This is a genomic window from Dyadobacter sp. Leaf189 (genome assembly GCF_001424405.1).
Lineage (GTDB): Bacteria > Bacteroidota > Bacteroidia > Cytophagales > Spirosomataceae > Dyadobacter.
In genome coordinates this window covers 1-115,343 of the sequence record NZ_LMPS01000006.1, presented here as the reverse complement: position 1 = coordinate 115,343, position 115,343 = coordinate 1, and the positions used below count along the sequence as shown (strand labels likewise).

General features: G+C 47.9%; 101 protein-coding genes, 2 tRNA genes and 1 pseudogene (1 of these 104 running past the window's edge). 46 read left to right on the top strand and 58 right to left on the bottom strand.

Annotation, left to right across the window (positions count from 1 at the left end; translation table 11 throughout):
• Nucleotides 1-1,389 carry the 3' portion of an ATP-binding protein gene (locus ASG33_RS18920; RefSeq protein ID WP_082489316.1) on the top strand. 192 nt of this gene lie to the left of the window's left edge, so 1,389 of the gene's 1,581 nt are visible here — the last part of the coding sequence; the start codon falls outside the window, past its left edge; the stop codon is at nt 1,387-1,389.
• Nucleotides 1,390-1,431: 42 nt separating this feature from the next.
• Here ASG33_RS18920 and ASG33_RS18915 read toward each other — a convergent pair whose 3' ends face one another.
• The 7 genes from ASG33_RS18915 to ASG33_RS18885 form a co-directional block, all read right to left on the bottom strand.
• Nucleotides 1,432-3,831: an ABC transporter permease gene (locus ASG33_RS18915; RefSeq protein WP_056288948.1), complete on the bottom strand. Its 2,400-nt coding sequence runs from the start codon at nt 3,829-3,831 to the stop codon at nt 1,432-1,434.
• A gap of 134 nt (nt 3,832-3,965) precedes the next feature.
• Nucleotides 3,966-5,303: an alginate export family protein gene (locus ASG33_RS18910; protein WP_229238736.1), complete on the bottom strand. Its 1,338-nt coding sequence runs from the start codon at nt 5,301-5,303 to the stop codon at nt 3,966-3,968.
• A 65-nt stretch (nt 5,304-5,368) separates the two neighbouring features.
• The gene (locus tag ASG33_RS18905; RefSeq protein WP_056288946.1) at nt 5,369-6,883 is read right to left on the bottom strand and encodes a sulfatase; all 1,515 of its coding nucleotides are present in this window, start codon (nt 6,881-6,883) and stop codon (nt 5,369-5,371) included.
• A 6-nt stretch (nt 6,884-6,889) separates the two neighbouring features.
• Nucleotides 6,890-8,734, bottom strand: a complete 1,845-nt coding sequence (locus ASG33_RS18900) for a sulfatase-like hydrolase/transferase (protein ID WP_056288942.1) — start codon at nt 8,732-8,734, stop codon at nt 6,890-6,892.
• A complete protein-coding gene (locus ASG33_RS18895; protein WP_082489315.1) occupies nt 8,734-10,188 on the bottom strand; it encodes a sulfatase in 1,455 nt (484 codons plus the stop codon). Before ASG33_RS18895 ends, ASG33_RS18900 begins: the two co-directional genes overlap by 1 nt.
• 45 nt (nt 10,189-10,233) lie before the next feature.
• The gene (locus ASG33_RS18890; RefSeq protein WP_056288935.1) at nt 10,234-11,691 is read right to left on the bottom strand and encodes a RagB/SusD family nutrient uptake outer membrane protein; all 1,458 of its coding nucleotides are present in this window, start codon (nt 11,689-11,691) and stop codon (nt 10,234-10,236) included.
• An 18-nt stretch (nt 11,692-11,709) separates the two neighbouring features.
• The gene (locus ASG33_RS18885; RefSeq protein ID WP_056288933.1) at nt 11,710-14,829 is read right to left on the bottom strand and encodes a TonB-dependent receptor; all 3,120 of its coding nucleotides are present in this window, start codon (nt 14,827-14,829) and stop codon (nt 11,710-11,712) included.
• Between the two features lie 282 nt (nt 14,830-15,111).
• Here ASG33_RS18885 and ASG33_RS18880 point away from each other — a divergent pair, with 282 nt between their 5' ends.
• The 7 genes from ASG33_RS18880 (at nt 15,112) to ASG33_RS18850 (ending at nt 26,289) form a co-directional block, all read left to right on the top strand.
• Entirely contained in the window at nt 15,112-18,237 is a 3,126-nt protein-coding gene (locus tag ASG33_RS18880; protein ID WP_082489314.1) for a TonB-dependent receptor, read from the top strand.
• Between the two features lie 11 nt (nt 18,238-18,248).
• Nucleotides 18,249-20,087 (top strand): RagB/SusD family nutrient uptake outer membrane protein, encoded by a 1,839-nt coding sequence (locus ASG33_RS18875; protein WP_056288930.1) that lies wholly within the window; start codon nt 18,249-18,251, stop codon nt 20,085-20,087.
• A 42-nt stretch (nt 20,088-20,129) separates the two neighbouring features.
• Complete coding sequence (locus tag ASG33_RS18870) at nt 20,130-20,537, top strand: hypothetical protein (protein WP_056288926.1); 408 nt, start codon at nt 20,130-20,132, stop codon at nt 20,535-20,537.
• Nucleotides 20,538-20,555: 18 nt separating this feature from the next.
• Nucleotides 20,556-21,539: a DUF4466 family protein gene (locus ASG33_RS18865; RefSeq protein ID WP_056288923.1), complete on the top strand. Its 984-nt coding sequence runs from the start codon at nt 20,556-20,558 to the stop codon at nt 21,537-21,539.
• A gap of 92 nt (nt 21,540-21,631) precedes the next feature.
• Nucleotides 21,632-22,198 (top strand): alginate lyase family protein, encoded by a 567-nt coding sequence (locus ASG33_RS18860; protein WP_056288921.1) that lies wholly within the window; start codon nt 21,632-21,634, stop codon nt 22,196-22,198.
• Between the two features lie 2 nt (nt 22,199-22,200).
• A complete protein-coding gene (locus ASG33_RS18855) occupies nt 22,201-24,066 on the top strand; it encodes a heparinase II/III family protein (RefSeq protein ID WP_056288919.1) in 1,866 nt (621 codons plus the stop codon).
• 27 nt (nt 24,067-24,093) lie between these two features.
• The gene (locus ASG33_RS18850; RefSeq protein WP_056288916.1) at nt 24,094-26,289 is read left to right on the top strand and encodes a polysaccharide lyase family 8 super-sandwich domain-containing protein; all 2,196 of its coding nucleotides are present in this window, start codon (nt 24,094-24,096) and stop codon (nt 26,287-26,289) included.
• Between the two features lie 73 nt (nt 26,290-26,362).
• Here the strand turns inward: ASG33_RS18850 and ASG33_RS18845 are convergent, their stop codons facing one another.
• From ASG33_RS18845 to ASG33_RS18835, 3 genes are read right to left on the bottom strand one after another with little or no spacing between them, the layout of a single operon-like run.
• Complete coding sequence (locus ASG33_RS18845) at nt 26,363-26,653, bottom strand: putative quinol monooxygenase (protein ID WP_056288913.1); 291 nt, start codon at nt 26,651-26,653, stop codon at nt 26,363-26,365.
• A gap of 12 nt (nt 26,654-26,665) precedes the next feature.
• Nucleotides 26,666-27,559, bottom strand: coding sequence for an NAD-dependent epimerase/dehydratase family protein (locus tag ASG33_RS18840; RefSeq protein ID WP_056288910.1), 894 nt, complete (start codon nt 27,557-27,559; stop codon nt 26,666-26,668).
• 4 nt (nt 27,560-27,563) lie between these two features.
• Nucleotides 27,564-28,169 carry an NAD(P)H-dependent oxidoreductase gene (locus tag ASG33_RS18835; protein ID WP_056288909.1) on the bottom strand — a complete coding sequence of 202 codons (606 nt, stop codon included), beginning with the start codon at nt 28,167-28,169 and terminating at the stop codon, nt 27,564-27,566.
• 90 nt (nt 28,170-28,259) lie between these two features.
• Between ASG33_RS18835 and ASG33_RS18830 the strand changes: the two genes are divergently transcribed.
• Complete coding sequence (locus tag ASG33_RS18830) at nt 28,260-29,156, top strand: LysR family transcriptional regulator (RefSeq protein ID WP_056288906.1); 897 nt, start codon at nt 28,260-28,262, stop codon at nt 29,154-29,156.
• 26 nt (nt 29,157-29,182) lie between these two features.
• Here the strand turns inward: ASG33_RS18830 and ASG33_RS18825 are convergent, their stop codons facing one another.
• The 3 genes from ASG33_RS18825 to ASG33_RS18815 form a co-directional block, all read right to left on the bottom strand.
• Nucleotides 29,183-29,515, bottom strand: a complete 333-nt coding sequence (locus ASG33_RS18825) for a 2Fe-2S iron-sulfur cluster-binding protein (RefSeq protein ID WP_229238734.1) — start codon at nt 29,513-29,515, stop codon at nt 29,183-29,185.
• Nucleotides 29,505-30,509, bottom strand: a complete 1,005-nt coding sequence (locus ASG33_RS18820) for an NAD(P)/FAD-dependent oxidoreductase (protein ID WP_056288900.1) — start codon at nt 30,507-30,509, stop codon at nt 29,505-29,507. Before ASG33_RS18820 ends, ASG33_RS18825 begins: the two co-directional genes overlap by 11 nt.
• A gap of 91 nt (nt 30,510-30,600) precedes the next feature.
• Nucleotides 30,601-31,509, bottom strand: a complete 909-nt coding sequence (locus ASG33_RS18815) for a LysR family transcriptional regulator (RefSeq protein WP_056288896.1) — start codon at nt 31,507-31,509, stop codon at nt 30,601-30,603.
• Nucleotides 31,510-31,640: 131 nt separating this feature from the next.
• Between ASG33_RS18815 and ASG33_RS18810 the strand changes: the two genes are divergently transcribed.
• Both ASG33_RS18810 and ASG33_RS18805 read left to right on the top strand, forming a co-directional pair.
• On the top strand, nt 31,641-32,876 hold the full coding sequence (locus ASG33_RS18810) for a sorbosone dehydrogenase family protein (RefSeq protein ID WP_229238733.1): 1,236 nt from the start codon (nt 31,641-31,643) through the stop codon (nt 32,874-32,876).
• Nucleotides 32,877-32,933: 57 nt separating this feature from the next.
• Nucleotides 32,934-34,511: an FAD-dependent oxidoreductase gene (locus ASG33_RS18805; protein WP_056288894.1), complete on the top strand. Its 1,578-nt coding sequence runs from the start codon at nt 32,934-32,936 to the stop codon at nt 34,509-34,511.
• 120 nt (nt 34,512-34,631) lie between these two features.
• Here the strand turns inward: ASG33_RS18805 and ASG33_RS18800 are convergent, their stop codons facing one another.
• Nucleotides 34,632-35,114, bottom strand: coding sequence for a hypothetical protein (locus tag ASG33_RS18800; RefSeq protein ID WP_056290464.1), 483 nt, complete (start codon nt 35,112-35,114; stop codon nt 34,632-34,634).
• A gap of 8 nt (nt 35,115-35,122) precedes the next feature.
• Nucleotides 35,123-36,280, bottom strand: coding sequence for a zinc-dependent alcohol dehydrogenase (locus ASG33_RS18795; RefSeq protein WP_056288892.1), 1,158 nt, complete (start codon nt 36,278-36,280; stop codon nt 35,123-35,125).
• 177 nt (nt 36,281-36,457) lie between these two features.
• On the opposite strand from ASG33_RS18795, the gene ASG33_RS18790 reads away from it, so the two are divergent.
• Nucleotides 36,458-37,006: a ferritin-like domain-containing protein gene (locus ASG33_RS18790; protein ID WP_056288889.1), complete on the top strand. Its 549-nt coding sequence runs from the start codon at nt 36,458-36,460 to the stop codon at nt 37,004-37,006.
• A gap of 73 nt (nt 37,007-37,079) precedes the next feature.
• Here the strand turns inward: ASG33_RS18790 and ASG33_RS18785 are convergent, their stop codons facing one another.
• The 7 genes from ASG33_RS18785 to ASG33_RS18755 form a co-directional block, all read right to left on the bottom strand.
• Nucleotides 37,080-38,597, bottom strand: a complete 1,518-nt coding sequence (locus ASG33_RS18785; RefSeq protein WP_056288887.1) for a RagB/SusD family nutrient uptake outer membrane protein — start codon at nt 38,595-38,597, stop codon at nt 37,080-37,082.
• A 29-nt stretch (nt 38,598-38,626) separates the two neighbouring features.
• Nucleotides 38,627-41,932 carry a TonB-dependent receptor gene (locus ASG33_RS18780; RefSeq protein WP_056288884.1) on the bottom strand — a complete coding sequence of 1,102 codons (3,306 nt, stop codon included), beginning with the start codon at nt 41,930-41,932 and terminating at the stop codon, nt 38,627-38,629.
• Between the two features lie 107 nt (nt 41,933-42,039).
• A complete protein-coding gene (locus ASG33_RS18775; RefSeq protein WP_162242761.1) occupies nt 42,040-43,134 on the bottom strand; it encodes a FecR family protein in 1,095 nt (364 codons plus the stop codon).
• Between the two features lie 92 nt (nt 43,135-43,226).
• Nucleotides 43,227-43,832: an RNA polymerase sigma factor gene (locus tag ASG33_RS18770; RefSeq protein WP_056290462.1), complete on the bottom strand. Its 606-nt coding sequence runs from the start codon at nt 43,830-43,832 to the stop codon at nt 43,227-43,229.
• Between the two features lie 90 nt (nt 43,833-43,922).
• On the bottom strand, nt 43,923-44,999 hold the full coding sequence (locus ASG33_RS18765; RefSeq protein ID WP_056288877.1) for a phytase: 1,077 nt from the start codon (nt 44,997-44,999) through the stop codon (nt 43,923-43,925).
• A 20-nt stretch (nt 45,000-45,019) separates the two neighbouring features.
• A complete protein-coding gene (locus ASG33_RS18760) occupies nt 45,020-47,854 on the bottom strand; it encodes a TonB-dependent receptor (protein WP_056288874.1) in 2,835 nt (944 codons plus the stop codon).
• 93 nt (nt 47,855-47,947) lie between these two features.
• Nucleotides 47,948-48,688, bottom strand: a complete 741-nt coding sequence (locus ASG33_RS18755) for an NrtR DNA-binding winged helix domain-containing protein (protein WP_056288871.1) — start codon at nt 48,686-48,688, stop codon at nt 47,948-47,950.
• 159 nt (nt 48,689-48,847) lie between these two features.
• On the opposite strand from ASG33_RS18755, the gene ASG33_RS18750 reads away from it, so the two are divergent.
• Together ASG33_RS18750 and ASG33_RS18745 are read left to right on the top strand one after the other, a co-directional pair.
• Nucleotides 48,848-49,225 (top strand): hypothetical protein, encoded by a 378-nt coding sequence (locus ASG33_RS18750; RefSeq protein WP_056290459.1) that lies wholly within the window; start codon nt 48,848-48,850, stop codon nt 49,223-49,225.
• A gap of 101 nt (nt 49,226-49,326) precedes the next feature.
• Nucleotides 49,327-49,620 (top strand): hypothetical protein, encoded by a 294-nt coding sequence (locus tag ASG33_RS18745; protein WP_056288870.1) that lies wholly within the window; start codon nt 49,327-49,329, stop codon nt 49,618-49,620.
• Nucleotides 49,621-49,745: 125 nt separating this feature from the next.
• On the opposite strand, the gene ASG33_RS18740 is transcribed toward ASG33_RS18745, so the two are convergent.
• A tRNA-Thr gene (locus ASG33_RS18740) sits at nt 49,746-49,818 on the bottom strand.
• 113 nt (nt 49,819-49,931) lie between these two features.
• Nucleotides 49,932-51,836, bottom strand: a complete 1,905-nt coding sequence (locus ASG33_RS18735) for a DUF349 domain-containing protein (protein ID WP_056288866.1) — start codon at nt 51,834-51,836, stop codon at nt 49,932-49,934.
• 104 nt (nt 51,837-51,940) lie between these two features.
• Here ASG33_RS18735 and pdxH point away from each other — a divergent pair, with 104 nt between their 5' ends.
• On the top strand, nt 51,941-52,582 hold the full coding sequence (gene pdxH, locus ASG33_RS18730) for a pyridoxamine 5'-phosphate oxidase (RefSeq protein ID WP_056288862.1): 642 nt from the start codon (nt 51,941-51,943) through the stop codon (nt 52,580-52,582).
• 136 nt (nt 52,583-52,718) lie between these two features.
• Here pdxH and ASG33_RS18725 read toward each other — a convergent pair whose 3' ends face one another.
• The 6 genes from ASG33_RS18725 to ASG33_RS18700 all read right to left on the bottom strand — a co-directional run bounded on the left by ASG33_RS18725 (nt 52,719) and on the right by ASG33_RS18700 (nt 58,344).
• Nucleotides 52,719-53,999 (bottom strand): citrate synthase, encoded by a 1,281-nt coding sequence (locus tag ASG33_RS18725; protein WP_056288858.1) that lies wholly within the window; start codon nt 53,997-53,999, stop codon nt 52,719-52,721.
• Nucleotides 54,000-54,308: 309 nt separating this feature from the next.
• Nucleotides 54,309-54,767: a hypothetical protein gene (locus ASG33_RS18720; protein ID WP_056288856.1), complete on the bottom strand. Its 459-nt coding sequence runs from the start codon at nt 54,765-54,767 to the stop codon at nt 54,309-54,311.
• A 17-nt stretch (nt 54,768-54,784) separates the two neighbouring features.
• Complete coding sequence (miaA, locus tag ASG33_RS18715; protein ID WP_056288853.1) at nt 54,785-55,750, bottom strand: tRNA (adenosine(37)-N6)-dimethylallyltransferase MiaA; 966 nt, start codon at nt 55,748-55,750, stop codon at nt 54,785-54,787.
• A complete protein-coding gene (locus tag ASG33_RS18710; protein WP_157474853.1) occupies nt 55,740-56,642 on the bottom strand; it encodes a hypothetical protein in 903 nt (300 codons plus the stop codon). The genes miaA and ASG33_RS18710 overlap by 11 nt, the downstream gene beginning before the upstream one ends.
• A 93-nt stretch (nt 56,643-56,735) precedes the next feature.
• Nucleotides 56,736-57,341 (bottom strand): outer membrane beta-barrel protein, encoded by a 606-nt coding sequence (locus ASG33_RS18705; RefSeq protein ID WP_056288849.1) that lies wholly within the window; start codon nt 57,339-57,341, stop codon nt 56,736-56,738.
• 157 nt (nt 57,342-57,498) lie between these two features.
• Nucleotides 57,499-58,344 (bottom strand): methylated-DNA--[protein]-cysteine S-methyltransferase, encoded by an 846-nt coding sequence (locus ASG33_RS18700; RefSeq protein WP_056290457.1) that lies wholly within the window; start codon nt 58,342-58,344, stop codon nt 57,499-57,501.
• A gap of 92 nt (nt 58,345-58,436) precedes the next feature.
• On the opposite strand from ASG33_RS18700, the gene ASG33_RS18695 reads away from it, so the two are divergent.
• Complete coding sequence (locus tag ASG33_RS18695; RefSeq protein WP_056288846.1) at nt 58,437-58,748, top strand: hypothetical protein; 312 nt, start codon at nt 58,437-58,439, stop codon at nt 58,746-58,748.
• A gap of 225 nt (nt 58,749-58,973) precedes the next feature.
• Here ASG33_RS18695 and ASG33_RS18690 read toward each other — a convergent pair whose 3' ends face one another.
• Nucleotides 58,974-59,957 carry a Gfo/Idh/MocA family protein gene (locus ASG33_RS18690; protein WP_056288844.1) on the bottom strand — a complete coding sequence of 328 codons (984 nt, stop codon included), beginning with the start codon at nt 59,955-59,957 and terminating at the stop codon, nt 58,974-58,976.
• Between the two features lie 83 nt (nt 59,958-60,040).
• Between ASG33_RS18690 and ASG33_RS18685 the strand changes: the two genes are divergently transcribed.
• From ASG33_RS18685 to ASG33_RS18670, 4 genes are all read left to right on the top strand, one after another.
• Nucleotides 60,041-60,268 (top strand): VF530 family DNA-binding protein, encoded by a 228-nt coding sequence (locus tag ASG33_RS18685; protein WP_056288841.1) that lies wholly within the window; start codon nt 60,041-60,043, stop codon nt 60,266-60,268.
• A gap of 50 nt (nt 60,269-60,318) precedes the next feature.
• Nucleotides 60,319-61,203 (top strand): DnaJ C-terminal domain-containing protein, encoded by an 885-nt coding sequence (locus tag ASG33_RS18680; protein ID WP_056288838.1) that lies wholly within the window; start codon nt 60,319-60,321, stop codon nt 61,201-61,203.
• A gap of 11 nt (nt 61,204-61,214) precedes the next feature.
• Entirely contained in the window at nt 61,215-61,514 is a 300-nt protein-coding gene (locus ASG33_RS18675) for a chaperone modulator CbpM (protein ID WP_056288835.1), read from the top strand.
• A gap of 78 nt (nt 61,515-61,592) precedes the next feature.
• Nucleotides 61,593-62,828, top strand: a complete 1,236-nt coding sequence (locus tag ASG33_RS18670; protein WP_056288833.1) for a DEAD/DEAH box helicase — start codon at nt 61,593-61,595, stop codon at nt 62,826-62,828.
• Nucleotides 62,829-62,895: 67 nt separating this feature from the next.
• On the opposite strand, the gene ASG33_RS18665 is transcribed toward ASG33_RS18670, so the two are convergent.
• Both ASG33_RS18665 and ASG33_RS18660 read right to left on the bottom strand, forming a co-directional pair.
• Entirely contained in the window at nt 62,896-63,360 is a 465-nt protein-coding gene (locus tag ASG33_RS18665) for a CHRD domain-containing protein (RefSeq protein WP_056288830.1), read from the bottom strand.
• Nucleotides 63,361-63,435: 75 nt separating this feature from the next.
• A complete protein-coding gene (locus ASG33_RS18660) occupies nt 63,436-64,170 on the bottom strand; it encodes an SH3 domain-containing protein (protein WP_056288827.1) in 735 nt (244 codons plus the stop codon).
• Nucleotides 64,171-64,254: 84 nt separating this feature from the next.
• Between ASG33_RS18660 and ASG33_RS18655 the strand changes: the two genes are divergently transcribed.
• The 7 genes and pseudogenes from ASG33_RS18655 (at nt 64,255) to ASG33_RS18625 (ending at nt 69,343) form a co-directional block, all read left to right on the top strand.
• Nucleotides 64,255-64,327: transfer RNA gene (locus ASG33_RS18655), tRNA-Lys, on the top strand.
• Between the two features lie 756 nt (nt 64,328-65,083).
• Nucleotides 65,084-65,331 (top strand): annotated as a pseudogene (locus ASG33_RS26110) (tyrosine-type recombinase/integrase); the annotation flags it as partial.
• Between the two features lie 202 nt (nt 65,332-65,533).
• Nucleotides 65,534-65,752 carry a zinc-binding dehydrogenase gene (locus tag ASG33_RS25625; RefSeq protein ID WP_229238730.1) on the top strand — a complete coding sequence of 73 codons (219 nt, stop codon included), beginning with the start codon at nt 65,534-65,536 and terminating at the stop codon, nt 65,750-65,752.
• A gap of 188 nt (nt 65,753-65,940) precedes the next feature.
• Entirely contained in the window at nt 65,941-66,231 is a 291-nt protein-coding gene (locus ASG33_RS18645) for a hypothetical protein (RefSeq protein ID WP_056288824.1), read from the top strand.
• A gap of 763 nt (nt 66,232-66,994) precedes the next feature.
• A complete protein-coding gene (locus tag ASG33_RS18640; RefSeq protein WP_056288821.1) occupies nt 66,995-67,267 on the top strand; it encodes a hypothetical protein in 273 nt (90 codons plus the stop codon).
• A 490-nt stretch (nt 67,268-67,757) separates the two neighbouring features.
• Nucleotides 67,758-68,225: a DinB family protein gene (locus tag ASG33_RS18635; protein WP_082489357.1), complete on the top strand. Its 468-nt coding sequence runs from the start codon at nt 67,758-67,760 to the stop codon at nt 68,223-68,225.
• A gap of 299 nt (nt 68,226-68,524) precedes the next feature.
• Entirely contained in the window at nt 68,525-69,343 is an 819-nt protein-coding gene (locus ASG33_RS18625; protein WP_056288816.1) for a universal stress protein, read from the top strand.
• A 23-nt stretch (nt 69,344-69,366) separates the two neighbouring features.
• On the opposite strand, the gene ASG33_RS18620 is transcribed toward ASG33_RS18625, so the two are convergent.
• On the bottom strand, nt 69,367-70,203 hold the full coding sequence (locus ASG33_RS18620) for a universal stress protein (protein ID WP_056288813.1): 837 nt from the start codon (nt 70,201-70,203) through the stop codon (nt 69,367-69,369).
• Between the two features lie 435 nt (nt 70,204-70,638).
• Here ASG33_RS18620 and ASG33_RS18615 point away from each other — a divergent pair, with 435 nt between their 5' ends.
• The 3 genes from ASG33_RS18615 (at nt 70,639) to ASG33_RS18605 (ending at nt 75,080) form a co-directional block, all read left to right on the top strand.
• Nucleotides 70,639-71,199, top strand: coding sequence for an NAD(P)H-dependent oxidoreductase (locus ASG33_RS18615; RefSeq protein ID WP_056288811.1), 561 nt, complete (start codon nt 70,639-70,641; stop codon nt 71,197-71,199).
• A 10-nt stretch (nt 71,200-71,209) separates the two neighbouring features.
• Nucleotides 71,210-73,900 carry a cation-transporting P-type ATPase gene (locus tag ASG33_RS18610; protein WP_056288807.1) on the top strand — a complete coding sequence of 897 codons (2,691 nt, stop codon included), beginning with the start codon at nt 71,210-71,212 and terminating at the stop codon, nt 73,898-73,900.
• Between the two features lie 265 nt (nt 73,901-74,165).
• Nucleotides 74,166-75,080 (top strand): TIM barrel protein, encoded by a 915-nt coding sequence (locus tag ASG33_RS18605; RefSeq protein ID WP_082489312.1) that lies wholly within the window; start codon nt 74,166-74,168, stop codon nt 75,078-75,080.
• On the opposite strand, the gene ASG33_RS18600 is transcribed toward ASG33_RS18605, so the two are convergent.
• Nucleotides 75,061-75,888: a hypothetical protein gene (locus ASG33_RS18600; protein ID WP_056288802.1), complete on the bottom strand. Its 828-nt coding sequence runs from the start codon at nt 75,886-75,888 to the stop codon at nt 75,061-75,063. The two genes, ASG33_RS18605 and ASG33_RS18600, sit on opposite strands and share 20 nt — an antisense overlap.
• Before the next feature lie 111 nt (nt 75,889-75,999).
• On the opposite strand from ASG33_RS18600, the gene ASG33_RS26105 reads away from it, so the two are divergent.
• The 4 genes from ASG33_RS26105 to ASG33_RS18585 all read left to right on the top strand — a co-directional run bounded on the left by ASG33_RS26105 (nt 76,000) and on the right by ASG33_RS18585 (nt 80,575).
• Nucleotides 76,000-76,218 (top strand): hypothetical protein, encoded by a 219-nt coding sequence (locus ASG33_RS26105; protein WP_229238729.1) that lies wholly within the window; start codon nt 76,000-76,002, stop codon nt 76,216-76,218.
• Nucleotides 76,219-76,221: 3 nt separating this feature from the next.
• Nucleotides 76,222-76,578: a JAB domain-containing protein gene (locus ASG33_RS26100; RefSeq protein WP_310589218.1), complete on the top strand. Its 357-nt coding sequence runs from the start codon at nt 76,222-76,224 to the stop codon at nt 76,576-76,578.
• 158 nt (nt 76,579-76,736) lie between these two features.
• Complete coding sequence (locus tag ASG33_RS18590) at nt 76,737-78,731, top strand: ATP-dependent endonuclease (RefSeq protein WP_056288795.1); 1,995 nt, start codon at nt 76,737-76,739, stop codon at nt 78,729-78,731.
• Nucleotides 78,728-80,575: a UvrD-helicase domain-containing protein gene (locus ASG33_RS18585; protein ID WP_056288792.1), complete on the top strand. Its 1,848-nt coding sequence runs from the start codon at nt 78,728-78,730 to the stop codon at nt 80,573-80,575. Before ASG33_RS18590 ends, ASG33_RS18585 begins: the two co-directional genes overlap by 4 nt.
• Nucleotides 80,576-80,747: 172 nt before the next feature.
• Here ASG33_RS18585 and ASG33_RS18580 read toward each other — a convergent pair whose 3' ends face one another.
• Nucleotides 80,748-81,167 carry a helix-turn-helix domain-containing protein gene (locus ASG33_RS18580; protein WP_056288789.1) on the bottom strand — a complete coding sequence of 140 codons (420 nt, stop codon included), beginning with the start codon at nt 81,165-81,167 and terminating at the stop codon, nt 80,748-80,750.
• 179 nt (nt 81,168-81,346) lie between these two features.
• On the opposite strand from ASG33_RS18580, the gene ASG33_RS18575 reads away from it, so the two are divergent.
• On the top strand, nt 81,347-81,673 hold the full coding sequence (locus ASG33_RS18575) for a hypothetical protein (RefSeq protein WP_056288786.1): 327 nt from the start codon (nt 81,347-81,349) through the stop codon (nt 81,671-81,673).
• Here ASG33_RS18575 and ASG33_RS18570 read toward each other — a convergent pair.
• The 5 genes from ASG33_RS18570 to ASG33_RS18550 form a co-directional block, all read right to left on the bottom strand.
• Complete coding sequence (locus ASG33_RS18570; RefSeq protein ID WP_056288782.1) at nt 81,670-82,626, bottom strand: abortive infection system antitoxin AbiGi family protein; 957 nt, start codon at nt 82,624-82,626, stop codon at nt 81,670-81,672. The genes ASG33_RS18575 and ASG33_RS18570 overlap by 4 nt on opposite strands.
• A 31-nt stretch (nt 82,627-82,657) precedes the next feature.
• Nucleotides 82,658-83,572 carry a BRCT domain-containing protein gene (locus tag ASG33_RS18565; protein WP_056288779.1) on the bottom strand — a complete coding sequence of 305 codons (915 nt, stop codon included), beginning with the start codon at nt 83,570-83,572 and terminating at the stop codon, nt 82,658-82,660.
• Between the two features lie 91 nt (nt 83,573-83,663).
• Complete coding sequence (locus ASG33_RS18560) at nt 83,664-84,044, bottom strand: DUF1579 family protein (RefSeq protein ID WP_255356532.1); 381 nt, start codon at nt 84,042-84,044, stop codon at nt 83,664-83,666.
• Nucleotides 84,045-84,212: 168 nt separating this feature from the next.
• The gene (locus ASG33_RS18555; protein ID WP_056288773.1) at nt 84,213-84,911 is read right to left on the bottom strand and encodes a type 1 glutamine amidotransferase domain-containing protein; all 699 of its coding nucleotides are present in this window, start codon (nt 84,909-84,911) and stop codon (nt 84,213-84,215) included.
• A gap of 215 nt (nt 84,912-85,126) precedes the next feature.
• Nucleotides 85,127-85,528, bottom strand: a complete 402-nt coding sequence (locus ASG33_RS18550) for a DUF1801 domain-containing protein (protein WP_056290451.1) — start codon at nt 85,526-85,528, stop codon at nt 85,127-85,129.
• 188 nt (nt 85,529-85,716) lie between these two features.
• On the opposite strand from ASG33_RS18550, the gene ASG33_RS18545 reads away from it, so the two are divergent.
• Nucleotides 85,717-86,556, top strand: a complete 840-nt coding sequence (locus ASG33_RS18545; RefSeq protein ID WP_056288770.1) for an SDR family NAD(P)-dependent oxidoreductase — start codon at nt 85,717-85,719, stop codon at nt 86,554-86,556.
• Here the strand turns inward: ASG33_RS18545 and ASG33_RS18540 are convergent.
• The gene (locus tag ASG33_RS18540) at nt 86,553-87,521 is read right to left on the bottom strand and encodes an aldo/keto reductase (protein ID WP_200942817.1); all 969 of its coding nucleotides are present in this window, start codon (nt 87,519-87,521) and stop codon (nt 86,553-86,555) included. The genes ASG33_RS18545 and ASG33_RS18540 overlap by 4 nt on opposite strands.
• Nucleotides 87,522-87,555: 34 nt before the next feature.
• Here ASG33_RS18540 and ASG33_RS18535 point away from each other — a divergent pair, with 34 nt between their 5' ends.
• Entirely contained in the window at nt 87,556-87,948 is a 393-nt protein-coding gene (locus ASG33_RS18535; RefSeq protein WP_229238728.1) for a helix-turn-helix domain-containing protein, read from the top strand.
• 94 nt (nt 87,949-88,042) lie between these two features.
• Here ASG33_RS18535 and ASG33_RS18530 read toward each other — a convergent pair whose 3' ends face one another.
• Nucleotides 88,043-88,462, bottom strand: coding sequence for an SRPBCC domain-containing protein (locus ASG33_RS18530; RefSeq protein WP_056288765.1), 420 nt, complete (start codon nt 88,460-88,462; stop codon nt 88,043-88,045).
• Nucleotides 88,463-88,478: 16 nt separating this feature from the next.
• Nucleotides 88,479-88,874 carry a VOC family protein gene (locus ASG33_RS18525; protein WP_056290443.1) on the bottom strand — a complete coding sequence of 132 codons (396 nt, stop codon included), beginning with the start codon at nt 88,872-88,874 and terminating at the stop codon, nt 88,479-88,481.
• 250 nt (nt 88,875-89,124) lie between these two features.
• Here ASG33_RS18525 and ASG33_RS26095 point away from each other — a divergent pair, with 250 nt between their 5' ends.
• Nucleotides 89,125-89,493 (top strand): sulfatase-like hydrolase/transferase, encoded by a 369-nt coding sequence (locus ASG33_RS26095; protein ID WP_409012544.1) that lies wholly within the window; start codon nt 89,125-89,127, stop codon nt 89,491-89,493.
• A gap of 480 nt (nt 89,494-89,973) precedes the next feature.
• On the opposite strand, the gene ASG33_RS18510 is transcribed toward ASG33_RS26095, so the two are convergent.
• The 7 genes from ASG33_RS18510 to ASG33_RS18480 form a co-directional block, all read right to left on the bottom strand.
• Complete coding sequence (locus ASG33_RS18510; protein ID WP_056288757.1) at nt 89,974-90,597, bottom strand: DNA alkylation repair protein; 624 nt, start codon at nt 90,595-90,597, stop codon at nt 89,974-89,976.
• A gap of 311 nt (nt 90,598-90,908) precedes the next feature.
• Nucleotides 90,909-92,369: a BNR-4 repeat-containing protein gene (locus ASG33_RS18505; protein WP_056288753.1), complete on the bottom strand. Its 1,461-nt coding sequence runs from the start codon at nt 92,367-92,369 to the stop codon at nt 90,909-90,911.
• Between the two features lie 39 nt (nt 92,370-92,408).
• Nucleotides 92,409-93,845: a RagB/SusD family nutrient uptake outer membrane protein gene (locus ASG33_RS18500; protein ID WP_056288750.1), complete on the bottom strand. Its 1,437-nt coding sequence runs from the start codon at nt 93,843-93,845 to the stop codon at nt 92,409-92,411.
• Nucleotides 93,846-93,856: 11 nt separating this feature from the next.
• Complete coding sequence (locus ASG33_RS18495; RefSeq protein ID WP_082489311.1) at nt 93,857-97,330, bottom strand: TonB-dependent receptor; 3,474 nt, start codon at nt 97,328-97,330, stop codon at nt 93,857-93,859.
• A 206-nt stretch (nt 97,331-97,536) separates the two neighbouring features.
• Nucleotides 97,537-98,538, bottom strand: a complete 1,002-nt coding sequence (locus tag ASG33_RS18490; protein ID WP_056288744.1) for a FecR family protein — start codon at nt 98,536-98,538, stop codon at nt 97,537-97,539.
• Between the two features lie 119 nt (nt 98,539-98,657).
• Nucleotides 98,658-99,239 (bottom strand): RNA polymerase sigma factor, encoded by a 582-nt coding sequence (locus ASG33_RS18485; protein WP_056288740.1) that lies wholly within the window; start codon nt 99,237-99,239, stop codon nt 98,658-98,660.
• Nucleotides 99,240-99,344: 105 nt separating this feature from the next.
• Nucleotides 99,345-100,424, bottom strand: coding sequence for a PAS domain-containing sensor histidine kinase (locus tag ASG33_RS18480; RefSeq protein WP_056288738.1), 1,080 nt, complete (start codon nt 100,422-100,424; stop codon nt 99,345-99,347).
• 258 nt (nt 100,425-100,682) lie between these two features.
• Here ASG33_RS18480 and ASG33_RS18475 point away from each other — a divergent pair, with 258 nt between their 5' ends.
• Nucleotides 100,683-102,614, top strand: a complete 1,932-nt coding sequence (locus ASG33_RS18475) for a bifunctional diguanylate cyclase/phosphodiesterase (RefSeq protein WP_056288734.1) — start codon at nt 100,683-100,685, stop codon at nt 102,612-102,614.
• Nucleotides 102,527-103,180 carry a PAS domain S-box protein gene (locus tag ASG33_RS18470; protein WP_162242760.1) on the top strand — a complete coding sequence of 218 codons (654 nt, stop codon included), beginning with the start codon at nt 102,527-102,529 and terminating at the stop codon, nt 103,178-103,180. The genes ASG33_RS18475 and ASG33_RS18470 overlap by 88 nt, the downstream gene beginning before the upstream one ends.
• Before the next feature lie 66 nt (nt 103,181-103,246).
• Here ASG33_RS18470 and ASG33_RS18465 read toward each other — a convergent pair whose 3' ends face one another.
• From ASG33_RS18465 to ASG33_RS18455, 3 genes are all read right to left on the bottom strand, one after another.
• Nucleotides 103,247-104,347, bottom strand: a complete 1,101-nt coding sequence (locus ASG33_RS18465; RefSeq protein WP_056288723.1) for a PAS domain-containing sensor histidine kinase — start codon at nt 104,345-104,347, stop codon at nt 103,247-103,249.
• A gap of 79 nt (nt 104,348-104,426) precedes the next feature.
• Complete coding sequence (locus ASG33_RS18460; RefSeq protein WP_056290441.1) at nt 104,427-106,088, bottom strand: carboxylesterase/lipase family protein; 1,662 nt, start codon at nt 106,086-106,088, stop codon at nt 104,427-104,429.
• A 90-nt stretch (nt 106,089-106,178) separates the two neighbouring features.
• Complete coding sequence (locus tag ASG33_RS18455; RefSeq protein WP_056288720.1) at nt 106,179-107,075, bottom strand: AraC family transcriptional regulator; 897 nt, start codon at nt 107,073-107,075, stop codon at nt 106,179-106,181.
• 255 nt (nt 107,076-107,330) lie between these two features.
• Here ASG33_RS18455 and ASG33_RS18450 point away from each other — a divergent pair, with 255 nt between their 5' ends.
• Genes ASG33_RS18450 through ASG33_RS18440 form a run of 3 tightly spaced genes read left to right on the top strand, consistent with a single transcriptional unit; the run spans nt 107,331 to nt 109,439 of the window.
• Complete coding sequence (locus tag ASG33_RS18450) at nt 107,331-107,744, top strand: cupin domain-containing protein (RefSeq protein WP_056288717.1); 414 nt, start codon at nt 107,331-107,333, stop codon at nt 107,742-107,744.
• Nucleotides 107,745-107,756: 12 nt separating this feature from the next.
• Complete coding sequence (locus tag ASG33_RS18445; protein WP_082489308.1) at nt 107,757-108,818, top strand: carboxymuconolactone decarboxylase family protein; 1,062 nt, start codon at nt 107,757-107,759, stop codon at nt 108,816-108,818.
• 39 nt (nt 108,819-108,857) lie between these two features.
• On the top strand, nt 108,858-109,439 hold the full coding sequence (locus tag ASG33_RS18440; RefSeq protein ID WP_229238727.1) for a DapH/DapD/GlmU-related protein: 582 nt from the start codon (nt 108,858-108,860) through the stop codon (nt 109,437-109,439).
• A gap of 378 nt (nt 109,440-109,817) precedes the next feature.
• Here the strand turns inward: ASG33_RS18440 and ASG33_RS18435 are convergent, their stop codons facing one another.
• On the bottom strand, nt 109,818-110,882 hold the full coding sequence (locus ASG33_RS18435; protein ID WP_056288710.1) for an NAD(P)-dependent alcohol dehydrogenase: 1,065 nt from the start codon (nt 110,880-110,882) through the stop codon (nt 109,818-109,820).
• A gap of 414 nt (nt 110,883-111,296) precedes the next feature.
• On the opposite strand from ASG33_RS18435, the gene ASG33_RS18425 reads away from it, so the two are divergent.
• Both ASG33_RS18425 and ASG33_RS18420 read left to right on the top strand, forming a co-directional pair.
• Nucleotides 111,297-112,139, top strand: coding sequence for a chromate resistance protein ChrB domain-containing protein (locus ASG33_RS18425; protein ID WP_056288703.1), 843 nt, complete (start codon nt 111,297-111,299; stop codon nt 112,137-112,139).
• 116 nt (nt 112,140-112,255) lie between these two features.
• Nucleotides 112,256-112,996, top strand: a complete 741-nt coding sequence (locus tag ASG33_RS18420; protein ID WP_056290435.1) for a DUF2490 domain-containing protein — start codon at nt 112,256-112,258, stop codon at nt 112,994-112,996.
• Nucleotides 112,997-113,079: 83 nt separating this feature from the next.
• Here ASG33_RS18420 and ASG33_RS18415 read toward each other — a convergent pair whose 3' ends face one another.
• Together ASG33_RS18415 and ASG33_RS18410 are read right to left on the bottom strand one after the other, a co-directional pair.
• Nucleotides 113,080-113,436, bottom strand: a complete 357-nt coding sequence (locus tag ASG33_RS18415) for a nuclear transport factor 2 family protein (protein ID WP_056288699.1) — start codon at nt 113,434-113,436, stop codon at nt 113,080-113,082.
• Nucleotides 113,437-113,545: 109 nt separating this feature from the next.
• A complete protein-coding gene (locus ASG33_RS18410; protein WP_056288696.1) occupies nt 113,546-114,409 on the bottom strand; it encodes an SDR family oxidoreductase in 864 nt (287 codons plus the stop codon).
• 101 nt (nt 114,410-114,510) lie between these two features.
• Here ASG33_RS18410 and ASG33_RS18405 point away from each other — a divergent pair, with 101 nt between their 5' ends.
• Nucleotides 114,511-114,927 carry a helix-turn-helix domain-containing protein gene (locus ASG33_RS18405; protein ID WP_056288693.1) on the top strand — a complete coding sequence of 139 codons (417 nt, stop codon included), beginning with the start codon at nt 114,511-114,513 and terminating at the stop codon, nt 114,925-114,927.
• A 132-nt stretch (nt 114,928-115,059) separates the two neighbouring features.
• On the opposite strand, the gene ASG33_RS25895 is transcribed toward ASG33_RS18405, so the two are convergent.
• Nucleotides 115,060-115,343 (bottom strand): hypothetical protein (locus ASG33_RS25895; protein WP_162242759.1); only part of this gene is annotated, 284 nt, incomplete at its 5' end.

Below are 115,343 nucleotides of genomic sequence, written 5' to 3'. Positions count from 1 at the left end.
GCAGTTCACCCCGCCGAGCAGCGCGACGCAGCAGCGGTATGGGAAGAGGCACTTGCGACAGGTCAGCCACTCAATGCGGGCTTTCGGGTGCAGCAGGCTGGCGGAGGATGGAAATTGACCAGTGTGAGAATGATACCTGTAAGTGGGGAAAAGGATACAATAGAGAAATGGATTGGTTGCCTCGTAGCTATTCCCGATCATAAAATATCCGGGGCAGCTGCAAAGCAGGAAAGTGAAGACCGTTTCGACATGTTGGTTCAGAACCTGCCCACCCGGGAGAGGCGCTCGGTAGAGGCATTGAGGGAATCAGAGGAAAGGTTGCGGATATTGGTAGAAAGTATTGTAGACCATGCGATCATTACGCACGATCCCGATGGGATTATCACCAGCTGGAACTCGGGCGCGCAGCATATTTTTGGCTACACCGAAACAGAAGCAGTCGGCCAGCCCGACGCACTTATATTCACGGAACAGGACCGCATTGACGGTGAGCATGAAGAGGAGCGGGCTACTGCCTGGCGCGAAGGCCGGGCACTCGACGAACGTTACCACAAGCGGAAAGACGGATCACTCGTGTATCTGTCGGGTGTGATGGCGCCGCTCTATAATCCTGATAACAAACTCATCGGGTTCGTCAAGGTAGCCCGGGATCTCACTCAGAGAAAGCAGATGGAACTTGCGCTCCGGGAGGCCGACCGGCGTAAAGACGAATTTATGGCGATGCTGGGACACGAACTCCGCAACCCGCTCGCGCCGATCCGCAATGTAATTCATATCCTCAAAATGACCCACGGCCATGATCAATCCCTGACTTCGTCACTTGAAATGTTGTCGAGGCAGGTGGACCACATGGTTCGGCTGGTCAATGACCTGCTCGATATGACGCGGATTGTCAAAGGTAAAATTGCTTTGCGCCCTGAGCCAATCGACCTGGTAGCAGTCACCACCCGGGCCATTGAAATGTCCCGGCCGATGTTTGATTCCGCTAACCGCGTACTGACTGTCGACCTGCCGGATCACGCGATTTTTATCAATGGGGATATCACGCGAATTATGCAGATCATCAATAACCTGCTCAACAACGGCGCTAAATTCACCCTGCCCGCCGGGCATGTTCACGTGCGCGTGGCGCAATGGGGCGATCAGGTGATGATGCAGATTCAGGATGATGGATTAGGGATCTCCGGAGAACATCTCGAAGATATTTTCGAAACATTTTATCAGATTGACGTGGCCATTGACCGCTCTCAGGGTGGACTGGGGCTCGGATTGTCAATGGTAAAACAACTGGTAGAGCTACACGGCGGCGACGTGCAGGTAAGCAGCCCGGGTCTTGGACTGGGAACTACATTTACTGTCACATTCCCGGCGATCGTGCCGGACAGGTAGCTTCGCAGCACGATCGCGGAATGTGTATCGGGTGATCAAATGCTATTCTGCACGCAGGTATTTCACCGGGTTCGCCGATGCGGCTTTCAACGCGTGTCCTATCACGGTCGCAATGGTTATAAATGCCATAAGCCCCAATGTCGCGAACAACAACCACGCACTAAGCTGAATGCGGTGCGCATATTGCTGCAGCCAGCCGGAGGTAAGCCACCAGCCAAGGGGAGCAGCCAGCAGGAAGCCGACTACAAGCAATCGCGCAAACTCCTTCCCGAAAACCCAGAGTAACTGCTCTGTACGCGCACCCAGCACCCGACGTACGCCGATTTCCTTCGCCCGCTTTTCAGCCATAAATGTGATCAAACCGTAAAGTCCGAGACAGCTTGTGGCCACGGCGATTAATGCGAAAATCTGCACAAAACCCGCAAGCAGGCGCTCCATTCTGGTAAATGAATTCAGCAGGTCATTCAGCAGGTCGGATTTATAGATCTGGTCGGGTAGCGTCTCGTCCCAGGCTGCCTGGATGCTTTGTTCGGTACCTGCCGGATATTTGGGAGAGAGCGTAAGTACGGCCATTGCGGTATGCTGCAAATCGTGGATCAGGGTTACAGGCAGTATCGGCTGGTGCAGGTCGCCGGAGCGGAAATCCTTCACAACACCTACAATCGTGCGGTCACCATCTTTCACGCGCATTCTTTTACCAATCACCGCGCTCACCGGCGATACGCCAAGCTGCCGCACCAGCGTTTCGTTCACCATCACTTCCTGAGCGGCTGTGTCACTTACATTGAAGTTACGCCCTGCAACGAGCGACAACCCAAAAGTGGACAGGTAATTTTCATCTGCTGCGCGCACTCTTGTTTCAAATGCTTCCGGCTCGGTAGCAATGTGATAGCTAAACGGGATGGGTCTGTTGTAAGGGGATACCGGCGGATCGCTTGCGAATGTAACAGCTTCTATCCCTGGTACATTCAGCCAGGTTTCGCGCAATTGGTCGCGCGGTACACTGCCTTGCTGCGGCAGCCACACCACGCGGATGTTATCGTGCCGAAAACCCCAGTCCACTTTCCGCATGTGCCGGAGCTGGGCTGTGATCACCAGCACGATGATCAGGAAAAGCTGTGTCAGCAGAAACTGCCCGGTGATCAGTGTACGCCTGACGGTGAAGCCGCCTTTTGCACGCGTAAGCTGACCAGCCAGCGCCTTGGCCGGATCGAAACCGGACAAGATCCAGGAAGGATACAGCCCCGCGAGCAGCATCACACCAAGCACCAGCGCACCAAACCAGAGCAATGCGCCAGGCTCCAGCAAGTGAAGAATGGAAATATCAGGATGAAGCGTTTGATCCTGATCGGTGAGGGTCTGGTTGACAAGCGGCATCGCCATTTGCGTAAGCAGCAATGCAAACAACACAGCCGCGACCGTGAGCAATGCAGTTTCGAGCATAAATTGTCTGAGCAGCTGAAATCTGTTGCTACCCACCACTTTGCGCACACCCACCTCACGCGCCCGCTGTAATGCCTGTGCGGTAGCGAGGTTGATATAGTTAATGCAGGAAGCAGCCACCAGTAACAAACCCACCGCCATCAATGCATACAGGACCGGCCGCGGCGCCATTCCGCTGCGTTCATGATTGAGGTCTTCCAATGGAAAAACGTGGTAAGCGAAATTTGCAGCTTCTTTGGCCGGCAAATGCTTCTTGCGCACTGCATCCAATGCGCCTGTAAGCTGCTGTTTTCCGGTACCGTCGCGCAGCAGCACAAAACACATACTTTGAAGTCCCTGCCAGTCCAGCAGCGCCTTGGGCGATTCCAGACCTGAAATACTCGCGTAGGATACCAGTGCATCGTAGCGCAGCTGGGTATTGGAAGGCGGGTTTTTGATAATGCCCGTTACGGTAAGGTCTACACGGTTGTCCAGCCGCAATGTGCGTCCCAGCGCCCGCTTTGTGTTGAAGTACTTTTCGGCATATCGCTCGCTGAGTACGATCGTGTTGGGCGACGCCAATGCGGTTTTGCGATCGCCGCTCACCCATTCCACACCAAACAGATCAAAATACTGGGGCTCGGTGAAACACATATTGCGCGCTTCGCTAAACTTCTTTGCAGCTCGTCCCTTTTCGTTGGGAACGCTGATCGTCCGCCCGAAGAAAGTTTCCAGTCGCACCGCGCTTTCTACGAAGGGATAGTCCCTGCGCAATACCTCTGCCAGCGGGCGGGGCGCTGCGTCCGTTTGCATGACGGACTCCCGTTTTACGTCAGTCACCACCCAGTAAGACCGGTCCATGTGAGGATGGTACCTGTCGAAGCTCAGCATGTAATTCACTACTAAAAAGATAACCAGTCCGCTCGCGAAGCCAAGGCTCAGGCTGCCGATCCGGATCAGGTTGACCCGGCGTTCCCGCCACATCCGGCGCCAGGAGAGAGTCAGGTAATGAGAAAGCATAAGTGCAGTGTTCAGGTTGATATTTGATTTTATACCAAAATAAAATTTATATATAAATATACTTTATATATCAGATATTTTTATCCTGAATTACTGGCGTGCTGCGAAAGGGAACTATATATGCTGATAAGAAACTACTTCCATACGTGAAGCAGCCGTGGTGTGTAGGAAATAATCAGGTAGCTCCAGACAGGGATTTTGCTGGCGTCAGGTACTTTTTTCAGCAGCTCCATGCGTTTTTCCGCGAATGTAAATGAGAAGCCGTAGATGATTTCCAGGTTCTTAACAGGTTTGTAATTGAGAGAAAGATCACTCTCGAAGCCGAGGTATTTGCCTGCGAGCTGGTCGCCGAGTTTTGGAAGGGAATGTTGTGCGTAGAAAAGATGTGCATCGGCGCGAAAAGACAACTTTTTGCCCGCCTGGTGAATAATAAAGAGATAGGGATTCAGCAAACCTTTTTCATTCACATCGGCAGGAAAGCGGGTAAACAGGTTCATATTTCCCATGAATTTCCACGCCACTCCGTAAAGCGGCACAAAGGAGTGGGACACCGACAGGGGAGTGCCTGCCTTGTCGCCGCTCAGTACCTCGGCGCCGAGCCGGAATGCGGTTCTGGCTGCATTGATGCTGATTTCGGGCTGGATATAGTAAGCCCGGATCTGTTTGTTGCTGGCTGTGCGCCCGTATTGATAACACGCATTGACAGTCCCGTAGAGCCAACCGCGCGCATATTCCACCCGCCCGCCATTGGTTACACGTTGATAGTACTGCTTCGCCTCAGCCGGTTTTTCAAATACATCAACTGCATTGATCGTGGTCAGCGTCAGCTTGTTTTTAAACTGATATTTAAGATGGTGAACTACCAGCAGCTTGTACTGATGGGACGAAACAGGTGAGTAAGCGGCTTCGAACCGTTTACTGTATGGTCTTGTGAATGCAACTGTGAGGTCGGTGTTCCATTTGCCAGCGTATAAAAACCGGATACCCTCATGCGACCGGCTCTGCTGACTCCACGGGGCTGCCGAAAATAACCTGCCGTTATCAAGCGATAAAGCCTGGCGGCCAATCCTGACCGAAAAGTTTTTGGCCAGTATCGGCTCGGCAAACAGCTCAAATGCATTGATCCCGCCCACGTGAGAAAACTTCCCGGCTTTGCCCCAAACGTGTATCTCCTGCGGAGATGCATGAAACCTGAAACGGCGGGTTTTGTAGTTGATGGTAAGTCTGTTACGCTGGGTGGTGTAAAGCTCCGGCATGACAGAATCCGCAGGGGATAGCATGAAATTGTCCCGGAACTCAAATCGCGGTCTTACTTCGAAATCAATCGTGAGCTCGCGCCTGAGCGTGTCGGCCGACTGTGCGGAAGCGCGAAGCACCGGGCCTGTAAACAGGATAAACAATACCAGATAACGCACCGGTTTTAATAGTGTAAAATCCTGTCGGATGTAGGTTAAGAGCCTGAAATTACGCAATTATTCAAAGTTCAAAGCTGAACTTACCCACGCAGGCCACTATTTTTTGTTTGGGTATAAGCTGATCAGTCGAGCCTGGGGAAATTACGGATCTCTCCATTCAGGCGCGGAAATGATTCGAGATAGTCGCCGTTCCCCATTTCCCGCGGATCCTTCGTAGCGAGCTGGTAGCTTTTAAGGTCATTTCTCAGTCGGCTCACTTCCCGAGTAAGCTTTTTATCATGAATCAGATTATTCAAACAGCCAGGATCTTTGATAACATCATAAAATTCTTCTGCCGGCCGCTTGTCAACTGCCAGGTGGAAAAACGGCGCGATCTCCGGTTTTTTCCAATCGCGGATCACGATATTATCGGCCGATTCGTCAATGTCGTGAAATGCAGTATTTACAGCTTCCAGCTTTCCATTTGAATCCAGTTTGGTGGGATCGCCCGCAGGCCAGCGTTCGGGTTTGTAGTTCCGGATGAAAAGGTACCGGTCAGTCCGAATGCTTCTTTGCGGATAACCCATATTGTTGTACCGGGAAGAGGAATGTCGCTCCCTTGATGCAAATGCCGCAATGCGTTGCCCCTTACCTGTTTTCAAAAGTGGTAGCAAGCTTTTGCTCTCCGTTGGGTAAGAAGGCGAACCTGCCTTTCCTACTTCCAGAAAGGTCGCATACAGATCCACCAGACTTACGATGTCCTTAGCCACCACACCCTTAGGGATCTCGTTGCCCCAACGCACCGCCAGCGGCACGTGAATGCCGTATTCATACACATTGGCCTTGGCGCGCGGGAATGACATTCCGTTATCGGCCGTCACAACGATCAGCGTATTATCCAGCTCCCCGGCTTGTTCAAGCTGCGCCATTACTTTCCCCAACTGCGTGTCAAACCATTGTATCTCATATAAATAGTCGAGCATGTCGCTGCGCACTTCAGGAACATCAGGAAGAAAAGGCGGCACCTGCACTTTGCCGATCTCAAATCCATTGGCTACGCCAATTCCTTTCTGGTAAGTCCGGTGTGGCTCGTGCGTACCCAGCCAGAAAAAGAATGGTTTGCCGGATTCTTTTTGTTCAAAAAAGTCTTTGAAGTTCCCGGCATAATCTACCTCCGAGATCCCTTTCGGGCTCTGTTGTTTTTTGGTCAGATATGCATTGCCTGCTGGATTTCTGTTTCTTCCCGAAGCTTTAAAATCACCGGGTCCCCAGCCTTTCCCCGTAAATCCCACTGCATACCCAGCCTTTTCAAGCAAGTCAGGAAAAACCTGGAACTCGGCGGGGAAGCTGCTGGCATGGGTGCCGGCCTCTTTGATCTGCCAACAGTTCAGTCCCGTCAATAAAGCCGCACGCGACGGACTACACCCCGGCGACGCTGCAAATGCATTGGTAAACAATATCCCTTCGCGGGCAACCCGGTCGAAATGAGGAGTGCGCGCAGCTTTGTCGCCGTAGGCGCCCGTGTGCGGGTAGGATTGGTCGTCTGAAATCACAAACAGGATATTGGGCCGCTTTTCAGCGGCCGGCTTGCTTCTGTTCGCAGCAAGACCAACCGCCAAAATCATCAGCAACGCAGCAAATACGTTGATCTTCTGCATACTGACTTATTTATTAAGCTGTTCCAGGATCTGTTTCGCCGCACGCACATCGTAGTCCGAATCCTTCTGGTTTTCCTTCAAAAGTGATTTTACATTGGCGACTGCAGGTTGCGCTTTCGCGCCGATTGTTTCGAGTACGTTCAATGCCTGCACCCGCGCCATCTGATTGCTGTCTTTGAGCGCTTCACTCAGCGTTTGTACAGGCTTTTCAGTCTCACCTAAGGCAAGCAGTGACTCAGCTGCGGCAATCCTCACAGCTATTTCAGGATCGCTGAGCAATGTAAGCAGCTTGCTTTTGGCAGGAGCCGCTTCATTTTTCAGGACAATTGTGCCTGTTACAGCCCAGTACCGCACCACCGGATCTTTGTCGCTCAACCGTTTGATAATTTCATTCAGCCTGGATTTGTCGCGTGAAGAAGCTATATCTGCTGTTTCCACCACTTTTTTTACATCATACTTCCCACTTTTGGCATAGTCAAAAAGCGGCGTGGTTTCGGAGATTTTACTTAGAAGCGCCTCGGGAATAAAACCTACATCTTTCGACTCGATCAGCCAGTTGTGGTTCACCTCCCGCAGTTTCGCCAGTGTACTTTTATACTTCGGATCAGTAGCCAGGTTGTGGATATTATGCGGGTCGTTTTCGATATCAAACAGCTCCTCAGCCGGTTTTTCCTGCCAGAATCTGGATTGATCTGCATTCAGTCGGCCTGCTTTAAACTCGGCTTCCCAGGAAGGCATCGAAGGCGCCTTCCACAGGTATTCCAAATGTTGCGCGTAGATTTTATGAGGGAGATAGTTGCGGATGTACCTGAATTTTTTGTCGCGGACAGTACGGGAAAGATCGGTACGCTCGTCCATTCTCCCGCGAAAACCGAATGCATAATCGCGTTCTTTCACCTGTTGTTTTCCCAAAAAGGCTTTGCCTTGCATATAGGCCGGTATATCCAGTCCCGCCAGACTCAAAATGCTCGGAGCGAAATCGAGGAATGTCACAATGCGGTCCGTCTGGCTGCCGGGCTTACCAGGCGCGAGCGGCGCGTACTTTTCAGGAACACGAATGATCAGCGGCACGCGCAGCCCGGATTCATAGACAAACCGCTTGCTGCGACCAAGGACACCGCCGTTATCCGCATAATAAAATACGATCGTATTTTCTGTCAAACCCTGTTCGTCAAGCTCTTTCAGCAGCGCACCAAACTGCCGGTCCATTTCCTCCAACTTATCGTAATACTGCGCCCAGTCGTGTTTCATTTCTTCGGTTTTCGGGTGGTATGGCGGCAATGGTGCTTTTTCAGGATCGTGTTTCAACTTTTCAGCTGGTACCGGCGTGTGAATGCTGCTTTCGTGCGAAACATTAAGATTGAACACTGCGAAAAACGGCTGGCCCGGTTTGCGGTTCCTGTAAGTAGCCTTTCCACTCGACTCGTCCCAAGCCTCCGTCTGATCGACCGTATTGTAATCCTTTTTAGCATTATTCGTCGTGTAATACCCTGCCTGGCGCAGGTACCTCGGGAAAAATTTCACGAAATCAGGGACTGGGTAAGTGCTCCGCATGTGCTCCGTGCCCATTGAAGGCGGGTACATGCCGGTAATCAGCGTAGATCGGGAAGGCGCGCAAACGGGCGCGGTTGCAAATGCATTTTTATACAATACACCCTGGGTTGCAAACTGGTCCAGATTGGGCGTACTGGCATATTTATCGCCATAAGCACCGAGAAGCGGACTGTTATCCTCACTCACGATCCAGAGAATGTTAGGCCTTTCCTGGCCGGGCCTGTCCTGTGCTCTGGCTGTTGGAAATGCCAGTATGGCGATAAGGAACAATATAGGTTTTTGAAAATAAGTTTTCATTAAAATGGGCCTTTTAGATGAATGTGATCTGCTTTTTTTGCGCCTCCCGGCATTTCGCCGCGTTTGTCTTTACTGGCTGTGGGTTCGCCGGTTTCACGGTCGTACCAGTCGGGCGTGAGGTTCGCCGGTTCCGTGTCGCCGGTTTCGTCCTGCCATTGTTTAAGCACACTGCGCAACTCGTTTATTTCAGTTGCATAAGTTTTGTTACCTGCCTCATTTTTGGTTTGAAGCGGATCTTTCCGGTTGTCAAAAAACTCCTCTGCCGGCCGCGGTTTGAGCAATGCGTCGTTTTGAAGGACGGTCAGCTTGCCGCTGGTCTTCGCCGCCTGCAGTGCTTTTGCCGAGGGACTCTGGTTTGCATCGATCGGCCCTCCATTGTCCCATTCAGGTCTTTTGTTAATGATATACAGGAAATCTTTACTCCGGACGGAGCGTTCGTAAGCTGCGTAATCGTGCCAGTTGTGTTCGGCAAAAACGTACTTGCGAAATGCCTTTTCAGGTGATTGAAACAATGCCGCAAAACTGGTACCCTGGATCGTTTCCGCGGTTTTTACGCCCGCCACTTCCAGCAGGGTAGGTGCAATATCAATGCTGCTGATCAGACTTTCACAAACCTGTCCCGCTTTGATCGCCGTCGGCCAGCTCACGATAAACGGCGTTTTTACACCCGCATCGTACAGTCGCGTCTTACTGCCGGGAAACGGTCTTCCGTTGTCGGCTGTGAAAATAATGAGCGTGTTCTCTGCAATTCCCTGCCTTTCCAGCTCCTGCCGCAACTCACCAACATACCTGTCCAGCCGTGCAATTTCATTGTAGTAAAAAGCCAGGTCCTCCCGCGTTTCCTTCGTATCCACGAGCGTGGGCGGAACAGCAATATCCGTTGCAGGATCGTGCTGAGGTCCGTCCGTCTTCGCCGACCAGGGCCGGTGTGCGTCAAAAGGTGCCAGCCAGAAGAAGAACGGTTTGTTTTTCGGACGCGCTTTCAGCAGGTTGTTCCACTGCAACTCGCCGCCTTCGCCGTTGGCTTTGCGGTCTACCAGCAGCGTATCGTAAGCCCGCCGCGTGTTCGGGCCTTCATGCCATTTCCCGACCAATGCCGAGAAATATCCCTGCTTTTTAAGCAGCTCCGGAAAATACTTTAAATGTGCCGGCAGAGGCGAATGCAACTCGGCAGCCCCGGTATTATGCGGATAACGCCCTGTAAGAATGCTGCTCCGGCTCGGACTGCATGAGCTCGCCGTGAGGTACATATTGGTAAACCGCAGCCCGTCTTTCGCGAGCTGGTCCAGGTTCGGTGTTTTGATCTTTTTATTTCCATAAGCCCCGATATCGTCCCAGCTGATATCGTCGCCGATAATGAAAATGATATTAGGCGCCTGCGCGGCAGCTGTTTGAATGCAGCTGCCGGCAAGTATCAAAACCATTAACAGACCCTTTGTAAGATGTTTTTTCAATGTAATGATCAGTTTAAAACCTGAAAACGGATGAAGACTGCTGGGTTAATAGTTGTTCTGCGTCAATCCCGGATTCACATCAATGGCGCTTTGCGGGATCGGGAACAGCAACTTGCTTTCGGCTATATTAAAACCTTTTGCCTTCAAAACTTCCACCGCACGGCCCGTTCGAACCAGATCAAAAAACCGGTGAAATTCAAAGCATAATTCGGTCCTTCTCTCATGTTCAATGGCGAGTGAAAGCGTGGAATATTTGGTAGGGTAGCCCGTTTTTCCATAACCTGGCAGCCCCGAGCGCTCACGTACCTGATTGAGGTAAGAAGCGTCGCCCGTGGCTTCGGAGTAGGAGAGCAGAATGTCCGCATACCGCACGATCTCCACATTCTGGCCGGGATAGCGCCAGTTAGGATCGTAGTATTTTTGGGTAAAAGGATATTTGACAAATGCGCCCGTTTCGAGATTCACATACCCGGGATATACCGACACATTCCTGCGAACCGAATCTGCTGTTTCAAATTCATTCGTCAGGTCCGGTGTGGGACTGTTCAACCCGCTGCCGCGGAAGGTTTCGTTGCTGCCCGGCAGGTGAAAAGCCCAGTGGTAAGGCGTATAAGTTTGCTGGTAATTGCTGTTCACGGCATTCTGTCCCGCCAGAAACTGCAATTCCAGGATCGATTCCTTTGAATTTTTGGTGCCCGGCGCAAAGTTGAATGCATAGTCGGCACTATTCACCTTTCCATCCTGATTGGCATCGAGCGAATAGGCATTGCTGTCGATGATCTCTTTCAGTTCCTTCGCTGCATTGGTTTTATCGCCAATGGTAAGGTATACCTTCGCGAGAATAGCGGCGGCGGCATATCTGGTTACCCTGCCCACATCTGCACCCGTGTATTTTGCTGGCAATGCAGCTTTACTGGCTTTCAGGTCGGCGATGATCTGCTGGTAGATCGTTTCCTTTTTCTCACGCAGGTACGTGTAGCTTTCATCGGCGCTCACCACTTTCAGTGGCATGGGAATATCGCCCCAAACCCGCACCATATTGAAATAAATCAGCGCGCGAATGAATGTAGCCTCCGCTTTCAGCCGGTCGTTCAATGCGGGATTGGTAAATTGCACCGTCGTTTTTTCAAGCTGTCCGATCGCATTGTTGCAGATGTAAATCGAGTTGTAGCTGTTGTTCCACGCAGTCTGGATCAACCCATTGTTAGGCTGGATCCTGAACGCTTTGATATCATCCTCAAATGTGGTCGCGCCGCCCGAAAATTCGATATAGGTATTGTCCGAGTAAAGCTCACCGTACAGATCCACCAGTCCGCTGGCTGCATAAGTGCGGTTCAGCTGCCGGTACACATCGTTCACAGCCTGCACGATCTGCGCCTCGGTCGTGTAAAAGCTTCCTTCCGAAAGCCGCGTTTCAGGATATTGGTCCAGCTCGCTTTCGCTGCACGAAACCACAGAGAACGCTGCCAGGAGGTAATATATAGGTTGTTTAAAAAGCTTCATGTTGTTGGTGGATTTGGGTTAAAAACCAATGTTGACGCCGAATGTGTAAACCTTCGCCGACGGATACGGAGAATGCGTTACGCCGCGTGCAGTGGCGCTCGTCGCGCTGCCATTGAAGTTCTCGGGATCAAAAATCGGCGCGTTTTTGTGTGTGAAAAGATTTTGTCCATTCACATAAACCCGAAGTGATTCCAGGTTCAGCTTGGAAAGAAGCGCAGATGGGAACGTGTAACCCGCAGTCAGGCTTTTAACCCGGAAATAAGAACCGTCCACGATCCAGTAACTCGAAGCCGTTTTCTCGTATCCGTCCAGGTCCACCGTCAATTTATAATGGTACCCATCGCCCGGCTCCTGTTCCGATCGCCAGCGGTTTGTCATTTCTTTATAGTAGTTCCTGCCTTCATGGTACAGCATCGAGCGGTGAATATTATTATCGTACACATCGCTGCCCTGTACGCCCTGGATCAGCACGCTGAGGTCAAAGCCTTTGTAGGTCAGGTTATTGGTAAAACCCCAGATGAAGTCCGGCGCATAATTGCCGATGATCGTCCGGTCTTTTGCATTCAGCACACCGTCGCCATTGATATCCACATACCGTCCGTCGCCAGGCTTGGCAGATGCGTAATGCGACGCGTCGGCATCAATCTGCGACTGGTTCATGTACACGCCGTCGTATTGATAACCGTAAAAGCTGAAAATCGGCTGGCCAACCTGGTTGATCGACTCCATTCCAAAACCCGGCTGGTAAATCATCGGCGCATTGTCTTTGCCCAGTGCAAGTACCTTGTTTCGGTTGCGCGAGAAGTTCAGCTGGGAGGTCCACCCGAGTGCGCCTTTGAGGTTATGTGTCGTTAAATTGAGTTCGAGGCCCTTGTTCTGGAGTTTGCCGATGTTTTTGAAAACACTGTTGAAACCGGATACGATGGGCACCGGCACATCCAGCAGCAGCCCGTCCGACTTGGAGATGTAGTAATCCGCTTCCAGCACGATCCGGTTGCTGAACAGGCCAAGATCAAGTCCCGCATTGAATTGCTGCGTGCGTTCCCATTCCAGGTCAGGGTTGGTAATGCTGCCCGGGTAGTAAGTAGTACCCAGGTTATTGCCAAAAGCCACTCTGCCCTGCGACATGGCGCCGATCCATTTGTAATCTGCAAAACGGTCGTTGCCGGTGAATCCGTAGCTCGCGCGGAGTTTCAGGTTGTTCAATGCTTTGACAGAGCTCAGAAAACCTTCGTCCGATACAATCCAGCCGCCGGAAACAGACGGGAACACGCCCCATTTGTTGTTCGGGCCAAAGCGCGAGGAACCGTCGCGCCGGATGCTCGCGGAGAGCAGGTACCTGCCTTTGAAGGTATAGTTCAGGCGTGAAAAATAGGAGATCAGGATACTCCTGTTTTTATCATCTTCTGCCTGAAAAACGGTCTTTCCGGCACTCAGCGCCTTGATCAGATCGTTGTCGTAGCCCCGCCGCTCCTGGTTGGTGTAGTAATATTCATTGTTGTTGTACTCCATTCCGGCAAGCGCAGAAAAGGCGTGTTCCTTGAACGTTTTGTCGTAGGTAAGCAGGTTTTGCGAGGTATAGTTGACGGTGCGCGACTGGTTCACGGTCATAATCCCTTCGGTATAGTAGGTAGGTCCGAGGTTATGGTCAACAGCCTGGTAATTGTTGTTGTCAATCCGGTTATAGAAGAAATTGAGCGATGATCTGAAACGCAAACCGGGCAGAAAATCGATCTGCGCGAATACATTTCCGAGGTTATTGAACTGCCTGTGCTGAATATCGTCCGTGATCTCATAAAGCGGGTGGCCGTTTTTAGGACGGAACAAAATCGCGTCGAACTTCTCAAAGCCGGGCGTATTGGCAGGCGCGCCAAGGTACCCGTTGTTCCCGTAAACCGGGTAAATGGTCGGGTACTGCACTGCCCATTCCACAGTCCGGTTGAAAGGCTCATTCTCGTGGTCGTAAGCCACATTCAGCATACCGCCCACTTGCAGCCACTTTTTGATCTGTGAATTGGCTTTGATGTTAAACGTGTACTTTTTGTAATCGGAAGTGATCACAATACCCTTTTGTTTCACATAGCCTGCGGAAACGATGAAGTTCGTTTTGGCATTCCCGCCGCTTGCATTCAGCTCGATCTTCTGCATGGGCGCCGTCCTGAAAACGACATCCTGCCAGTCCGTATCTTCGAGGTTTTCAGGATGATCAAATGCAGTGGGCCAGGTGTACTTATATTGTTTCCGGGCTTCGATCGTGTTGGGGGCAGCGGGGTCTCCGCCGCTTTCGATCCAGCCATTTTGCGCCGCGTCAATGGAAGCCTGTGCATATTCACGGGAGTTCATGACAGCAATGCGGTCAATCACTTTCTGGATACCGTACGAATAGTTTACATTAAACTTTGTCCTGCCTTCTTTGCCGCTTTTGGTCGATATCAGAATTACCCCATTTGCGCCGCGCGATCCGTAAATGGCCGCAGAAGAAGCGTCTTTCAATACTTCCATCGATTCAATATCGCCCGCACTGAGCAGGTTCAGATCGTAGTTGGGGATCGGCATTCCGTCGATCACAATCAGCGGTGAGCTGCTGGCCGAGACCGAATTAATTCCCCTGATCTGGATCGTGGAAGAAGTGCCCGGCCGGCCGTTGCTGGACAAAACCTGGACACCCGGGATTTTCCCGTACAAAGCCTGTCCAAGTTCCACAATGGCCCTGCTGGTAATTTCCCGGTCCATTTTGACCGAACCTACCGCGCCGGTCACGTCGCTCTTTTTCTGCGTACCGTAGCCTACAACCACGATTTCATTGAGCTGCCGGGTATCCACTTCGAGCGACACATCGATCGTGGAGCGACCATTCACAGGAATCTCGCTGGACCGGTATCCAATACCGGAGAATACCAGTACGCCGCTCTCAGGCGCCTGGATCTCGTACAGGCCACTGGCATTCGTAGTAGTGCCGCTGGTTGAATTCTTCAAAATCACATTGATCCCCGGTGCGCCGGACTGGTCAGTGGGGGAGGTGACTTTACCTTTAATGGTGAATGTTTGGGCGCTTGCGCCGAGAGAGGACATGATTGCCACCAGCAATACTGCCCAACGGGATCTGCCGATCCCGGTTGATGGTAGTTTTGTAACCATTTGTTTGGGTGAGTAAAAAAATAGTCAGAATAGCTGCGACTGGTGGTTAATGGCAGTACTCTATTAAGTTGATAGGCAAAATAAAGAACTTTGATGCAAAATCACAAATGTAGCTTGGTGCAGTCCAGAGTAAGTTTATTATGGTATGATGAAGTCTGCTATTTCCCACTCTTTTTAGCTATAAAACAATTTTAATAAAAACTTGAAAAATAGTAAGGGTGCTTTTTTCTGATTGACGTCACTGTGGGGTACATAGTGTATCTCTAAACCAAAAAAACCCTTATGAAAAAATCCTCTACGTGCATTCGGTGGGGAAGTCTTGCGGTACTGTCAGGTATCTGGCTGCTTCCCGGCTTTCAGATCGAGGCAAGAAGTGGCACCCTGACCAGAGTCAGGCATGAAGTGAAGGCAGCTGTCACGATTACCGGCAAGGTGACAGACGAAAAAGGCGCTGGATTGCCGGGCGTGAATGTGATTGAAAAAGGAACTTCCAATGGTACCACCACCAATCCCGACGGTGACTACACGATTACTGTTGCAGGCGCATCCTCAGTGCTTACATTCAGCTTTATCGGGTACGTATCTCAGGAAGCGACGGTAGACAACCGTACTGCGATCAGCATTCAGCTGGCGCCGGAAGACAAGTCGCTCGATGAGGTAGTTGTGGTAGGTTACGGAACGCAGAAAAAAGTGAATGTGACAGGGGCGGTATCTGCGATCCAGATCGACGATAAGATCACCAACCGCTCGCTCAGCAACGTTTCGTCCGGTTTACAAGGTTTGGTACCGGGACTTGCAGTAAACCAGAACTCTGGAATGGCAGGCCGGAACAACGCTTCCCTGGTAATCCGCGGGTTGGGTACGGTCAACAATGCGAGCCCGCTCGTAGTAGTGGACGGAATGCCCGATGTGGACATTAACCGGTTGAATATGAATGATATCGAATCGGTATCTATTCTGAAAGACGCTACTTCATCCTCTGTTTACGGTTCGCGTGCTGCAAACGGCGTTATCCTGATCACAACAAAATCGGGTAAAGGACAGGAAAAAGCGACGATCAATTTCTCGGGTAACTACGGCTTTCAGTCACCCACGCGTGCCTACGATTTCCTCGCTGATTATCCACGTACACTCACGCTTCACCAGCGTGCAGCGGCTGTGAATACCTTGCGTCAGAACTTCAACTTTAAGGACGGTACCATTGATCAATGGATGGCGCTGGGGATGATTGATCCCGTGGCTTATCCGAACACCGACTGGTGGGATGTGATCATGCGGACCGGTTCTGTGCAGAACTACAACCTGTCTGCTTCCGGCGGCGGCGACAAGTCCAACTTCTTTATTTCAGTTGGTTTGATGAACGAGAAGGGTTTGCAGATCAACAATGATTTCAAACGCTACAATGCGCGCTTCAACTACGATTACAAGATCCGTAAGAACATCAATACGGGTGTAAAATTCACGGGTAACTGGTCTAACATGACCTACGCGCTGGAAGACGGGTTCACAGACGATGATGCTTCCAACACAGCAGGGTTTGACATGCAGTTCGCCATTCCGGGTATCCTGCCTTATGATCCTACTACCGGTTACTTTGGTGGTGTAATGGCGTACAATGAAGATCCTCAGGCATATAACCCTTACACGCTGTACGTAAACCAGCTGAACAGGCAGAACCGCCAGGAAGCCAATGCGAACATGTACATCGACTGGACGCCGATCAAAGGCTTGACTGCGCGCCTGGATTATGCACTCAACTACTTCAACCAGTTCCGCTGGAATGCAGCGATGCCTAATCAATCGTACAATTTCCAGACGAATTCGTTTGGCAGCCGCGTGTATGTAGGACCTAATGCGGGCGTAGGTAATTTCACCAATACAGGTTATAAAACCTTGCTTAATGGCCGTTTGAACTACAATACTACGATTGCCAAGAACCATGAGATCGGGGCAATGTTTGTGTACAGCGAAGAATACTGGTACGATCGCTACCAGGCTACCTCTCGTAACGACAGGCTGCACCCTTCTTTACACGAAGTGGATGCGGCTTTGACGGATATCCAGTCAACAGGCGGTAACTCTTCTACGGAAGGTTTGCGGTCTTACATTGGCCGGGTCAACTATGCTGCATTCGACAAGTACCTGCTTGAAGTGAACTTCCGCTCAGACGGTTCTTCCAGGTTCCTTCCTGGCAGTCAGTTCGGCTTTTTTCCATCGGCTGCATTGGGCTGGCGGTTTAGCGAGGAGGCTTTTATCAACCAGTATACCAGCAGTTTTCTTACTAACGGAAAGATCCGCGCATCTTACGGAAGTCTTGGAAATAACAGCGGGGTAGGCCGGTTTGAGCAGCAGTCGACGCTGGGAGCGAGCAATTATATGGTCAATGGCCAAATTGTGAAAGGTTTTGTTAACCGCAAACTGGTGAACAAAGATCTGTCCTGGGAAACTACGAAAGTATTCAACCTTGGTCTCGACCTGGGCTTCCTGAACAACCGCCTTACTGCTGAAATCGATTACTACGATCGTCTGACCACGGGCATGAACCGTCCGTCAGAAATGTCGATCCTGCTTACAGGTGCTTACGACGCGCCGCGCAAGAACATCGGAAACCTGCGTAACAGAGGTATCGAAGGAAACTTCACCTGGCGTGACCGCAAAGGTGCTGTCAATTATACAGTGGCTGTGAATGCATCCTACAACCGTACGAACCTTGAATCGTGGAATGAGTTCTTGCCAAGAGGCTACACATTCCTGAACATGCCTTACCATTATTTGTACACTTACCAGGATCAGGGCATTGCGCAAACCTGGCAGGACGTGTACAATGCAACGCCGCAAGGCGCGTCGCCGGGAGATATCCTCCGGAAAGATACCAATGGGGACGGCAGGATCTCGGATGAAGACAAGGTAGCGTTCCCGAAGGTGCAGCGTGACCGCCCAACCACCAACTTTGCATTGAATGGTAACGTTTCGTGGCGCGGGTTTGACCTTACTTTCCTTTTGCAGGGAGCAGCGGGCAGAAAAGACTACTGGATCAACATCTACAACAACGTAAACTTCGGTGCGCAGCGGTACGCTTCTACGCCCGGACACTGGGATAACCCATGGTCTGTCGAGAACCGCGACGGCGCCTGGCCACGGCTCAGCGGTAATGCCAACCGGGAGGAAACTACTTTCTGGCTTGACAACCTGTCGTACCTGCGTGTGAAAAACATCCAGCTGGGCTACAACCTGCCGATCACGCTGACCAAAAAGCTTGGTATCAGTAACTTCCGCGTTTTTGCTTCAACTGAAAACCTGGCTACAATCACGAAGTTCCGTGGTCTTGATCCTGAGAAAGCCGGGAACAGAAGCGATGCCTATCCTTTGAACAAATCCTATTCAGTTGGTATCAACATAGGAATATAAAAGCCATTACAATGAAAAGTATCAAACATATATTATCAGCAATAACCCTTACGGGGCTCATATTCGGTACGGGCTCCTGTGTTCAGGACCTGCTTGAACAGGATCCTACCACTGAGCTGGCCGCGAATGCATTCTGGAAAACAGAAGACGACGCCACTTTCGCCCTCAACGGCGCCTATGCGTCTGTTCGCCCGCTGTTTGACAGGGACTATTACCTCGACGGCCACGGTGAGTACGTGCGTACACGCGGTACCAGCGCCACAAGCGGTAACCTGCGCCTCGGCGATGCTTACCACGACGGCGATTACAACCCAAGCGGCTACGGCGACAATTTTGACAAGATGTACCGGTATCTGTACGGAGGTGTGAACCGCACCAATTACGTGATTACCAATGTGGAAGCGATGCTGAAAACTGCCAAGCCGGAGTCGGTGGCCAAGCTGGAAGCGATCGTAGGAGAGGCTAAGCTGCTACGCGGTATGGTCTATTTCCGGTTAATTTCGATGTGGGGCGATGTGCCTTATTTTACCAAAATCGCGGAGTCAAATGCAGATGTATCTAAACTGACCCGCACGCCGATCGCGCAGGTGAAAGATTCCATTATGGCTGATTTCACTTATGCTTACGAAAAGCTCCCTGCAAAATCTGCGGGGGCGGGCCGTGCCGGAAAGCCTGCGGCTCTTGCATTCCGTGGAAAACTGCAGTTGTACTGGGCTTGCTGGAACCGTTTCGGCTGGCCGGAACTTGACACTTTCAAATCGGACGCCAGTCTGGCTCCTGCTGCTTATGCTGCAGCCGCAGCTGATTTCAATTCTGTGATCAATGACTACGGTCTGGCGCTTTTCCGGAACGGTGAGCCCGGCGATATTGATTCCCTGGGGAAAGCCGACAAGCTGCCCAACTACTATTACCTGTTTACACCGGCAGCCAACAATGATCCCGAGATCATCATGGGCTTTACGCACGGAGGAACGGGAACAGGGCAGGGTGAAGAACTGATGCGCGACTTTGCCGGTCGTTCACATGAAGGCTCACAGCTGTGGGTAGCACCGAGGTATGAAATCGCAGATCGTTACCAATCAACCGTTACAGGTGATTTTGCTCCGAAACTGGTACCCATGAACCCGACTGATCCGACTGCACGAACTACGCCAAACTCGGCAGTAAACCCGCAGAGCTACAAGAACCGCGATTACCGCATGAAAGCTTCCATTATGTGGGATTATGAGCAAAGTGTGGGTATGATCTCGTTGAAGTCTACCGGCTGGGTACCGTTTATCTACAAAACCTGGAACCAGCCCATTACGATCAACGGTGTGAAATACACTACCTATAATACCGACGGCAGCAACTCCGGCTACGTATTCCGCAAGTTCCTCCGTAATTATGCGGGACAGGGGCGCAGCGACGGTGACTACAACTTCCCGGTAATGCGACTGGCGGATGTATACCTGATGTACGCGGAGGCAACCAATGCAACAAAAGGTCCAACTGCTGAGGCAATTGCTTTGGTTAACAAAATCCGCCGCAGGGGCAACCTGCCTGCACTTACTGCTGCCAAAACAGCGAGCGCAGATGCATTCTTCTCGGCCATTGAACAGGAGCGCATCATTGAACTGCTGGGCGAAGGCCACCGCGGCTTCGATATCCGCAGATGGCGGGCGCAGGAGCGTATCTGGGGAGCGCCTTATACCGAGGGCTTGTGGCGTATCGATACCCACGGAGCCAATCAGCAAAGGTATTTCCAGAATACCCCTGAGCGTACTTACCAGCAAAACTATATCTTCCGCATCCCGCCGGGCGAGCGCGACCGCAACCCGAACCTGACCCAGAATACACCTTGGTTATAGGGAGTTACAGGCTGATTTGTTAAAACATTAATATCTATTCCAATGCTAAAAAATATAAAATGGATCGCGGCAATGATGCTGACCGTCAGCATGCTGGTTTCCTGCAAAGAAGATTTTCCCGTGGATGAAGATGGCTTGCTGATCACCGGCCGCAGCCAATGCTATGTCAGTAATTTCGAGCTGCTCGGCCCCGATTTCCAGACCGTAAGGGTAGAAAATCCCGTGATCGACACGACTGCGCAGACGATCAATGTGAAAGTATTTTACGGAACTGACCTTAAAAATCTGTATCCGCAATTCTCCCTGGTGACCGACGCAAAGCTGGATCCGAAGATCACCGGAAAAGAAGACTTTTCTGATCTCTCGAAACCAAAGCAGTATACCGTTGTGTCGGGCAACCGCAAAGTCAGGAAGACCTATACTGTTAACCTGACCGTGCAAACCCCCTAACCCTTAAACAACAAGATCATGAGACATACCTATTTGTATTACTTTCTTGTTTTGATCGGGTTGGTTTCCCTTTCTTCCTGTGAAGAGGAGGAATATGCGATTCCGACGCTCAAACAGGAACTTCAAAACGATGTGATCAAAAGAACGATCGGCCCGAACCTGGTCGGGATGAATATTGAGTTTGCCTATGCAATGGCGCTTCCCAAGTCAATGGGCAAGCTGGTTTCTGCCGAAGTGGAAGCTACCGTTGCAGGAGGCGAGGCTACTTACCTGGAAAACCGCTCTTTTTATACCAACGGGAGCGGTGAAGATGTGGGCATTGAGGTAGGAAGCAAGTCGGTGAACAGCGGCGGCAGAACGACCGTGACATTCACCAAAGATACCTCGGCAGCCACGCTCAGGTACTTTTACCGCATTCCGACAACCGCACGCGGCAAGGAGGTTTCTTTTAAATTTTCAGCTCAGGCTAGCAACGGACAATCGGTTACCTATTCAATGGGACCTTACAAGATCGCCGAGATGGATATGGTACTCGACCTCGACGTAACTGACAGTACCAAAGCATACATTTCGATCGAAGATATGGCGGTTTACAATCTTGCCGATGCCGCTGCCAATGCATCGAAGATCGACCTGGTGTACCTGTACCGTACCATTCCGAACATTACTTTTTCACACGGACTGGTTTCTCCTTCTGCCAAAACCTACCTGCCGGGCGTGAACCTGCCGGCCGGCGCAACCCGCTCTTCCAGGGTGCAGAAAGTCTGGAACCTGCGCGATTTCCATTTGGCAAGATTGCAGTATGGTGTGTACATCGACGATCTTGATTTTCAAAAGCTGGATATCGCTTCTGCTCCCGACTATGCCATTAACCTCCGTTCAGAGGCCGGCGTGTGGGTGGAGACACAAGACGGAAAGTACCGGGCTTACGTGTACATCAATTCGGTTAACAACAATACCAAAAGCGCAAAGATCAGCATCAAGCGCTACATGATGAAGTAGCATTGCTGAACCTGCTGCCGGCATTTCCCGCAGGTTGTAAACTATGCAACCTGCGGGAGTAATGCATTTCAAGTCACTTCCTAACACCCTTAATGATGAAGAACATTGCACTGGCTGTCCAGATGGCCACCGGTTTGGCATTGTGTTTTCCCATTGTTGCCAAATCGAATACCATTCCCGCAAGCCTTTCTCCGCATTTAGCCAAAACAACAATCCACGCTCAGGAAAGAGCACCCGATGCATCTGCTCCGGTCCAGACTTTTCTTGTCCGCCCCGCCTATCTGAAAGCTTCAAAAGACAGAATACGGAAAGGGGATAAAGAGCTTCAAAAAGCATTGCAGGACTTAATTGTCCTGGCCGACAAAGCATTGAAGTCGGGGCCTTATTCAGTTACTTACAAAAGTAAAATACCTCCCAGCGGCGACAAGCACGATTACATGAGCGTGGGTCCGTACTGGTGGCCTGATTCCACCAGGTCCGACGGCCTTCCTTACATTCGTAAAGATGGTCAGGTGAACCCTGAGCGGTTTAGTATCAAAGACGCAGACTATCACGGAAGCCTCTGTCGCGATGTATTCCGGCTTTCGCTGGCGTGGTACTACACGGGAAATCAGCGTTATTCAGACAGTCTCTTTCTCCTCACAAACACCAATCTCTGATTATGAAAAAGTTTTTTGTACTGCTCGGCATTGTGCTGAGTTTTCACGCCATTTCCGGATTTGGCCAATCTAATCCGGATGTACTTAAATCGCTTAATGCGGAACATCCGAGGCTGCTTTTGCTGAAAGGAGAGGAGCAGGCTGTTTTGTCACAGATCCGGAAGCACCCGGAATGGGACGCAATTCATAAGGAAATCCTGGCTGAATGCGACAAGATGCTGGACATAGCGCCGGTGGAGCGCATCAAAATAGGGAAGCGGCTCCTCGACAAATCGCGCGAATGCTTGCGCCGTGTTTTTCAATTATCCTACGCTTACCGGACCACGAAAGACGAGAAGTACCTCCGCCGCGCGGAAAAGGAAATGCTGGCAGTAGCCGCGTTTGAAGACTGGAACCCGACCCACTTTCTGGATGTGGCGGAAATGACAATGGCGATGGCGATCGGTTACGACTGGCTCTTCGACGGACTTTCGGAGGAATCGAGAGGTAAGATCAGAGAAGCAATCGTGAAAAAAGGTATCGAGCCCTCAAATGAAAAACGGTATAGTAATTTCCTGAATGCGGAGCACAACTGGAACCAGGTATGCAATGCGGGTATCACTTTCGGTGCATTGGCTGTGGCGGAAAGCGAACCGGAACTTGCCGCCAAAATGATCTCGCGCGCCGTTGCTTCCATCCCAAAAGCAATGGTGCCTTCGTATGAGCCCGACGGCACCTATCCCGAGGGATTCAGCTACTGGGGCTATGGAACTAGCTTTAATGTACTATTTATCAGTGCAGTGGAAAAGGCATTGGGTACGGACTTCGGACTGGCGCAGTCACCCGGCTTTTTGAAAACAGGCGGTTTTTTTCAAAACCTGGTAGGTCCCAGTGGCCTTGCGCACAACTGGGGCGATAGCGGGCTGAAAGAAGGTTTAAGTCCCGCCATGTTCTGGTATGCTGAGAAAACTGGCGATCCGTCGCTGCTATGGACCCAGAAGAAGCTGCTTTCAGATAGAAGCGCAAACAACGTTCGCAACCGAATTCTGCCTGCATTGCTGGTGTGGGGTGCCAAGACCGACCTGGATGCAGTGAAGCCGCCTGCGAAAAAGCAATGGGTAGGGCAGGGGCCTTCGCCGGTTGCATTGATGCGAACTTCCTGGGAAGATCCGAATGCGATTTTCGTCGGGGTTAAAACGGGCTCACCTTCGGTAAACCACGCGCATATGGATGTGGGTTCTTTCGTGATAGACGCGCAGGGCGAGCGCTGGGCAATGGATTTTGGAATGCAGGATTATAATTCGCTGGAATCGAAGGGAGTGGATCTCTGGAACCGGACGCAGAACTCGCAGCGCTGGGAAGTTTTTCGGCTCAACAATTTTGCCCATAATACCCTGACATTTGACGGCCAGCTGATGAATGCAAAAGGCTACGCGAAAATCGATTCGTGGTCAGATGATAAGTCGGCGATGTGGGCTATTACGGATCTTTCAGATATGTACAAAGGCCAGGTAGCTGCTGCAAAACGCGGGATTGCGATCCGTGACGGGCAATCGGTGGTGATCCGCGACGAGGTAAAAACGGGTGAAAAGGCAGCTAAAATGCGCTGGAACCTGCTGACTCCCGCAACCGTGAAAATAGTGGATGGTAAAACGGTGGAGTTGTCCCGAAACGGTAAGAAAATGCTCCTTGTATTTGATACCAAATCCGAAATTGAAATCAAAACCTGGTCAACCACGCCGGGCCACGATTACGACGCGCCAAATCCCGATACGCAGTTTGTAGGTTTTGAGGTAAGCTTGCCTGCCAACTCCTCCACCAGTTTCAATGCGGTTTTTGCGCCGTCAAACAAACTGCCGAAAATAAAGCCACTTGCAGACTGGAAGTAAAATGCTTCCGGTCACATCCTGAACCCTATGAAAAAAATCCTGATACTGTTTGTGTTGCTGACGCAGCTTGCTATGGCGCAGCAATTACGTAAGCCCGGTGAAAATGTAGCCATTCCCGTCGAAGCAGGCACTGGTCAGCCCGACGCGGACCTTGAAAAAATCAGAGCACGTGTGGTAGCCGATTTGCTCAAACCAGAAGTAAACGCGGCGAATGTGGCCGATCTGGTCAAAACACAAAAACCGGATGGTACCTGGCCAGGGATTAATTATGCGGATGTATCCCGCACCGGCTTTGAGCATAGCGTACACCTTAACAATATGCTGGAACTCGCGCGTGCATTCAAGAAGCCGGGATCTCCTTACCTGGGGAAGCCGGAAGTTAAAAAGACCATTTCAAAGGCGCTTGATTACTGGTTTGCCAATGATTTTATATGTGAAAACTGGTGGTGGAATGAAATGGGCACGCCCAACCTGATGATCAGCATCCTGCTCGTACTTGACGAGGACCTTACTCCAAACCAGCGGAAAGAGGGCGTGAGGATAGCGGGCCGCGCCAACATGGAAGCTTCCGGCGCACGGCCGGGCGGCGACCTGATTCAGATTGCCGGCATGCGCGCCAGACAGGCACTTTTTCAACGTAATCCCCAGGTACTTGCGGATGTGATGAAAGTGATGGTTTCGGAAATTAAGGTGTCGACGGGCCGCGGTTTGAAGCCGGACCTGAGCTTTCACCACCGCACCGACAATGTGATTTCCACACTCGCTTACGGGACGGGCTACGCAAATGCGTTCGCCTACTGGGCCGTGAAAACCGAAGGCACGAAATACAAGCTGCCCGACGAGCCGATGAAGCTGCTGGTTGACTACTTCCTGGATGGGATCTGTCAGTCGCATATCCACGGAAGATACCCTGATCCGGGCGCTGAAAACCGGGGGATCAGCCGGAAAGGCGCATTGAAACCGGCCGGTCCCGAATTGGCTGAAAACCTGCTCCGGGCTACTTCTTACCGCAAAGCGGAGCTCGAAAACATCGTCAGGATCAGGAAAGGGGAGGTAAAGCCGAACCTGACCCGCGATCACTATTTCTGGCATTCGCATTACTACACCCATCAGCGGCCCGACTATTATGTGTCGGTGCGCATGCACAGCAAACGCGCTGCCAACATGGAGCAGCCGCATAATGAGGAGGGTTTGAAAAACCACCATTACGGCGACGGCAGCAACTTTATTTCACAGACCGGCAAAGAGTTCGACGGGATTTTCCCGGTTTGGGACTGGCAGAAAATTCCGGGTACGACGGTGGTACAAAAGCCTGATGTAGCGCATTGGAAAGAGCTCGCCAAACCTGGTTTAAATGATTTCACGGGCGGCGTGACGGACCAGCGTTATGGTGCAGCCGCATTCGACTTTGCGAGTGTACATGATCCATTGAAAGCGAAAAAAGCCTGGTTTTTCTTTGATCGGGAGTATGTGAGTCTGGGTGCTGGCATTACTTCTGATGCAGATAACCCGGTTGCTACTACCCTGAATCAGTGTCTGCTTGCGGGCAATGTAACTGTGAGCGACGGCCAACAAACAGCTGTTTTAAAAACAGGAGAACATCAGCTGGAAGCGGCCGACTGGGTACAGCACGATGACGTGGCTTACCTGTTTACCAGGCCAACGAAGCTGAACGTGAGCAATGTGACTGCCACAGGTACCTGGCGGCAGATCAATCACCATTCCTGGGCTACCGACGAAGAGGTAAAGCAGGATGTGTTCAAGGTTTGGCTGGATCACGGACGCAAGCCGGCGGGTGGGAGCTATGAGTACATTGTTGTTCCCGGCATGAAAACAGCGCAGATTGCAGCATACAGGAAGCAGCTACCCGTGCGCATTCTTGCAAACAGTCCCGAAATACAGGCGGTACAGCATGCAGGATTAGGTGTTACGCAGATCGTGTTTTATAAAGCAGGTACACAGAAAATCAGCGATCAGCTCACGATTACTGCGAAAGATCCGTGTATGGTCATGGTAAAAACGAGAGGGAATGCAGTTCAGCGAATCACTGTTTCGGACCCTACTGAGAAGCTGAGCTCACTTGAACTGGAAGTAAGTAAAGTGCTCAGTGTGAGTTTCGGTCTTGTTAAAGTAAGTAATGGAACTTCAAAGGGAAGTACGCTCCTGAACTTCAAGCTGCCTGCCGAAGGAATGGCGGGACAGAGTGTAAGTCAGGATTTTTAATAAATAATGGAAACTCCCGTCGAATGCATTTGCTCGGCGGGAGTTTTCATTATGAATTGAACTTCAAAGCTGACTAGTCGACTTTTTGGGTCAGGTAAAGCGTCGGCATTTCGCTGAGCAGGGAATCGGCCCGGCTCACGAATTCCTTAATGTAAGGTTGTTGATTGTGGTTATCAAGACCAGCCTGGTTCTCCCAGATCTCGTAAAAAACAAACACGTTTTCGTCGTTAATCCCCTGGTGCAGATCGTAAAGTACACACGCAGATTCTTTCCGCGTTTCAATGGCCATTTTTTCCAGAATGTCTTTTACCTCTGCTGTAAACTCAGGTTTACTCTTGATTATCGCTGTTAAATAGATTGACATACGTTCAATTTGTTAATTTGTAAAGTCCATAATATTGGCAAATTCAGGTTTCCAGCCCAATTCTTTTCTAGCTTTGTCGGCACTGCAATAGCTGCTTGATGCAAAACCAAAATGCGCGCCGATCGCGCCGAATTGTTTGGTTCCCTCTTCCACTGACACCGACTGCGCTTCACCCAGCTGAAAAACGTCGCTGATCTTTACTGCAAGCTCCCTGATTGTCGCAGAACCGTTTTCTGCAAAATAGATAGAACCAGGTTTTGCTTTCTCCATAGCCAGCAGGTACAAATCCACAAGATCTTCAATATGCAGGTTAGACCACCGGTTTGCTCCTTTTCCAAAATACACTCCGTGCCCTTTTTCCTTTGAAAAGCGGATCAGTGCCGGCAGCTGGATACTGTCTTTTTTGAGACCGGTACCTTTTCCGTACACCATTGTTGGCACAATCACAATGCTCCTCACCCCGCGTGTTGCCGCCCTTTGAATAAACTGGTTCACCAGCACCCGCGACGCCATTTCCAGTTGGGGTTGCAAGGGGATATCTTCTGTAAACCTGAAATCATTGGCTTCTCCTTTTTCTTTTCCGCCCAAAATAGCGGAGCCTGAGGTGAAAACCAGTGTTTTTCCGGTACCAGCAAGCAAGTCCACTAAAAGACCGGCTGCAAATGAATCATCGGCAGATTCGGCCGTGTGAATTACCGTATCTGAACCTGAGATACACCTTCTGAGCAGTTGCTCGTCGTGTATATTGCCCAACACCCCTTCGAGTCCCAGCGCATTCAGGCGGTCGATATCTTCCGGCTTGCGCACCAGTCCGGTCACGTGATATCCTGTTTCTTTCAACTTCATGGCAACCGAGCCGCCAATATATCCCGTGATTCCCGTAATGAAAACTTTTTTCGCGTCCATATACCTAGTTGTTTGTCAATGTGGTTTTCAGGTGGTTCAGATACAGTTCTTTATAATTTGAAACCCGCTCGGGTGTAACGTTCTTCTCCATATCATGAAAATGCATTCCATTAATCCGCTGCAAGGACAGGAATGCATTCATCCTGTGAAAGCCCATTAAAACGCCATCGTCTACACTGGTCTCGTTAAAGAATTCGCCGGGGAGTGTGAATGCGGTCTCGGGTGCATTCCAGGTGGTGGTTACCATGTATTTTCTTCCGTCCAGACTGCCGCCTGTTCCATAGTTAACCTGCGGATTGTCGCTCTTGCGCCCGTCGCTCCTGTACATTCCGGTGCGGTGACCGGCTGTGAAAACCTTGTCGATGTACTCCTTTAATTTGTGGGGAACAGAAAACCACCAAACCGGGAAATGGTAAATGATCAGGTCTGCCCAAACGTATTTTTCAACTTCTTCCGCCAGATTATATGCTTGATCGACTTCCGTCGTACGTAGTTCGTAGCCGTTTTCAGGTGTAAAAAATGTCTGGTCTGTTTCCAGCAGTGTCTTGTTGAACCTGCCTCCCGAGTGAGCAAACTGTTGCCCGCCGTTAATAATAAATACCTTTTTCATTGTCGCATATTTTTAATGTGACAAAACTAAACGGCTGTTAATTATAATAAAAATAAGTTAAATTTGCGATGTCTATAACTAATATTATACATGCAAGCTAACCTTGAATGGTTCCGGACTTTCAAAGCGGTGTACGACACAGGTACCATGAGCGGAGCTGCCAAGCAGCTGTACGTTTCTCAACCTGGTGTGGGATTGCATTTGAATGCGCTGGAATCCTATACCGGCTTTCCGCTTTTCGAACGCACTGCGCGTAAAATGATACCTACTGAAAAGGGGAAGTTGTTGTATCAGCAAATGCTCAATTCACTGATGTGCCTGGAAGATATCGAAATGCGCTTTCAGCGGAAATCGGGTACCGAGCGCGCGACAGTAAGTGTGGGTATGTGCGTGGAAACCTTTCAGCAAGCGCTGGAAAGGCATATTCCTGCCCTCGGTTTCAACCTGATCATGCAATTTGGAAGCCACGATCAGCTGAATTTGTCTCTCGAAAATGGAGCGGTAGACCTGATCCTGACCACCTGCACAAGCAGCAGCAACGGGCTGATCTACGATCCTTTCACAGTGGAGCGGCTTGTGTTGGTAGCGGGGCTGCACACGGATTTGAGCGGGTTCCAGGTACCGGATCAATCGGATAAAACTGCTGCAAGAGACTGGATGAAGACGCAGCTTTGGTACAATACCGCTGCGGATATGGGTGTTCTCAACAGTTTTTGGGAGGTGAACTTCGGGGAGCGACCGGGCTTTTTACCCAACTATATCGTCCCTAATAAATTCTCAATCATCCGCTGCCTTTCGCAGGGAAACGGACTGGCTGTGCTACCGGAGTTTCTATGCAGGCAAGCGATTGAAGGCGGCCAGGTGACGAAGATCTGGGAAGGTTTTAAGCCGCTGGAAAACACGCTTTATTTCGGCAAACGGAAGCAATCGCTGTATATGCAGGAGATCGGGTATATCGAAACCTTGCTGCAGAACGAGTTTAAGTGAGAAGCCGGGATAGCTTCTCACTTCATCTAATTCGCATAATTTGTCAGCTGCAGCAAAACGCCGTGCAGGTCACTGCTGACTTTGAGCTGACACGCCAGGCGACTATTATCCTGTGCATCCGGACGGGTTTCGAGTGTCATTAACTCTTCGTCCTGCGGTTCGGCGAGCTGGTCCTGGCCTTTCAGAATGAGGCAGTGGCAGTCGGCGCACAATGCGAGCCCGCCGCAGGTTGCGCGCATTTCATAATCATGGTTTTTCAATGTTTCCATGAGGTTAGCCTCTTCGGCTTCCACCAGTTGCAGCGCTTTTTCCTGTCCCTGGCGATCGATTACTGTCAGCTCTATCATCTTAGAATGCATTAACACCGTTAACAGTTGTGTACTTAAAGCTTAGTTTTTGCTCGGGATAAACATATTTAAAGGCACTTTGCGCCATTAAAGCGGCTTCATGGAACCCCGACAGAATCAGTTTCAGCTTGCCTGTATAAGTATTGATATCTCCGATCGCGAAGATGCCCGGCGTAGATGTGGAGTAGTCGTCTACATTCACCTCAATGGCAGATTTGTCCAGCGCAAGGCCCCAGTCGGCTATCGGGCCCAGCTTGGGTGTCAGTCCGAAAAGTGGGATCAGGTGATCAGCTTCCAGGTTAAACACCCCATTGTGTTTGCTGGATACGGTAAGTGACTGCAAATGCCCGTTCCCTGCTACTTCGGTGATCTGCGATTCGAGCAAGAGCCGGAGCTGTCCCTGGTGCGCCATTTCAACCACCTTTTCGGCTGAATCGGGTGCGCCCCGGAATGTTTCGCCCCGGTGAACAAGCGTAAGTTCGGAAGCGATAGGCGCGAGGAAAATAGCCCAGTCCAACGCAGAATCGCCCCCGCCTGACAGTACCAATTTGCGGTTCCGGAAAGTTTCAGGGTTTTTGACAAAATAAGAAATGCCTTTTCCCTCAAACTGCTCCAAACCATTGATAACAGGCTTGCGCGGTTCAAAGCAGCCCAGTCCGCCCGCTATCACAAGTACTTTGCATTCAATGCGGGTATCGTCGTGGGTTTGCACCACAAAGCCGCCGTTATCCAATCGGCTGACAGTATCCACGCGTTCGCCCAGCGTGAAACCCGGCTTGAAGGGAGCGATCTGCTCCATGAGGTTATCGACCAGCTGCTGCGCCTGAATGGACGGGAAGCCTGGAATATCATAAATTGGTTTTTGGGGATATATTTCTGAAAGCTGGCCGCCAACCTGCGGCAGTGCGTCCACGAGGTGGCAGCGCATTTTTAATAAACCTGCTTCGAAGACGGCGAACAGGCCAACCGGCCCGGCTCCGATAATACATATGTCAGTGGTGATCATATTTTGAATGGCTAAATGTGCTTTGTTAGTCCATTGCAAAAGTGACAAATTCCACTGCCAAAGGCCAATGAAGAATTGTTATTCCATATAACTAAATGTTATAATGGCTTTTGCAAAAGCGCATGAAAAGCTCGCTTAGTGCAGATGTTTTTCCGTGGAGATGTATGAACTGGAAGTCACGGTAAATCTCCAATCCTTTGATATCGATAATGGTCAGTTCGTTGTATTTCAATTCGTTCACTACCGATTGTACAGATAGAAACGCGGCGGTTTGTGAATGCAGGAGGTATTGTTTGATTGCGATACTGCTTTCCAGCTCAATTTCGATCGTGAGGTCGCTGAATGCAAGACCGGCTTTTGCCAGCGCTTTTCGCAGTACATCCAGTGTCCCGGAGCCTGCCTCCCGCAACACCAGCGGAATACCGGCGAGCTGTTTCAAGTTGATCTCGCCCCATTTGGCATACTTCCCTTTCGTTTGTGTAACCAGCACAATTTCGTCTTTGACAAAGGGCGTATAGCTGATCTGTGGGTGAAAGCCGGCCCCTTCTACGATCGCGATGTCGACGGTTTCGTCCAGTATGTGTTTGGTTATAAGGTCGGTGTTGCCCTGGATGAATGTGAATGAAAGGGCTGGATAGCTTTTCTTGAAGAGTGCCAGCAGCTTCGGCAGTATCGTCTGCGCAACCGTTGTACTCGCCCCGATGCGGATCGTTCCGCCATGCGCATGCGCCACCTGCGCGATTTCAGATTCCATTTCACGCGAAAGCTGAATGATGCGTTGCGCATACCTGACAAACAATGCACCTTCCGCGGTGAGCCCGATGGTATTTCCATTCCTGGTAAAAAGGCGGCAATTGAGCTGCTGCTCCATCTCCCGCACGTGCTTGGTCACAGCTGGCTGGGTAATGTTCAGTTCAAGCGCAGCTTTGGTAAAGCTGAGCTTTTGTCCCACGGTAAATACTACCAGCAGCCGGTAGTCTACGGTTTTTAATGCAATCATATCTTTAATTTCAGCATTTTCCGGTACATCGTCCGGCTAATCTTATACGCTTCCTGGCACAGCTTTTTAACCTTCGCCATCTTCATTTTTTTAACGAACACAAAATTCATCAAAACTAAAAATCACCTATCATGAAAAAACACTATGGTTTTTGGAAAACGATGCGGAGAGCCCCGTTGTTAATGGCGGTTTGCGGTACGCTCGTTTTTGGTTGCAAAGAAGACGATAATTTCTGGGATGCATTCATTCCCGAGACAGATGAAGAACCAACTTCCACGCAGATCGAGGGTTATGTTTTTTACCCGGCGGTTCAAAAAGCAACAGACGCCAACATCGCCCAGCTGAAAGTACCCGCCGGATTTACGATCAACAAGTTTGCAGACGGGCTGGGCAAGCCCCGTATCCTGCTGGCACACAACGGCCACGTCTATGCTTCCGACCGGGAAGCGGGGATTGTGATCATGCTTACTGATGCGGATAACGACGGCAGTGCCGAAGGCAAGAAGACCGTAGCGAACATCAAGCAGGTGCACGGGCTTTCTGTGTACGAGGGCAAAATGTATATGGTAGCTGTAAATGAGGTATATGCAGCAGATATCAATGGCGATGGTACGCTCGGTCAGCCTACTATGCTGATCAATGATCTTCCCGACGGCGGACAGCATCCCAATCGCACCATTGCTTTTGGTCCGGATAAAAAAATGTATCTCACAGTTGGCAGTACCTGTAATTCCTGTCCCGAGCCCAATCCTGAAAACGCGACTATCCTGCGTGCCGAGCCGGACGGGTCCAACCGGAAGATATTTGCAAAAGGTTTAAGAAATACGATCGGCTTTGGCTGGCACCCTGAAACGAGTGAGCTCTGGGGAATGGACCACGGGATCGACTGGCTGGGTGATAATGAGCAAAAAGAGGAGGTTAACATGATCAAGCAGGGGGCGGATTACGGCTGGCCTTACATCTATGGTGAAGGCAAGTACAACCCCGGCGACAGGCCGCAGGGCGACACTACTTACCAGCAATATCTTGCCAAAACTACATTACCCGCATTGACATACCAGGCGCACTCTGCTCCGATGGGAATGGCGTTTTATACAGGCGCGATGTTTCCCGGTGAGTACAAGAACGATGCTTTTGTAGCGATGCGCGGGTCCTGGAACAGGAGCTCGCCTGTGGGTTACAAGATCGTGCGCATGCATTTCGAAAATGGTAAGCCTGTCCGTTTCGATGATTTTGTAACAGGTTTTATCGTCAACAACAACCGTGCGCATTTCGGCAGGCTGGTGGGCGTAGCTGTGCATAAAGACGGATCGCTGCTCTTCTCCGACGATACCAACGGGGTTGTTTACAGGGTATCCTATAAATAAAGCGAAGCAGCTCTGACCTGCAACTTTGAATTAACACCAAACACGACTGTATTTATTATGGAAAATCAACAAAACCAGCATTTCGGTAGTGAGCGCGCCGTCACGAGGGACGGGCACAATGTAAGTTTATGGCAAAGAAATATGCATCTGGACAACCAGAACGGCACTTTTGATCCTGCTTTCGTTTACGATGCATTGATAGTAGGAGCGGGGATCACCGGGATTACTGCCGCATTGCTGTTGCAGAGAGCGGGACGTAAATGCGTGATCGCCGATGCCCATCATGCGGGTTACGGAACTACCGGGGGTACCACTGCCCACATCAATACTTTTGCTGATACTACCTATGCCGAGGTGGAAAGTGCATTCAGCGAGGATGCTTCAAAGCAGTTTGCGAAGTCAATTGCGCAATCAGTGAGCCTCATTACCGAGCTGGTGGACAAGTACGAAATTGAATGTGATTTTGAGCGTAAGAAAGCGTACGTGTATGCGCAGACAGACGATGAAGTAAAGGAGCTGGACGATATGCTCGAAAGCACCATTCGTGCAGGTGTACAGGTGGAAGTTACCCAAACGGCGCCTGCGCCTCAGTCTTACCTGAAAGCGCTGGAGTACGATCACCAGGCACAATTTCATCCATTGAAATATATTCTGGCATTGCAGAAGGAGTTTGTAGCGCTTGGCGGAGTTGTGCTTGAAAACACCCGGATCGAGGATATTTCTACGGAAGATGATGTGCATACCGCCAAGTCGCCGGAGAGAGAGATTAAGGCAAAGTCTGTGTTTTATGCGACGCACATTCCGCCGGGCGGGGTAAACCTGTTGCATTTCCGCAATGCGCCCTACCGCAGCTACGTGATCGCGGCCACGCTCAGCGACAATGCTTATCCCGATGCATTGGTGTATGACCTGAAAGATCCTTATCACTACTTCCGCACGCACGAAGTGGACGGACAGAAATACCTGATCTCCGGCGGGCACGATCACAAAACGGGCCACGGAGAGCCGGAGCAATCCTTTGAAGACCTGATCAATTTTACCAAATCCTGCTACCAGGTCGCGGAGGTATCTTCCAGATGGTCGGCGCAATATTATGTACCTACTGACGGACTTCCCTACATCGGGCATCTGCCAGGCGCGTCGAAGGGCATTTACGCAGCGACGGGCTACAATGGGAACGGTATTATCCTGGGTACGGTGGCGGCAATTGTTGTCAGTCAGCTAATCGCAACCGGAGAAAGCGAGTTTAAAGATCTCTTCGATCCGGGCAGGATTAAGCCTATTGCAGGATTTACTGAGTTCGTCAAGGAAAATGCAGACGTGGCAAATCGTTTCGTAGCAGACCGCATTGGTATTGAAAAGATTGATTCCGTGGCGCAGCTTCCTGTGGATTCAGGCGATATCGTTGAATACGATGGACAGAAGCTGGCGATTTACAAGGATACGAAAGGCCAGGTACACGCGCTTGATCCCGTTTGTACGCACGCAGGCTGTATTGTAAAATGGAACGGTTCCGAGAAGAGTTGGGACTGCCCTTGTCACGGCGGTCGCTTCAATGCGCACGGGCAGGTACTTACTGGTCCTACGCGCCTTGATCTGGAACGGATTGTGGTTGGGGAAGGGAAGGAGAGTTGAGTTTATGAGTTTAGAGTTTATGAGTTTAGAATTAGAGTTTATGAGTTGTTTTAAATAATAAAAGACCTGCCGGCTTGATTGCGGGCAGGTCTTTTATTTTACTTAAAATCCGATACTGAATTATCGCCGGGTGCGGAGGAATGCGATCGCTAGTACTGCAATGCCGGCTCCCAGTGCGATTTTCCGCGTGAGGCCAACTTTGTTATACTTCATCTCCGACTTCCCTCCAAGCTCCGAGAATACATCCGGGAAATGTCCCTTGTTGATATCCTCGTGTATCCCTTCTATCATATTCACACGGTCGGCTACGAGTAGGAGCAGCCAGTGCCTGATCATCGATTCGCTGTATTTGAATGCGTAGCGACGAATTTTGCCACTCAGTCCTTTGGGCGGATTGGGCGTTCCGAATACTGCGGTAAGGCCCGGGCGCTCGTTTGAATGGAGTACTTCAACCAGTTCAGGCTGTTGCGGCGGTCGCTCCCAGATCATCCCTTTGTTATCGTTTTCAGTCCTTTTCTTCATCGGGTATGCCGGCACGTCCAGCGGATCGGCGTCAATTCCCCAACCATTGATGTGGCTGTAATCTTGTGCTGTCTTTTTCATAATGCTGGTTATTTTCTTGCTGATGGTGGTATTAGGATTGGCTTGATGCAATTGTCCAGTTTGGCTGAGAAAATGTGGTAAGCGTCCGAAACTTCTTCCAGCGGAATGCGGTGGGTAATAATGTCTTTCGGACTCACCCTGCCAGACTGAATGTGGTCGATCAACTTAGGAAGCAGTCTTTTTACAGAAGCCTGGTTGGCGCGGATTGTGATACCCTTGTTCACCACGTTTCCGATCGGGATCAGGTTTCCGGTTGGTCCGTAAACACCCACAATGGACACGATACCTCCTTTTTTGACCGAGTTGATCGCCCAGTGAAGCGCAGTGGCTGAGCCCGATTGCAGCATCAGTTTACGCCCTGTAATGGTTTGCATGGCGTCACCCGCAGCTTCACAGCCTACGGCGTCAATACATACGTCTGCGCCGAGCCAGTCTGTAGTCTTTTTCAGGAACAGTACTACATCTCCCAACGAGCGGAAGTTGTACACTTCGCATTGCGCATAGTTTTTCACGAATTCCAGGCGGTATTCCAGGTGGTCGATCACGATCACGCGGCCTGCGCCGAACAACCAGGCTGATTTTGCCGCCATGATCCCGACTGGCCCTGCACCAAATACCACCACGGTATCGCCGGGTTTGATCCCGCCCATTTCAGCGGCCTGATAGCCGGTAGGGAACACGTCTGTAAGCAACACTGCGTCGTCGTGGTCCATGTTATCAGGAATGATCATCGGGCCCACGTCTGCATATGGTACGCGCACGTATTCAGCCTGGCCACCGTCGAAACCGCCGGCTGTGTGCGAGTATCCGAAAATCCCGCCTACTGCAGTAGCCTCGGGGTTGGATTCGTGACAGTTACCAAAAAGTCCCTGTTCGCAAAACACGCATTTGCCGCAGGCGATATTAAAAGGAACGAGTACGTTGTCGCCCACTTTCAGGTTTTGTACTGCGTCGCCGATCTCTTCCACAACCCCGATGAACTCGTGGCCGAATGTGGTTCCGACGCGTGTGTCGGGTACCATTCCGTGGTATAAGTGGAGGTCGGACCCGCAAATACACGAACGTGTTACCCGGACGATCGCATCACCTGAATGCTCTATTTTCGGCATCGGCTTACTGCGATCAGCTCTGACCCGGTACGGGCCCCTGTAATTCATTGCTAACATAGTTTTACCGTTAATTGGTTGATGATGTTGAACATGTGAAATTGGGCGGGTATGTAAAAAATTATTCCAGCCCTGCCGGATCTTCTTATTTGTGCTGTTTTTAGATGTTGGTGAAAACAGAATTGCTGGAACGACTTTTTTAATAGGGGCGACATCAACATTAAAACCACAACCGAAATGGCAACTAAAAAAAGTGCATCAAAAGCAACCAAGCAGATCACCGAAGCAGATGGTGAAAAATTGAAAGAATTGTTCGTAGATGGTTTGAAAGATATCTACTGGGCTGAGAAGAACCTTGCGAAAGCTTTGGTGAAAATGGCGAAAAATGCGACCTCAGACGAGTTGAAATCTGCATTTGAACTCCACACTACACAGACTGAAGAGCAGATCAAGACTGTTGAGCAGGTATTTGAAATTATCGGCGAAAAAGCACAGGCTAAAAAATGTGCTGCAATGGAAGGCTTGATCGAGGAAGCGAACGAGATCATTGAAAGCACAGACAAAGGCACAATGGTACGTGACTGCGGTTTGATCATGGCTGCGCAAAAAGTAGAACACTACGAAATCGCATCTTATGGTACACTTCGTAACGTCGCGAGAACGCTGGGTTATGAAGATGCAGCAACACTTCTTCAGCAAACATTGGATCAGGAAGGTGAAACCGACCATATCCTGACCGGACTGGCAGAAGGCTATGTGAACGAGCAAGCTTCTGTTGAGCAATAGCATCGCCAAAAAGCGATAAAAGGAAAAGCCGGCCATTTGGCCGGCTTTTCCTTTTTATACCCATATTAAGAAATCAGTACCCCGGATTTTGTGGGGCAAGATTGGGGTTAACCTGCAATTCCACACGTGGGATCGGCATTAAATAGTCGCGTGCCGCATTAAAGTTTGCGTGTGGTTCGAGGGAGTTTGCACCTTTGAATACCACATCACCCAGTTTTCTGCGCTGGATATCGTACCATCTTTTGTACTCAAACGCGAGCTCAATGCGGCGTTCTTCCAGCACCAGATCAATAAAAGCCTGTTTGGTAAGTCCTGGTGCCACATCCGCCGGGAAGGTAGTCGGCTTACCGGCCCAGTTCCTCGCCCTGGCGCGTACCTCGTTTACATAGCCGATCGCCTCTGCAGTAGGTCCATTCACCTCGGCTGCTGCTTCCGCCGCAATCAGCAGTATTTCTGCGTAGCGCATTGCCGCATAGTTGTGATCCGAATCGCGGCCTTCTGCATTGGAAGTACCTGCAAAACGTGCATATTTCGCAATGTGCGGCCTTTTTGTATTTGGAAACTGGGTATAAGGCGCCAATTTACCACCAATGAGCAGCGAATCGTCAAAGCTAACTTCCTTCCGGTAGTCGCGCGCGTCCCAGGTATCGAACACTTTCTGGGAAGGTACGATTACACTCCACCCACTTCTTGGGGCATCGCCTCCACGTACTCCCGTCATTGGGGCCATAATATCATCATTCGCCCCACCATCGCCGGACTGCAATCCCAGAAAATCAATGGCAAAAATGTGTTCTTTCAAATTATTTGCCTGCGGCGCACGAAAAAGTGTCTGGAAATCTGCTTCCAGTCCGTAGCCGAATTTGTCTTTATTATCAATCACCCATTTAGCTTCCGCATACGCTTTGGCATAATCCTGCAAGGTAAGATGTACCGCTGCAAGGTAGGAAGCGGCAGTTCCCTTCGAGGGGCGGCTCCGCACATTTGACGGCTGCTGATCGGGCAGGTTTTGTTTGGCAAACTCAAGATCAGCCAGGATACCTGCATACACGGTCGCTGCCGGTGTGCGCGTCAGCTGCTTTACGGCTGCGGGATTGGTGATAAAAAAGTCGATGTAAGGAACATCGCCAAACACGCGAACCAGGTGAAAGTACGAGAATGCGCGTACAAACCGGGCCTCTGCGATCAGTGGGTTGATCTCATTATCAGGCAATCCCAACTGCTGGGCACCTGCAATCGCCGCATTGGTTGCGCTGATCACCTGGTACCAATATGGCCAGAACTGGTTGACCATGTTGTTGTTATCATCCATGTTGAAATCATTTACCTGCTGTCTTTCAGCGGGTGTGCCTCGGTCGCCGATATCGCACATATCGTCACGCAAGGAGAGCGCAGATACGAACTGCCGGCCATAAAGCCGCTCGGAGGCGATCCAGCCGTAAGCGCCGGATATCGCCGTTTCCACGTCTTTCGGAGTTTTGAACAATGCTTCCGGTGCGAGTAGCCCAACCGGCTTTTCGGCCAGATCGGCGCAGCCCAGCAGCATCACGGGAAGTGCAAGGGTGGCCAGTTTTTTAATATATATTTTCATAAAATGCTTTTTAAAAGTTGGCACATGAACTATAAACCGATGTTCAGACCTACTGTGTAGGATTTTGCATTAGGGTAGCTGGCGTAGTCAAGACCCAGGTTCCTGTTCCCGTCGGTATCGCCTTCTGACGAATAGTTAACCTCCGGATCGTAACCTTTGTACTTTGTAAATGTGAGAATGTTCTGCGCGCTGACGTAGAACCGCAGCTTGCTGATCCTCAGTTTTTCCAATACCGGTTTCGGAAGGTTGTAACCCAACGCCAGGTTTTTCAGACGTACAAAACTGCCGTCGTACACCCAGCGCGTAGAAACCCGACGCGTGCGGCCCGCCATTGCCTTGGGTACATTGGTGTTTGTATTTTCTGGTGTCCACCGGTTCAATGCTTCGGTAGTGGCATTGTTGATCCCCGACAGCAGGTTCAGCTCCATTAATGTGTAGCTCAGCAGATCGTTGCCCTGCGAAGCCTGGAAGAACACGTTCATGTCAAATCCTTTCCAGCTGAAATCGTTGTTGAGGCCCCAGGTAAATTTAGGGTGCGGATTTCCGATGATCGTGCGGTCGTCGCTGTTGAGCATACCGTCCGGTTCGCCGGTGAGCTTACCATTTGCATCTTTTTTACCATCAATATCCCTGAATTTCTCGCCGCCAGCTGCCACTTCAAAGCCGCCGCCGGGAATGAAATTGTCGTTTTGCTGATAAACGCCGTCATAAAGCCAGCCATAGAAACTGCCCACCGGCTGACCTTCACGCAGGATCTGCGTTTGACCCAGACCTACCATGTGGCCTGGCGCAGAGTTGTAGAAAATGTCCGTTCCATTCGGCAGTTTGAGCACTTTGTTGCGGTTCAGCGAGAAGTTAAGATCTGTGCTCCATTTGAAATTGCCGATCAGGTTACGTGAGTTGAAGGTTATTTCAAAACCTTTGTTTTCAACCGAACCGATGTTCTGCAGCTGGTTGGTGTAACCTGAGTATTGCGGAAGCGGCACGCTGAACAGCAGGTCGCTGGTAACGCGACGGTAATAATCAAGCACGACATTAATCCGGTTATTGAAAAGGCTCACGTCAGTTCCGATGTCAAACTGCTTGGTTGTTTCCCAGGTCAGATCGTCGTTGGCAACAGTAGTAGGGCGAACTGCATTCACGGCCACGCCATTGATTACTGTGTACACATTTGAGAAGCGCGCCATTGTCTGGTATGGCGTAATGGCCTGGTTTCCTGTCAATCCGTAGCTCACGCGCCATTTCCACTGGCTGATCGCCGGCATGTTTTGCATGAATGGCTCACTTGACATTTTCCACGCGAATGCGCCGGACGGGAACATTGCCCATTTGTTGTTTTTGCTAAAATTCGAGGAACCATCACGGCGAATGTTGGCCGTGAAAAGATATCGGTCTGCAAGCGAGTAGGTGATCCGTCCATAGAGCGAAGCAAGCTGCCACTCGATCAATTCTGAGGTCGGGCTCTGCCAAACGGAAGATCCGCCCAGGTTCCAGAATGAAACTGCGTCGGTGATGAAAGACTGCCCGGTGCCGCCCCAACGTTCGCTGGAAGAGGTTTGATAAGAGTAACCCGCCATGACCGACAGATCGTGGTTAGTACCGATCTTCTTGTTGTAAAGCAGGTAATTCTCGTTTAGCAGCAATGTGCTTTTGGTACCCGTGACACTCGCGCGCCCGCCTATGTTGCGGCCGTCGTTCAATGTACTTGGCAGGTAAGTCCCGGCGCGGCCGCTGTTGGTAGTTGCGCCCATGGTAACCCGCAGTTTAAGATCATCCAGGATGCTGTATTCTGCATAAAGGTTTCCCTGGATGCGATCGGTAAGTGACTGGTTTTCCAGCTGCGTCGCGATTGCGTAGGGATTGTCGATCGGGTCATTTAATCTCGCTACCGTAAATCTTCCGTTTGCGCCGCGAATAGGCTGGTCGGGCTCAAACTTGAATGCGGATGCCACAACGCCCGGCGTAAGGCCGGAAGATCCTTCCTGTGTTTTGGACTGATCGCGGGAAACACGCTGCGCAAAGAGATTCAAACCCAGTTTCAATCTTTTTGCAGCTTGTATATCAATGTTGCTGGTTACCGAAAAGCGGTTGTAGCCCGAATTGATGATGATCCCTTTATGATCGTAAAGTGCTCCCGACACATAGTATTTCACATTATCCCCGCCTCCGGCAATGGAAAGCTGGTAATTCTGAATACCGCCTTTTCTGAAAATCTGGTCTTGCCAATCCGTATCTGCGCCTTGTGAAACCACGTTGGGCCGTGCTTCCTGTACATAGCTCAGGAATTGGGATGCATTGAGCAGGTCGAGCCGGTTGATTTCAGTTTGAGAAGAAAAGGAGGTGTTGAAATCAATCTTCGGCTTGCCAGACATACCTTTTTTGGTAGTGACCATAATTACCCCATTGGCACCGCGGGAACCGTAAATGGCTGTTGCAGAAGCATCTTTAAGTACTTCAATGGATTCGATATCCTCCGGAGGCGGCAATGCGCCACCTACAAATCCATCGACCACATAGATAGGGTCGCTGCTCGCATTGATGGAGCTGCTTCCCCTCACACGTACCTTGAAGGTTGAACCCGGCTCGCCATTGTTGGCCTGTATCTGAACACCAGCCGCGCGGCCCTGCAAAGCCTGCACAGTTCCCAGGGCAGGGTAGGCGGTGATTTCTTCTGCCTTGACAGACGATACCGAGCCGGTCACATCGCTTTTCTTAACCGTTCCGTAACCTACTACCACGATCTCTTCCAGCGATTTGTTATCTGTTTTCAGGCTCACATTGATCTGTGTCTGGCTGCCCACAACAGCTTCATGCGAGGTATACCCCACAAAGCTGAACACCAGCGTGGCATTGCCGTCGGGTACCTGAATGGTGTAGTTTCCGTCAGCATCCGAGGAGGTTCCCGTTTGCGTTCCTTTCACCAGAATGTTTACACCTGGAAGCGGCTCTGCATTTTGCGCGTCGGTCACTTTTCCTTTGATCGTGATTTCAGCTGCGCCGGGTTGTCGCGGCATTTCAATGCCGGTAGTACTTGCCTCGCCGGTTTTATCATTCGGTTTTACGACAATGTTCTTTCCTTTAACTTCATACACAAGCCCCTGTGGCGTGAGAATGCCGCTAAGTACCTCCGAAAGCGGCTTTGCTTCTGCCGAAAACGAGATCTTGCGAGTGGATTGTATCAGTTTCGAGCTGAATACGAAACGTACGTCAGCCTGTTTTTCGATCTTCTTCAACACCCGGCCCATTTCTTCCGAATTAACGGAAACAGAGATTTTCCTGCCGAGCAATTCCTGAGCACCGGAGGGACCGGCATTGGCCCGGCTGAAAAAGCACATGGCCAGGCAAATTTGTAATAGGCTGATCCGCAGCAGCAAGAGACAATGCGGCGATAGTACTATTTTGTTCATACTTTCTGAATTGATTAAGTGTTTAGCGTTTTCTTTTACATTTCCCCGCAACCTTTTCCATCAACGACGATCCGCCCGTCGATCACCTCGTAGCTGGCGCGGACTGCATTGCAAACCAGGTCGAGTTGTTCGTAGAGGGACAGGTCTGTCAGCGTGGCTGTTACCGGGCAATGTTTCATTGTTTTTTCATCGAAAATGATTTCTATACCATAGGCTTTTTGCAGGGTTTTAAAGATGTCAGAAACAGGGGAATCATTGAAATTGAAGTCAATAGCTTCATCAGGCGGGATAATGAGTTCGGGATCGGGGACAATGGTCTTTGTCAATTTTACGGTTTCATGCGCCAGTACAATCTGCTGATTTGGCTCGATCACTACGGCGCCCCGCTCGCTGAGCTCGTCGCTGGTAAGCGGACTTTTCTCTCTGGCAAATACGGCAACTCGGCCGGTTTTTACAGATACACTTGCATTGCTTTCATTGTCAAAAGACCGGACGTGAAAGCTGGTACCCAGCACTTTGGTGACCAGACTTCCGGCAAAAACATAGAAGGGGCGGCCAGGCTGCCGGGCAACTTCGAAGAATGCGCCGCCACTCAGGTGTACTGTTCTTTTTGTTGATGAAAAATGATCGGGGTAACTCAGCTTGCTGTCTGGGGAGAGATAAACCACGCTGCCGTCTGATAGCTTGACGCGCAAAACAGCCTTTCCTGTGTTCGCCACTATACGCATGTCTTTTGTTGCCAGTAAATCTCCATTCACCCCGCTGCTCCGCTGTTTGGCAAAAAACCAGACGAAGCCAATGGTAAGCAGGCAAATGCAGGCTGCCCGGAACCAGAATGTAGGCGCGAACCATACCTGTTTTTGGTTGGGAGCGGGCTGGGGATATTCATCAAAATGGTTGAGAATGGACCCGATGGCGTGGTTTCTTTCTGCTTCCGGCAGCGGAGCAGGAGTGGGGCCCACCGCTTTCACCAGCTCACGCGCCCTATCGACCGTCGCTGCTTTTTCCGGATTTTGGCTCAGCCAGCTTTCCCATTGCGCGTTGTCCTGCGCATTGGGATGCAGTACCCACCGTCGGAATGCATCATCCCACAGAAAATCTTCTGCCGAGAAATTTTGGTAATCTTTCATGTCCGGATTTGACCTTTCAAATACCATTAGACATAGCTACCGGGCTGATACTGCATTAATCCGACATTTTTTCGGATTATTTTAAAGAAGGTTCATTGGAACAACAATGAAAGGAGAAACGGAATGGCAGTTTTCCATTGCTCGCGGATCCATTTGAATGCAGTTTGAAGCAGATTGGAAACGGACTGGGGACGGATGTGCATGATTTCGGCGATCTCGTCCCGGTCGAGCTCCTGGAAAAACCGCAGGTATACTACCTCTTTTTGCCTGGCAGGGAGGGCGTTCATCAGCGAGGTAATTTGCTGCGCCACGTGCCTGTTTTCTTCGGAAATGATAAAGTAATGCTCGGAACTGAACTCGATTTCGAACTCGTTTTCATGCTCTTCGCCTGTGGGGAGCAGCCAGTTGCTGCGGTGGCCGAGGCGGTGGAGGCGCCGACGCAGGGAGGCGAGGAGATAGGGCTTTGGCGGAATATCACCATTGAGTGTCGCCCTTTTTTCAAGAACTTCCAGGAACACATCCTGGATCGCATCTTTGACAAGTTCCTGGTCGCGGCTGAATTTCTGACCGTACTGGTACATCAGGTCGTAAGTCGCTTCGAGGAGCTTCCGGAACGAAGCCCGGTCGCCGGCCAATGCAGCTTTCCAGTACTGCGTGACCTCGTTCTCAGAAAGTGAACCGACGTTGAACGTTTTCATCCGAAGCTTTGATTGGAACCGCCGGGTATGCTGCGGTTCCAATCAAAAGACGGCGGGCTTTGGAAAGTACCCGTAATTCCTGCGTAAGTTTTATTGCTTTCCGATAATATCTTCCCACCGATAGTAATGGAAAACCTTTCCTTCGGACATGACGACGAATAAACCTTTGCTGAAAGTCGCATTCAATGCCGTGCTGGTCACTTCGGAACCGTCGCTCTGGTGCGCTGCTACCTTCACAATCCTGAGCGGCTCATGCAGGTGCGGGTTTTCCTTTGAACCCTCGCGGCTGAAAATATGGAACTTGTCGGCACCCTGGTCGGATACCAGCAGATAGCCCGTTTTGTCTCCCGTTTTGTAGATCGAGATACCTTCATTATCCTCTGCAAAGCCCGTATTTGGGATCAATGCAAGCTCGTTGCTGCTGCTGTCGGGATGGGCGTAGTATTTGCGTACACCTACCTGCTCGTCGGAATAGTAGATGTAGCCCAGCTCGTTGTCCACTGCAATGGACTCGATTTCCTTCTTGCCACTGTATTTGCCGAATTTCCGCACAAGCTTGCCGGTTACATTCCCTTTTACGTCGCCAGATAACTGGTATTGCCAGAGGTAACCTTCTGCCGGGCCCGACTTCCTGCTCACGATCGCGAAAATCGCCTTGTCTTCCGGCCGGGTATACAACGTTATCCCCATTGGATCGCGCTCGGTTTCTCCCGCAAATACTTCAATGCCTCCGTTATCGATCGGTTTCAGGTCAGGCAGGCTGAATACACGGATTTTATTGGCCTTCCGCTCGGTTAGTACCGCAATGTCAGTCGGTTTGCCATTGATATTCAGTCCGTAAGCGACGTCGACATTATTAGGTCTTTGCAGATTTCTGACAACCTTATCGGCGATTGTTTTTCCATTCAGGTCAAACACATACAGCGCGCCGTCTTCGTTTTTGTCCGTGCCCAAAACGAGGCTTTTTGCCGGGTCGGCAGGATTGATCCAGATCGCCGGATCGTCGGTATCGTGTTTGACGGAATCGGTAATTACCACCGGTTGTATCGCATTGGCAGTATCAATCTGAACTTTGCCGGTTGCTCCGGTTTGCTCATTGGGCTTGCTGCCGCATGCAGCGAGGACGATTATTGAAGTAAGGTATATGGGATAAAATATGATTTTCATGAAGGTGTTTTAATGCGTTACTATCTGGTTAGGTCAAATTTCAGTCCCATGTTGAAGCGCGGGCGGTAGTACTCTGCCTGCACTGTGCGGGAAGAAATGCTCTGGTAGTAACGCAGTGGCTGGTTGGTCAGGTTGTTCGCTTCTGCAAATACACGCAAGTTTTTGGTGATCTTGTAAGCTGCATTGGCATCGAGGAAAAACTGTTTGTCGTAGTAAATGTCGTCGAACTCATTGCCGCCAAGTGCATCAAGGTAAGCAGCGGTATAGTTGGCCGACAAACGTGCCGAAAACTTCCTGTTTTCCCACGACAGCGATGCATTGAACATGTGCGGGGCAGTTCCGGGCAGTGTAACGCCAGTTCTCACGTCACCATCTTCATTGTACACGCCATTTGCGAAGGATTTAGTGTAAGTATAGTTTGCATAAATCCCGAAATACTTCCAAAAGCCTGGCAGGAAGTCGAGCTGCCGCTGAAATGCAGCTTCAATCCCAAACACATTCACGCTTTCACCATTTCTTGACTGGTAAAAATCCCAGGTTTCACCATCGCCGACCGGGTTAACTTCGCCGGGAAAATCTGCGGCGAAACTGGCTGTTGTATATTGCTGGTTCCGGTAGGTGTAAATGAAATTTTTGAGGTTTTTATAAAAAGCACCTGCGGAAAATAAGCCCACAGACCTGAAATAGTTCTCAGCCATGAAATCAAAATTCCAAGAGTAAGTCGCTTTCAGGTTCGGGTTACCGGCAGTAATCTCGCGGTCACCGGGAATGATGCTGATGTAGGGAGCAAGTGCATAATAATTCGGCCTCGCCAGTGCAGTTGTTGCTGCTGCGCGGAGAATCAGGTCTTCTGTCGCTTTCAGTTTGAATGATACCGAAGGCATTACATTCAGATAATTATTTTTCACAGAACGTGTACCTGTAAGTTCCTCTTCGTCGGTGATCAGGTTACCTGTGTAGTTGATCGAAGTATTTTCAAGGCGCGCTCCAAGTATCATGGAAAGCTTGTCTGTAAAGTCCTGGTCCCAGCGCACGTAACCTGCGACAATGTTTTCCTTCGCATTGTAATTGGCTCCCAAAAACTCACTCGGAACAGCCTCCTGCTCAAATTCGCCGGTATTGCCAAGATTCAGGTTACCGAGGTAGCTCTTACTTGTAAATATTCCCGGTACCAGGTGCGAGCCCGCCTGGAAGTTGTTGCCAGGCCAGTTTACAGTACCTGTGCTGCCCAGGTCAGCGAACATATCTTCGTTGACAGGCGCGTATTCATAAAACACATTGTCGCGCTCTTTGTTCTTGATGCGCAGTCTACCACCTACCTTCAAACGGCCTTTCTGATCCGCGATGACGGAGAATGGAAACCTGAAATTCACTTTCGCGCCCAATTCCGATTCTTTTGTGAAATCGTGGTTTTCAGATATCTCATTCAGTCCAAGTGAGGTCTGGTCCAGATCAGGGGCGGTAAAAAGAGGCGCGCGGCTGTCGCCGTTGAAAGTCAACGCATTGCCGCCTTCACGGAAATTGATATACCGCTCGTTCGGGCGGTCTTCGCTGGCCGTAGAGTAGCTTACGCTCCAATCCATATCCACTTTCGGGCCCAGTAAGTGCTCGCCTTTGAGCGAATAGTTTTGCACGCGCTGGTCTTCCAGGCGGGTACCTTTGTTGTGGCTGTTTTCAATTCCGCCTTTTGTCTGCCTGCCCACACGGCCCTCGTAGCCGGTAATGTTGTTGGCTTCATCGTAGATCGGCTCAATGTCGTCGATGTTGAGCCTGTACCGGTTCTCGCGGTCATACCGCCAGTTGTACATCGCATTGGCGGTAATGGTATGGTTTTGACTCAGTTTGAAATCGAAAGAAGCTGAGAGGCTGCGGCGGATCCGCTGCACATCATATTTGCGGATCTGACTTTCATTGATGTACACATTGCCAAAATCGTCTTTGGTCCACGACGCTTCCACGTCGTCAGATCCATAGTTATTGTTGTTGTAAGAGCCGCTCAACACCATTCCGATCGCATTTTTGGCAAAACGATTGGCATAAACAAAACCGCCTGTATACAATGCTTTGCCGCGGATCGGGTTGTAGCCGCCCGACAAAGTTGCTGAAATACGTTGTCCATTGGGCGCTGCGCGGGTCACCAGGTTTACGGAGCCTCCGATCGCATCTGCGTCCAGATCGGGCGTAAGTGTCTTGTTTACCTCAATTGTAGAGATCATATCGGACGGGATCAGGTCCATTTGCACACGCCGGTTATCACCCTCGGCAGACGGAATGCGGTCGCCGTTCATGGTGACCGAGTTCAACTCCGGAGCCAGTCCGCGCACGATGATGTTACGCGCCTCCCCCTTGTCATTTTGCATGGTAATACCCGGCACGCGCTTCAATGCATCGCCGATATTGGCATCCGGAAAGCGGCCTACCTGATCAGAGGAGATGATATTGGTTATATTTTCATTGTTACGCTGCTGGTTCAATGCCTTGGCCTGACCTTTCAGCCGGTCCCCGAGCACTACTACCTCATTCATATCCAGTCCGCCTTCCTGCATGATCAGCTCGGTGTTTGTTATGAGCCCATTCTCAACGGCGATCTCCTGCCTTGAAGTGCGGTATCCCATATAGGTAGCTTCGAGCTGGTAAGTGCCAGGCTGTACATTCAGGAACTCGAATCTTCCACGCACATCGGAAATGGTGTACTGGTTTCCCGGCGTGATCCGCAGCGTTGCGCCGGGGAGGGAGAGCTTTTGTCCGTCCATGATAGTCCCGGTAATCAGGCCCTTCTGAGCTACTGCAACGTTTTGTAGCGCGAAAATGAAAGCAATAAGGAAGGTGAGTTTTGTAAAATTAAATACAGGCATAATTCCTCGTTTGATTGATCCGCAAAGATCCGAGGGCAATGTTTCGGCTGCATTACTATAATGTTGCCAAATTGTTACCTGTGTGCGCTGCTGTTATCTGTTCAGGAACCGGTAGAGGTAAGGAGCCTTGTTGGCTGCCCCGGTGAATTTTTTGTCCAGCCGTTCCAGCACATTAAGATCGAGTATTTTCTTCTGGAAATTGTTTCTTGCAAATGGCCGGTCGAAGATAGCTTCGTATAATTCCTGTACTTCTTTCATTGTAAATGTTTCGGGCAACAGGTTGAATGCGATCAGTTTGCGGTCGAGGTTTTCGCGCAATGTTTCCAGCGCGGTGGCAATCATTTCATTGTGGTCAAGGATCAATACCGGCAGGTCCTTGATCGGATACCAGTCAATGGATTGGTCGAGCTCGTTCTGTTTAGGAACCAGCTTGTTCATATCCACCAGCGCATAGTAGCCGATTGTGACGAAGCGCCGTGTGATCCATTCGTATTCCTTTCGGTTGTTGATTCCTTCTCCGAGCTTATCCGGGTTCAATGCGATCAACTTTTCAAGGAAGCTGAGATTCGTCCGCGCGGCTTTGCCGAAGACCCTGAACTGGTCGAGATAAACGTCGGCCAGGCCTGTCCGGTCCTGCAATATCCGGGTCGCTGCTGCGTCGACATCCTCGTCATTATAGACAAACCCGCTTGGCAAAGCCCAGAACTCACCATTGAAGTTCAGCTTGGGTACCAGTACATGCAGTTGCCTGTCGCGGTAGCCGAAAATGACACAGTCTATGGACAGTTGTGCTATATAACCTTGTTCACTGGGATAATGTAAATTCTGACTCATGCCAATGCTGCCGATCTTATATAAATGTGAAAGTAAAAAGTTGAAATAAATTTATTGTCTTAAATATAGACAATAAGGTTCTTATTTTTCTAACTTTGAAAATCAATGTACTACAAGCGTATTGAATCCAAAAGTTTTACACAGTCAAACAGCTTATTTATGAAAAAATTCAACCTGTTTCTTTTCCTTTTCAGCCTTTGCTGCGTCTACCAGGCCTCGGCACAAACCGCTGCGACTCCCGACTTCTTCGCGGGAAAATGGGAGATTGCAATTAATGGGACACCAAATGGTGATGTTAAATTTTTGACAGATCTGGTACGTAAAGACGGCAAACTGACCGGCGAGCTCATGAATGCAAATGATACTACTGCTGCCAAGCGGCCGATCACGAAAATCGAGGAAAGCGCAGACCGGATCGCCATTTATTTTGAGACAGCCGAAGTAGGGGAGCTATCGATCGATCTGGCTAAGGTTGACGACGACAATCTGAAAGGAATGGTCTACAATTTCGAAGCAACGGGCAAGCGGGTAAAGTAGTCTGTTTGTTTTTGAAGCGAGAGGGCAACCGTTTTGGCGGTTGCTTTTTTTGTGCTGGAGCAGTACGTATCTTTCTCCGACACTCATGCAAATACCTGTACATGAAAAGAATCCCTTACATGCTTTTGCTTGCTTCGCTGCTTCTCAACATATATAGCGCCGCTGTTTGGGGATTTGCCTGCTACGCGCATTCAGGCGTTGCCGAGCGTAGCACATATTACCGTCAGTTTACAGCCGGATCTGATCCCCGGACTTTCTCCGTTGGAGCTTTTACCGTGACGCTGCTATCGTTGATCGTATTTATTGCAGCTGTGAGGAAATTGCGCGGGTGGTACATTGCCGTCGCGATTGTTCAGGCGCTATTTGCATTGCTTTACGTTTGGCAGCTTTCTTGATTTCGGTTGAAAAGAGTTCGCTAACTGTGAGAGATAGGCAGGAATGATATTACAAATTCATTGCAACATAGGCATGAACAACAAAAAAGCACTTAACGAAAGTTAAGTGCTTTGGAAATTTTAAGAGCCCCCAGTCGGGATCGAACCAACGACCTACTGATTACAAGTCAGTTGCTCTACCAGCTGAGCTATGGAGGCCTTTTTTATTTTATGATGTCGGTGTTTGTTCCGTTATCATGGTGCAAAAGTAGGCTTGTAGACTATATAAAGCAACTTTTTGCAATATTTTTTTCTAAACTTTTTTACTGTTTTTAGATAGCCTCCTGAATAATAGTAAGTTGATGTTTCAACTCATCCAGCTGACTTAGTGCCGCATTAATCTTTCTTTCAAAATCAGCTTTCAAGCGGTCAGAAGTTTTCGACTTCGCGAAGAACTCGATGTTATTCTGCCAAAGTGCGATGTCATTTTCAAGCTGGGTGATCTTGCGGCGGATATCACTTTCCTTGCGGTAAAGTGTCCGGCTGCTTTCTCCATCTCTTGCCAGTTCTACTTCGCTTTCAAGCACAGCCTGCTCTTTCTCTTTGTTAGAAAGCTGACCAATCGCGCCCACGTAAGTATTGATCGCAGCAATGTAGCGCTTCTGAATAGCCTGCATATCCTTTTTAGGTACAAAGCCAATGGAAGCCCACTCGCTCTTGAATGCATTCAGCAGGTTCAGCGAAGATTCGTCTTTGTCTTTGGCTGCGGCCTCAATGCGCTCGATCAGGTCAACTTTGCGTGACAGGTTGCCTTCGAATTCTTCTTCCACCACCTTGTTCTTGGCGCGTTTCTGATCAAAGTATGCGTCACACGCTTTTTTGAACCTGTCGTAAATCGTATCCTTATACTTCTCAGGAACCTGACCGATCGCCTTCCATTTCTTTTGAAGCTCGATCACTTTCTGAGTGGTGGCCGGGTTGTCTTCGCCGGTAGCAAGTAGCCCTTCGGCTTCTTCGCAAAGCTGGGTTTTCTGTTCCAGGTTCTGCTCTCTTTTGGATTCCAGCTGACGGAAAAACTCACCTTTGTTGTTAAAGAAAGTTTTCAACGCTGCCCAGAATTTCTTGCTCAGCTCTTTACCTTCTTCCCTCGGCATAATCCCTTTCAATGCAACCCATTGATCCTGGTAAGCCATGATCTCCTTGGTTTTTGCATTCCATTCTTTAATGCTGCCCGAGTTGTAAGTGGTGAATGGGACGATTGCTTCGTAGATAGCCTGTTTTTGCTCGTAATTTTCGTGCATCAACTTCTTCTGCTCGGCAAACTGTCCGCGCTGCGCATTATACAGTACGTCCAGCGCTTCTTTAAAACGCTGCCACAGCTTTTCCTGCTCGTCTTTTGGTGCAGGTCCAAGGTGTTTGTACTCTTCAAAAATATGGTTGGCCTCGTTCAGGATTTCCTTGGTCATCGGCCGGCTTTCCAATGATTTTCCAAGTTCTTCTACCTTCTCGCAGAGTTCTGCTTTCAGGTCTGCATTGCGGCGCCTGTCGAGTTCTTTTAATTCAAAATAAATATTTCTGTTGCTGAAATATCTGTCAATCAATGCATTGTAAGTTGCCCAGAGTGTCCCGTTATGCGGAGAAGCGATGTTACCGGCTGTTTTCCATTCCTCCTGGATTTTCTTAAATTCCTCCCAGCTGGATTTCAAACCCGTCGCGTCGGTTTCGCGGCCGCCTTCTTCGTCTAATAAAAGGCGCAAACGCTGCAACAAGGCAGTTTTTACATTGAAATTCTTTTCTTTTTCTTTTTCCTGAGACTGGTAATACGAATTCTTCAAACCCTTGATCTCGCGGCTAAGCGAATCTATCTTCTGGGTGTCGGCGTCGTACTTATATTCGAAACCTTCCTCGCTTCCGTTTTCAGCGATATATGCCTGCAAAGCGGTTTCTCTTTCCTTCAATTTAATCTGATCAAGAACCGGGCGGATTTCCTTTGCAACAGCTTCTGCTTTTTTAAGTTGCGCAGGTTTGGCACCTTCGGTACGGATAGCTTCCAGTTCGTTCTCTAACAAGTTAACCAACTGTTCTTTCGATAGTTGGGTATAATCAACATCCGGCGCCGCCTCCTCATGCTCTTCGGTTAACTCATTGTTAAGATCAATTTCAAGGGTGTCAATTGTTTTTGGTTCCAGGTCCTCTTGCTCGTCGCTCCTGACCCCTTCTTGTTGTTCTTGTGCCATCGTGATTCTTGTTTCGTAAGTACGTCTTCTCCGGATTACAAATCTAATAATCTTTCCCTTGAAATGGCTAATTTTGAGCTCCCAACATCACATATTAGTGCCAAATGGATCATAATATTGCCAAAATCCGTCACGATTATCATTTGCAAGGTCTGCGTGAGCACGATCTGAACCCTGACCCGCTGAAACAGTTCAGGTTATGGTTTGATGAAGCTTTAAAAGCCGGTGTTTCCGAGGCAAATGCAATGCTTTTAAGTACTGTATCAGGAAGCCGGCCTTCCTCCCGCGTAGTGCTCCTCAAAGACCTGGATGAATCAGGTTTCTCTTTCTTTACCAATTATGAAAGTAAAAAGGGTAGACAGATCGAAGAAAACAGTCAGGTTGCGCTTACTTTTTTCTGGAAAGAGCTGGAACGTCAGGTGAGGGTAGAAGGCAGGGCAGCGAAGACGAGCGAGGCTGAATCAAACGAATACTTTTCCGTGCGTCCAAGAGGCAGTCAGATCGGCGCCTGGGTTTCGCATCAGAGTGAAACCATTCCGGACAGGGAGTTTCTGGAAGAGAAAACAAGGGAAACAGAGGCCCGCTTTGAAGGGATTGAAGTACCTCGCCCACCGCATTGGGGCGGCTACCGCGTAGTGCCTGATTTTATCGAGTTCTGGCAAGGCCGGCCAAGCAGGCTGCACGACAGGCTGGCTTACACGAAAGAAGAAAGTGGAGTTTGGAAGATTGAAAGGCTGTCGCCGTGAAGGAATTGTCAGTCCAGCCAAAATTTACCAACCTGTAAAAAGCTTGTCACCCTGAGCGCAGTCGAAGGGGCGTGGTGCACGCCCCTTCGACCGCGCTCAGGGTGACAAAACCTGAGAAAACTTTCTTATATCATTACTACCTCTCGCTCATCGCTACGAAGTCTCTTTTGGGAGCTCCTACGTAGACTTGGCGTGGGCGGCCGATTGGTTCTTTGTTGGTACGCATTTCTTTCCATTGCGCGATCCAGCCCGGCAGGCGGCCGATGGCGAACATTACCGTGAACATATTGGTTGGGATACCCAATGCGCGGTAGATAATTCCTGAATAGAAATCGACGTTTGGATAAAGCTTGCGTTGTACAAAGTATTCGTCTTCCAATGCCGCTTTTTCCAGTTTCTGAGCGATTTCAAGAACAGGATCGTTGATACCTAATTTGCTTAACACATCGTCAGCGGCTTTCTTGATAATGCGGGCACGAGGATCGAAGTTTTTGTAAACGCGGTGACCGAAGCCAAACAAACGGAAACCGCTCGTTTTGTCTTTAGCCATATCAATGTATTTCTGCGTGTCGCCACCGTCATTTTTAATGGCTTCCAGCATTTCAATCACTTCCTGGTTTGCGCCTCCGTGAAGCGGGCCCCACAATGCGCTGATACCGGCAGAGATAGATGAGTAAATGTTTGCGTGAGATGATCCTACCAGCCTTACGGTCGATGTTGAGCAGTTCTGCTCGTGATCTGCGTGCAGGATCAGCAGCTTGTTCAATGCAGCCGAAACAACCGGATCCACATTGTACTTCGCTACTGGCAGCGAAAACATCATGTTCAGGAAGTTAGAGCAATAATCAAGATCGTTCTGCGGGTAGTTAACAGGGTGTCCCTGTGATTTTTTGTATGACCAGGTTGCAATTGTCGGCAGCTTGGAAAGCAGGCGGATAATATGCAGCTGTGTTACCTCCTCACCGCTCTGATCCGCGTCGGGATAGAAGGAGCTCATTGCGCTAACCAGCGAAGAAAGTACGCCCATCGGGTGTGCATTCACCGGGAAACCTTCAAAAATCTTGCGCATATCCTCGTTAACAAGCGTATGCGTTCTGATCTCATGCTCAAAGTCTGCGAATTGTTTTTCAGTAGGAAGTTCACCGTAGATAAGCAGGTAAGCTACTTCCAGGAACGAAGCCTTTTCAGCCAGGTCCTCAATCGAATATCCTCTGTAATTCAGTATACCTTCTTCACCATCTAAAAACGTAATGGCACTTTTTGTAGCACCGGTGTTTTTATAGCCGGCGTCAATAGTAATATACCCTGTCTGGTCACGTAGTTTCGCAATATCAATCGCCTTTTCCTGCTCACTTCCTTCAATTACCGGGAACTCATACTTCTTACCATCAAGGGTTAATTCAGCTATTTGGGACATATAATTAAGAATAAAATTAAAAAGGTTAATGACGAGATAGGTCCGGATCAGGTCAATTTATTCCAAAGATTTTGCTTGATACTGATTTACTTATCCGACAAATTAATTTTGTGTTAAGCCTTCCGGAAACGCATGTTTACGTCCCCGGGACAAGCCGCAATATCCTAAAAAACCGCGTATTTTCTATTAATATCCATGTTTAATTTGTGAAAATTCAAGTGCTGAGCAATAATATTTTATAATAGATGGGAATAGTACCAATATTATATTGCCGCCACTTTAAGCTGCTTTCACAACGTATTCACCGGCCTAAAACTCCTTCTTTTCAGCACCCGCAATTCCGCCTGTGCCCGCTTCCGGCAAAGGCTTGGTTAACAAACGTTTTAACAGGTACCTGCTGAAAAGTCCTGTCAGAATAATGGGCAGCAAGTGCGCTCCGTAAATAAATGCCTTCCCTGTAATGCGGTAAGAAAACGTGGAGAATGTCATGTAAACGTAGACAAACCAGGCTATGCCAACTGCTTCAAGCGCCGAGTACAGCAACAATGCATTCCGGCGGTTTAAAAACCGGTAAGCCAGCTCGCATAAGACCAGCGAGATTCCGACCACAAGTAGTACAGTCAGCAATGCACGGGGGAAATTACGGATATAGGTGTGCTTGTAAACAAAAACGCCGATCCTTCCGATCAGGTTTGGATGCGCCAGCAGATAGGCGTCGGTAATGCTTAATACCAGCAGCAAAAGCAGGCTGCTTACTTTTCTGTTCATTGTAAATAGGACGTGGCTTAGTGGGTTTTACTCTTACGCTTTGATTCTTTAAATTCCAGGTAGCGGCTCGTGATGAACTCTGTTTTCCGGCTTTCATTCCAATCGTCGGGCAACCATACAATGGGCAGTCCATCTTTTTCCATTTTCCTGAAAAAGGTCATCTGCCGCTTTGCAAAACGGTGGATCTCGGTTTCCAGTTTCACCTTCATTTCCTCTAATCCAAGTTCCCCGGTAAGATATTGGGTAACATACTTGTATTCCAGACCATAATAGATCAGCTGGGAAGGGGAGAGAATTTTAAGTAAATCCGCGACTTCTTCGATCAACCCATTGTTCAGCCGCTGGTGCAGGCGGTTGGTGATGCGCTGCCTGCGTACCTCCACGGGCGGATTAAGACCGAAAATAATAGCATGCTCCGAAAGCGCGCTTCTTTCAAATGAGACATTTTGCTGCGGGTTATTGACCAGAAACTCCGATATCTCGATCGCGCGGATCAGTCGCTTGCGTGTGGAAGTGTCTGCGAGTTCGTGATAGCTGGTTTGGTAGGTATTGAACCTTTGAAGAAGATCCTCTTGCGGCATGTTTTCCAGCGTTTCCCGAAGTGGCTTGTTTACCGGAATGGCCGAGTAGGCGTGACCTTTCAGAAGCGCGTATATGTAAAAGCCTGTGCCTCCGCAAACAACCGGAATGTGCCCTGTGTCGTTTATCCGCTTAAATGCTTTACTGAAATCCTGCTGAAAATCATTCACATTGTACTGCGCGCCGGCTTCTGCAATATCGATCAGGTGATAGGGGATTTGCTGACCTTCAACCACATATTCGTCCAGGTCCTTACCGGTTCCGATATCCATATTCCGGTATATCTGCCGCGAATCAGCGCTGATGATCTCTCCCCCAAGCACACGCGCCACCTGCACAGCGAGCCGCGTTTTTCCCGAGGCAGTCGGCCCCAGTATTACCGGGAAAGGTGTTTCAATGTTCATTGATGTGCTGAATTGGAATGGGAGTGATCGTTTTTACAAATTTAATACTGCCCATGTTCCGTATGTTAACCCGCGGTGAAGATTGGGAAGCCGACGGATTGCTTCTTTCCATTGCTACAGGATCAAGACAAATCGTTTCAGGTGCAGTTCTGGATATTTTTTCAAAACCCAGCCTGGCGTAGCTTTTCCCGGCAGACCATTCCATATCAGCATACGTCATGATATCTCCGGGCATTTTGTCGCGGATAAAAGCCTGCAGCAGCTTATCCAGTCCGCCGACTACATTGGTATTCAGCAGACTCGCCGAGCGAATGAGCTCGTGTGAACGGAGCGGCTGCGTGTCTTTATTGAAAATCCGGGGATAGCTGAACGTAGCCACAGCAACCAGCAGCTCACCGGAACCGGCCGGCGTAAGCGCCTCGCTCAGCACCCTGAAATATCGAGCCGGCAGGAAGAGCCCGTACTTATATTTTGCCATTACTGCGCCATTTAAATGGTTTTGCTCCAAAAATGCATTCGCAGCTTCCTTGTCAATGCGCCTGGCCGCAGTGAGGCGCGCAGGTATCCGGTGTGCGCAGCCAAGAAGGGCAAGCAGGCGCGACTCCACAATCCTTCGTTTTCTGATCCAGAAATCTTCCCAGATGAACACGCAATTCCTGCCCAGCCCGCGCTCGGTTTCGACAAAGCGGATGCATTCAGACCAGTGTTCCTGTGCATTGGTATTTGTCCAGGTATCCAGATCAATAAGAACAATAGTAAGTGCCGATTGCTGGACGCTGCGGACATGCAGCACGTGGAAGTAACTTACCAGCAGCGGCTGCCGGTCGCATTGCATATCCATTGACAAAAGCCATTGAAAAAGCTGTTCGTGGAATGGAAATGCAGGTTTCAAGCAGAAGTGTTTTTCCGGGCAAGTTAGGTTTGATAACGGACAACAACAAAAACCGCGCCGTTTGGCGCGGTTTTCAAATGGAAACGGGATCTGTTATTTGCCTCCCAGTCCAAAAATAATACCCACATTAACTCCACCAAACTGCGAGGTCGATTCGAAGTCGATATTGTCTACATTACCCGTGGTTGAGCGCAGGTTTTTGTTGCCGAATACGAAGTGATAAATACCTTCAACCTGTATACCCAGGTTACCAAATGCGAATACCAGACCCGCACGCGGCGCAGCACCGAAGTTGCTGTGTTTGGAAGATTCGATGATTGTGTTACCATTGAATTTGGAGTCATACTTAGAGAAGTATACACCCGCGTCACCACCGATATATGGTCTGATTACACCTTCTGCGAAGAAATAATCGAGCGTACCTGTTACCGGCATTAATGTACCTGTGCTGCTTAATGTTTGTCCTGCAATGGTGTAGTCGCTTCCGTCAGCGTAGATTTTTCCTGCCACACCGAATGCAAACTTGGGAGAAGTGAAAACGCGCAAGTTCACGCCGCCACCTGCTACTGTCTTGGAATCTTCCACATCGGATTTAGCAATACCTCCTTGTAATCCAAGTGAGAACTGGGCGTAGCTGGCTGTGCTTACCGCCACCAAAAATGCCACAAACGCCAGGGAACGAGTTAGTGTCTTTTTCATGTCTGATCATGTGAATTGGTTGATAGCTACATTGCATCCAATATCAAACCATCATGAAATAGTTGAATTGTTTGTTAAATTTTGTAGCTGTGGATCAGCAGATTGTGAATTTGTTTACATTCCATTGTGCTATTTGACAGCTTGTAAATTGTGCAAATTATTCCTCAAAATGTCGGGCAGCCTCCCAACCGATCAGTGCCTTTTTGCGCAGACTGCCCCAGCGATACTCCCCCAGAACTCCCTCTTTCCTGATCACTCGGTGACAGGGAATAAGGTAGGCAATGGGGTTGTCGCCTACTGCCGTTCCTACCGCTCTCACCGCATTCGGATTTCCGATGCTCTTGGCAATATGCTGGTAAGTAGTAAGGGCGCCCTGCGGGATAGTGAGCAGCGCCTCCCAAACTTTCAGCTGGAAATTGGTACCCTGCACGAGTAGCGGCAATTTGTCTGGTGATTTTTGCCCGGCCTGGAATATGCGGTGGATGTATTCAGCAGTAATTTGCTGGTCGGCGCGGATGTTGGCGTAATGCCATTTTTTCGCCAGTCGGATGAGCTGGTCTTCTTTATCGTCTGCATCCGTGAATGCCATCGCGCAGATGCCGCGCTCGGTAACCGCGATGAAGCAGGTACCAAACGGTGTTTCGTGAATGCCGTAGCTGATATCGAGTCCCTTTCCCGAAGTCCTGAATTCCTGGGGTGTGACGGCTTCAATGGAAATGAAATGGTCGTAAACGCGGCTCTGACTCGACAAACCGGCCGATTCGGCAAGCTCTGATAAGTTGGCAGTTTCGCGGATCTTCTCCTTCAGGTACCCGGCGGTAATGTATTGTAAAAACTTCTTGGGACTCACGCCGGCCCATTCCGAAAAGATCCTTTGAAAATGAAACTGACTGATACTTACTTCCTCGGCAACGTCGAAAAGCGAGGGCTGTTCCCTGGCATTGGCGACGATGAATTCAATCGCTTTCGCTATTTTATCGTAATGATAAGTTTGCTGTTCCATTTGGATGAATGATTTTGATATACAAATCTCGTGTGTATTTTTAGCCTGTTCAACCTGAAACTTGCTCATTTCCTCACCAAACTCATCGACTGATGCTTTCAATTAAATGCTTCAAAATCACACTGCTACTTTCATTTGTTTGTTATTTCAATGCTTTTAGCCAGGATTTTAAATCAGACCTGAAAAAGCTGAATGCGCAGATTGAAAGTGATTACAAAAGCAAAAAGCTGACTGAAAACGAATACCGGAAACTAAAAGAAGAACAGGGTATCATTCAAATGACCATTGAGAAATCCAATGCGGACGGATACATGTCGCCTGATGAAAAGAACAAGATCCATTCGAAGATCATCCGTTCCAGGAAAAGGCTCGCGAAGTATAAGAACAACCGGGAAGTATATTAAAGTAAAAGAGCTCCGTTGTGGAGCTCTCTTGTTATCAGGTCAGTAGTCTTTCTTACTGGCTTTCTTCGCCTGTTTCTCTGCACGTTTCTCTTTCAGTGACTTTTCAGGCTCTTTCTTTGTGCTGCCCTTATCCAGATTTTTTCCTTTTGCCATGACTTTTGAATTGAGTTAGAGTTTTACAAATAACAGAAATAGTACCAGATTTTGTATCTCCCGAAATCGAATTTATTGCTCCTGCGTGATCCAGTCCATGATCCTGTTTGCCCGCACGCCGGTTTGTCCGGTACTCGGGCTTTTCCCTTCACCACGCAAATCCCGAACGATCAGATCTATAAGCGGCTGCTGTACGTGTTGCGGGTAGGGGATGTTCAGTTTTTCAGTATGCTCGCCGGTTTCAACAATAATGTCGAATTTTTCAAAAAACGAGAAGGTTATGCGCCCTTTTGAACCGACAAGCTGCGCTTTATCCTCGCGCTGTCCTTTGTCGATGGTGTAACACCAGCTTCCCTTTCCAAGTATACCGGATTCAAATTCAAAGTTGGCAACTACAATATCATCCGCCTCGTACAAACCGGCCTGATTCCGGGCAAAACCCCGGGCTGATTTGATCGGTCCCAATGCAAATTCCAGGAAATCAAACTGGTGGGAAGCCAGGTCGTGAAAATGGCCGCCGCCTGAAACAGCAGGATCTACCCGCCAGCGCGGTTTCGGATTCGCTCCGGTTTCTTCTTCGTAAGGCTGCCATTGCAGACAAATGTCGATGTACCGTATATCTCCGATCACTTTCTGGTCGATCAGCTCTTTTACTTTCAGGAAGTAATCCAGTGCGCGGCGGTAATAGGCTACGTAAACAGGCACGCCGGTCCTTTCGCTTTCTGCATTGATCCGGTCGCATTCAGCTGCATTCCTTCCCATTGGTTTTTCAATGTAAACCGGCTTTCCGGCCTGCATTGCTTTAAATGCAAGTGCTTCGTGGGCATCTGGCGGCGTGGCAATGTACACGGCATTCACGTCGGGATCATTGATCAGCTCGTCGGCATCGGCATACCATTTGGGCACATTGTGCCTGGAAGCGTAATCGGCGGCGAGCTCGGCATTTCTGCGCATTACAGCTACCAGCTTCGAATTTTCCACTTTATTGAAAGCGGGGCCGCTTTTCACTTCGGTCACGTTGCCGCAGCCGATAATTCCCCAGTTAACTTGATCCATCAGAATAAAAGATTTGAACTAAACTATTCGCTTAATAATTATTCAGGAGGCTAAATCTACTTTTTAAAACTGTTTCAATAATCATGGAGACGCAAAGTCAACCCAATAACCCGCTGCACGGAAAAACGCTGGAAACAATTCTGAACGAGCTTGTGGACTATTATGGGTGGGAACAAATGGGCTATCGCATTAATATCAACAGCTTCAATCACGAACCCAGCGTGAAATCAAGTCTGAAATTTTTACGGAAAACACCGTGGGCGAGAAAGAAAGTGGAAGATTTGTACATTGAGATGCTGGAAAGAAGATAGATTCAGCTTACACATACTTTAACATAAAAGAACACCTAAGTGCATTGGTTATGCCATTTATAGATTATTATCAGATTTTGGGGGTCGACAAAACTGCCGACGACAAAGCGATCAAGAATGCTTACCGTAAGCTTGCACGAAAATACCATCCCGATCTCAACCCGAACGACAAGGAGGCTGAGAAGAAGTTTCAGCAGCTAAACGAAGCAAACGAAGTGCTCAGCGATCCTGAGAAGCGTAAGAAGTACGATCAGTACGGCGAAAACTGGCAGCATAGCGAGGAGTATGAACGTGCGCGCCAGTCGAGATCGGCCCGCGGCGGCCAGCAGGAGCAATGGTATGGCGGCGGCGGAGGTGATAATTTTTCCGATTTCTTCGAATCCATGTTCGGGTCGGGTAGCGGCTTTGGCGGAGGTCGGCAGGCACGGTTCCGCGGCCAGGATTATCAGGCGGAAGTAACGCTGACTTTGCAGCAGGCGTACGAAACGCATAAGCGAACATTGACCGTCAATGGCAGGAACATCAGGATTACCATTCCGGCTGGTATCGAAAACGGACAAACCATCAAGATTGCCGGTCACGGCGGCCCGGGCAGCAATGGGGGGCCGGCGGGCGATTTGTTTATCACTTTCCAGATTTTGAATGATGATAAGATCCGGCGGGCGGGGAAGGACCTGCACATCAAAGCCGACCTGGACCTGTATACTGCCGTGCTCGGCGGAGAGCTGATCCTGGAAACGCTGAGTGGAAAAGTGAAGCTGCCTGTGAAGCCTGAGACGCAGAATGGGAGTGTTGTCCGCCTGAAAGGAAAAGGCTTTCCCGTTTACAAGAAGGAAGGCGAGTTTGGAGATTTGTACGTGACTTTTGATGTGAAAATACCAACCAACCTGACTGAGCGCCAGCGTGAGTTGTTTTTGGAACTATCTAAATCCTAAATCCAAATGTTATGGAAAACGATCAATTGATAGCTGTTGACACTTTCTGTACCTATTATGAAGTGGAATACGCATTTGTCGAGTCGCTCCGGAACAGTGATCTGATCGAGCTGGTGGAGATAAACAGCAGCCGGTTTTTACACATTCCGCAGCTGCAGCGTATTGAACGGTTGATCCGCCTGCACCGTGATCTGGAAATCAATGTAGCGGGAATCGAGGCAATTGATAACCTGCTCGCCAGGGTGGATTATATGCACCGGGAAATTCTTTCGCTTAAAAACAGGCTGCGCTTCTACGAGCAGGAGCTTTGACGATAATCATTTCTTTTAAGCTACTTTTGAATGTATTTGCATCGCGGGGCGCATTGTGCCCCGCTTTTATTCTTTTCTATGAAATTTGACGATTACCATATCTCGCCCGAGATCAAGCAAAACCTGGAAGCCGCCGGGTTCAAACGTCCCACAGACATTCAGTTCAAGGCTATTCCCGCTATTTTGAAAGGCGAAGATGTACTGGCGATTGCGCAGACCGGCACTGGAAAAACGGCTGCTTTTGCCATTCCTGTGATTGATTTGCTGGCGAGACAAAAATCCTCCGTTCGCTCGGAAGGTATCAAATGCGTGGTAATGGTACCGACGCGCGAGCTGGCTATCCAGATCACGGAGGTTTTTGCCAAAATTGCGAAGTACACGAAAGTGAAGGTTTTCAGTGTTTTTGGCGGGGTAGAGCAGGGGCCGCAGATTGCGCAGCTTGAAAAAGGCATTGACATACTGGTATCTACACCGGGCAGGATGTTTGATCTGGCAAGTCAGGGGCACATTAAACTGAACAGGGTAGAGTTTCTGATACTCGATGAAGCCGATCACATGCTCGACCTTGGTTTTATCAAAGACATACAGGATCTGATCAAGTTGCTGCCGAAGAAGCGGCAAACATTGTTCTTTTCTGCTACGATCAATGAAACGATCAAGAAGCTGGCTTACTCGCTTGTACGCAATGCGATCAGGATCCAGATCTCGCCCAATAACCCAGTTGCGCGAAATATTAGCCATTCCGTGGCCTTTGTGGAAATGGACGATAAGCGCTTTTTTCTGGAAAGAACGATCAAGAATAACATCGACAGCAAGATCCTGGTATTTGTCCGCACCAAAGTGCGCGCGGAAAGAGTACATGCTGCATTGGAAAGAATGGAAGTGAAGAGTATAACCATTCACGGCGACAAGGAGCAGGCCGACCGTTTGAAGGCGATGAACGAGTTTAAATCCGGCGAGACCAAAGTACTGATCGCTACGGACGTAAGTGCGCGTGGTATTGATATCCCGAATGTGGATTATGTGATCAACTATGATCTTCCGGAGCAGCCGGAAAACTATGTGCACAGGGTAGGGCGGACAGGACGCGGCACACAGAAGGGACTTGCAGTTTCATTTTGCAGCCCGGAAGAAAGGCCGATCCTCGATCAGATCCAGGAGTACCTCGACAAGCCGATCGACGTTTTAAAGATCAGTAATGAAGATTACTCAGCAACCCTCGATTTTACTTCAGACCAGGACAACGACCTGAAAGCGCTGATGAAGGAAGTAGAGGATTTTCACGGGCACAAGAAAAAGAAGAAGAAAAAATAAGCAGAGAAAACAAAAAAACGGCCGGTGCATTGAGCGCCGGCCGTTTTTGTTGAAGAGCAATGAAATACTACTCTTCGAATTTATCTGCCAGGATCTGGCCGCGGATTTCTCCGTAAATGTTTTCAGCAGTCGGGATGTTCACGTACATCAAACCTACGATCAATGCAGTTTGCTGCTCGATGTTCAGCTTAACAGTTCCCTGTACCTGATTTCCGGTTGGATTTTGCGCCAGTGCGAATACCATCGGACCAGCTTCGTATGCCGGGTTCGCCATGTGAATGTTAACGGAGGTAGGGGTAATGTTTTGGTAAGTGATGTTGTATTTAAGGTCTCTCGTGGTTTTGTTGTATTCGAAAACCCCGGTTCCTTGTGCAGAGGAAGTAGCTTTCGGAACAGTCGGTGTACTATTTATGACAGCCGAGAATTTTACGATGTCATCCTTGTGAGGACCTTCCTCTTTGCAGGAAGACACAAAACCCAACATTAAAACCCCTGCGATCAATAGTAAAAAACGTTTCATTGGCTTTTTCATACAATTTAATTTAAAATTTAAACCCTTAAATATACATACAAACTGGTACGCAGCAAAAATGATACCATTTGCCGGTCAGATATTCCAAAGATCGGTTTTTCTGATGTAAACGATCCTGTTGTTCCATATCACCCGGTTCCAGTGATCGACTGAACCGAGGATCGTTAGCTTGTGACCTTTGCCAACCCGCTCAATCACAGGGGCGGCGGAAGAAGGTTCATCGCGTAAAAACGTGTTTTCGTTGATGACAATGCAGGTTTGGTAAAGCGACGGGATGTTGAGAATACCCAGCAAAACGAGCAGATAAACTATAATAGAAATTTTATGTATTTGTAGAATTGGTTCCCGCCTGCGCGTCTTGGTAACCATGATCACGACGATGTAAATGCCCAGAGTGAGCAGAAAAAGGGGGACATAGTCGCCGTACCTGCGATAAAAGATGATGAAGTAGTTGTAGTCATCAAATTCATATCCGGCGAGATTCTGCTCTTCGGCCAGTTTATCCATTTTCTCGAACAATCTCCTGGACGGATTAGCGAGGGCCAGTTTGCTGAGGTAATAGAGGCAGTCGGTGTAATTGTTAGTCTTTTCAGCGAGGAAAGCGAGCTTTAAGAGGAGGCTTTGATTATTTTTTTCTTCCGGATTGAAATTTTTTCGGTAGAGTACGAGGGACTCGGGATACCTCCCCATAGCGAACAGAGAATCAGCAGTTTTTAGCTCCTTTTCATTCGCACAAAATGCCGGCTGTGAACCAAGAACAGCGGATATTATTAACCCAAAAAACAGGTTTTTCTTATATAAGGCTTGCATTATACTTTCAAGAATTCTACTTTTGCATCGCAATTACGGAAAAGGCCACGGCTAATCCAAGGTTGCAAAAAACAAGAAAAACAAGATTCCGTAGCTCAGCTGGTAGAGCAATACACTTTTAATGTATGGGTCCTGGGTTCGAATCCCAGCGGGATCACAGAGCGCCTCAAAAGGGCGCTTTTTTCGTTTCTGGGGTGTACGCTTTAATGTATGTGTCCTGGGTTCGCGAGGTAATAGCAGATCAGTCCGAAAACTTGGGGGGCGATTAAAAAGTTAGTTGTTTTGCAATGAATCAAATACATTGCACCGCGGCGGCGGACCGCGAGTCCTATTTAGCCTTAGTCCGCTTCCTGTTACCTGAGGGTATCCCCGGCTAGACGCCCCCCGATTACTTCGAACTTTCCAAAACAGTTGAAGGCCTCACTGGGTTGCATATCTATCTGGAAGAAAAAAACCTTCCTCCCACCCAATATAAAGACCAAAAAATTAGAGTCTAAGGGTTTTCTTCCCGAGATTAATATTCAGGACTTTCCAATTCGCATCCAACGTGTTATGCTTTGTATCAAGCGATGTCGTTGGGAAGTAAGGATACTGGTGAGATAGTAAGCAGGGACTGGAATGTAGTGCAGCAGGGAACTCGGATGACCAAAGAGTTTGCTGATTTTTTAAAACCGGGCCGCCGGGCGGGGCTGCATTGATAATAACCCTATTAGTTGCTCGCAGCTAGGCAAGTATTTCCATCTGGATGGTAATCGGACTGCCGACGCGGCAGCTTCAGGAGCAGTATTAGAACTATATTAGCGATTACAAGGACTGGGATCAACGTGAGCATGCGGCTGAGCGGCTTTTGTACCAAGAAAATGCGGATCAGTATTTAGGCATTGATGAAACGTCACTTTCCAAAGGCGAGCTTTATACGATTGAGATTGCGGTCGTTTGCGGGATAGACAAAATGCTGACTTCCCATGTTGCCAGGCACACATTCGCCACTACAATTACTTTGCAAAATGGTGTACGATAGAAAGCGTTTCGAATATGTTAGGTCATACGAACATCCGCACGACACAGATATATGCTAAAATCCTGGATTTGAAGGTGAGTGAAGATATGCAAGCCCTTAAAGGTCGATTAGCTAAGCAGACCGGAATTGATCATTGGTAAAGTATGTCAGAAAAGGTAGAGCCGTCAAACCAGATTTGGCGGCTGTCTTGTTTTCATAAAAACAGACCAGAAAGAGTATTTTTATTTCGCCGTAAGTCTCATAACTCTTTAATAGTAAGTAAAAACAAACAAACATGAAGGATGATTTTGCACAGCAAACTGGTTTGGCCTGGTTTTCAAGGTCATACTATCGCTGATTAGCTTGGGGGTTCGCAGAAAGGCCCGCCAAAAGGGCATTCGTTATTCCTTCCTGTTTATGCAGGCAAATGGAAGTCAGTTAGCCGAGATTACCAAGCTTGTGGAATCAGGGGTGATTAAGCCTGTTGTCGACAAAGTATTTCCTTTCGAGCAGACGGGCAAAGCACTGGAATACGTGGAAAGCGGCCGTGCCAAAGGAAAGGTAGAACTTACGATGAAGTGATTCAGAGCGGGTCCAATCTCCACCTTTGATCCGGAAGATGTGGACGGCCACAGATGTTTTAAGAACCAGTTGCTGAAGCGGCTATGGATCATAACAACGAACCTGTACTTTGTCTCAAATTACCCATAAATATGGCGTAGACAGCACTCGTCCAAACGTATTGGTAGTTCTATCTTTGTAAAAAAACGATGGCACATAAAATTTGTCCGAACGGACATAAATTTCAGAAAAGCAGCAATTGTCCAACTTGTCCAATATGCGAGGCCAAGAAAAGACCAAAAGAGGGATTTTTAGCATCTGTAAATGCTCCCGCAAGAAGAGCATTAGAGAATGCCAATATATTGGATGTTAACAAACTAGCTACCTATACAGAACAGGATATTTTGCAGCTACACGGGATTGGTATTACCACGATCCCTAAATTGAAGGCCGCTCTGGAACAGTCCGGATTAAAATTTAGAACTGTGCCGGTCAAATGAATCATTAGAATTCGCTTTGTGTGAAGCATATTAGTCAAGCATTACCAGTTTACTGATATGAGCTGCTTTACTTTCATCAGGTAAAAGCCATTTCACTAATCTTGAACCATAAGCTACTTACTACTGTAAGCTATTTTCTTGAATGGCTTTGGCAGCAATGACCCTGCGCGTAATGGACAATCATCTTTCAATTTTTTCAATATTATCTCCCGTTAAGCTAGCTCCCATCAAAAAAGTAATGATAAAGAATCGGTTCATGAGATAAAGTCGTAATCACTCGTTAGGGAAAGAACAAATCTATTAAGATGTACCAATTAGATTTAGTGTATAATTATCTGATCTTTAACTATATAATACGGCTGTATGTTAACCAAAAGTACGAATTCTATACTAAACACTTTGGCAGAAAATCCTAGTGATCAGACGAACACCTAAATTTAGGTCTGATTTTCTCAGCACGATTTAATCCGTCGCTGCTACAGGTAATCAAACAGCAAAATTCCTTCCTTCAAAATACCCACTAAAAAATAGTAGTTGCACTCAATCTTGTCGTTCACAAAGCCGATACTTTGGTAAACAATGCTCGCTCTCGTGATTTCCAGCATTGTTCATTAATTCCTTGCTCAGCTCCCGCGATTTCTTGACTTGCTTGGCGGAGTTCGGCTATGATTAAGATCATCCATAGGACGCGCGCAAGTCATCCTTCAAGTCTTGTCTCAAAATTACTTTTACGATAAGATTTGAATTTAAAACCTGGAATGCAATGAAAACTAAAAAACTCGAAAGAACTGACGAGGTCGTCACAATACTCAACCGGAAGTTGAAAATTGATGCAGAAAACCCGCAGACCAGAAAGCTGGAAAAGCAGATTAGAAAAATCGCGAAGAATCTGATCAACGACGTTAGTAAAGTTGAAGAAAACAAAATTAAAAAGGAACAGAAGCTTTTAACCGAAGAATTGAAGCGGCAAAAACGGGAAATGAGGATCGCAGCCGCTACGAAGATTTTAACTGGCAAAATGTCTTTTGCAAAGTGAGCGATAGAACCTGAGATCATCATTTCTCTTTAGCATCGATGAAAAAAATCGTCGTTATGGCTGACTCTTCCAAAAATGCTTTGTATCTGATTTGAGCAGCGGCAAAACTTGCCATTGAGCGACACAGTGACGTTCTTTTGTTCTCTGTTTATCAGTCTATACCTGTAAATGGCATTAATGGAGAAAACCCTTGGACACAGGTCAATTACAGGTCTTTTGAAAAGGATGTTTAAATCAAGCACGACAGATGACCTTCTTGACAATTTTACATTCCCCATTCTTGTTTTTCCATCCAAAATGAGGTGATCAAAGTAGGTGAGCTAATTCACTGTTTTATCTCATTTCAATGATTCTCTAACTGATTGGTAGAAGTGCAACAATTAATGAGAATCTCCATTTATAGTTGAAAGATGAGGGTGGAATAATGACCCGGCTCATACCCTGGCGTGGTCAGATAAAGTTGATTTGCCATAATAATCAAATACAAATAATGGAACTGCAACCAAAAACACAAACATTGCTTGCCCTTTGGAAAGAAGCGAGAACACGTTTCTCCACCCAATTAGCAAGCCTTCAATCCCAGGACCTGACTCGTAAGTTGCCTCTGACCCAAAACAGTGTTGGCTTTCTGATCCGGCATATTGGAGATGTAGAATTCCTATTCGCCAAGAATGTTTTTGGTGGTCATCTATCAGTGAGTGCAAAAACATTAATTGCACAGCACGATACCGGAGAATGGACGAACCTGCCTAGCCTGCTCGAATATATTGCACAGTCGGGTGAGGCACTGGAAAATGCTATTGCCCTGCAAAGAGATCAGGATTGGGACGTAGAGATTGTAACCAAGGAGTTTGGCGTGAAAACAAAAGCAGAATCGCTCGGAAGGATCATCTCTCATACTGCACATCACGGAGGACAATTGGCCGTTATACTCAAATATACAGATCGCGAGAAATAGTGGCTCGGAATCTCAACGGCTGACCGATAGCAGTGCTGAGCTTATATTTGATTACACGATAAATGGTAAAGATCGATCGATCACAAATTTCTATGCTAATCATCTCTTCTTGAGCAAGAACATTCAGAAGGATAGGTTTGCTATTCTGAGAATACTTAATCCCATTTGAAAGCAGGTTAAATAAGATGTTCCTGATAAGCTGTTTGTCCAGGAAAGTGTTGAGAGTGTGTTGGGCGTTTATGGCATTACGAACAATCTGACCTTTTCTCGATTTCATTGCGACTAATATTGACAGGAACATGCAAAAAATACTTGTGCCTTGCGATTTTTCTGTGTCGGCATTACGTGGGCTTGACTTTGCAGTTGAAGTAGCTCAGGCAACTTCCGGATCCATTATTGTGCTGTCGGCAATCGGTCAGCAGCAAGCAGACGAAGATCCGCTTGTTTCGCAGCGTTATCATGCAGACTTTGAACATTTCCTGGTAAGTATCAGCCATTCGGTTCCTATTACTCACGAGATTCGTTTCGGCAGGCTATTGCCAGCAGTATTGGACATCATTGCTGAAGAATCAGTAGATCTGGTCGTAATGGGTACGCGTGGTTCCCGGGGGTGGGAGAGTACATTCATCGGTTCCAATCTTGAAAAGATTCTGAGACGTTCTCCTGTGCCTGTTTTTGCAGTGAATCAAAAAACGCATTTGAAGAGCCTTAGAAGCATAGTCTTACCCTGCAATCTTGTTTCGGCAGATCAATATGGAATAGGCCAGCTTAAAAAACTACAAGCCTTGCTGAATGCGCGGCTGCACCTGTTGCGGGTTGATACAACACTTGGGATAGATAAGCAAACACTCATGCGGGAAGTCAGGGATTATGCAGCATTTCACGGACTAAAAAACTTCTCTATTAATATTGTCCAAAATACCGACGAAAAAAATGGCATTCTCCACTTTGCCAAAGAGATCAATGCGGATATGATTGCGATGACTACTCAAGGGTCTGTTGATACAGCACATATGTACCGGTTTAGCGTTTCTGCCGATGTAGCCAACCATTCGCATTTGCTCACCTGGACCTGTGTGCAGCAACATCTGCCTTCCGGCTTAATAAAGGAAAAATAACCGGGCTAAATGCCCGGTTATCCTTATGTATGTGCTATAAAAAGCGGGCTATCCAATTTCTCCATAAGCACATCTGCCATGCTTTGACGAAACCATCGCGACACCAGGTTACGCTGGTACGCCCCTAATACCACCAATGGCGGTTTTTCACTTTCTTTTAAGTACTTCACAATTTCTTGTTCGGCAGCACCATGCAGAACATGATAACTTGCATTATGAAAGTGTCGCCTCGAAAACTCCTTCATCAGGTGGTTGTCCGGGAGATGCAGGTCCTCGTTCTCTGGTTTAACGGTTAATATTTCCACCGGAAGCATCTTCATAAACGGCAGCAAATAGCTAAACATCTTGATTGCAAACATGGAAGAAGGCTGCCCATCGTATAACAATACAATCTTGTTAACAAGCTCAAAATCTTCCGGGACCACCAGCACCGGGCACTGGATATCACCCAACAGATCACGCAGAAAGCCGGTGGGCGGTACTTGTGGTAAGGGCGACAAGGTTTCATTTTTGCCGATGATTAAAAGGTCGGCATAAACCGTTTCATGCAGTAATTCCGGCAATGCGAAATTCCGGTCGTGATGGATACTAAATTCAATTTCGGCTTTATGGCAAAGTGCGGTAAATTTCTCTACCGATTCTGCCCTTGAGATAAGGTCTTGCTCATTGCGTTTGCGGAGTTGATGCTCCCAGGGTTCCAGGCGGGGTGCAAGTTCATAGATCGAATAACTGTGATAGCTGAAATCTTCAAGAAATACTCCGACCAGATGCGACCGGGTTTCACGTGCAATCTGAATGGCAAACTGAACAGTGCTTTCTGCATATTTGAGCCCATCAAGGGCAGCAATGATCTTTTTCATGTGTTTCTTAATTTAATGGTAAGATTTGGAAGGCAAATTGTAATAACGTTGATCTGTAAACGCATTCGTAAATGGGAGCGCATGGTCATATATTGATTTCTGTATCAAAGTAACCGTATGCAATGCTCGATTAACCTGATGATGAGTGGTTTGTGATATGATTTACATCAGTTTCCTATTACAATAGAAAGTATGTCAGCCAAGCAGATTTAAGGATACTTTGAAACAAGAAACCTGATGAATGTCATATAGAATGGGTGACGAAGTCAATTAATTTGGTTACAACAACGTATACCTTCGCTGCACCTTTCACTGGGTAAGCTCTTTCCGAATAGCTAAGATTACCGTGAAAAGCATCAATGACTTTGCTCCTGGTAAACACCAGAAAGGAAGTCTATTGTTTTGTTAACGGGTTTAATATTTAAACATACCTCCATGAATATTTACATTTTACTAGCTCACCCCAATAAGGATAGTTTTAATGGAGGGCTGGCTGATGCTTACGAGAAGAAAATGTTACTGGCGGGGCATCAGGTCCGCCGACAGAATATTGGTGAAATGCAGTTTGACCCGATTCTCTGGAAAGGGTACTCCGTTATTCAGCAGCTTGAACCGGATTTGCAGCAGGCGCAGGAAAATATTCTATGGTGTCAAAAATGGGTGATCATCTATCCGGTATGGTGGGGCTCGGTTCCGGCAATCTTCAAAGGCCTTTTAGACAGGGTATTGCTGCCGGGATTTGGCTTCAAATACCATGAGAAAGATCCATTCTGGGACAAATACCTTGGCAAAAGGTCAGCGCACGTTATTACTACCTCGGACGCGCCCGCGATCTGGTTATGGTGGCAATACGGCAATAGTGATATCAAAGCCATCAGGAAAGCGACACTGGAATTTTGCGGGATCAAACCAGTGAAGGTTACCCGCATCGGCAGGGTCAAGTATCTGGATGAAGAGAAACGCAGTAAGATTATCAAGGATATAGCTGCAGACTAGCACTTTAAATATGGCAAAAGCCTTTCAAGAACTCAGCCCACAGGAATTGGCCCAAAACCTTCAGACGGACATTGCGAAGGGACTTTCCAGTGCCGAAGCCAAATCCAGGAATCAGCGTTTGGGGCTTAATGAGCTGAGCCGCGAGAAACCTGAGAGCCTCTGGGCGATACTGCTCAGGCAGGTCAACAGCCTGATTGTATGGATACTGGCGGCAGCGGCGGTCGTCTCATTTTTAATGGGAGACACAGTAGAAGGCTTTGCCGTCCTGGCTGTTATTGTCATCAATGCAGCAACCGGATTCATACTCGAATACAACGCGCGCGAATCCATGGAAGCGCTTCGCAAACTGGATACGACACCCGCCCGGGTTCTCAGGGACGGGCTAATCATGGAGATACATTCTGAAAACGTCACCGAAGGCGATATACTGGTGCTGGAAGCCGGCGACCTGGTACCAGCGGACGCCAGCATAGTGCAGTCCAACCAACTTGAAGTAGATGAATCTGCCTTAACGGGCGAATCGCTCCCGTCGGCAAAACGTGTTGAACCCTCGGTTGCTGATGCGTCACTGGGCGACCAGCACAACCGGTTGTTTAAAGGGACTGCCATTACCAACGGAAATGCGAAGGCCATCGTTACCGGCATTGGTCAGGCGACGGAATTGGGCAAAATCGCGACGATGGTGCAGCAGGCCAAACGCACGGCCACGCCGCTTGAAGCCAAACTCGATTCGCTGGCCAAAGTACTGATCTGGATCACGATCGGGTTGGCGATGCTGTTTTTAGTAGTCGGCTTGTTGCGCGGAGAAGAAACCAAGCAGCTGATAGAAACTGCAGTTGCGCTGGCCATTGCAGCTATACCGGAAGGAATGTCGGTGGTAGCAACCGTGGCACTGGCTTACGGGATGCTCAGACTTGCTGAAAAGAAAGTAATCGTAAAACGACTTTCTGCGGTGGAAACGCTGGGCGGGACCAATGTGATTTTTACAGACAAAACCGGCACACTGACCCAGAACAAGATCGAAGTACAGCAACTGCATTTTCCGGCAGGTGATTTGTTGGTAACCTTGCGCCCCGGAAAAAATGGGAGGGAAGAGATGGAACTGGCTGGCGCGGATTTAGACCTTTCAAGCTCAAAGGAATTTGAACTATTGGCCCGGACAGGGGCACTGGCTAACAATGCGCAGCTGAATACCGGAGAGCCGGACAGGAAACAGATCGGTGACCCGGTGGAAATCGCGTTGCTGCGTTTCGCTGAAGGCACGGGCATTGATCTGCAAGCTCTTGGTTCGAAATACATCAGAAAGGCGGAAAAGGCGTTCAGTTCTGACACGCGCATTATGGGAACGCTGCACGAGTCGGAGGGGACGTACTATGTTTCTGTAAAAGGCGCGGTCGAGGAAGTATGTGAGCTTTGTTTTTGGGAAAGCGATACTAGTAGAAAAGAAGAACTCGAAATTTCAGAGCGTATGGCAGCTGAGGGACTTCGTACACTTGCTTTTGCTTGCCGCGATTCAGGGCAAATGCCCGCCGAGGATTTTACAAGAGAAGAAAAGCTCACCTACCTGGGCCTCATTGGCTTTCTGGATCCGCCGCATATGGAAGTGACTCCCGCATTGCAGGCCTGCTATGATGCTGGAATTAAAGTGATTATGGTAACAGGGGATCATCCTGCCACTTCATTGAACATCGCCAGACAGGTCAAGCTGGTTGGGCCGGGGGAGCAACTTGTTCTGACCGGGAAAGACCTTCAATCCTTTGATTTTTCGTCTGAAACAGACCAGCAAAAAATGCTCAAATGCCAGGTTTTCGCGCGGGTCAATCCGGCCCAGAAACTGATTATGATCGATTTTTACCAAAAACGCGGAGACATTGTCGGTATGACCGGCGATGGAGTAAACGATGCGCCGGCTTTAAAAAAATCAGACATTGGCATTGCGATGGGGTTGCGTGGTACGGCCGTAGCCGCAGAAGCGGCCGATATGATCTTGAAAGACGATTCTTTCAGCTCCATTGTAAGAGCGATCGGGCAGGGGAGAGTAATCTTCGAGAACATCCGGAAATTCATCGTTTTCCTGCTTTCCTGTAACATGAGTGAGATTTTTGTGGTCACTTTCGCAGGCTTTTTAGGCGTTGGCAATCCCTTGCTGCCACTGCAAATCCTATTTATTAACATCATCACCGATGTATTTCCTGCGCTCGCATTGGGTGTTGGAAAAGAAAATCACAAGCTTATGCATTCGCCACCGAGGGATCCCAAAAAGCCTGTTCTTGAAATGAAAGACTGGCGCAGGATTGTTTATTACGCGCTGGCGATAACGATCTGTGTGCTGGGTGTTTTCTGGTATGGAACAAGTCAGCTGGGATTGAGCCCCGAGGAGGGAAATACGGTTACTTTTTATGCATTGTCATTGGCGCAATTACTGCATGTTTTCAACCTATATTCGGGCAAAGGCAGTTTTTTTTATAATGAAATTACGCGCAACAAGTTCATCTGGCAGGCGCAAGGATTGTGCATTCTGATCCTGCTGAGTACCTATTTTATTCCATTCCTGAAGCAAGTACTTTCCCTGCAGACACTCGACATGCAATCTTTTGCTTTGATATTGGCAGGAGGGATATTGCCGCTTTTAATTATCCAGCTTAGTCGCATTATAATACAAGAAGCTCCCGATAATCATAAAGCGCCACCGATCCCATGACAACTCTTCTTTTTGAGTCTGATCCATGTTCCGTGAATTGTCAATGCCTAAAATATAGCCAGGTCCAAAGAGCACCACTCAAAAACGCCAGCCCGCGCACAATATATCACAGACCGGGCCAGGTTCACGTGTTTCATAAATGCCTTTTCAAAACCGAAACAATGAATGCGAAGCCCAGATTTAGCTTGCTAAGTAGATTTTCTCGTCAAATAGCTTGATTAGAGCGGTACAACCTACTCAAACACCCTGAAACCGATTGATCCTAATGAATAGCCGCAGAACATTTCTAAAAAGCAGCATGGCGCTGGCCGCAGTAACCGCTCTTGACCTGCCCGTTAAAAAAAGCAAACAAAAATTGTCGTTCTCTACATTGGGCTGTCCCAAATGGACGCTGACCGAAATTGTGACCACCGCGGCCAAAGAGGGTTACGATGCAGTGGAAATACGCGGATTGCAGGGAGAACTTTATCTGCCTAAATGTTCTGAATTCAGCACACCGGAGCAGATTGCCACAACCCGCAAGCTTTTTGCGGACAATCAAATCAAGATCTGCAACCTGGGCGCCTCCACTGCCCTGCACCATCTTGATCCCGAAAAACGCAAAAAGAACCTGGATGAAGCGCGTGCTTTTATCGACCTCGCGCAGCAGCTCGCCTGTCCTTACGTGCGTGTGTTTCCCAATGATCTTCCCAAAGATCAGGATCGAGAGAAAACGATCAATATGATTGGAGAGGGGCTGCTGGAACTTGGCCATTATGCCAAAGGAAAGCATGTTACCGTACTGCTGGAATCTCATGGGGAGGTAATCTGGAAGGACGTGCTGCTGCGCATCATGAAACAGGCCGATCATCCGAACGTGGGGCTGATCTGGGATATCTACAATATGTGGTCGATTACCAAAGAGTCGCCTACGGAAGTGTATGCGGCGCTAAAAAAATACATCCGGCATGCGCATATCAAAGACGGCAGGCAGGTCGATGGCAAACCGGCTTATACTTTCATCGGCAAAGGCGAGGCCCCGCTCACCGAAGCGATCAATGCACTCGAAGGAGGCGGATACAAAGGGTATTACAGTTTTGAATGGGAGAAAATGTGGCATCCCGAAATCCCGGAACCTGAGCTTGCCTTCGCTGACTATCCCGGCGCAATCAAACCTTACTTTAAAGCCGGCCGCCGCTAGAGGTGACCTTATTTAAAAAATTCACCCCAATCAAATATGGCGTTAGCAGGGTGATAGCCGGGATATAGGACACATAGTTGGCCATGGCAAGCGGCGCAGGGAGGTTGGCAGGCAGCAGGTTCAATAGCGCACCCAGGCAACAGAAGAAAATGTAGATAGAGCTGGCAAGCCGACTGAGATTGCCAGCTCTCCTTAGCGCATAAGCGAACACAGCTGTGCCTAAGTAGATCAATGTTACTTCAATCATTCTTACAGCCATGAAGGCTGTGGATACTGTTTGAAGCCATTCGGGCTTGGCGGGCGCTCCTGGTTGAGAATATTTCACAAATACATTCGTCAGAAAAAATCCCCAGTAGATCATGTTTGCGATGAAAAGGGGAAGTGCTATTACAAACATCGCCTTCCCGACCTTTGCGAAACGCACACCCGAGCCGCTACTAAGCATATCATACATTCTCAGAAAACCAATCGTGGTGAACGTACCGCTCACGATCAGAATGCAATATCTCAATTGCTGCTCCCAGGCCAGCGCTGCCCATCCCTCGGCGGTTTCGGGAGGCGGGCCCATTCCGGCAAAAACAGAAATAGGCGCCCAGGACATGATTAAGGGCCATGCGATGCCGCGAACAGTCTCACTTTTTGCATCTCCCAGCGTCTTCAACGCCAGGAACATGAACAGCATGTTCAAGAACCAGCCCGGCAGGTACACCCAATGGGATTGGTGCCCGAAAACGAAAGCCATCACAGTCACCATGACGGGAACAGCAAGGAGGAAGATGTAGCTGAGTTTCTGAGTGAAAGTTTTCATTAACAAACAAACGTCAAGTACATGTCAATGTATGAATGGTAAAGGACAATGCAATGACAATCAGCGTTTCTTGTATCAATGATGCCCACTACTTGCTTGCCCAGTGCCAGAATGATGCGCTATCATTCATTCAATACTATCCCAATCAAGGTAATGATGGAAGGCTTCGCGAATGTTTCAAACTTGTATCCGGTAGCAGAAATTGAGCTAATCTACAAATCCAAGGTACAGGCAAGTCAACGTCCAAAAATAGAATCGTCCAAAGATGCATACAAAGTGCTGATGCAAAGCTGGTCGTGGACGGCTAGTCGTGAACGGCTGGAACCCTGACCGCTGCTCCACGACGGGGAAGCTTCGTCGCACGTCGCACTTGAAGTTATTGAAGAGTTCAAGATACTCTTACTGAACAATGCCAGCCGCGTGCTAGGTATTTTTAAAGTTTCCAAAAGCGGGATTTCGGGAGCGAGTGCCGATGTAAGGATCGTTTTTGCAGCTGCTTTGAAAGCGAATGCAACTGGGATTATCCTGGCACATAATCACCCTTCCGGCCAGCTCGTGCCGAGTGATGCTGATGAGTATGTTACTGAGAATATGAGAAAGGCTGGCGAGTTGCTGAATATCCGGGTGCTGGATCATTTGATCGTGACGGCGGAAGGGTTTTGCTCTTTTTCGGATGAGTGCTTGATCTAAGGTTTGATGAAGACTTGATATGATATGTATACAGCTGGATTGAATCAGGTCTGTTATTTCGACCTATAATCCAATTAGCAAAAGTTAGCTAATTGGATTTTTCAAGTATATTTATTGCTCTATCATAGATTTCAAATCTTCCTAAAAAGACTGAGTAAATGCAAATCACAAAACTAATTATTAAAGGATTTAGGTCGTTTGGGCCAACCGGTGCTGAAATCCTGATAAACCAAACACTAGCTGCCTTCATAGGGCTTAATAGTTCAGGTAAGACAAGTGCAATCGAGTCACTCAGAAAGTTATTTGGTTCTTCCTCCTCAGAAAGGGAAATTCTACACCATGATTTTCATTCTTCGAAGAACGAGCAGCCCGGTGAGGTTAGTAATAAACAACTTTCAATCGAGGTAAGGGTTGATTTTTTTGAAAAAGGAGATGATGCAGTGCCTCATTTCTTTCAGCATATGGTTGTGGAGGAGGAAGGTGGAAAACCATATTTGAGAATAAGATTAGAAGCTTCGTGGGAACAATCAGATCGAGAACCAGACGGGATAATAGACAGTAATCTGTTTTTAATAACCTCGGCTGGACATTTGAATGAAGAAAAACAACTTTACCCAAATCATCTTAGAAGCCTATTCCAAATAATATATGTTCCTGCGATTAGGCGACCAACTGAACAGCTGAGATACGCTTCTGGAACAATGCTTTATAGAATCTTGAAAAAAATCAAATGGTCAAATGATTTCAAAGTTGATTTTGCTACAAAAATAAGCGAAATAAATAATGAATTTAAAGGGCTGCGAGAATTCACGACCATACAAGCATCAATAAGCTCGTTTTGGAAAAAGTTTCATAAGGATTCAAGATATGCCGAATCTACCCTGGGCTTTGAAGCGGGAGATTTGGACTCGATATTGAAAAAACTTGAAATCTCATTCACCCCATCTCCCGTGCATAGGAAATTCCGTATCGACGACTTGGGAGAAGGGTATAGGTCACTGTTTTACCTGACTCTAGTTTGTAGCCTCCTTGACGTGGAAGAGAAGCTAGCGAAAGACGAGGGCAGTGAAACTGGAAATGCCCCTCTCTTAACAATACTTGCAATTGAAGAGCCCGAAAATCACATTGCACCTCAACTGCTAGGTCGTGTCGTAAAGATTCTAACTACAATCTCAGAAAAAGATAATTCACAAGTATTTTTATCATCTCACACTCCGGCGATTGTAAAAAGAATAGAACCGGAATCCATCTATCATTTTCGAGTGACAAAGGAATATGAAACACAGGTCAATACTATAAAATTGCCAGCGGAAAGGGTTGAAGCATACAAATATGTCAAAGAAGCCATTCGCAACTATCCAGAAATATATTTTGCGAAGATTGTAGTTATCGGGGAGGGAGACACCGAGGGTGTGATTTTCAACCGCTTAATGGATTTATTCGACACTGATTTCGATGATAACATTATAACTTTCGCTCCGCTAGGACACCGGTTTGTAAATCACATTTGGACTATGCTCAAAGCTTTACACATACCTTACATCACTCTCTTGGATTTGGATGTTGGTAGAGAAGGTGGTGGATGGGGGAGAATTAAATATTCCTTGGAACAGCTCATGAATGTCGGTGTCGATAAAAATGAACTATTTGAATTGGAAGGTGGTGAAATTATGTCTGACCCGACCTTCGATAGTTGGAGTTCAAAAAAGGTGAATGACGAAGCTGATCTAAAATTGTTAGTGAGTTGGGTTGATTATCTTGAAGATTTCGATATATATTATTCGGGAAATCTTGATTTAGACTTCTTAATGCTTAGTTACTATCCAGCGATTTATAAGACAATAATCCCGGCGGGTGGTGGACCAAGAATACCAGATAAGGTAGCTGAACTTGATAAATTCAACGCGAAAGTAAAGACAGCTGTACAAGCTACATTGAAATCTGAAAACTCGGATGGAAGTATTTACTCAGATGCAGAAAAGGAATTAATGATTTGGTACAATTATCATTTCCTTGGTCGAAGTAAGCCTGGTACACACATAGAAGCGCTCGCTGCCATGAGCGACGATGTTCTTAAAAAGGGCATTCCTCCTTTACTTGTGCGAATATTCGACCGCATTTCCGAAATTATATTATCAGAAGTTGAGAAATGAAGAAAGTGGATGAAAAAGTTTGGACGCCAGCGGATGGATTGTTTTTAGAAGATAATGCATTACAAGTCATAAAATCTAAAAGTAATAACCTGGTTATTGCTGGACCTGGCGCTGGTAAGACAGAGCTTTTAGCTCAAAAAGCAGGATATCTCTTGCAGACTAATGTATGTAAATATCCAGGCAAAATTTTGGCCATTAGTTTCAAGAGAGATGCTGCCTTCAATCTTAAGGATAGAGTTTCACTACGATTGGGTGAAGAGTTGGCAAAGCGATTTGATTCGATGACCTTTGATTCTTTTGCTAAGCAAATTTTGGATCGATTTATGTTGGCACTCCCAGCCGACTATCATATTTCGTCTGATTACAATTTGACACTATCCGACAACTTGGCCCTCGATTTATACAAGCTAATTGATAAAGATTTCTTTTTCAAAAAGGGTCGAACCGATCTTGTAACCCACCATACAAAGGTCAAGCTATCTACACCGCTAGACTTTAGCAAAAGTCAACGAGCTGAGGTTTGGAGAAGGATGTTAAGAGATTCACCTTCTCAGCTTACTTTCAAGATGATTATGCGACTTGCAGAATTAATTATTGCGAGAAATCCTAGAATTCGGACGTTTCTTCAACAAACATACAGTCATGTTTTTCTTGACGAGTTTCAGGATGCAACCACTATCCAATATGAATTCTTTAAGACTTGTTTTCTTAATAGTGACTTGCAGTTTACCGCAGTTGGTGATGACAAGCAAAGAATTATGGTTTGGGCGGGAGCTCGGGAAACTATATTCGAAGATTTTGAAAAAGACCAAAATGCAGTAAGAGTAGCTCTTACTACGAATTTTAGATGTGCGCCTAGACTAATCAAATTGTTAAATTATCTCACCGAGCATTTGCTGAATAAAAGAGATTTTGCTATACCACCCCATAATGTTGATTCTGAAAATGGGGAATGCAGTGTTTGGAAGTTTGCAGATCCCGAGATGGAAATGAAATATATTTTTGAGGCTGCAAAATCTTGGATAAGTAGTGGGGTTGCTCCCAGAGATATATGTATTTTGGTTAAGCAGCAGTTGGAAAGGTACGCTGGTGGGTTGATAGAATATTTAAATCGAAATGGTATAAATGCGAGAGACGAGAGTAAATACCAGGAATTACTTACTGATGATGTGATATTGTACATTATATATTCAATTGAAAATATTGTCGGCGCCGGTTCTTTACAGGCAAAAAGCTTCTCGTTACGATTTCTTCGTAATCTTCATTCTGAATATGAGGATGAAAAAATGCTGAAACTAGAAATTGCCTATTTCAAATTTTGCCAAAGAATGCTCCAATCGATTACGCTTGGGCAATCTTCTTCGAGTACTATTAGTGAGATGATATCGAAAATCCTTGATTTTGCCGGGCGAGATCGGATAATGGCATATTTCCCTAATTACAATAACGCTACTTACTTCAATAGTTGTGTTGCTAGTCTTGAAAGTGAGCTATTGATCTGTTATGCCAGAGCTCAAAACCTAGTTGCGGCCATTTCTATGATAAAAGGAGAAGAAACTATACCTGTAATGACAATTCATAAAAGTAAGGGCCTTGAATATCATTCAGTTGTTTTTGTGGGTCTTGAAGACTCAGCTTTTTGGACATTCGAAAGACAGCCCGATGAGGACAAGTCTGCATTCTTCGTAGCGTTGTCCAGAGCAAAAGAGCGGGTCATCTTCACCTTTTGTGATATACGTGATGGCCGAACCAAGGGCGAGCGGCAGGCAAACAAGAAGATCCGCGTGTTTTTTGATCAAATGGAAAGTTCTGGATTGGTAAATATTAGAACACTTGGAAATTAACTGATGTGGAGGTGGGCTATGTATGACATATCACCGGAAGTTATTATGGCGGTATATTCCCATTACATTGTTCGGCGAGTTGTTAAGTCACCAGTTTGCTAATCGTCTAAAAATAGTCTCTAAAGGGGCAAAGAATGCCTTATCTTACCGACACAAGTGTAATAAATACTGCTTATTTGCCAATCAACCGCTCCAATCGCCCCATCATCTCATCCTTCTCTGCCAACATCCGCTCATATAAAGCAATCTTCTCCTCATGCAACTGAATGATTTTGTCTATTGGATTGATGTGCTGAATATTGACACCATTATTGTTTACAGCATTACCTGAGAAATTGCAGGATATGTTATTAATCGCTTGCTCCTCGTTAAAATTCCGAATAGCCTCAGCTGGTATTTTTAGTATTGCCGCAACTTGTTCCAAAATATCCGAGTCGATTTTTTCCCTTTGTTCGAGTAGCGAAATTTTTTGCTGGTTCCAATCTTCGCCAAGCTCAAACGCGAGATAGTCTTGCTTGATTTGAAGCATCTCCCTGAAACGCTTTAAGTTACGGCCTTCGTGGATCTTCGGATTGGAGGTAGTATGTGCCATGTGGAAAGGATGTTTGATTAAAAAAAGCAATTTATATAAATCTGCCGGGAAGTTCCCGGATATCTTACAGGATTGCAGTGTATGTTACCGAGCGGAAGTGTTGCGTACTGCCTGCGAGAGTGGGTGTTTTGCAAAAAACGTAAATGCGAGATTTTGTATCACACTTTTAAACCAACAAAATGGACACACAGCCACACTTGGACAATGAATTCGAAGATTCCGAATCGACGGACCGACTCCACCGCGCCTACGGCCGGAAAGTTAAAGAGCTGCTTAGCCAAAGTGACGCCGAGACTTGGATTGAAGATCTTTGGGATATGTACACAGGTTTCACGCTTTTCAGCCAGGAAGCTGGGTATGATCCGCGAGGTCACAATAGGTTTGTTTCTTTCAAAGAGCTTGTGTTTTTCTTTCAGGATGTTGGGAAGATGAAGAAGTTAACATTTAGATCTGTGACATTGTTTCTAACCATTCCTTTATTTAACATTTCCGATATTAGTAATTAGTGAACATCCTTTTCGATTGCCGTCCATGCAAGAATCTTTGCTATTAGTCGGTCCTTTTCCCCTGGGGCTTCGACGGAGTTCCCGCAAACACTTTTAAAATTTGGATCAGATATGTAAGCTTTCAGTGCCTCAACCGACTCTTGATTGTCGACAATAATTTGATCAATGTCATCAGCACTGAATGCTAGTTGGCCATAGATTGGTCTCTTTGCTAAAAAGTTCTCATAATTTGACTTTACAAGATTTCGTTGATCATCCATTATTTCGATTTCCTCGCAAACTCTAATTCGGGGTAAATTTTTAGGAATAAATCGCCACTCTCGCTCAAAATAGTATGGGTGGTCGGGGATTTGATCTGCACCACGATGGTATATACCATGAGTCGGCTTATAAAATAATTCAAAGCGAGATAAATCTTTATGCATTCCTTCGAAGTTATTGTCTTTCAATGGATAGACGGCTCCAACAACATTTGGATTATTATTATAATCGTCCTGCTGAATGGTACTGTAGAAATCTGCATAATGAGGCAGCGATTCCAAAACTGACTTATTATTACCGTGGAACACATCTGCTATAAGTCCTTTTCTAGTTTGAAATTGCAGGTAATTGTTTATCCAGTTGAACAATCCCATCATATAAGATTGAGGCGAAACATATATTATTGGATTCATTCCATTCTTCTCGGCCCAGGATCGAGTCATTCCAAAGCCAAAGACTTCACTTTTCGAAGTCGAGTAAAAATTTGCGTGTGAACGGATTTGGGAAATGGGTAAATCGCAAAAGCAAACCATTGGTATAGCTCTTCTCTCCTTAATCATGGATCCGTCTTGATCCTGGAAGTATTCAATTTCATCACTAAATGAGATTCTGTAACCTGTTTGGAGAATTCCCTGGATAGCAGCTAATTTGCCTCCAGTAAAATGGTAGAGGAAGGATGATGTTATGGACATGGGTTTTTAAAATTGTAATGGAAGAGAAAAATTAATGCGAATAACCAAATTCAAGGAGTTGAGTAAACAAATCCTCCTCAAAAACCACTTCCGGTCCGGCACCTTTCTTCTTCATATTCATGGCTTTCTCCACCTTTCGTCCGTACATTTCAAATGCCCAGGCTGGGTTCCGTACGTCGCATATTACCAGGTAGTGAAGCTTAGCGGTAACTGAGTCGGCGGCAATGCCTCCGTACATTTCAACAATCTGCGCCAGTTCCTTCCGCGAATACCTGGAAGACTCCCCAGTGAAACAGAAGGTACATTCTTGAATAAGGATTGAAACCTGCTGCTCAGCAAGCTTGACAGGAATCGTGACCTTCTCTTGTTCGGTTGGTCTGATGGAAGTAATGGATTGGCAGAACGTAAGCAGCTCGATGTGATCGTCAGCCGATAACTGTCGCTCTGCTTGAATGCGCTCAATGGCTGGAAGCAGGGTGTCAAATGGCCAGGTCTTAAACATGGGCGCATTGTTGGAAGTCCAATTGCCCAAAGCGGTAAGCTCCTCAATGTTGATCGTTTGGTCCGCAGAGATCCCAGCCAGAAACCCGCCAAGCTGTTGCGTGGAAGATGTGATCACATCATAATATGGATTCCGGTTGTAATCCAGGTAATTCTTGCAAAGCCAGATCAAATCCTCAGCTTCTTCCTCTGTGACAACGCCATCGCTGATAATGGCATTGATCTTGGCGACAAACTTGTTGTAAGGAGCCTTTGTCTGCAAGCTGGATACCGATTCGATCCACGCACTGAGCAATCCAATTTCGCTGTCATTAATATGGCCATCGGCCTGAATGCCCACGATCAGCCCGTAGAGCGTGTTTAAATCTTTGTGAACCTGAGCCGGTCCGCAGAACTGGCGGAATGAGCCACTGTCGTAGGTGTCGAAGTGGGAGGTGTTGAGCATTTGAGAAGTTGAGTTAGGTTTACTTTTCGGAATAAGAATCCGATGTGAACTTTTTTAACCTTGAATGCTCAATTATTGATTAAACGGTAATTCAATTTCCTGTAATCCTGGAATATTCCAGGCTCCTGGTGATTTTCTTCGTGCCGTTTTGCTCTTCGTAATAAGTCTCTGTGTAATGCGAATCATCCACGATTTGCAGGACTCTTTGTTTCCTGATCTTAAAACCTGGCCGTAATTCGCTCTCCCATTCATAGATGAAAACAGCAGTATTGGGATTGTAATTGCCAAGTTGAGTATCGATGTTACTCCCAATATGATTATTGATTGAACTGGAAATAAATGCCTTCTTTACGTTGTCATAACCTTCAATTTCCATTTCCTGGTAATTTTCGAGCTTCATTTGTCCGTTGGCAATCGGTATCTGGAGTTTGCCACCTGTTACTTCAACAACATAGAACCGCCCTTTGTAAATCGGTTTCCTCGTAATTGTTCCTTTGACAAAAGACAGATTTTTATCTTGGAAAGCCCAGTCACAATGAAAAAAGAAAAAAGCCCCACCGGGGCTAAAATCCTGACTTCATCGGTCGGAGGCCGTAAGACCTACCATACCGATGAAGTCAGGATTTATATAAATGATATTCTAAACAGTGACGCTGTGCTCTTCGAGCAGCGCAATCAAGGCTTTCGCCGTAGGCCCTGCCGATAATGGGTTTTGGCCTGTCACCAAGAGACCCGACGTTTCCACATGGCTCATAAACGGAAGAGCCGCGCTATGGAAATCGGCTCCAAGTTCTTTCAGTCGTGTTTCCAGCTTGTAAGGTACATTGTCTGCCCGCAACGACAGTGTTTCTTCGGCATTCGTAAAACCGGCGATCCGCTTCCCTTCGAGAAAGCCAGGTTGTAGCTCAGCGGCTTTGATCAGCGCGGCAGGCCCATGACACACAGCGCCCACGGGTTTGCCGGCAGCAATATAATCCAGTATCAATCGTCCGCTGAAAGTATCTGTGGCAAGGTCCCAGATTGGGCCGTGTCCTCCCGGATAGAATACCGCATCGTAAATGTTCGGATCCACATTGGATAATACGTGTGTATGCTCAAACGCCGCCAGTGCTGTCGCGTCGTCATTGAACCTGCGGTTGGATTCGGTAATGTTTTCGGTGAGCGTGCTCATCGGATCAATCGGAGGTTTGCCTCCTGCAGGACTGGCCAGCGTTACCTGGAAGCCAGCATCAATAAATTCGTAATAAGGGTCGGTAAATTCGCCCAACCAGACACCTGTTTTACTGTCGGTGTTTTCCATCGCCTCATGTGAGGTCAGGATCATCAAAATGCTTTTCATCGTTTCCGTTTTTAGTTTAATGAAGTTTAACTATTGAAGCGCGTTAAACAAAACTTATGCCATCAGGCAACGCGTCTGGATGAAGATCTGCAACTTTGAAGGTTTTATCCTGCTCGAAACATCGAGATAACTGGGCACAATTGGAAGGGAGCCTGGCTTTATTTTCAACCTTTATCCGTTCAATCCCGAAATATTCAATTTTTGTACAAAAAAGGTCAAATGCTCTTTACAATCCAGTCTTGAACAATCTTAGTTAAGGCGTCCTTGCTCGTCTCAATCGATTCGAGTGTGTTGAAGGTTGCAATAGCCCTGTCATTTTCCTTCCAAAGCAAAAGATGATTTTCATCTTCGATTAACCTGGCTTTTGGTTGTTCCTTGACCTTTGCTCCCCGGTGAAAGATGAGTTGAATTTTGGTCGGTGGCAAAATTTTCATCGTGATCCTATCCTCGCCGCCAACCGAATAGTTGGGTCCATTCCATTTGATGTTTTCGTTAAGCCGGGCGTCCGCGGATAATATGATGGAGCGCAAGGCATCAATTTCACTCCTGAGCGGATGAGCAAGATCATCCAGAAATTGGGTTACCTCTGTATTACTGGCCAGGTCTTTCGTGTTCATTGGTTTTTGGCATCTGTGATTCACAAAGCTAATGTCTGCCTCATTGACAAGGGTAGGGGATACAAGACAATCGTGATGGCGAATCGGGACAGCAGTGCGGGATGTTTGAATTTCGATAGCATCTGTTTGATCGGGGTAATACCCGGGCTGGATGGCCATCCTACTTTTGCGATATCAAAATACCGGATATGGAAAACAGAAAAACATGGTTTGTCACAGGCGCTTCTAAGGGCCTGGGATTGACATTAGTGAAGCAGTTATTGCAGGCAGGCCACCAGGTAGCGGCTACTTCCCGCAACACGGCCAGCCTCGTTGAGGCAGTGGGCTTTCAGGGCGACGCTTTTTTACCATTAAGTGTGGAACTGGATAGGGACGAAAGCGTCGCGGCTGCCATCGGGCAGACGGATCAACATTTCGGCCGGATCGATGTGGTGGTCAACAATGCGGGTTACGGCATCGGCGGGAGCATGGAAGAGCTGACAGACAAGGAAGTTCGCGATAGTTTTGACATCAACGTATTTGGTACGGTCAATGTCATCCGCCACGTTTTGCCTGTGATGCGCCAGCAAGGATCAGGTCATATTATCAACATTTCTTCGATTGCTGGTATTGCCCCGAGCGCAGGCTGGTCGGTTTACGCTGCTGCAAAACATGCAGTGATCGGTCTTACCGAAGTGCTGGCCGACGATGTCCGTCACCTGGGCATCAAAGTGACGCTGGTGGCTCCGGGCGCTTTTCGTACCAACTTCAACAATCCGGATTCGCTGGTATTGTCGCAGCGCAAAATGTATGCTTATTCGGAAGTGCGGTCCCTGCAGGAAAAGTTTGCGGCCAAGAGCGGCACGCAGGTCGGCGATCCGGCAAAAGCTGCAAAAGCCATGATTGAAGTGACCGAAATGGCACAGCCACCTTTGTATTTACTTTTGGGTAGCGACGCTTATGCGCGCGCATTCGCCAAGTTGAATTTGCTGTCTTCTTCGTACAAGGAATGGGAAGTGCTGACGAAATCGACGGATTATGATGTTTAATACTGTCTCTGCACGGTCGAAAGTAGTTCATGAGGATACCCCATCCGGATGGTGCTGACGTTATCGAGCCGGGTTATTTGTTCGGTATCCAGCTTAATATCCAAAACTTTCAGACTCGTTTCGAGATGCGATAGGGTACTTGCGCCGATAATGGGGAAAACGCCTTTGGTCATTACCCAGGCCGTTGCTACCTGTCCGGGCGTTACACTAAGCTCTTTCGCGATCAATTCCAGTTCGTCAATGATTGATTTTGTTTGCGGGTCTTCCTGGTAGTCGCTGTCAGATTTTGTCAGCCGGCCAGACGAGCCATGCCTGTATTTTGCAGTAAGTAATCCTCCTGCCAGGGGAGAATAGCACATCATGCCCAGGCCGAAATGCGATGCCATCGGTTTCAATTCCCGCTCTGCCGCCCTTTGGACGAGGTTATATTCAAATTGTAAAGCATGCAACGGTATGGAAGTAGCGATCGAAGCTGCTTTCCAGGCCGGGAAGTTTGCCAGGCCTGTGTATAAAACCTTACCGGCATCAACAAGATCTTCCAGGCCCCGGGCGATTTCGTCCAGCGGTGTAATGCCGTCGTCGTAGTGCGGGATATAGATGTCGATGTAATCCGTTTGCAGCCGTTTCAAACTTCCTTCAACGGCCTGGCGCATGGCTTTGCGATGGTTCCCGGAATTAACGGTCAAGGGATTGGGCTCCCCGCCCGCTGTGTACTTGGTGCAAAAAATAAAATTGTGGCGACTGCTCGCGGTAAACTGGCCGACGATTTCCTCCGCTTCGCCAAATTGATAGCGGTCCGACAAGTCAATGAAGTTGCCACCTGCATCGGCATAAGCCGACAAAATTTGCATTGCTTCCTCTGCGGAAGTCCCGTTTCCGTGGCGCTGGCCCAGCTGTGAGCCGCCCATGATCAACTCGCTGGCGGGTAGGCCTGTTTGTGTTCCGAATAATTTCTGTTTCATCATACAAAGGACATCTCTGGTCGATTCTCAGTCAAGTATGGCTAAATTCAGCCGTACCAAAAAACTTTATCTTTGCGGGATGTACGAGCGAAAATTACCGGTAGAAACAGAATGCGGGCTCCATCTTTTCATGGAAGTGTTGAACGGAAAATGGAAGATCAAACTCATTTGGTGTATCCATTGCGGTATCAACCGCCCCGGAGAGTTGCGGCGTAAAATTCCAAAAGCATCGCGCAGATTGCTGGATACGCAGTTGACACAGTTGGTGGAGCATGGTATCTTATCTAAAACCAGCTTTGATCAAAAACCATTGAAAGTTGAATACAAGCTTACCCGGTTAGGCGAAAGCCTGATTCCCGTCATTGAATCGACAGCGAAGTGGGGTGAAGCTAATCGGAGTATATTGGAACCACTATTTAGCCCAGTGTAGTCTGCGTGAGTGGCTGAAATGTTCAGCCACTCACTATTGTTTACGAATTTCAAAAAAAGCACTTGCAAAGAGGTTCCCTCCACCTTTCACCCATTCATTCCGTTTCAAGAAGTTTTTTCAGGTTCTGCCCAAGGAGATTATCCCATCCCATTTCAAACCGCTCTCTTCGGAAATGTGGATGGTCAGGAAAACTTTCCAACTGTGTCTGGGTAACCCGTAACCTGGTCGAGCTGCCCTCCTTAAATAAATCAAAACTAACATCAGAGATTCCCGGATAGCCTTTGTATGCCCAACTATGGGTCAATGTCCTTCCCTCCACGACATTCGTAACAAACCATTCTTTTTGGTAGCCGGCATTGTCATCCTCAAATTCGAATTTAAACCCGACTACCGCTTCAAACTTTCGAAGTTGTGGGAAATACCATCTCTTCATCTCCTCCCTGTTCGTTAAAGCTTTCCAAACTTTCGCAATGGGCGAGTTGTACGTAAATTCTTTTATCAGTGGACTGCTCATAGTTATCAGGCTCGACTTAACTAATTGATTCAGAATGCGGACATCCAATTTCCCAAATATGCCCAAACGGATCTTTGAGCTTTCCAATCTTCCAATCTTCTTCAACCGTTACCGGACAAATTTGAGTTGCTCCGGCCTTTAATGCCTTGGCGAATATGGTGTCGGGGTCGGGAGTGGTTAAAATCATGCGAACTGCCGATCCTCCTATGGTTGTGGGGCTGAGATTGTCAAATTCCGGTTCTTCATCTCCGATCCAGAAGTCTGCATTGCCTATTCTGACCCTGGCATTTGTTCTGCCATTGTTGGTATACTTTTCCAATATAATTGCATCGAATGCCGCTTCGTAGAAAGTAGCTGCCTTTGTAGCATCAATTACGACCAGAAAAGGTGTAATGTCTAGTTTAATGTCCATGCTCGTAAGTGATTTGAAATTTGTTTCAACTAATTTGAACTTTGGTATTTGACAGGGCTTTTTAGTTGAAACAAGGTTGACCCTTCGTTTATTCCATAAAGAACCCATTACAGCTTTAAATACTTTCGCCTTTTTGGCCTGTTCCGCAAGTAGAGCTAGACCTTAACCCGAGTTTGAAACAAAACCCACGTTGGTAATGAAATTGAAATTAATAGCCGCATGCACAGTACTGCTTTCCGCCTGTTTTTCAATGGGCTTCAAAAAGGAAGTGCCTGCTTCCAGGACACCGAACATCGTTCTGTTCTTCATTGACGATCTGGGCTACGGAGATCTTTCTGTCACCGGCGCGCTAGGTTATACCACGCCGAACCTGGACAAAATGGCCGCGGAAGGTACGCGTTTTACAAATTTTATGGCCGCTCAGGATTTTCAATATCCAAAAGCATTGTATCACCTGACGCGCGATCCTGGCGAACGTTACGATGTTTTGGAACAAAATCCGGAAATCGTGGCTGAACTGGAAAAGATTGCCGATGCAGCCCGCGAGGATATGGGCGACGATTTGCAGCAAAAACAAGGAAAAAATGTAAGACCTGTGGGACAGGTTTCAATGAGATAAAATCTTTGCCCTGGTCCCCGCCGGCTTGTTTGCTCATGCTTTTCGGCACGTGCCCGCACTAACTTAATAGTATGGCGATCTTTTGAGCAGGCCGAGGCGTAGATAGCCTGAACTTGACCTGCAACACATGAAGAACTCACCGAGCCTTTTTGACTGGCATGTTCTGCGGGTAGGGGTATGGTTCCTTGCACTTCAGATGGTGGGCGCTATGTCCCCTTTGTTTCTTTATCCAGCCGAGCTTTTCTCTGGCACATTGCACGCACCAAACCTGGAAGCACAATACATTATTAAGGATATAATTTTAATAGCAGCCGGAATGGTCATCGCATCCACTTGGACCGGTGCACGTATCGTTGCAAGGCCACAAGGGTTTAGGACCACTTTGAGTAAAAGAGTTGCCGGGGTTTTGGTGAGTTGATGAAAGTATTGGTTCATCAACGGATAACTGGCATTTGTCGCCGGTAAGGCCGGTCCTTTCTCTCAGGCGCTTCTGCCTAACTTCTGATTTTTTGTTACCAGCTTTTGGGTATAGGCAACGCGCTTGTCGGTTAAATCCCAATGAAGCAGTTCTTGCGCTACCAATGCGCCGTGCTTTTTACTTATATCCCGAAGTGCGTTGCCTACCGATTTGCGTACATACTCACTTTCGCTCCCTTTCAGTTGCGCAATAAGGCCGATTGCGATTTGCGGATGTTCCTTGAAGTAGGGGCGGGAAGTCCAGATACGCAATCCTTCCACCGCAGCCCGGTTCAGGTTTGGATTTTCATGCAGAAGCCAAGTTTTGATTTCAGCCAAGGACGCTTCATAACCGATGCGGCTGCAATAATAATCAAAGGCTTTCGCCAGCATTTCCTGCACGCGCCAGTTCGGGTCTGTCGCTACGATAGACTTCAATGCTTGTAATGCCTGCTCATTCTCTGCGGCGAGCTGTCCCAGCAGGAAGGTGCCGAGCATGCGCGCCTGGTATGTTTCATTCCCGAGTAGCTCTAATGCAATCGGAAGAATGTCTGATTGTTTGTCTTCCAGTATGTTTTTGCCGGCCTCTTCAATGTGTTTAAAGCCGTGCTCGGTTTTTTGGAGTTCATTGATAATTTCTTCAAGCATATTAGATGAGTTGTTTAAGAAACATTGTACTGTGAGGTAGTTCAGCCCGCTTTTGACCCTGCAAACTTAGTAGGAAACTGGACGACTATTCCGAATGGACAACCATATTTGCGATGGACTTTAGACGAGAAAATATGGTCTTATATAGAACCAACTTTAAGGAGGAGGCAATATTTGAAAAGTGTCAGTAAAGAGGTGGGTGTAAGTCTTATAAACGCCTCTTACGAACCGGACAGAAACTGTCCGGTTTTATCTGATGAAAATCTTAGCACATTACAGCTTGCATTTGTTTACAAGACTTAATCAAAATGTCAATCCTTCAAAAGCTCCGGCGTGATCATCGCGTCGGTACTCTGGCGTGGTAATTTGTAGACGTCGCCTTTCGAATTGGTGAAATACAAGAACGATTCGGAAGGTTTGCGGCCGTGACCGTCAGCCCATATTCCGTAGAAATCAGGCTTGGCCGCAACCGGTTTGCGGACGTACGAGTGGTTCATGGTGCTGTTCTGCGTCATTTGCTTTTCCTTGTTCCAGGTTTTGCCACCGTCTTTGCTCAGCCACATTGCCACCTCACCGCCCGGGTTATACGCCTGCGGTCCATCCACTGTCGGGCCGATTACTTTGAGCACTTTGTCCGATTCCACGTAAATGGAGCCCATATCGTAATTACTATCCGACGTGGTGACTACGTTGCGGTCCCACTTGTTTTGCTTCCAGCGGAAAAGCGTCCATTCTCTCGGATTGTTGCCCGGTCCCGCCTCAAAACCCTTGCTCGAAATAACCAGTATCGCAGGTTTTTGCTTGGGATCAAATGTGATATCGAGCAGGTAGCAGTTCAGTTTCTCGCTTGCATAATCATGCACTACCGCAAGATTCTTGGCATCGGTAAGCGGAAGTTGTGCTTGCTCACCCTGTATATTCTGCCAGGTTTGTCCGAAATCTGACGTTTCCAGGTATTGCAGATTCGTCCGGTAATTGAGTCCTTTTCCGAGCGGATGGTAATCAAAAGCGACACCTACTTTCCCATTCAACTCGGTGCTCACCTGGTAATGCCCTTCCTGAATATGCGCCAGCACTTTCCATTCATTCCAATGGACACCGTCTTTGGTGGTGTTAAAACCGATCACGCGCTGGCCTTTCGAATTGTACTTGGTAAAAAGCGCAATGAAACCTTTGCCTTTGATCGGATACACCTGAAAATAAGAGAAGTTGTTGAATGGTACTGCCTTTCCATCCACGATTTCAGTTGCCTTTATCGTCTCAAAAGCTTCAATATCATAGGGTTTTTTACTCTTGTGAATGTAAGATGGCCGCGACGTTCCGTGTGAGGTGGAGAAAATCCAGATATAGCCCTGATCATCGATGGAAATCACAGGATTATCGTGAGCATCGGTCGTTTTTTTGTCCAGTAATATTACCGGGTTTGCCAGTTTGCCGGTTTTATGATCAAAGTAGGATACGTTGTGAAGCAGCGTCGAGTTGGTATCGTCGGTGCCGCCGAAACAGAAAAACGTCTTGTCTACCTTTTTTGCATATATCGCAAATGGACGGTGATTTGCCGGATAAACGGCCAGTCCGCCGCTGTATTTGTATACATACTCATCTTTTGAAGGCTGGTTCATGTACCAGATACCTTTAAAACCATCCGCCTTTTTCAGGATCATTTCTGCTTCGGCGTATTGAAGGTCCGGGTGTACTGTCTGCGCGAATGAAGCACTGGTAAACAAAGTCAGTAAAAAGGCACAGGTTAATGCAATTGATTGATTCCTCATTTTTTGATTATTAGTGATTAAAAACGTACTGACCTGAAATCAGTAACCCGGGTTTTGCTTGATCCTGTCCGGATTGATCTGGATCTGGGTGAGCGGGATCGGGAGCAGCAACCGGAAAGGCTGTACATTGAACCCCTTGGCATTCATTACTTCGATCGCCCGGCCGGTGCGTGTAAGGTCGAACCACCGGTGATTTTCAAAAGCCAGCTCAACGCGCCTCTCCTGTTCAACCGCCAGTCTGAACGCCGCCTGGGAGGGAATTTCCTGGCTCGTCTTGTCGTCAAGCCCCGCCCTTTTTCTGATCGTATTCAATAGAACAAAAGCTTCTCCGCCAGCCACATACCCCACTTCATTCAATGCCTCGGCACGCATAAGCAGCACATCGGCATAGCGCAGCACAGGCCAGTTGTTATCAGAATCGCCGCCCGCGAATGGCGCAGGATCCAGGTATTTTTTTACAAAAAGCGCGGGTACAAATTTTCCACCGCTGGTATATCCCTGCGCCAGGGAAGCTTCTTTTCGGAGGTCTCCTGCCTCATAAGCTTTATCCATATCTGCTGTCGGCAGGTTATGTCCGCTGCCCGCACCGATGGTTGTTACAGCAGCACCGGCGAGTCGTGGCGCAAATGCATTGTTGAACGGACTTCCCAGTCCATATCCGCCTTTTTTGTACTGCACCTCAAACAGTGACTCTTTATTGTTCTTGTTGCTGATCTTGAAAATGTCGGCGTAGGAGGGAAGCAGTTCATACATTTTGGAATCAATAATTTCCTTGGTTTCGGCAGCGGCTTCGGCCCATTTTTTCTGGGTTAAAAAAACCTTCGCGAGCATACCTGTCGCCGCGCCGGACGTAGCCCGACCGACGTTCGTTCCCGTGTAACTCGCTGGCAGCTTTTGTTTTGCCTCCTGCAAATCCTTGACAATCTGCGCGTACACTTCTTCTGCCGGGTTACGCGTATAGGTATAGCCGGATGATACATCGGTCGTTTCTGTCAAAACCAGCGGAACATCCCCGAAAATCCTGACGAGATTAAAGTACATCAGCCCCCGGAGAAATTTTACCTCAGCAACAAAACGATCCTTCAATGCCTGGTCCATCGTAACGCCGCCAATCCGATCGATGACCGTATTGCATGCGAGAATGCCGCGGTAATGGTCATTCCATGTTGTACTCGCAATCCCATTGTTGCTTAATGTGGTGAATGCGTCTATCTGCGAAATGTCGATGCCGCTCTGGGCGTCGAGAATTTCCGTATTGTCGGACATGGTTTCCCCGATTGCATACATGCTCAGGTTATACATTCCATTGAATTGAAGCGAGGCATAAGCCGCATTGACAGCATTGAGCATATCTTCCGCATTGCGGTAAAAGTTGACACTGTTGGTGTCCGATATGGGCGCGAGTTCCAGAAATCCCTTTTTACAGGAGGGTAGGGTAAAAGCGACCAGTAATATGAGTATCCGATATAATTTCATATGCATTTGATTTAAAAACCAATGTTCAGACCAACTGTGTACACTTTGGCAATAGGGTAGCCCCCATAGTCCACACCGGGTTCAAGCGGACTTGCACCCTGCACGCTCACCTCAGGATTGTAGCCGGTGTACTTGGTCCAGGTGACCGGATTTTGCAGGTTGACGTAGACCCGCATGGTGCGCATCTTTATTTTTTCCAGCAATGGTCCGGGCAAATTGTAGCCGAGCGCGATATTGCGGATGCGCAGAAACGAGCCGTCTTCGACATGTACTGATGAAATGTTGGCGCTGGAATTGCTGCTGGCGTACTTGTTCAGGTCACGGTTGGTACGGGGAGTTTTGCCGTCTCCCGGATCCTGCGCCGACTTCCAGCTGTTGTTCATTTCACGGATCCCATTGGCAGTACCGGCGTAGTTTGCATAAAAGCGACGTCCGAGATTGAGGATCTCATTACCCTGCACACCTTGCAGTAATATGGTCAGATCTATTCCTTTGAAAGAGAATGTATTGGTCATGCCATAAATAAAATCCGGCTGCGGGTTTCCCAGAATGGTACGGTCGTCGCTGCTCAGCTTTCGATCGCCATTTACATCCACAAACCGCAGCTGGCCAGGTTTCGATTCTGCAAATGCAGGACTGTTTTTCACTTCGTCAGCCGTCTGGAAAATCCCGGCGACCTCATAGCCATAGTAGTTACCCATCGGCTTTCCGATCTGCGTGACGTGACTGGCGGTAACCTGGTAATTTCCATACAAAGGATCGCCGCTCGGTCCCAGAGCCAGTACTTTATTTCTGTTGAACGAAATATTGAAATCCGTACTCCATTTCAGCTTTTTGTTAAGGTTCTGCGTCGTTAGTCCAAACTCCCAGCCTTTGTTTTCGATCTTGCCGATGTTCTGGCGGGCAGTTGTATACCCGGTAATGGATGGGGTAGGCACGTTCAGCAGCAGATCGGACGTGATCTTTTTATAGTAATCGGCCACCAGAAAAATCCGGTTTTGAAATATCCCAAGTTCAAGGCCAATATCAGCCTGCTTGTTCTTTTCCCAGCTCAGGTTAGCATTGCTGATCCTGTTCGGTCCGAGCCCATTAACCACGGTGCCCGCGAAGGTGTAATTTCGCTTTGACAATAACCCGATGTGATCATAGTTTCCGATGAAGTTGTTTCCGGTATGACCATAGCTGGCCCTCAGTTTCAATTCATTGATCACAGGTATACTCTTCATAAAGGCTTCTTCCGAAATGCGCCATCCGGCCGACACCGAAGGGAAAACGCCCCATTTGTTATTTTGTCCGAAACGTGAAGAACCATCGCGGCGGATCGTAGCTGTTAAAAGGTAGCGGCTGTCATAGCTATAATTAGCACGTGCCAGGTACGATAGCAGCGACCATTCCTCAGCCGTGGTGGAAGCCGACGATACAATTCCTGCATTCAGGGTTTCTACCAGGTCATTTGGGAAGTTAGTCGAATTGATCTGCGCATTATCGGAGCGGACTTTCTGGGCAGTAAATCCACCCAGCGCGTCAAAATGGTGTTTGTCCCACGATTTGTTAAAATTCAGAGTATGCTCGATCAGCCAGTTGTACGAACTGGTGTTGGTAGCGCTGCCCGCCGGGATCAATGGCGGAACGGCGCCGTCGCGGCCTACAATGGACGGACTGAATGTATTCTGACGACTGGATTGCAGGTCTGTACCGAGCAACAGTTTATATGTGAGGTTATTCAGGATTTTGTATTCGCCGAAAACAGTCCCGAGCAGACGCAGTTCATTCAGGCGGTTAATGCGTTCTTTGGCCAGTTTTACAGGATTTTCAATGCTGCTAAAACCATTTCCCAGATCCAGCCCGGTTGAATAGGTGCCGTCTTCCTTGTAAACCGGCAAATGCGGCGCCATTGTCAGAGCGGAGAGTACAATCCCGCCATTGGCCCAGTGACCTTCCGAGCCGGTCGGATTGCTTATGGTATACGCAGGTGTCAAATTCAGACCGATTTTGAATCGTTTCGATGCCTGTGCTTCCAGGTTTACGCGGAATGTATATCTCTTAAAATCGGAATTGAGCACGATTCCGTCTTGTTTGAAATACCCGCCGGAAGTCATGTATTTGATCTTGTCATTCCCGCCGGAAAGCGTAAGCTGTACATTATGTGTCGGTGCCTGGCGAAAGATTTCGTTTTGCCAGTTTGTACCCTCTCCAAGTGCACCCGGATTTTGTAAGGCAGGTAATATCTGGTAAATGGCGGTCCTGGCAGAGTTCGGGTCTTCCGGCTTGCCGCCTGCATCTACCCAGGCATTGTTGCGGCTGTCAATGATATACTGCGCAAACTCGCTTGCATTCATCATGTCCAGGGTTTTTGTCACACTTTGCACGCCTGTATACGCATCGATATCCACCCGCATCTTTCCGGATTTTCCACTTTTGGTAGTTACAATCACAACCCCATTGGATCCGCGTGATCCGTAAATAGCCGTGGAAGAAGCGTCTTTCAGGATTTCTACCGATTCGATATCATTCGGATTCAGGGAATTCAGCGGGTTGCTGGTCTGATTGTAGGAAGCGGTCACGGGAAAGCCGTCGATCACATACAATGGCTCGTTTCCGGCACCAATTGAGCCGGTCCCTCTCACCCGTACCGTAAGTCCGCCGCCAGGTGTACCGGTGGTTTGGGCTACATATACACCCGGCATTTTGGCGGTCAATGCACCGTCGAGGCTGGGTGTAGGTAAGCCGGCAATGTCTTTGGCACTCACCGAGGCTACCGAACCGGTGATATCGCCGCGTTTTTGAGTACCATATCCCACCACTACCACCTCATTGAGTGCTTTAATGTCTGCTACGAGCTTCACATCGAGCTGGTTACGATTGCCCAGTGTAATTTCCTGAGGTGTATATCCCACAAAACTGAACACCAGGATCGCCGATTCTCCGGCGACTGAAAGCTCATAATTACCCTCAATATCCGTGGTTGTCCCGGCAGAGGTACCTTTTACTACCACGCTCACTCCGGGTAAAGGTTCGTTGTTATCCGAGCCGGTTACTTTGCCGCGCACCCGCACATCGGCGTTCTGCTCAGCTGTAAGCTGGACTTTTTCGTCGGGGCGCAGGGCTGAGGTTTCCTTTTTTGCTTTGGACAACAAAATTTGCCCGTTCACAACCTGGTAATTAATACCAAGTGGTGCAAAAAGACGATCCAGGACGGAGGATAACGCTTCGTTTTTAGCTGTCACGCTCACCGTTTCCGAAACGCGAACTACCTCCCGGCTGTATGCAAACCGGACTTTTGCATGGTTTTCGATCCGGTTCAATACCTTTTCAAGCGTAGCGTCCGACAGCTTCAATGTCAGGTTACGGTTCAAAAGCTCCTGCGCCGGTGTACGGTGTGCATACGCCATAGCAGAAAGGAAAACCGCGCAAATGAGCTGGTAGAGGGTTAGGCGCATAATAGTTACAAGAATGCCATACTTGCAATACAAGTGTTTCTTCATAATTTTACTAATGACTGGTTAATAGGTTCGAAATCGTTCGGAATCACGGGTAACCGCAGTCGCGGCGACCGTGGTTGCGATTAGTCAGTTACGGTCAGGAGTGTTGCAACCACTCCTGACTTTCCTGTCATTGTCTGATCAGTTTTAATCATAGGCAATCGGGTTTTAGTTAGTATAGATCGGGGTTTAGGAAAAGTCGATTGTAATTATTGCCCGCCGCAGCTTTCGCCCGACAGCACAATGTGGTCTCCATCCATTTCATAGGTACTGCCCAAAAGGGTGTTGATCATTTCGAGTATTTCAGGCAGATTTTGATGGTCGAATCCGACTTTGATCACGCATTGTTTTAAAAGCGGGTTGGCAATGGAGATTTTCACCCGGAATACTTTCTGAAGTTGTTCCGTAATTTCCTGAAGAGGCACGTTGTCAAAGTCGAGTGATACCGGCTGCCAGGTTTCATTGTCATTTTTCTTAATATCCAGATTAGCCATTCTCAGGTCATTGGTAGCGCGCTCAAAAACTGCCTGCTGACTAGGTTTGAGCAGGACTTTTTCATCCTGATCTTCGGAGCTCACAGACACGCTTCCAGTCACCACCGAAACCTGGTACGTTTTTTCATCACGATTGGCGCGAACGTTGAAGCTGGTACCGAGTACTTCTGTTTTCAGTGTACCGCTGTGAATGATAAATGGATGGTTACGGTCTTTGGACACATTAAAAAAACCTTCCCCTTCGAAACTGACTTCTCTGGTTTCTTTCCCATTGAAAGTCTGCGGGTGTTCAATGCTTGCGCCCGGCTGGATCCAAACAATGCTGTTATCAGGAAGCTCGTAGCGTATGATTTTCTTCTGCCGGTTCACCATTCTAACAGGTATTTCCTGGTTGGTAACAGAAGATACCGGCTGTTTTTGGAATCGTAGATGATAGAATAAAAATCCGAGCGATAAGATCACGGCGGCCGCTACGCCACTCAGGTACACTTTCCAGTTAATGACGCGGACGGGCGTTTCTTCAACGAATGCTTCCTGGTCGGATATCTGGTCTTTGATGCGCAGGAGAAGTTTCTCTTCGTCGTTTTCGGTAAATTCTTCGTCCGATTGCAGGTGAAGGGTACGGTACCATTCATCTACAAACTGATGTTCGGAGTCGGTGCATTCATTTGCCAGATACTTGCGCAGCAACTCAGGCGACGGGGTCTTGTTGATCATTTTTGTATAAATATTCCATGCTTTAATGCAATCTCTACTTATACAGTCTGGAAAAACAGACGGTATCCCTTAGTCTAATGTGAATTTACTTTTAAAAAATAGGATAGGTATAGGAGTATTCAGAGGAAGGGTATTCCCAGCAAGGCTAATGCAATGTAATCTTTCATTTCAACGCGGAGGATTTTCAGTGCTTTGCTGATGTGCGCTTCCACGGTCTTTTCCGAGATATCCATTGCCGCCGCAATTTCTTTAAGGCTATGCCCTTGCCGGCTGAGCTCAAATGCCTGGCGGCATTTCCAAGGTAGTTTCAGAAGCGATTGATTGTAAAGTTCGCTGAGCACATTCATGTCTAGATGCTGCTGTGTATCGTCGGCAGAGGGATTTTCTGCTTCCTCCAGCGGAACTACCTGTTGCCTTTGCTCCCGGTGATAATGCGTGATAATAGAGTTTTTCAAGATGCCGTTGAGATACGCGCCGACATTCTTCCGGGCCTCAAATTTGTGTCTGCCCAGCCAGAACTTTACAAACGTTTCCTGTACAAGATCTTCTGCGACGGTTTTGCTCCCGGTTTTTCGGATCGCGTTTTGTACGAGCGATTTGACGTGACGGCGATACAATTCGGTAAAAGCAACCTCGTCGTGCTGGTTGCAAACCAAATGGACCAACGCTTCATCAGAAAATGCACGATAAGATTGCGACACCAAGGCCTGCTGCTCTAAAAGTTATAACTACTGCTCCGACGCAAAAGCCATTGCATTGAAATATTTACCTGTGGGGAAATGCAGGTCTGCTTATCTGCAGCTTTGCTATTTCGAAGGAACAAGGAGCAATTTGAAACAAGTACCTTCGCCCAATTTGCTTTGAACCTCAATGCTCCCGCCCAGCGCCTCGACCTGAAATTTAGTAATAAAAAGGCCGATACCTCTTGCATCTCTATTCCCATTAAAGGTCTTGAACATACCGAAGAGTTCTTTCCCATGCTTTTCAAGATCAATGCCGATCCCATTGTCTTTCACCTTCACACATATAAGTTCATCTTCAAGGTCGGAGCTGATCTCGATCGAAGGAGAGCGATCGGGATGATGGTATTTGAGCGCATTCGTCAACAGGTTCAGTGCTATACTTTCCAGGTAAGACGGCTGCGCAAGAACCATCGCGTCGGGATCGATATTGATCGACACAGTGGCATTCAGGGAGACAATTTGCAGATGGAGCGTTCTTTTTGCGACTTCAAAGAACTGCAGCAGATTGCAGGGCTCCGTCTGTAATGTGGTAAAATTCTGGATTTTGGCCGCTTCTGAAAGGTTTTCGACTGTTGAGGAAAAGGCTTTTGAGAGGTCTTTTAAAAACCCGAAAATCTCTTTTTGTTCATCGGCATCGGCAGTGAGGTCGTACAATGCGAGCAACGAACTGAGGTTACCTGAGTAGGAGCGGAGGTCGTGCGCGACTACGTTGGCAAAGTTTGCCAGACGCAAGTTCTGCTGTTTGATTACTTCGTTGGATTTCGACAGTTCACGTTGCAGAATCTTCACTTCATTGATGTCTGCAACATGGACGAAAAAGCCTACCACTTCGCCGTCGACAATATCAGGGAAGTAATTGGCGAGGGTAAATCTTTTACCTCCCGACGGGATCGGGATCTGGCGTTCAAAAGTTTGCGGCTGTCCACTCAATACCCCTTGAATGTAGGGAAGGTTTTTTTCGTAGAGTGGTCCCAGGAGTTCGGAGATAGTAATCTTATCGATCATTTCTTCACTGCTCTTGCCGAACCATTCCAGATACGAAGCATTCGCAAACCTGCATACCAGATCTTTGTCCCAGTAGGCGATCATTGCTGTGATGTGGTCAACTACGGAACGTGCGAGTGACGATTTTTCTATTTGCATGCTGCCGCCTTTATTCCAATCCTCTGCATATGATATATATGATTATTGAGGCAAGATATATCAAAAATGTAGTAAAACTCATGATTTGCATCATATTCAGCAGCCTTAGAGCGCCTGTGTTTACTCGCAGGGGATGATGTCAAATTATTTTTACAGGCATGAAAATTTATCATAAATATTCTTCAAATTACTTATCAGTGCAGAGAGGATAACCTACTTGAATCATGAAGTCAGTTTCACAGTGTTCCCTATTCAGAAATGAAGCTAAAAATGCAACTCGAAGCCAGCCAAATGGCCAAGCTCCTGGCTAATAGCTTTGAGGTAATTTCCCTTTTGAACTCTTCTTTTGAGATAATATACCGTAGTCCAAATGCAGCGCGGATCACAGGCTGGGCAGATCAGCACAGACTGGGTGCACGCCTGGAAGATGCGATCCACCCCGACGATCTGGCTAATGTATTTCAATCGCTTCACGGCATTTCGCAACTGGAAGGAATGTCGGCTTCCTGTGTGTTCCGTACGCTCAGGCCTGGGGGAGATTACATCTGGATAGAGTCCGCTTTTACAAACTTGCTGCAAGACCCTGATATCGCGGCGATCGTTTGCCATTACCAGGACATTTCGGAACAACGCAGATCCAACTTTTTGCTTGAAAAGAGCAATAGCGAACTGTATGCATACAAATACGCCCTCGACGAATCGGCCATTGTTGCTGTTACCGATCAGAAAGGCGTTATAAAGCATGTGAATGAAAATTTCTGCCGCATATCCGGGTATGTTTATGAAGAGCTCATCGGGAGAGATCACCGGATCATAAACTCAGGATTTCACGATAAAGCATATATAAAGAACCTCTGGACAACCATTGCCAATGGAAAAGTCTGGAAAGGAGAATTGAAAAACCGGACAAAAGACGGAAAATATTACTGGGTTGATACAACGATTGTGCCTTTCATTGATGAAAAGGGAAAACCTTACCAGTATGTTTCTATCCGGTCGGATATCACTGAGCGCAAATCCGGTGAGGAGAAGCTCAGACATGAACAGGCGCATTTGCGACTGCTGGAATCGGTTATAACGAACACCCGCGATGCTATCCTGATCACCGAAGCCGTACCCCAGGACGAACCGGGGCCCAGGATCATGTACGTGAATGAAGCTTTTACGAAAATGACCGGGTACACTTCCGAGGAAGTAATCGGCCAGACGCCGCGGATATTGCAGGGGCCAAGAACGGACCGCAAGGAACTTGACAGGCTTAAAGAGAGCCTGCTCAACTGGAAGCCCTGCGAGATCACGATCATCAATTACAAGAAGAGCGGGGAGGAGTTCTGGATCAATCTCGCGGTGACGCCGGTTGCTAATGAACATGGTAAGTACACGCACTGGATATCGGTCGAACGGGACATTACAGAGCGGCGCGAGCTGGAAGATCTGCTGGACAAGGTTACCACGCTGGCGGGGATTGGAGGCTGGCTGGTGGACTTAGTGAAAAACACCGTTTTCTGGTCTCCGATTACCCGTAAAATCCACGAGGTAGAAGCAGATTATGAGCCTGAACTCGTGTCCGGACTGCAATTCTATAAAGAGCCTGCCGACAGGGACCACATTCAGCACCAGATAACCCGGGCTATTGAGGAAGGCATCTCTTTTGACTACGAAGCACAAATAGTAACGGCACTCCGAAATACCAGGTGGGTGAGGGTAATCGGAGAACCTGAGTTTGAACGCGGCAAATGTGTTCGGATCAGAGGAAGTTTTCAGGACATTGATGTCAGAAAGAAAGCAGAGCTTACAGCCACGCTGGCACTGGAAGAGAAAAATACCATTCTGGAAAGTATCGGCGATGCATTTTTTGCAGTTGACAGGAACTGGATTGTGACTTACTGGAATAATGTTGCGGAGTCTGTTATGCTGAAAAGCAGGATACAAATGGAGGGCAGAACCTCTGGGATGTATTTTCAGATGCAATTGACTCGGTATCTTATCAAAATTATCATTACGCCGTTGAAACCGGACAGGCAGTTCACTTTGAAGATTTCTATCCTCCTACGGACAAGTGGTATGATGTCAGTGCCTATCCGTCAGCCAATGGTTTGTCGGTGTATTCCAAAGACATTACCGAGCGCAAGAAGATCAATTCGGCATTGGAAGAATCGGAACAAAATTACAGTTCGCTGTTTGAGTTAAGCCCGCTTCCTATGTGGGTTTTTGATATCCGCTCACTGAAATTCCTGGACGTTAACCAGGCGGCGATCGAGAATTATGGATACAGCAGAGAGGAGTTTTTGAGTATGTCGATCGGCGATATCAGGCCGGAGGAGGATCTCCCGCTTCTGCTGGAATTACTTGATCAGGAGAGCATACCGCGCGAAACGGTGAGGCAGGGAATGTTCAGGCATATTAAAAAGAATGGTGAAATGATTAAGGTCGACATTCAGAGCAACCTGATTCAGTACAAGGGAAAGCCGGCCAAGGTGATCATCGCCAATGACATGACGGAACGATTTAATTACATCCGCGCCATTGAACAGCAAAATGAGAAACTGCGGGAGATTGCGTTTATGCAATCGCACGTTGTCAGGGCTCCGCTGGCAAGGATTATGGGCATTGCGTCCATGTTGCAGAACTGGGAAACTTTTGCCGACGAACGTGAGAAACTGCTCGAATTCCTTCAGATAGCAGCAAACGAGCTGGATAATGTTGTGAAAGACATTTCAGATAAAACAGGTCTTGCGCACGAGTTTAAGAAGTGAGACGGTTGACGACAGCTATTTTCTAACGTAATAATTTAGTGTAAAACGGAAAGCTATATACGTACTTTAAAAAGATCTGTCTTTAAACATCAAAGTGAACTGCGCGCCCTGATTAGGCTGGCTCTCCAGCGTAATGCTCCCGCCCAGATTGGTAATGTGGTTATAGATCAGAAAAAGCCCAACTCCCTTTCCATCAGCATGATTGTGAAAGGTCTGGTTTAACCCGAAAACCTTGTCCTTCACTGCATCCATATCAAAGCCAAGTCCCCGATCAGAATAAATCAACTTTGTGTCCCGGTTAAGCTTATCCGAGACAATGGAGATTTCAGGGTTCTTGCCCGGAATCGCATATTTAATGGAGTTCGTAATGAGATTGAGGAATGTACTTTCCAGGTAGGCCCGGTTATATTGCACCGTTTTTGCCCTTGAAAAGTCCACATGAAAGGTAGTCTTGGAATCATATATCAATGATTTTAACGAATGACGCACCTTGTTAAGAGACTCTTCAATGTCCAGTTCCTCAATTTTGACCGTCAGCAAATCCTTTTTCAACAGCGCGTCTACATAGTTGTTCAATGTATCTTTCAGACTTTCTGCTGCGGATTTAAGGATCCCCAAAAATTCAATCGTTTCCTGATCCGTAATGCTGGAAGTGTCCATCAGTTCAAAAACAGAAAGTAAATTGCTTACCGGTGAACGGAGATCGTGCGAGGCGGTGTAAGTCAGCTGTGTAAGATCGCGATTGATCTTGGTGAGGCTGGTAATGAGCAAATTCTGATCCCTTTCAAGAAGCTTAAGGTGCGTGATGTTTTTGGCTGTTGCGTAAACGAGCTGTTCTTCGTAACGTGGAATGGAGTTCCAGGAAAGCCACACTGCTTCACCGGATTTCGTAATGTAGCGATTCTCATAGTTATAGAGCGGGATGTTGTTTTTGAGATTCTCCCGATACTGGCTTGTGATGTTGCGGTCTTCCGGGTGGATGAAGGAATCAATAGGTCTGCTCAACATTTCCTCCTTGGTATATTCCAGCAGGTTGGACACGGCCGGGTTGATCTCTTTGAAATAACCATCGAATCCTGCAATGCAAAGCAGGTCCGCCGATTTTTCAAAAAACACTTCTTTATCAATTTTATTCGTACTAGTCGGGTAAGTGGAGGGCGCGTTCATCAGATATTGGAGTTGACATAAAAATATATCAAAACAAGCTAAGGACAGCAGTTAAGGCTGAATTTAGATGCATTCTGCATTACAACTTACCGATAGAACGCCACATGGTAAGCTCGCCGGCGTACCGGTTTTTGATCACTTCGCATTTGTCAGCAATGCGCATGGTCGGGCGGTCTTTCAGGTTGTAAGCCGGCCAGGCAGGTACATCTTTGGCGGCGGGTTTGCCGGTGCGGGCAAATGTGGTCCAAAGCTCGGCGAAATGGTGTGAGGCTATGAAACGTTCGGGTCGGTTGCCGCCGAAGAAACTTTCTTTGGGCACTGAGCCGTCGCGAGGCGGGATCTCATTGTTGAACTTAAACGAAATGTCCATCGCGTGCGGCGTCCCCATTGCATATTCGGTGCCGGGTATCTTCTTTTCAGATTTATAGCCGAAGTTGTACAGATAAACCGGCGCGCCATTTTGATTCGCTTTCTTCTCGACAATGTCGATCGAGCCAAGTCCCATCATGGTAATGGAGGAAATGGCCACGAAAATGTCCGGCGCGGTGGCATCAGGTGTTGCTTTCCGGTAGGTTTGAATGATCTTTTGCGTATCTGCACCGTACTGCGGTTCCAGCTTCTTTTGCAGGCCGTCAAAATCCATTTTGAATGGTTCGGTCTCTTTTCGCTCCCAGGCAAAAAAGGTATATTCATCTTCATTCCATCCAACCAGCAGCGGTTTGTCTTTTGAAATAGCAGGTGCAGTCGGATCAAATGGATGGTGGGGCAGCACATTTTCGTCTACCACCGGACCGAAACCACCCAAGCGGCCCTGCATCCCGCTGCGCTTGCTGTTTCTTTCCTGGAATGGCGGCACAAAGGGTAACTTTGCCTGGATTGCCAGCAGATCTGCGGTGGGCACTTCCAGCAATTTGCGCCAGTTGTTTGCTGGTATGTTCAGCTCTTTCAAAAGCATGGCCGTCGTTTCTGCCGCAATCTCTTTTGTGGACATGCGCACACCGGGCCCGCTTTCAATGGAAGCTTTGTTAAAGTAAGGGGCTGCCTCTGGCATTGCGTAAAGGCAGGAGGTTTTTGCCCCGCCGCCTGATTCACCAAAAATCATCACATTACCAGGATCGCCGCCGAACTGCGCAATGTTTTCATGTACCCATTTTAATCCGGCTGCAATATCGAGAATGCCCATGTTGCCTGAGCCCGCATAATCCTGGCCAGCAATTTCATCCAGGTACAAAAACCCGAGTAAGCCCAGTCTATGATTGGTTTGAACAACAACAACATCGAAGTTACGTGCCAGGTTGGAACCATCCTGACTCGCCGAGGCACCCGAGCCGATCACAAAACCGCCGCCGTGGCTGTAAAACATTACAGGCCGCTTTTTGTTATCGTTGGCCGGTGTCCAGACATTCAGAAAAAGACAGTCTTCGGCAGGTGCAGGTTCATTTCTTCGTGGCGACTGAATCGCAGGCGGACCAAATTCCAATGCATCCCTGACGCCTGTCCACTTTTCCAAAGGCGCAGGCCGACGAAATCGCCTTTCACCGGATACTTTGCCACCATAGGGAATCCCTTTGAAAATGTTGACACCGTCCATTCGGGCGCCCTTGATCTTACCGTAGCTTGTTTCTGTTGTGACAAATTCATCAGCGCGGCGGGAGTTCAGAAAGCCAAATGAAGGCAGCGAAATGGCGGCAGTGGCTAACGATAACTGAGAAAGAAAATCTCGTCTGTAAATAGGTTCCATATCAACAAACAGGGTTAGGATCATGCAAGAATACAAAAGAATGCAGGCAAAGTCTAATCTAAATTCTGATTTGACAATGAAGTGCTGTAATCAGTTCAAACTCCGGTATTCGTTTGGTGTAACCCCGGTCTTTTGTTTGAAAAGTCTTGTGAAATGCTGCTGGTATTTAAATCCCAGCTGGTAAGCGATCTCGCCAAATGAATTGTCCGCCTCGAATATTTTCACTTTTGCTTCTTCGATCAATCTGGATTGAATGAAGTCCAATGCGGTGTGGCCGGTCTCTTTTTTGATAAGATCGCCAAAATAGTTGCTGGATAAATGAAGTTGTTCGGCGCAGTAAGCCACACTGGGCAAGCCTAACGTTTGTGCTTTTCCGGATTTGAAATAATCATTAAGCAAATCTTCAAAACGCACCAGGATGTTTTTGTTTGCATTCGTGCGGGTGATAAACTGCCGGTCGTAAAACCGCATGCAGTAATTGAGGAACAATTCGATATTGGAAACGATCAGCGTCTTGCTATGCTTGTCAATGTTCTGATCCATTTCGATGCGGATCTTTTCAAAACAATCGATAATGGTTTCTCTTTCTTTTTTGGATAAATGCAAGGCTTCGCTGACTTCATATGAAAAGAACGAATATTCCTTGATCGTTTTTCCCAGATGCGTACCGGCCAGCAAATCCGGGTGAAAGATCAATGCATAACCGGAGGGTTTGGTAGCTACGCCTTTGCTGTCGATGCCGTAAACCTGCCCTGGCGCCACAAAAACCAATGTTCCGTCTTCATAGTCGTAAGGCTGGCAGCCATAGATCATATCCCCGCATTTGATGTTTTTGAGGAATACGGCATAAACGCCCATGTACCGCCTGAGATGCTGGACAGTCGGAATCTCATTGAAATTGACTACGCTCACCAGCGGGTGCAGTGTCTCGGCGCCCACCCAGTTGTTGTACTGCTTTACAGTTTCCAGTCTTTCTACCTGTTCCATATCCAAAGATTTTCAATTCAAATATAGTAATGCATTTGCGCGGAAATTCCTTTAAATAGGCAGATCAGTAAAACTGGTAAATAAACCTGTAATCTATGTAAAAACCGGCGGCCCGAGCCTGGCGACCTTTGTGATACAAATTGAAAGTGAAATTCTCGTACTATGAAATTAAACACAAAATCAGCTATTTACGCACTGCTAATTGGCGCTTTCTTGCCAATAGCAGCATTTAGCCAACATAAAACTTCGGCAAACATGACAAACCAGAACAATGCACCGCTTTTCGAAAAAGGAGATAAATTAACAAACGGATATTTCACAGGTGACGCTTACCTGTTTCCCCTTCTGGCCAGGGATAAAAACAATGATTTTGCAATCGGCAGTGTAACCTTTGAAGCTGGGGCCAGAACCAATTGGCATACACACCCACAAGGACAAGTGCTCATCGTTACTGAGGGAGCAGGTTATTATCAGGAAAAAGGCCAACCTGCGCAGCCGATCAAAAAAGGGGACGTGATTAACATTCCGGAGAACGTGGAGCACTGGCACGGAGCAGCGGCAATGTCGAAAATGGCACATATTGCGATTACCAGTTATGAGGGCGAAACCAATGTAGTCTGGCTTAAACCAGTCTCGGAGGAAGAATATAGTGCCGTGAACAAACAGTAAACCTGCTCAATCATGAAATTAAACAAACTGTTGTCGGCGGTACTCATTTTTGTCTCGCTGCTGGGTGCCCACGTTATGAAAGCACAAACGAACATTCCCAAACAAGCATTGAGCGGACGCGAGCAAAGCATCGTCGCAATTTCCGGGCTGACCGCGGCCGGGGACCTTGAAAAGCTTTCGACGGAGCTGGGCAATGGTCTGGACGCAGGTTTGACAGTGGAGGAAACAAAGGAAATACTGGTGCAGCTCTATGCCTACTGCGGTTTTCCACGAAGTCTGAATGCGATTAATACTTTCATGGCTGTTGTAGAAAAAAGGAAAGCAGACGGGATGAAGGACAAGCAGGGAAAGCCGGGTGTTGTTACGAAAGCAGGTAATGATTCATACGAGCAGGGTAGGAAAGTTCTGGAGACATTGACCAAAACACCGCAGTCAAAGCCAGCACCTGGTTTTGGTGAATTTGCGCCGCGAATCGATGCATTCCTGAAAGAACACTTGTTTGCCGACATTTTCGAAAGTGAAGTATTGACTTTTCAGGAGCGGGAATTTGTAACCATTTCAGCACTCGCTGCAATGCCTGGCCTGACTCCGCAGTTACAGGCTCATGTGAAAATGGGTATCAATGTGGGTATTACCGAAAACCAGCTTGCAGAGGCAGCACAGCTTATTGAAAAGCTGGTCAGCAAAACACAAGCCAATACCCTGAGAAAAATTATTTCCCGGCCTGAATCGCCTGTTGTTGAAGCCGATATGATGGTGCGGATCTCGGAAATTGAGATCCTGCCTGAATTCCTGAAGGAGTACAATGCGATTTTGAAAGAAGAAGCCGCAGCTTCGGTCGAAAAGGAGCCGGGCGTCGTTGCGATTTTTCCCATGAGCATGAAAGAGCAGCCGAACCAGATCCGGATCGTTGAGATGTATGCTGACAGCGCCGCCTATCAGTCGCATTTAAAAACGCCGCACTTCCAGCATTACAAAACAACCACCCTCAAAATGGTGAAAGCATTGAAGCTGGTGGATATGAATGCGCTGGACAAGGAAACCATGCTGGATATTTTTAGAAAGCTGAAATGATTGAAAGGGTAACACCTAGTTTGAAAAACAGAGGTAAATATGGATGAAATGGACATTGACTTTGGAGTAAAAGATATTTTTGAGAGAATGAAGGCCGGTGAACCGATCCGTAAAGATGATCCTGAGTACAGCTTATTTCAGCAGGCAGTCGCTAATACGATCCGGTTATCGGCTGTAATGAATGCTTCCGGAGATATCGACCAGGTAAGGGAGCGGCTGAGTGAAATCATCGGAACAAACATCGACGCATCTACGACCATTTTCCCTCCATTCTATACCAATCTGGGCAGACTTATTAGTCTAGGCAAAAATGTGTTTATCAATCACGCTTGTTCCTTTCTGGATATGGGCGGGATAACTATCGAGGACAATGTGATGATCGGCCCGAGGGTTAACCTCACATCTGAAACGCACCCTTTGGATCCGGGAGACCGCGAAACAGTTATCCCAAAGCCAGTTATCATCCGGAGAAATGCCTGGATTGGCGCAGCTGCTACGATCCTGCCGGGTGTTACGATTGGTGAAAACGCGGTGGTGGCAGCTGGCGCAGTAGTAAGCCGGGATGTTCCGGCGAACACAATTGTCGCAGGAATCCCGGCCAAAGTGGTAAAAACAATATAAATATCAGTTCGTCATTTCTTTGCAGGGCCATACTCTGCATCTGTTACCTTTTGCAGCCAAATTAATGTGAGAATCATAAAACTTGGTAAATTCCTCTCTTCTATAAACAGGAGGCTCCTCGGGAGCCGAATAATACCTTGCAATTGCATTCACATGAAGCTGGAAAGCAGCCGCAGAGCGGCTCCCTGTTTATAGAAACAACACATCGCGTCTAATTGGGGCTCTCGCGGAGCCTTCTGTCTGCCGGGAATGGTGGTATACCGCCTTGGATCTGATCACCCGATATAACCCGGCTACTTTTCATAAATTAATGAATGCTGATTAACAAAGAAATGCCGCCGCATCAAAAGACAAGGCGGCATTTAAACATTAAGGCCGTTAGTTACCCTTTAAGGACGCCATATCGATCACAAAACGATACTTGACATCGCCTTTCAGCAGCCGCTCGTATGCTTCGTTGATGTTTTGAATGTCGATCATTTCAATGTCTGCCGTGATGTTATGCTCTCCGCAAAAATCCAGCATTTCCTGTGTTTCCCGGATACCGCCTATGGAAGATCCTGCGAAGCTTTTCCGGCCGACAATGAGGCTGAATGCGGCTACCGGCAACGGGTGCTCGGGTGCGCCTACGAGTGCAAGAGAACCGTCAACACGCAGCAGGCGGAGATATGCATTGATATCGTGCTCGGCACTGACTGCATCGAGGATAAAGTGCAGCTTCCCTTTGAATGCAGCCATTTGTTCCTTGTCTTTGGAAAGAACCACTTCATCTGCCCCAAGCCGTTTAGCCTCTGCAAACTTGGTTTCCGAAGTGGTAAATGCGACCACATGAGCGCCCATTGCTTTGGCGATTTTGATCGCCATATGGCCTAGTCCGCCAATCCCTACAACACCTACCTTTTTGCCTGGACCTACCTGCCAGTGGTGCAGCGGCGAATACGTGGTGATACCCGCACAAAGCAACGGAGCTGCCGCGGCAAGGTCCAGGTTGTCGGGAATGCGGAGTACGTAATGCTCGTCGACAACAACCGTTTCTGAATAGCCGCCAAACGTTGGCGAGCCGGGAAAATAAGGGTCAGGGGCATTGTATGTACCTACCATGCCGGGCTCGCAGTATTGTTCGAGTCCTTCCTTGCAGTATTCGCATTCGCGGCAGGAATCTACCATACAACCCACACCCACCATATCACCAACCTTGAATTTGCTGACGTGCCCGCCCACATTTCTAACCTTGCCGACAATCTCGTGGCCGGGCACGCACGGGTACATCGTTGGTCCCCATTCGCTGCGCGCAGTGTGGAGGTCGGAGTGGCACACGCCGCAGAATAGAATGTCAATCTCTACATCGTGGGGTGTGGGTTTTCTTCTTTGAATGCTTAGTTGTTCCAGTTCCGCCTCTTTGGCCTGGTTACCAAATGCCTTAATCTCAAATGACTGTGTCATGTTATCGTTGTTTGTTGGAATAAATGTTCAGGCTTAAATCACCGGCGCGACGACCAGCCATTAAACCTACTACAAAAGTCGTGCATGATGTTCCTGCACTATTCATTATAAACCCTGGAGATAGCCTGTGGGTTTTTGCAACGGCCATAGCCGAGGCGTTTAACGCACCTGCCGGGAGGAATTTTCTGCGATTGATATTGTCCATCTGTTCGTTCGTGTTTTGAGTAGTAATCAGAAACACAAATTTCAACCTTATCAGGTGGGAGAATGTTATACAAATTACTGTATTGTCTACCAAAATTCCTGATTGGGGATGTTGGGTTAAATACTTGTTTTGCGATGATAATAGGATCTTGCTGACGAATTGGAGCTGGTGAAAGCGCTACTGTAAGGTTCTGTTTATATCTTAGTCAAATGAACTGGATAACACGTGAACGGCCAAAAATTGACAGGTTAGCCTGTCCCTGGTTAATCCGGAGATTCATAGACCCGGAAGCTCAGTTTTTCTTTGTACCATCCGATATAGTAGTTGAAAAAGCGAAAGAGCTTGATGCCATTGCTTTTGACGTACCCGGCGTTGAGCTGACGCATTATGAGGACCGCTGCACATTTGATCGCCTGATTGAAAAATTCAACATCCGCGACGACGCCGTGAATGATATGGCTATCATCATTCGTGGTGCAGATACCGATGTGCATTCATTGGCACCACAAAGCTCAGGGCTGTGGGCCATTTCCGCCGGTCTGGCTTTCAACTTTATTGATGACTTCGAACTGCTTGAGAAAGGGATGCTGATCTACGATGCACTTTACAGCTGGGCGAGACATTTACAAGATCAAAAGCATACGCAGAATCCAACCGAAAAGCTGCTATTGGAGATATTTAATACTTATATGCTTGAAAAGACGGGGACTGAGAAAGCTCCCGTTTGGGCCAGGCAATTAAAAGAGATTATCCAGGATCAGATAGATACAAATCTGAATCTTAGCCTGAAAGAAGTTGCCGCAGGGCTGGATATGAACCCGTCGTATGTGTCCCGTGAATTTTCCAAATATTTTAGTGATATGTCGTTTGGCGAGTACATCCGCAAACAAAGGATCGAAAAGGCCATTGAACTACTGGGCAGCACTAAAAATAGTCTCGCCGAAATTGCTTACCTGACTGGTTTTTCCGATCAAAGTCACTTCAACCGCATTTTCAAGCTTCATACAGGACAAAATCCCTCTGCATTCAGAAAATCTTTGCACAAAAAGTAAACTCCGTACAAATCCGTCATTTTCGTTCTATTTTCCGGGATTGCTACCGGTTAGTATTGCAGTGCAGTCAGCACCAGCTGCTGCATTCAAAATTTGTGTCATTATTAACTGAATCGATGAAAAAGTATTTACCGCTACTCTTTGTCTTGTTCACAATTCCGTCCTTTTCTCAGAAGCTGATCAATAAGCAAAATGGCGTGTGGCTAGGCTATTTCAACCAAAGCAGGCTAACAGACAAATGGGGCATCTGGCTCGATGTTCACGCAAGAAGGACAGACTTTCTTGAACGCTGGTCTGCGCAGCTCATTCGGCCGGGCATTACCTATTATGCCGATGACCATCTGCGGTTTACTGCCGGATACACCTATGCGCGCAGCTATCCTGCTGCTGGCTTGCATACCCTTCGGCCGGAGCACCGTCCATGGCAGCAGGTACTTTGGACGAGCCGCCAAAAGCGCTTGCAAACTCAACAATGGATACGTTTGGAGGAACGCTTTAACAGAAAAATCGCAAATGATCGTCTCCAGGAAGGATATGCCTTCAATTTCCGGGTTCGCTATCTGCTGAATCTAATGGTTCCTTTAAACCGTGATTTCATCGAGCCCAATACAATCTTTTTTGCCTTTAATAATGAGATCCATATCAATGCGGGCAAGCAGATTACCTATAATCTTTTTGATCAGAACCGATTTTTCGTCGGTCTGGGTTATCAGTTTACAAAGGGGCTGAATGCACAGCTGGGTTATATGAACCAGTTTCAGCAGCTGCCTTCCGGAAATCACTTTAATAGCAACAATGTGTTGCGGTTCTTTGTTTTTCACAATCTGGACTTCCGGCAGAAAAATCAGACTGAATAGCGCGGTTAAATGAGTGGCATCATACTTCACATTTGCATTGTCCTGAGATTTTGTTTTCGTCAGACAGTGAGTATGTGGTGCATTCACTCCGGCGACAGACTGTAAAATGCGTCCATTCTTTTAACCAGGTTATTTTCATCAAAGAACATAACCTCGATCGCTGTTTTATTCATAACTGTTTCATAGTATAATGCCACCGAATCCACGCCTTCTGTAATGCAAAGCAACTTGAAGTGTAAATCAGGGAATTTCAGGATTGCAACATTCCAGTAATCTCTCACTGCGTCTTTACCATAGAGCGTGTTTTCAGTTCCACCAGTCGCAATTTTAATCATGGGTGTCGTGACCTGAACATCTTCTGAAAAATGGGATAGAACGCCCTCAATATCATGGTTGTTCCATGACTGTAACCAACTATTGGCAAAATCTCTCGTATTCATGGTGCTGTAATTGACTTATACCTATCAAATGCATTGGGAAGATGTAAATATATCTTTTTATACCATTTAATGCATGAATCCATTTACACTCCTGGCGTTAGGCAAGTCGCTATTGACGAGCGAAGTACGTCTCTTTTAAATACTCCCGAAGCGAAGTGGGTTTGCGACCCAGCAGACGCTCTACTGTATCGTGTGTGCCAGCCAACATACCGTGTTTGGCGGAGGCGCCCCACTGAGCAATGAAATTCGCGACGGCTTCCGGGAATCCAGCGGCCACTTGCCTCGCAACGTAGGCCGGAATCTCAGTGTTTTTGTAAGTAATCGGGCGTCCAACTAGCGAGGATAATTCCCGTGCAATGTCGTGAAATGAATAGGCTTCGCTGCCTGTCAGGGTATACTCCCGATTGTCATGCCCTTCGCTGGTCAGTAGAGCAGCGGTAGCAGCAGCCAGTTCGGCTCGCTTAACGAATGCGATCCTGCCTTCGCCCGCCGGGAATAAGATCTCTGAATCGGGTACCTCGCTTCCGATCATATAAGTCAGCCCTTCAAAGTAGTAGCCGTTTTTAAGAACGGTGTATATCAGTCCGGAGGCTTTGAGGTAGGTCTCCGTAGCCAGGTCGCTTTCGGTGACTTCCTGCATCACGAAGTTGGTACTGCGTTGAATGCTGGTATAAAAAAGGTGTTTTACTCCGGCCTCCTTCGCCGCGTCGATCACATTCCGGTGTTGCAGTAGCCGGTCGGTAAATGCCACTGCTGACACCAGCAGCACCTTATCAATGCCTTGCATGGCTTGTACCAACGAAGGATAGTCAAAGTAATCGGCTTGCCTGACATTCACACCTCGCTCCACAAGGTCTGTGGCTTTGCTTACATCTCGCACCAGAGCTGAGATTTCTCCGGCGGGAGTGTTATTAAGTAAGAAATTAATGGTTTCGTTGCCCAGACCACCAGTTGCACCAGTTATTAAAATCATGATAATAAATTAAAAATCCAGTTATATTTACTTGCGTTTTGCAAGTGTAAAGGTAGAGATAATTACTTGCAAAAAGCAAGTAAAGTAATATATCATTATTTATGAAAGAACTAAAACAACGTTCTGCCTGCCCGGTGAGCACGTCGCTGGACATATTCGGAGACAAGTGGACCTTTCTTATCCTGAGGGATATGGTGTTTGCTGGGAAGTCTACCTATGGAGAATTTCTGCTGTCAGCAGAAAAGATTGCCACCAATGTTCTTGCAGATCGTCTGGCAGTCCTAGAATCGCAGGGCATACTAACCAAGACTGTGGCGGCCGACAAAAAATCGAAGTTCACTTACCGCCTGACCGGAAAAGGGGTGGATACCGTGCCCATTATCGTAGAGCTGGTTCTGTGGGGATCCAGGCATTGTCCAACTGACATTGCCACTGATTTGCTGGCTGAACTCCGAACCGACAAAGGCACCGCCGTTGAGAAGTACCAGAAACTAGCCCGCGAAAAGTCACTCATATAGGAAAAGGGTAGATTTTCTTGGTTAGACCGCGCAACGGATCTTATGACAAGGATCTCTATATATATAGTAAATCATTTTCCTGACTGGAAGTGTTAGCGCTACCATGTCTTTCCTAATCGATAACTGCGATAATTACTTTCCAGGTAAATGAATGGGGTGCGCTGAAAATATTTGGAAGTTTTTTGAAAATATTTTCAGCAGATGCTTGCTTGTTAAAATTGTTCCTCCTACTTTTGCACCCCGATCAACAACAAAGGCATCGCAGACGGCGACGCCACGAGTTCTGAGAATTTCAGAGCAACGTTCTTTGACATGATGAAGAGAGCAAAAAGATAGGTTCGTTAGAAACATTGATGGCTTCTTTCGGGAGGTTACATCAAAGCGATCATCGCCGTCCATATCCTCGGCTTGCCGGC

Coding starts and splice junctions, on each gene's coding strand:
- ASG33_RS18790 (WP_056288889.1), top strand. CDS start 36,458: ATGGCAACTAAAAAAAGTGCATCAAAAGCAACCAAGCAGATCACCGAA.
- ASG33_RS18830 (WP_056288906.1), top strand. CDS start 28,260: ATGCAAGCTAACCTTGAATGGTTCCGGACTTTCAAAGCGGTGTACGAC.
- ASG33_RS18865 (WP_056288923.1), top strand. CDS start 20,556: ATGAGACATACCTATTTGTATTACTTTCTTGTTTTGATCGGGTTGGTT.
- ASG33_RS18850 (WP_056288916.1), top strand. CDS start 24,094: ATGAAAAAAATCCTGATACTGTTTGTGTTGCTGACGCAGCTTGCTATG.
- ASG33_RS18880 (WP_082489314.1), top strand. CDS start 15,112: ATGAAAAAATCCTCTACGTGCATTCGGTGGGGAAGTCTTGCGGTACTG.
- ASG33_RS18915 (WP_056288948.1), bottom strand. CDS start 3,831: ATGCTTTCTCATTACCTGACTCTCTCCTGGCGCCGGATGTGGCGGGAA.
- ASG33_RS18680 (WP_056288838.1), top strand. CDS start 60,319: ATGCCATTTATAGATTATTATCAGATTTTGGGGGTCGACAAAACTGCC.
- ASG33_RS18590 (WP_056288795.1), top strand. CDS start 76,737: ATGCAAATCACAAAACTAATTATTAAAGGATTTAGGTCGTTTGGGCCA.
- ASG33_RS26095 (WP_409012544.1), top strand. CDS start 89,125: ATGGGCTTCAAAAAGGAAGTGCCTGCTTCCAGGACACCGAACATCGTT.
- pdxH (WP_056288862.1), top strand. CDS start 51,941: ATGGATCATAATATTGCCAAAATCCGTCACGATTATCATTTGCAAGGT.
- ASG33_RS18600 (WP_056288802.1), bottom strand. CDS start 75,888: ATGAAAACTTTCACTCAGAAACTCAGCTACATCTTCCTCCTTGCTGTT.
- ASG33_RS18800 (WP_056290464.1), bottom strand. CDS start 35,114: ATGAAAAAGACAGCACAAGATTACAGCCACATCAATGGTTGGGGAATT.
- ASG33_RS18455 (WP_056288720.1), bottom strand. CDS start 107,075: ATGGAACAGGTAGAAAGACTGGAAACTGTAAAGCAGTACAACAACTGG.
- ASG33_RS18545 (WP_056288770.1), top strand. CDS start 85,717: ATGGAAAACAGAAAAACATGGTTTGTCACAGGCGCTTCTAAGGGCCTG.
- ASG33_RS18855 (WP_056288919.1), top strand. CDS start 22,201: ATGAAAAAGTTTTTTGTACTGCTCGGCATTGTGCTGAGTTTTCACGCC.
- ASG33_RS18575 (WP_056288786.1), top strand. CDS start 81,347: ATGGACACACAGCCACACTTGGACAATGAATTCGAAGATTCCGAATCG.
- ASG33_RS18525 (WP_056290443.1), bottom strand. CDS start 88,874: ATGGACATTAAACTAGACATTACACCTTTTCTGGTCGTAATTGATGCT.
- ASG33_RS18420 (WP_056290435.1), top strand. CDS start 112,256: ATGAAAAAGTATTTACCGCTACTCTTTGTCTTGTTCACAATTCCGTCC.
- ASG33_RS18870 (WP_056288926.1), top strand. CDS start 20,130: ATGCTAAAAAATATAAAATGGATCGCGGCAATGATGCTGACCGTCAGC.
- ASG33_RS18530 (WP_056288765.1), bottom strand. CDS start 88,462: ATGAGCAGTCCACTGATAAAAGAATTTACGTACAACTCGCCCATTGCG.
- ASG33_RS18690 (WP_056288844.1), bottom strand. CDS start 59,957: ATGGATCAAGTTAACTGGGGAATTATCGGCTGCGGCAACGTGACCGAA.
- ASG33_RS18570 (WP_056288782.1), bottom strand. CDS start 82,626: ATGTCCATAACATCATCCTTCCTCTACCATTTTACTGGAGGCAAATTA.
- ASG33_RS18440 (WP_229238727.1), top strand. CDS start 108,858: ATGGATGAAATGGACATTGACTTTGGAGTAAAAGATATTTTTGAGAGA.
- ASG33_RS18890 (WP_056288935.1), bottom strand. CDS start 11,691: ATGAAGCTTTTTAAACAACCTATATATTACCTCCTGGCAGCGTTCTCT.
- ASG33_RS18475 (WP_056288734.1), top strand. CDS start 100,683: ATGAAGCTAAAAATGCAACTCGAAGCCAGCCAAATGGCCAAGCTCCTG.
- ASG33_RS18825 (WP_229238734.1), bottom strand. CDS start 29,515: ATGCATTCTAAGATGATAGAGCTGACAGTAATCGATCGCCAGGGACAG.
- ASG33_RS18815 (WP_056288896.1), bottom strand. CDS start 31,509: ATGATTGCATTAAAAACCGTAGACTACCGGCTGCTGGTAGTATTTACC.
- ASG33_RS18450 (WP_056288717.1), top strand. CDS start 107,331: ATGACAAACCAGAACAATGCACCGCTTTTCGAAAAAGGAGATAAATTA.
- ASG33_RS18555 (WP_056288773.1), bottom strand. CDS start 84,911: ATGAAAAGCATTTTGATGATCCTGACCTCACATGAGGCGATGGAAAAC.
- ASG33_RS18465 (WP_056288723.1), bottom strand. CDS start 104,347: ATGAACGCGCCCTCCACTTACCCGACTAGTACGAATAAAATTGATAAA.
- ASG33_RS18810 (WP_229238733.1), top strand. CDS start 31,641: ATGAAAAAACACTATGGTTTTTGGAAAACGATGCGGAGAGCCCCGTTG.
- ASG33_RS18875 (WP_056288930.1), top strand. CDS start 18,249: ATGAAAAGTATCAAACATATATTATCAGCAATAACCCTTACGGGGCTC.
- ASG33_RS18425 (WP_056288703.1), top strand. CDS start 111,297: ATGAACTGGATAACACGTGAACGGCCAAAAATTGACAGGTTAGCCTGT.
- ASG33_RS18640 (WP_056288821.1), top strand. CDS start 66,995: ATGAAAACTAAAAAACTCGAAAGAACTGACGAGGTCGTCACAATACTC.
- ASG33_RS18705 (WP_056288849.1), bottom strand. CDS start 57,341: ATGAAAAAGACACTAACTCGTTCCCTGGCGTTTGTGGCATTTTTGGTG.
- ASG33_RS18735 (WP_056288866.1), bottom strand. CDS start 51,836: ATGGCACAAGAACAACAAGAAGGGGTCAGGAGCGACGAGCAAGAGGAC.
- ASG33_RS18435 (WP_056288710.1), bottom strand. CDS start 110,882: ATGACACAGTCATTTGAGATTAAGGCATTTGGTAACCAGGCCAAAGAG.
- miaA (WP_056288853.1), bottom strand. CDS start 55,750: ATGAACATTGAAACACCTTTCCCGGTAATACTGGGGCCGACTGCCTCG.
- ASG33_RS18510 (WP_056288757.1), bottom strand. CDS start 90,597: ATGCTTGAAGAAATTATCAATGAACTCCAAAAAACCGAGCACGGCTTT.
- ASG33_RS18645 (WP_056288824.1), top strand. CDS start 65,941: ATGGCACATAAAATTTGTCCGAACGGACATAAATTTCAGAAAAGCAGC.
- ASG33_RS18480 (WP_056288738.1), bottom strand. CDS start 100,424: ATGCAAATAGAAAAATCGTCACTCGCACGTTCCGTAGTTGACCACATC.
- ASG33_RS18540 (WP_200942817.1), bottom strand. CDS start 87,521: ATGATGAAACAGAAATTATTCGGAACACAAACAGGCCTACCCGCCAGC.
- ASG33_RS18720 (WP_056288856.1), bottom strand. CDS start 54,767: ATGAACAGAAAAGTAAGCAGCCTGCTTTTGCTGCTGGTATTAAGCATT.
- ASG33_RS18675 (WP_056288835.1), top strand. CDS start 61,215: ATGGAAAACGATCAATTGATAGCTGTTGACACTTTCTGTACCTATTAT.
- ASG33_RS18685 (WP_056288841.1), top strand. CDS start 60,041: ATGGAGACGCAAAGTCAACCCAATAACCCGCTGCACGGAAAAACGCTG.
- ASG33_RS18805 (WP_056288894.1), top strand. CDS start 32,934: ATGGAAAATCAACAAAACCAGCATTTCGGTAGTGAGCGCGCCGTCACG.
- ASG33_RS18750 (WP_056290459.1), top strand. CDS start 48,848: ATGAAAAAATTCAACCTGTTTCTTTTCCTTTTCAGCCTTTGCTGCGTC.
- ASG33_RS18860 (WP_056288921.1), top strand. CDS start 21,632: ATGATGAAGAACATTGCACTGGCTGTCCAGATGGCCACCGGTTTGGCA.
- ASG33_RS18845 (WP_056288913.1), bottom strand. CDS start 26,653: ATGTCAATCTATTTAACAGCGATAATCAAGAGTAAACCTGAGTTTACA.
- ASG33_RS18610 (WP_056288807.1), top strand. CDS start 71,210: ATGGCAAAAGCCTTTCAAGAACTCAGCCCACAGGAATTGGCCCAAAAC.
- ASG33_RS18820 (WP_056288900.1), bottom strand. CDS start 30,509: ATGATCACCACTGACATATGTATTATCGGAGCCGGGCCGGTTGGCCTG.
- ASG33_RS18405 (WP_056288693.1), top strand. CDS start 114,511: ATGAAAGAACTAAAACAACGTTCTGCCTGCCCGGTGAGCACGTCGCTG.
- ASG33_RS18625 (WP_056288816.1), top strand. CDS start 68,525: ATGCAAAAAATACTTGTGCCTTGCGATTTTTCTGTGTCGGCATTACGT.
- ASG33_RS18755 (WP_056288871.1), bottom strand. CDS start 48,688: ATGAGTCAGAATTTACATTATCCCAGTGAACAAGGTTATATAGCACAA.
- ASG33_RS18780 (WP_056288884.1), bottom strand. CDS start 41,932: ATGTGCTTTTTCAGCCGGGCCAATGCCGGTCCCTCCGGTGCTCAGGAA.
- ASG33_RS18900 (WP_056288942.1), bottom strand. CDS start 8,734: ATGAAAACTTATTTTCAAAAACCTATATTGTTCCTTATCGCCATACTG.
- ASG33_RS18785 (WP_056288887.1), bottom strand. CDS start 38,597: ATGAAAATATATATTAAAAAACTGGCCACCCTTGCACTTCCCGTGATG.
- ASG33_RS18795 (WP_056288892.1), bottom strand. CDS start 36,280: ATGTTAGCAATGAATTACAGGGGCCCGTACCGGGTCAGAGCTGATCGC.
- ASG33_RS18415 (WP_056288699.1), bottom strand. CDS start 113,436: ATGAATACGAGAGATTTTGCCAATAGTTGGTTACAGTCATGGAACAAC.
- ASG33_RS18505 (WP_056288753.1), bottom strand. CDS start 92,369: ATGAGGAATCAATCAATTGCATTAACCTGTGCCTTTTTACTGACTTTG.
- ASG33_RS18775 (WP_162242761.1), bottom strand. CDS start 43,134: ATGAAAGATTACCAAAATTTCTCGGCAGAAGATTTTCTGTGGGATGAT.
- ASG33_RS18460 (WP_056290441.1), bottom strand. CDS start 106,088: ATGGAACCTATTTACAGACGAGATTTTCTTTCTCAGTTATCGTTAGCC.
- ASG33_RS18580 (WP_056288789.1), bottom strand. CDS start 81,167: ATGGCACATACTACCTCCAATCCGAAGATCCACGAAGGCCGTAACTTA.
- ASG33_RS18500 (WP_056288750.1), bottom strand. CDS start 93,845: ATGAAATTATATCGGATACTCATATTACTGGTCGCTTTTACCCTACCC.
- ASG33_RS18725 (WP_056288858.1), bottom strand. CDS start 53,999: ATGTCCCAAATAGCTGAATTAACCCTTGATGGTAAGAAGTATGAGTTC.
- ASG33_RS18565 (WP_056288779.1), bottom strand. CDS start 83,572: ATGCTCAACACCTCCCACTTCGACACCTACGACAGTGGCTCATTCCGC.
- ASG33_RS18615 (WP_056288811.1), top strand. CDS start 70,639: ATGAATATTTACATTTTACTAGCTCACCCCAATAAGGATAGTTTTAAT.
- ASG33_RS18535 (WP_229238728.1), top strand. CDS start 87,556: ATGGCTAAATTCAGCCGTACCAAAAAACTTTATCTTTGCGGGATGTAC.
- ASG33_RS18620 (WP_056288813.1), bottom strand. CDS start 70,203: ATGAAAAAGATCATTGCTGCCCTTGATGGGCTCAAATATGCAGAAAGC.
- ASG33_RS18885 (WP_056288933.1), bottom strand. CDS start 14,829: ATGGTTACAAAACTACCATCAACCGGGATCGGCAGATCCCGTTGGGCA.
- ASG33_RS18410 (WP_056288696.1), bottom strand. CDS start 114,409: ATGATTTTAATAACTGGTGCAACTGGTGGTCTGGGCAACGAAACCATT.
- ASG33_RS26105 (WP_229238729.1), top strand. CDS start 76,000: ATGATGCGCTATCATTCATTCAATACTATCCCAATCAAGGTAATGATG.
- ASG33_RS18660 (WP_056288827.1), bottom strand. CDS start 64,170: ATGCAAGCCTTATATAAGAAAAACCTGTTTTTTGGGTTAATAATATCC.
- ASG33_RS18490 (WP_056288744.1), bottom strand. CDS start 98,538: ATGATCAACAAGACCCCGTCGCCTGAGTTGCTGCGCAAGTATCTGGCA.
- ASG33_RS18840 (WP_056288910.1), bottom strand. CDS start 27,559: ATGGACGCGAAAAAAGTTTTCATTACGGGAATCACGGGATATATTGGC.
- ASG33_RS18585 (WP_056288792.1), top strand. CDS start 78,728: ATGAAGAAAGTGGATGAAAAAGTTTGGACGCCAGCGGATGGATTGTTT.
- ASG33_RS18550 (WP_056290451.1), bottom strand. CDS start 85,528: ATGAACACGAAAGACCTGGCCAGTAATACAGAGGTAACCCAATTTCTG.
- ASG33_RS18835 (WP_056288909.1), bottom strand. CDS start 28,169: ATGAAAAAGGTATTTATTATTAACGGCGGGCAACAGTTTGCTCACTCG.
- ASG33_RS18605 (WP_082489312.1), top strand. CDS start 74,166: ATGAATAGCCGCAGAACATTTCTAAAAAGCAGCATGGCGCTGGCCGCA.
- ASG33_RS18760 (WP_056288874.1), bottom strand. CDS start 47,854: ATGCCTGTATTTAATTTTACAAAACTCACCTTCCTTATTGCTTTCATT.
- ASG33_RS18905 (WP_056288946.1), bottom strand. CDS start 6,883: ATGCAGAAGATCAACGTATTTGCTGCGTTGCTGATGATTTTGGCGGTT.
- ASG33_RS18765 (WP_056288877.1), bottom strand. CDS start 44,999: ATGAAAATCATATTTTATCCCATATACCTTACTTCAATAATCGTCCTC.
- ASG33_RS18695 (WP_056288846.1), top strand. CDS start 58,437: ATGCTTTCAATTAAATGCTTCAAAATCACACTGCTACTTTCATTTGTT.
- ASG33_RS18670 (WP_056288833.1), top strand. CDS start 61,593: ATGAAATTTGACGATTACCATATCTCGCCCGAGATCAAGCAAAACCTG.
- ASG33_RS18770 (WP_056290462.1), bottom strand. CDS start 43,832: ATGAAAACGTTCAACGTCGGTTCACTTTCTGAGAACGAGGTCACGCAG.
- ASG33_RS18700 (WP_056290457.1), bottom strand. CDS start 58,344: ATGGAACAGCAAACTTATCATTACGATAAAATAGCGAAAGCGATTGAA.
- ASG33_RS18635 (WP_082489357.1), top strand. CDS start 67,758: ATGGAACTGCAACCAAAAACACAAACATTGCTTGCCCTTTGGAAAGAA.
- ASG33_RS18665 (WP_056288830.1), bottom strand. CDS start 63,360: ATGAAAAAGCCAATGAAACGTTTTTTACTATTGATCGCAGGGGTTTTA.
- ASG33_RS18745 (WP_056288870.1), top strand. CDS start 49,327: ATGAAAAGAATCCCTTACATGCTTTTGCTTGCTTCGCTGCTTCTCAAC.
- ASG33_RS18495 (WP_082489311.1), bottom strand. CDS start 97,330: ATGAAGAAACACTTGTATTGCAAGTATGGCATTCTTGTAACTATTATG.
- ASG33_RS18445 (WP_082489308.1), top strand. CDS start 107,757: ATGAAATTAAACAAACTGTTGTCGGCGGTACTCATTTTTGTCTCGCTG.